This window comes from Pinisolibacter sp. (assembly GCF_036782435.1).
Lineage (GTDB): Bacteria > Pseudomonadota > Alphaproteobacteria > Rhizobiales > Ancalomicrobiaceae > CALBKH01.
On record NZ_DAIPZB010000007.1, the window covers coordinates 1 to 112944 of the forward strand.

General features: G+C 68.8%; 101 protein-coding genes, 1 other RNA gene and 1 riboswitch (1 of these 103 only partly in view). Of the genes, 44 read left to right on the plus strand and 58 right to left on the minus strand.

Annotated features, from left to right (window positions below):
* Positions 1–80: 80 nt before the first annotated feature.
* The 11 genes from V7Q42_RS04205 to murC all read right to left on the minus strand — a co-directional run bounded on the left by V7Q42_RS04205 (position 81) and on the right by murC (position 15507).
* On the minus strand, positions 81–248 hold the full coding sequence (locus V7Q42_RS04205) for a hypothetical protein (RefSeq protein WP_333822659.1): 168 nt from the start codon (positions 246–248) through the stop codon (positions 81–83).
* 243 nt (positions 249–491) lie between these two features.
* Positions 492–3080, minus strand: coding sequence for an NAD-dependent DNA ligase LigA (gene ligA / locus V7Q42_RS04210; RefSeq protein ID WP_333822660.1), 2589 nt, complete (start codon positions 3078–3080; stop codon positions 492–494).
* 262 nt (positions 3081–3342) lie between these two features.
* The gene (gene recN, locus V7Q42_RS04215; RefSeq protein ID WP_333822661.1) at positions 3343–5016 is read right to left on the minus strand and encodes a DNA repair protein RecN; all 1674 of its coding nucleotides are present in this window, start codon (positions 5014–5016) and stop codon (positions 3343–3345) included.
* Between the two features lie 96 nt (positions 5017–5112).
* Positions 5113–5907 (minus strand): outer membrane protein assembly factor BamD, encoded by a 795-nt coding sequence (locus V7Q42_RS04220; protein ID WP_333822777.1) that lies wholly within the window; start codon positions 5905–5907, stop codon positions 5113–5115.
* A gap of 317 nt (positions 5908–6224) precedes the next feature.
* Entirely contained in the window at positions 6225–7187 is a 963-nt protein-coding gene (gene lpxC, locus V7Q42_RS04225; protein ID WP_333822662.1) for a UDP-3-O-acyl-N-acetylglucosamine deacetylase, read from the minus strand.
* Positions 7188–7517: 330 nt separating this feature from the next.
* Entirely contained in the window at positions 7518–9308 is a 1791-nt protein-coding gene (ftsZ, locus tag V7Q42_RS04230) for a cell division protein FtsZ (protein ID WP_333822663.1), read from the minus strand.
* A 91-nt stretch (positions 9309–9399) separates the two neighbouring features.
* Positions 9400–10701 carry a cell division protein FtsA gene (gene ftsA / locus V7Q42_RS04235; protein WP_333822778.1) on the minus strand — a complete coding sequence of 434 codons (1302 nt, stop codon included), beginning with the start codon at positions 10699–10701 and terminating at the stop codon, positions 9400–9402.
* A gap of 20 nt (positions 10702–10721) precedes the next feature.
* Complete coding sequence (locus V7Q42_RS04240; protein ID WP_333822664.1) at positions 10722–11645, minus strand: cell division protein FtsQ/DivIB; 924 nt, start codon at positions 11643–11645, stop codon at positions 10722–10724.
* Positions 11633–12565, minus strand: coding sequence for a D-alanine--D-alanine ligase (locus V7Q42_RS04245; protein WP_333822666.1), 933 nt, complete (start codon positions 12563–12565; stop codon positions 11633–11635). The genes V7Q42_RS04240 and V7Q42_RS04245 overlap by 13 nt, the downstream gene beginning before the upstream one ends.
* Positions 12566–13097: 532 nt before the next feature.
* Complete coding sequence (murB, locus tag V7Q42_RS04250) at positions 13098–14051, minus strand: UDP-N-acetylmuramate dehydrogenase (protein ID WP_333822667.1); 954 nt, start codon at positions 14049–14051, stop codon at positions 13098–13100.
* 28 nt (positions 14052–14079) lie between these two features.
* Positions 14080–15507 carry a UDP-N-acetylmuramate--L-alanine ligase gene (murC, locus tag V7Q42_RS04255; protein WP_333822668.1) on the minus strand — a complete coding sequence of 476 codons (1428 nt, stop codon included), beginning with the start codon at positions 15505–15507 and terminating at the stop codon, positions 14080–14082.
* Positions 15508–15822: 315 nt separating this feature from the next.
* Between murC and V7Q42_RS04260 the strand changes: the two genes are divergently transcribed.
* A complete protein-coding gene (locus V7Q42_RS04260; protein ID WP_333822669.1) occupies positions 15823–16965 on the plus strand; it encodes an acyltransferase family protein in 1143 nt (380 codons plus the stop codon).
* Between the two features lie 377 nt (positions 16966–17342).
* Here V7Q42_RS04260 and V7Q42_RS04265 read toward each other — a convergent pair whose 3' ends face one another.
* On the minus strand, positions 17343–18974 hold the full coding sequence (locus tag V7Q42_RS04265) for an alpha-D-glucose phosphate-specific phosphoglucomutase (protein ID WP_333822670.1): 1632 nt from the start codon (positions 18972–18974) through the stop codon (positions 17343–17345).
* Positions 18975–19369: 395 nt separating this feature from the next.
* On the opposite strand from V7Q42_RS04265, the gene V7Q42_RS04270 reads away from it, so the two are divergent.
* Both V7Q42_RS04270 and V7Q42_RS04275 read left to right on the plus strand, forming a co-directional pair.
* Positions 19370–19504: a hypothetical protein gene (locus V7Q42_RS04270; RefSeq protein ID WP_333822671.1), complete on the plus strand. Its 135-nt coding sequence runs from the start codon at positions 19370–19372 to the stop codon at positions 19502–19504.
* A 94-nt stretch (positions 19505–19598) separates the two neighbouring features.
* Positions 19599–19934 (plus strand): acyl-CoA thioesterase, encoded by a 336-nt coding sequence (locus tag V7Q42_RS04275; protein WP_333822779.1) that lies wholly within the window; start codon positions 19599–19601, stop codon positions 19932–19934.
* A gap of 5 nt (positions 19935–19939) precedes the next feature.
* Here V7Q42_RS04275 and V7Q42_RS04280 read toward each other — a convergent pair whose 3' ends face one another.
* The 10 genes from V7Q42_RS04280 to V7Q42_RS04325 all read right to left on the minus strand — a co-directional run bounded on the left by V7Q42_RS04280 (position 19940) and on the right by V7Q42_RS04325 (position 32318).
* Entirely contained in the window at positions 19940–21163 is a 1224-nt protein-coding gene (locus tag V7Q42_RS04280) for an MFS transporter (protein ID WP_333822672.1), read from the minus strand.
* Positions 21164–21399: 236 nt separating this feature from the next.
* The gene (locus V7Q42_RS04285) at positions 21400–21825 is read right to left on the minus strand and encodes a GFA family protein (RefSeq protein WP_333822673.1); all 426 of its coding nucleotides are present in this window, start codon (positions 21823–21825) and stop codon (positions 21400–21402) included.
* 16 nt (positions 21826–21841) lie between these two features.
* Positions 21842–22471 (minus strand): glutathione S-transferase family protein, encoded by a 630-nt coding sequence (locus V7Q42_RS04290; protein WP_333822674.1) that lies wholly within the window; start codon positions 22469–22471, stop codon positions 21842–21844.
* A 30-nt stretch (positions 22472–22501) separates the two neighbouring features.
* Positions 22502–24325, minus strand: coding sequence for an aminopeptidase P family protein (locus V7Q42_RS04295; protein WP_333822675.1), 1824 nt, complete (start codon positions 24323–24325; stop codon positions 22502–22504).
* Positions 24326–24461: 136 nt separating this feature from the next.
* The gene (locus tag V7Q42_RS04300; RefSeq protein ID WP_333822676.1) at positions 24462–24914 is read right to left on the minus strand and encodes a host attachment family protein; all 453 of its coding nucleotides are present in this window, start codon (positions 24912–24914) and stop codon (positions 24462–24464) included.
* Between the two features lie 123 nt (positions 24915–25037).
* Positions 25038–25928, minus strand: a complete 891-nt coding sequence (locus tag V7Q42_RS04305; RefSeq protein ID WP_333822677.1) for a 50S ribosomal protein L11 methyltransferase — start codon at positions 25926–25928, stop codon at positions 25038–25040.
* Positions 25929–25939: 11 nt separating this feature from the next.
* On the minus strand, positions 25940–26848 hold the full coding sequence (locus V7Q42_RS04310; RefSeq protein ID WP_333822678.1) for a 50S ribosomal protein L11 methyltransferase: 909 nt from the start codon (positions 26846–26848) through the stop codon (positions 25940–25942).
* Positions 26849–26917: 69 nt separating this feature from the next.
* Positions 26918–28198: a hypothetical protein gene (locus tag V7Q42_RS04315; protein ID WP_333822679.1), complete on the minus strand. Its 1281-nt coding sequence runs from the start codon at positions 28196–28198 to the stop codon at positions 26918–26920.
* 671 nt (positions 28199–28869) lie between these two features.
* Positions 28870–31602 (minus strand): ATP-dependent helicase, encoded by a 2733-nt coding sequence (locus V7Q42_RS04320; RefSeq protein ID WP_333822680.1) that lies wholly within the window; start codon positions 31600–31602, stop codon positions 28870–28872.
* Between the two features lie 122 nt (positions 31603–31724).
* A complete protein-coding gene (locus V7Q42_RS04325) occupies positions 31725–32318 on the minus strand; it encodes an HPP family protein (protein WP_333822681.1) in 594 nt (197 codons plus the stop codon).
* A 407-nt stretch (positions 32319–32725) separates the two neighbouring features.
* Between V7Q42_RS04325 and V7Q42_RS04330 the strand changes: the two genes are divergently transcribed.
* Positions 32726–34675 (plus strand): methyl-accepting chemotaxis protein, encoded by a 1950-nt coding sequence (locus V7Q42_RS04330; RefSeq protein WP_333822682.1) that lies wholly within the window; start codon positions 32726–32728, stop codon positions 34673–34675.
* Between the two features lie 168 nt (positions 34676–34843).
* On the opposite strand, the gene V7Q42_RS04335 is transcribed toward V7Q42_RS04330, so the two are convergent.
* The 4 genes from V7Q42_RS04335 to V7Q42_RS04350 form a co-directional block, all read right to left on the minus strand.
* A complete protein-coding gene (locus V7Q42_RS04335; RefSeq protein WP_333822683.1) occupies positions 34844–35293 on the minus strand; it encodes an NUDIX hydrolase in 450 nt (149 codons plus the stop codon).
* A gap of 138 nt (positions 35294–35431) precedes the next feature.
* The gene (locus V7Q42_RS04340; RefSeq protein WP_333822684.1) at positions 35432–36436 is read right to left on the minus strand and encodes an inorganic phosphate transporter; all 1005 of its coding nucleotides are present in this window, start codon (positions 36434–36436) and stop codon (positions 35432–35434) included.
* 49 nt (positions 36437–36485) lie between these two features.
* Positions 36486–37130 carry a DUF47 domain-containing protein gene (locus V7Q42_RS04345; RefSeq protein WP_333822686.1) on the minus strand — a complete coding sequence of 215 codons (645 nt, stop codon included), beginning with the start codon at positions 37128–37130 and terminating at the stop codon, positions 36486–36488.
* 129 nt (positions 37131–37259) lie between these two features.
* Positions 37260–37742 carry a thioesterase family protein gene (locus V7Q42_RS04350; protein WP_333822687.1) on the minus strand — a complete coding sequence of 161 codons (483 nt, stop codon included), beginning with the start codon at positions 37740–37742 and terminating at the stop codon, positions 37260–37262.
* Between the two features lie 196 nt (positions 37743–37938).
* Between V7Q42_RS04350 and V7Q42_RS04355 the strand changes: the two genes are divergently transcribed.
* The 3 genes from V7Q42_RS04355 (at position 37939) to V7Q42_RS04365 (ending at position 44640) form a co-directional block, all read left to right on the plus strand.
* Complete coding sequence (locus V7Q42_RS04355; protein ID WP_333822688.1) at positions 37939–38994, plus strand: AbrB family transcriptional regulator; 1056 nt, start codon at positions 37939–37941, stop codon at positions 38992–38994.
* An 80-nt stretch (positions 38995–39074) separates the two neighbouring features.
* The gene (locus V7Q42_RS04360) at positions 39075–40481 is read left to right on the plus strand and encodes an FAD-binding oxidoreductase (protein ID WP_333822689.1); all 1407 of its coding nucleotides are present in this window, start codon (positions 39075–39077) and stop codon (positions 40479–40481) included.
* A gap of 235 nt (positions 40482–40716) precedes the next feature.
* Positions 40717–44640 (plus strand): AsmA family protein, encoded by a 3924-nt coding sequence (locus V7Q42_RS04365; RefSeq protein WP_333822690.1) that lies wholly within the window; start codon positions 40717–40719, stop codon positions 44638–44640.
* A gap of 137 nt (positions 44641–44777) precedes the next feature.
* Here V7Q42_RS04365 and V7Q42_RS04370 read toward each other — a convergent pair whose 3' ends face one another.
* The 5 genes from V7Q42_RS04370 to V7Q42_RS04390 form a co-directional block, all read right to left on the minus strand.
* Complete coding sequence (locus V7Q42_RS04370) at positions 44778–44993, minus strand: ribbon-helix-helix domain-containing protein (RefSeq protein ID WP_333822692.1); 216 nt, start codon at positions 44991–44993, stop codon at positions 44778–44780.
* A gap of 153 nt (positions 44994–45146) precedes the next feature.
* Positions 45147–45338 carry a DUF4169 family protein gene (locus V7Q42_RS04375; protein WP_333822693.1) on the minus strand — a complete coding sequence of 64 codons (192 nt, stop codon included), beginning with the start codon at positions 45336–45338 and terminating at the stop codon, positions 45147–45149.
* Between the two features lie 8 nt (positions 45339–45346).
* Positions 45347–45910, minus strand: a complete 564-nt coding sequence (locus V7Q42_RS04380) for an SspB family protein (protein WP_333822694.1) — start codon at positions 45908–45910, stop codon at positions 45347–45349.
* 178 nt (positions 45911–46088) lie between these two features.
* Positions 46089–46453, minus strand: a transfer-messenger RNA (tmRNA) gene (ssrA, locus tag V7Q42_RS04385).
* Positions 46454–46475: 22 nt separating this feature from the next.
* Positions 46476–46787 carry a hypothetical protein gene (locus V7Q42_RS04390; protein ID WP_333822695.1) on the minus strand — a complete coding sequence of 104 codons (312 nt, stop codon included), beginning with the start codon at positions 46785–46787 and terminating at the stop codon, positions 46476–46478.
* A 191-nt stretch (positions 46788–46978) separates the two neighbouring features.
* Here V7Q42_RS04390 and V7Q42_RS04395 point away from each other — a divergent pair, with 191 nt between their 5' ends.
* Positions 46979–47920, plus strand: a complete 942-nt coding sequence (locus V7Q42_RS04395; RefSeq protein ID WP_333822696.1) for a LysR substrate-binding domain-containing protein — start codon at positions 46979–46981, stop codon at positions 47918–47920.
* Positions 47917–48381, plus strand: a complete 465-nt coding sequence (locus V7Q42_RS04400; protein WP_333822697.1) for a GNAT family N-acetyltransferase — start codon at positions 47917–47919, stop codon at positions 48379–48381. Before V7Q42_RS04395 ends, V7Q42_RS04400 begins: the two co-directional genes overlap by 4 nt.
* A 19-nt stretch (positions 48382–48400) precedes the next feature.
* Here the strand turns inward: V7Q42_RS04400 and V7Q42_RS04405 are convergent, their stop codons facing one another.
* A complete protein-coding gene (locus V7Q42_RS04405; RefSeq protein WP_333822698.1) occupies positions 48401–48781 on the minus strand; it encodes a VOC family protein in 381 nt (126 codons plus the stop codon).
* 572 nt (positions 48782–49353) lie between these two features.
* Between V7Q42_RS04405 and V7Q42_RS04410 the strand changes: the two genes are divergently transcribed.
* The 7 genes from V7Q42_RS04410 (at position 49354) to V7Q42_RS04440 (ending at position 55212) form a co-directional block, all read left to right on the plus strand.
* Entirely contained in the window at positions 49354–50148 is a 795-nt protein-coding gene (locus V7Q42_RS04410; RefSeq protein WP_333822700.1) for a thymidylate synthase, read from the plus strand.
* Between the two features lie 10 nt (positions 50149–50158).
* Positions 50159–50641, plus strand: a complete 483-nt coding sequence (locus V7Q42_RS04415; protein ID WP_333822701.1) for a GNAT family N-acetyltransferase — start codon at positions 50159–50161, stop codon at positions 50639–50641.
* Positions 50638–51162, plus strand: coding sequence for a dihydrofolate reductase (locus tag V7Q42_RS04420; RefSeq protein WP_333822702.1), 525 nt, complete (start codon positions 50638–50640; stop codon positions 51160–51162). Before V7Q42_RS04415 ends, V7Q42_RS04420 begins: the two co-directional genes overlap by 4 nt.
* Before the next feature lie 181 nt (positions 51163–51343).
* On the plus strand, positions 51344–52495 hold the full coding sequence (gene hflK, locus V7Q42_RS04425; RefSeq protein ID WP_333822703.1) for an FtsH protease activity modulator HflK: 1152 nt from the start codon (positions 51344–51346) through the stop codon (positions 52493–52495).
* Positions 52492–53382, plus strand: a complete 891-nt coding sequence (gene hflC / locus V7Q42_RS04430) for a protease modulator HflC (RefSeq protein ID WP_333822704.1) — start codon at positions 52492–52494, stop codon at positions 53380–53382. Before hflK ends, hflC begins: the two co-directional genes overlap by 4 nt.
* Positions 53383–53386: 4 nt before the next feature.
* Positions 53387–53590, plus strand: a complete 204-nt coding sequence (locus V7Q42_RS04435) for a DUF2065 domain-containing protein (protein WP_333822705.1) — start codon at positions 53387–53389, stop codon at positions 53588–53590.
* Positions 53591–53709: 119 nt separating this feature from the next.
* The gene (locus tag V7Q42_RS04440) at positions 53710–55212 is read left to right on the plus strand and encodes a DegQ family serine endoprotease (protein WP_333822706.1); all 1503 of its coding nucleotides are present in this window, start codon (positions 53710–53712) and stop codon (positions 55210–55212) included.
* A 125-nt stretch (positions 55213–55337) separates the two neighbouring features.
* On the opposite strand, the gene serB is transcribed toward V7Q42_RS04440, so the two are convergent.
* The gene (gene serB / locus V7Q42_RS04445; protein WP_333822780.1) at positions 55338–56228 is read right to left on the minus strand and encodes a phosphoserine phosphatase SerB; all 891 of its coding nucleotides are present in this window, start codon (positions 56226–56228) and stop codon (positions 55338–55340) included.
* A 69-nt stretch (positions 56229–56297) separates the two neighbouring features.
* Between serB and miaA the strand changes: the two genes are divergently transcribed.
* From miaA to V7Q42_RS04465, 4 genes are all read left to right on the plus strand, one after another.
* Entirely contained in the window at positions 56298–57251 is a 954-nt protein-coding gene (gene miaA / locus V7Q42_RS04450; RefSeq protein WP_333822707.1) for a tRNA (adenosine(37)-N6)-dimethylallyltransferase MiaA, read from the plus strand.
* Between the two features lie 280 nt (positions 57252–57531).
* Positions 57532–59292, plus strand: a complete 1761-nt coding sequence (locus tag V7Q42_RS04455; RefSeq protein ID WP_333822708.1) for an acetolactate synthase 3 large subunit — start codon at positions 57532–57534, stop codon at positions 59290–59292.
* 74 nt (positions 59293–59366) lie between these two features.
* Entirely contained in the window at positions 59367–59903 is a 537-nt protein-coding gene (gene ilvN / locus V7Q42_RS04460) for an acetolactate synthase small subunit (RefSeq protein ID WP_333822709.1), read from the plus strand.
* A 154-nt stretch (positions 59904–60057) separates the two neighbouring features.
* Entirely contained in the window at positions 60058–60909 is an 852-nt protein-coding gene (locus tag V7Q42_RS04465) for a hypothetical protein (protein ID WP_333822711.1), read from the plus strand.
* Between the two features lie 101 nt (positions 60910–61010).
* Here the strand turns inward: V7Q42_RS04465 and V7Q42_RS04470 are convergent, their stop codons facing one another.
* A complete protein-coding gene (locus V7Q42_RS04470; protein WP_333822712.1) occupies positions 61011–61481 on the minus strand; it encodes a protoglobin domain-containing protein in 471 nt (156 codons plus the stop codon).
* 464 nt (positions 61482–61945) lie between these two features.
* Between V7Q42_RS04470 and V7Q42_RS04475 the strand changes: the two genes are divergently transcribed.
* Positions 61946–62599 (plus strand): TetR/AcrR family transcriptional regulator, encoded by a 654-nt coding sequence (locus V7Q42_RS04475; RefSeq protein ID WP_333822713.1) that lies wholly within the window; start codon positions 61946–61948, stop codon positions 62597–62599.
* A 23-nt stretch (positions 62600–62622) separates the two neighbouring features.
* Positions 62623–63642 carry a ketol-acid reductoisomerase gene (gene ilvC / locus V7Q42_RS04480; RefSeq protein WP_333822714.1) on the plus strand — a complete coding sequence of 340 codons (1020 nt, stop codon included), beginning with the start codon at positions 62623–62625 and terminating at the stop codon, positions 63640–63642.
* Between the two features lie 103 nt (positions 63643–63745).
* Here ilvC and V7Q42_RS04485 read toward each other — a convergent pair whose 3' ends face one another.
* From V7Q42_RS04485 to thiM, 8 genes are all read right to left on the minus strand, one after another.
* Positions 63746–64429, minus strand: a complete 684-nt coding sequence (locus V7Q42_RS04485; protein ID WP_333822715.1) for a GNAT family N-acetyltransferase — start codon at positions 64427–64429, stop codon at positions 63746–63748.
* Positions 64426–64944, minus strand: a complete 519-nt coding sequence (locus V7Q42_RS04490; protein ID WP_333822716.1) for a MarR family winged helix-turn-helix transcriptional regulator — start codon at positions 64942–64944, stop codon at positions 64426–64428. Before V7Q42_RS04490 ends, V7Q42_RS04485 begins: the two co-directional genes overlap by 4 nt.
* A gap of 172 nt (positions 64945–65116) precedes the next feature.
* A complete protein-coding gene (locus V7Q42_RS04495) occupies positions 65117–66187 on the minus strand; it encodes a glycosyltransferase family 4 protein (RefSeq protein ID WP_333822717.1) in 1071 nt (356 codons plus the stop codon).
* Positions 66184–66984: a UDP-2,3-diacylglucosamine diphosphatase gene (locus V7Q42_RS04500; RefSeq protein ID WP_333822719.1), complete on the minus strand. Its 801-nt coding sequence runs from the start codon at positions 66982–66984 to the stop codon at positions 66184–66186. Before V7Q42_RS04500 ends, V7Q42_RS04495 begins: the two co-directional genes overlap by 4 nt.
* 87 nt (positions 66985–67071) lie before the next feature.
* Positions 67072–68148 (minus strand): TRAP transporter substrate-binding protein, encoded by a 1077-nt coding sequence (locus V7Q42_RS04505; protein ID WP_333822720.1) that lies wholly within the window; start codon positions 68146–68148, stop codon positions 67072–67074.
* Positions 68149–68417: 269 nt separating this feature from the next.
* Positions 68418–69221 carry a bifunctional hydroxymethylpyrimidine kinase/phosphomethylpyrimidine kinase gene (thiD, locus tag V7Q42_RS04510; RefSeq protein ID WP_333822721.1) on the minus strand — a complete coding sequence of 268 codons (804 nt, stop codon included), beginning with the start codon at positions 69219–69221 and terminating at the stop codon, positions 68418–68420.
* A complete protein-coding gene (thiE, locus tag V7Q42_RS04515; protein WP_333822722.1) occupies positions 69218–69889 on the minus strand; it encodes a thiamine phosphate synthase in 672 nt (223 codons plus the stop codon). Before thiE ends, thiD begins: the two co-directional genes overlap by 4 nt.
* Positions 69886–70671 (minus strand): hydroxyethylthiazole kinase, encoded by a 786-nt coding sequence (gene thiM / locus V7Q42_RS04520; protein WP_333822723.1) that lies wholly within the window; start codon positions 70669–70671, stop codon positions 69886–69888. The genes thiE and thiM overlap by 4 nt, the downstream gene beginning before the upstream one ends.
* A riboswitch (TPP riboswitch) is annotated at positions 70660–70762 on the minus strand. It overlaps the preceding gene by 12 nt.
* A gap of 163 nt (positions 70763–70925) precedes the next feature.
* Here thiM and V7Q42_RS04525 point away from each other — a divergent pair.
* The 5 genes from V7Q42_RS04525 (at position 70926) to V7Q42_RS04545 (ending at position 75858) form a co-directional block, all read left to right on the plus strand.
* Entirely contained in the window at positions 70926–71162 is a 237-nt protein-coding gene (locus tag V7Q42_RS04525) for an Lrp/AsnC ligand binding domain-containing protein (RefSeq protein ID WP_333822725.1), read from the plus strand.
* 93 nt (positions 71163–71255) lie between these two features.
* Positions 71256–72899: a glucose-6-phosphate isomerase gene (gene pgi, locus V7Q42_RS04530; RefSeq protein WP_333822727.1), complete on the plus strand. Its 1644-nt coding sequence runs from the start codon at positions 71256–71258 to the stop codon at positions 72897–72899.
* Between the two features lie 443 nt (positions 72900–73342).
* Complete coding sequence (locus V7Q42_RS04535; RefSeq protein ID WP_333822728.1) at positions 73343–74188, plus strand: FTR1 family iron permease; 846 nt, start codon at positions 73343–73345, stop codon at positions 74186–74188.
* Positions 74189–74254: 66 nt separating this feature from the next.
* Positions 74255–74782, plus strand: coding sequence for a hypothetical protein (locus V7Q42_RS04540; protein WP_333822729.1), 528 nt, complete (start codon positions 74255–74257; stop codon positions 74780–74782).
* Between the two features lie 95 nt (positions 74783–74877).
* Complete coding sequence (locus tag V7Q42_RS04545) at positions 74878–75858, plus strand: threonine ammonia-lyase (RefSeq protein WP_333822731.1); 981 nt, start codon at positions 74878–74880, stop codon at positions 75856–75858.
* A 28-nt stretch (positions 75859–75886) separates the two neighbouring features.
* On the opposite strand, the gene V7Q42_RS04550 is transcribed toward V7Q42_RS04545, so the two are convergent.
* The gene (locus V7Q42_RS04550) at positions 75887–77182 is read right to left on the minus strand and encodes a protein phosphatase CheZ (RefSeq protein WP_333822732.1); all 1296 of its coding nucleotides are present in this window, start codon (positions 77180–77182) and stop codon (positions 75887–75889) included.
* 129 nt (positions 77183–77311) lie between these two features.
* Here V7Q42_RS04550 and V7Q42_RS04555 point away from each other — a divergent pair, with 129 nt between their 5' ends.
* Positions 77312–78472, plus strand: a complete 1161-nt coding sequence (locus tag V7Q42_RS04555; protein ID WP_333822733.1) for an MFS transporter — start codon at positions 77312–77314, stop codon at positions 78470–78472.
* Positions 78473–78548: 76 nt separating this feature from the next.
* On the opposite strand, the gene dgcA is transcribed toward V7Q42_RS04555, so the two are convergent.
* A complete protein-coding gene (dgcA, locus tag V7Q42_RS04560) occupies positions 78549–79535 on the minus strand; it encodes an N-acetyl-D-Glu racemase DgcA (protein ID WP_333822735.1) in 987 nt (328 codons plus the stop codon).
* Positions 79532–80554, minus strand: coding sequence for an N-acetyltransferase DgcN (gene dgcN, locus V7Q42_RS04565; RefSeq protein WP_333822737.1), 1023 nt, complete (start codon positions 80552–80554; stop codon positions 79532–79534). The genes dgcA and dgcN overlap by 4 nt, the downstream gene beginning before the upstream one ends.
* A 261-nt stretch (positions 80555–80815) precedes the next feature.
* Here dgcN and V7Q42_RS04570 point away from each other — a divergent pair, with 261 nt between their 5' ends.
* Genes V7Q42_RS04570 through V7Q42_RS04590 form a run of 5 tightly spaced genes read left to right on the plus strand, consistent with a single transcriptional unit; the run spans position 80816 to position 85291 of the window.
* Positions 80816–81973 (plus strand): ABC transporter permease, encoded by a 1158-nt coding sequence (locus V7Q42_RS04570; RefSeq protein ID WP_333822739.1) that lies wholly within the window; start codon positions 80816–80818, stop codon positions 81971–81973.
* The gene (locus V7Q42_RS04575) at positions 81973–82767 is read left to right on the plus strand and encodes an ABC transporter ATP-binding protein (RefSeq protein ID WP_333822740.1); all 795 of its coding nucleotides are present in this window, start codon (positions 81973–81975) and stop codon (positions 82765–82767) included. Before V7Q42_RS04570 ends, V7Q42_RS04575 begins: the two co-directional genes overlap by 1 nt.
* Positions 82767–83864 carry an MlaD family protein gene (locus tag V7Q42_RS04580; protein WP_333822741.1) on the plus strand — a complete coding sequence of 366 codons (1098 nt, stop codon included), beginning with the start codon at positions 82767–82769 and terminating at the stop codon, positions 83862–83864. The genes V7Q42_RS04575 and V7Q42_RS04580 overlap by 1 nt, the downstream gene beginning before the upstream one ends.
* Positions 83861–84475 carry an ABC-type transport auxiliary lipoprotein family protein gene (locus V7Q42_RS04585; protein WP_333822742.1) on the plus strand — a complete coding sequence of 205 codons (615 nt, stop codon included), beginning with the start codon at positions 83861–83863 and terminating at the stop codon, positions 84473–84475. Before V7Q42_RS04580 ends, V7Q42_RS04585 begins: the two co-directional genes overlap by 4 nt.
* A gap of 48 nt (positions 84476–84523) precedes the next feature.
* Positions 84524–85291 carry a DUF930 domain-containing protein gene (locus tag V7Q42_RS04590; RefSeq protein WP_333822743.1) on the plus strand — a complete coding sequence of 256 codons (768 nt, stop codon included), beginning with the start codon at positions 84524–84526 and terminating at the stop codon, positions 85289–85291.
* A 72-nt stretch (positions 85292–85363) separates the two neighbouring features.
* Here V7Q42_RS04590 and V7Q42_RS04595 read toward each other — a convergent pair whose 3' ends face one another.
* Positions 85364–90646: a hypothetical protein gene (locus V7Q42_RS04595; protein WP_333822744.1), complete on the minus strand. Its 5283-nt coding sequence runs from the start codon at positions 90644–90646 to the stop codon at positions 85364–85366.
* A 291-nt stretch (positions 90647–90937) separates the two neighbouring features.
* Here V7Q42_RS04595 and V7Q42_RS04600 point away from each other — a divergent pair, with 291 nt between their 5' ends.
* The 5 genes from V7Q42_RS04600 to V7Q42_RS04620 all read left to right on the plus strand — a co-directional run bounded on the left by V7Q42_RS04600 (position 90938) and on the right by V7Q42_RS04620 (position 94241).
* Positions 90938–91252 (plus strand): hypothetical protein, encoded by a 315-nt coding sequence (locus V7Q42_RS04600; RefSeq protein ID WP_333822746.1) that lies wholly within the window; start codon positions 90938–90940, stop codon positions 91250–91252.
* Positions 91253–91385: 133 nt separating this feature from the next.
* A complete protein-coding gene (locus V7Q42_RS04605; protein ID WP_333822748.1) occupies positions 91386–91790 on the plus strand; it encodes an Hpt domain-containing protein in 405 nt (134 codons plus the stop codon).
* A 165-nt stretch (positions 91791–91955) separates the two neighbouring features.
* Positions 91956–92276 (plus strand): 2Fe-2S iron-sulfur cluster-binding protein, encoded by a 321-nt coding sequence (locus V7Q42_RS04610; protein ID WP_333822750.1) that lies wholly within the window; start codon positions 91956–91958, stop codon positions 92274–92276.
* Between the two features lie 207 nt (positions 92277–92483).
* Complete coding sequence (locus tag V7Q42_RS04615; protein WP_333822751.1) at positions 92484–93515, plus strand: NAD(P)/FAD-dependent oxidoreductase; 1032 nt, start codon at positions 92484–92486, stop codon at positions 93513–93515.
* A gap of 120 nt (positions 93516–93635) precedes the next feature.
* Positions 93636–94241, plus strand: a complete 606-nt coding sequence (locus V7Q42_RS04620) for a trimeric intracellular cation channel family protein (protein ID WP_333822752.1) — start codon at positions 93636–93638, stop codon at positions 94239–94241.
* A 62-nt stretch (positions 94242–94303) separates the two neighbouring features.
* Here the strand turns inward: V7Q42_RS04620 and V7Q42_RS04625 are convergent, their stop codons facing one another.
* The 3 genes from V7Q42_RS04625 to ggt all read right to left on the minus strand — a co-directional run bounded on the left by V7Q42_RS04625 (position 94304) and on the right by ggt (position 99553).
* Positions 94304–96334, minus strand: coding sequence for a TRAP transporter permease (locus V7Q42_RS04625; protein WP_333822753.1), 2031 nt, complete (start codon positions 96332–96334; stop codon positions 94304–94306).
* Positions 96335–96605: 271 nt separating this feature from the next.
* Complete coding sequence (locus V7Q42_RS04630; RefSeq protein WP_333822754.1) at positions 96606–97622, minus strand: TAXI family TRAP transporter solute-binding subunit; 1017 nt, start codon at positions 97620–97622, stop codon at positions 96606–96608.
* A 164-nt stretch (positions 97623–97786) separates the two neighbouring features.
* Positions 97787–99553 carry a gamma-glutamyltransferase gene (ggt, locus tag V7Q42_RS04635; protein ID WP_333822756.1) on the minus strand — a complete coding sequence of 589 codons (1767 nt, stop codon included), beginning with the start codon at positions 99551–99553 and terminating at the stop codon, positions 97787–97789.
* Positions 99554–99723: 170 nt separating this feature from the next.
* On the opposite strand from ggt, the gene V7Q42_RS04640 reads away from it, so the two are divergent.
* Positions 99724–100287 carry a cysteine hydrolase family protein gene (locus tag V7Q42_RS04640; protein WP_333822757.1) on the plus strand — a complete coding sequence of 188 codons (564 nt, stop codon included), beginning with the start codon at positions 99724–99726 and terminating at the stop codon, positions 100285–100287.
* Between the two features lie 19 nt (positions 100288–100306).
* Here the strand turns inward: V7Q42_RS04640 and V7Q42_RS04645 are convergent, their stop codons facing one another.
* Positions 100307–101641 carry a TadE/TadG family type IV pilus assembly protein gene (locus tag V7Q42_RS04645; RefSeq protein WP_333822759.1) on the minus strand — a complete coding sequence of 445 codons (1335 nt, stop codon included), beginning with the start codon at positions 101639–101641 and terminating at the stop codon, positions 100307–100309.
* Positions 101642–101850: 209 nt separating this feature from the next.
* Between V7Q42_RS04645 and V7Q42_RS04650 the strand changes: the two genes are divergently transcribed.
* Positions 101851–103026 (plus strand): vWA domain-containing protein, encoded by a 1176-nt coding sequence (locus V7Q42_RS04650; protein ID WP_333822760.1) that lies wholly within the window; start codon positions 101851–101853, stop codon positions 103024–103026.
* Between the two features lie 92 nt (positions 103027–103118).
* On the opposite strand, the gene V7Q42_RS04655 is transcribed toward V7Q42_RS04650, so the two are convergent.
* The 7 genes from V7Q42_RS04655 to V7Q42_RS04685 form a co-directional block, all read right to left on the minus strand.
* On the minus strand, positions 103119–103973 hold the full coding sequence (locus tag V7Q42_RS04655) for a DUF4344 domain-containing metallopeptidase (RefSeq protein ID WP_333822761.1): 855 nt from the start codon (positions 103971–103973) through the stop codon (positions 103119–103121).
* A gap of 235 nt (positions 103974–104208) precedes the next feature.
* A complete protein-coding gene (locus V7Q42_RS04660; protein ID WP_333822762.1) occupies positions 104209–104634 on the minus strand; it encodes a universal stress protein in 426 nt (141 codons plus the stop codon).
* Positions 104635–104832: 198 nt separating this feature from the next.
* Positions 104833–105849, minus strand: coding sequence for a YcjF family protein (locus tag V7Q42_RS04665; protein WP_333822764.1), 1017 nt, complete (start codon positions 105847–105849; stop codon positions 104833–104835).
* Positions 105846–107432, minus strand: coding sequence for a YcjX family protein (locus V7Q42_RS04670; RefSeq protein WP_333822766.1), 1587 nt, complete (start codon positions 107430–107432; stop codon positions 105846–105848). The genes V7Q42_RS04665 and V7Q42_RS04670 overlap by 4 nt, the downstream gene beginning before the upstream one ends.
* Positions 107433–107511: 79 nt before the next feature.
* Positions 107512–108072 (minus strand): SixA phosphatase family protein, encoded by a 561-nt coding sequence (locus V7Q42_RS04675; protein WP_333822768.1) that lies wholly within the window; start codon positions 108070–108072, stop codon positions 107512–107514.
* A 124-nt stretch (positions 108073–108196) separates the two neighbouring features.
* Positions 108197–108418, minus strand: coding sequence for a helix-turn-helix domain-containing protein (locus V7Q42_RS04680; RefSeq protein ID WP_333822769.1), 222 nt, complete (start codon positions 108416–108418; stop codon positions 108197–108199).
* A gap of 9 nt (positions 108419–108427) precedes the next feature.
* The gene (locus tag V7Q42_RS04685; RefSeq protein ID WP_333822770.1) at positions 108428–108988 is read right to left on the minus strand and encodes a DUF2975 domain-containing protein; all 561 of its coding nucleotides are present in this window, start codon (positions 108986–108988) and stop codon (positions 108428–108430) included.
* 83 nt (positions 108989–109071) lie between these two features.
* Here V7Q42_RS04685 and V7Q42_RS04690 point away from each other — a divergent pair, with 83 nt between their 5' ends.
* Both V7Q42_RS04690 and V7Q42_RS04695 read left to right on the plus strand, forming a co-directional pair.
* The gene (locus V7Q42_RS04690; RefSeq protein ID WP_333822771.1) at positions 109072–109701 is read left to right on the plus strand and encodes a hypothetical protein; all 630 of its coding nucleotides are present in this window, start codon (positions 109072–109074) and stop codon (positions 109699–109701) included.
* Between the two features lie 331 nt (positions 109702–110032).
* Positions 110033–110227, plus strand: a complete 195-nt coding sequence (locus tag V7Q42_RS04695) for a hypothetical protein (protein ID WP_333822772.1) — start codon at positions 110033–110035, stop codon at positions 110225–110227.
* A 6-nt stretch (positions 110228–110233) separates the two neighbouring features.
* Here the strand turns inward: V7Q42_RS04695 and V7Q42_RS04700 are convergent, their stop codons facing one another.
* A complete protein-coding gene (locus V7Q42_RS04700; RefSeq protein ID WP_333822773.1) occupies positions 110234–111079 on the minus strand; it encodes an AAA family ATPase in 846 nt (281 codons plus the stop codon).
* A gap of 295 nt (positions 111080–111374) precedes the next feature.
* On the opposite strand from V7Q42_RS04700, the gene V7Q42_RS04705 reads away from it, so the two are divergent.
* Complete coding sequence (locus tag V7Q42_RS04705) at positions 111375–112700, plus strand: flagellar hook protein FlgE (RefSeq protein ID WP_333822774.1); 1326 nt, start codon at positions 111375–111377, stop codon at positions 112698–112700.
* Positions 112701–112739: 39 nt separating this feature from the next.
* A protein-coding gene (flgK, locus tag V7Q42_RS04710) for a flagellar hook-associated protein FlgK (RefSeq protein ID WP_333822775.1) crosses the window boundary here: on the plus strand, positions 112740–112944 show its 5' portion. It continues 1661 nt past the right edge of the window; 205 of the gene's 1866 nt are visible here — the first part of the coding sequence; the start codon lies at positions 112740–112742; its stop codon lies off the right edge, out of view.

Genomic DNA, 112944 nt, shown 5'->3' on the forward strand with positions numbered 1-112944 from the left:
GAATCACGTCAGTAGACGGTCGTCGAGGGCTATCCGCGCACAGGTCTCATGAGCCCCACCTTTGGTGCGGCTCAGGAGCGTCACCAACGGTAGGCACCGCCGAGCGTGGTACGACGACGGCCGCGCATCTCTTCACGAGCCGCGAGTTCGATGTCGATGCGGTCGGTGACGTGGATCTGTTCGCAATCGCGGACCGGCTCGGCCATGCGGCGCAGGGCGCGCCGGGCGACGCGGATGAGACGAACCATCGTTCGAACTCCTCGGTTCGGTTCAGAGTCTCGATGGCCCCGACCTCGGCGTTCGTCCCTCGCGCGGGAGGTCTTCGCCCCCTCGTCTTCGGTCTCCAGATTCGAGGTGAAATACGGCAAGGTCGTGACATTTAGTGCAATAAATTGCATAAATGCATGAAGCTGGCGAAATGCAGCCATGCGTTCGGGTCGGGTGAAATTCGCTCCGCTCTCTGCAGCCACCGGCCCGGTGGTCTCCGGGCCTCACCCCCCGACCAGCGCCAGCCATTCGTCCTCGGTGAGCACCTGCACACCGAGATCCCGCGCCTTGGTCAGCTTCGATCCCGCTCCCGGTCCCGCCACGACGATGTGGGTCTTGGCCGAGACCGAGCCCGCCACCTTGGCGCCGAGCCGTTCGGCCATGGCCTTGGCCTCGTCGCGGGTCATCTTTTCGAGCGAGCCGGTGAAGACGACCGTCTTGCCGGCGACCGCCGTGTCGGTCTTCGGCTTCTCGGCGTCGAGTACCGTGAGGTGAATTGACAGATTGCAGAAAGAAGCAAAATTTCTATCTCTCATAAAATATTCGGCGATCGAATCGAATATTACTTCACCAATATTGTCGATATCGATTAAGTCTTTAAATTTTCTATGCTCTTCCCGCCTTAATCTCCATACATGTGATGAAAGATGCCACCACCCATGCCTGAACTCTCTTGCGTATTCAGACGTCGAGTAATTCACCCCAAAACGTTCGGATAGTGATTGGTTAATATCTATCCACGATGCCTCAAGTCTTTCGCAGGTTGCCATCAATTCTTGACTGGTTCTATCTAGATTGCCAAAATAATCAACAATTGAATCGAATCGAGATCTATTAAATCGCTGCACATTGACTATGTACTCCCTCAGGTTGTGCGGGGTTTGCTGGAGGTCGCCTTGTTTAAACTCATACACAAATTGGATTAGTTGATTTGCAGAGATTGGGCCGATGCCTTTGATGTACCGGATGTTTCGAATTGCAGACATGGCGCCGTCTGACGCCTTATGTAGATAGAAATACAGATCAGAGACCTCGATCGAATCTTTTTGAATTTCATTTGTTGCAATATCTGCAAGCCAAATTAGCGATATCTCATTTCTTATGCGATTTATGAGCGTCAATAATCCCGAATAATTTTCAACAAATTTAGCGAGTGACTTGGCGGTGGTCTCGCCGACGTTGCGGATGCCCAACGCGAAGAGGAAGCGCTCGAGGCCGATGGTGCGGCGCTCGTCGATGGCGGCGAAGAGTTTCGCCACGCTCGTCGCGCCGAAGCCTTCCTTGTTCTCGAGCTTCTTCAGCGGGCTCTCGGCGTTGCGCGTCGCCAGCGTGAAGATGTCGGCCGGTTCGCGGATGGGGAAGTCCTCTTCGGCGAAGAAGAACTCGATCTGCTTCTCGCCCAGGCCCTCGATGTCGAAGGCGCGGCGGGAGACGAAGTGGCGCAGGTGTTCCTGGCGCTGGTAGGGGCAGGCGAACTCGCCGGTGCAGCGGCGGATCTTGCCCTCCTCGCCGGTCGTCGTCTCCTCGCGGATCAGCGGCGTCTTCAGATCGCAGAGGCAGAGGTGCGGAAAGTCGAAGGGCGCGCGGGCCTCGTGGGCCGCGTCCTTCGTCACTTCGACGATCTGCGGGATGACGTCGCCGGCGCGCTGCACCGTCACCGTGTCGCCGATGCGCGCGTCGAGGCGAGCGATCTCGTCGGCGTTGTGCAGGGTGGCGTTCGACACGACGACGCCGCCGACGGTGACCGGCGCGAGGCGGGCGACGGGCGTGTGGGCGCCGGTGCGGCCGACCTGGATGTCGATGCCCTCGAGCACCGTCGTGGCGCGTTCGGCCGGGAACTTGTGGGCGATGGCCCAGCGGGGCGAGCGCGAGACGAAGCCGAGGCGCTGTTGCAGGTCGAGCCGGTCGACCTTGTAGACGATGCCGTCGATGTCGTAGCCGAGGCTCGCCCGGTCGGCCTCGAGCCGGCGGTAGACGTCGAGCATGGCCTCGACGGAAGCGCAGCGCTCCATGCGCGGATTGACCGGGAAGCCCCAGGCGCCGAAGGCGCCGACGCGCTCCATCTGGGTGGCCGCGTCCCAGTCCTCCGACACCTCACCCCAGGCATAGGCGAAGAACTTCAACGGCCGCGACGCGGTGATGCGCGGATCGAGCTGGCGCAGCGAGCCGGCGGCGGCGTTGCGCGGGTTGGCGAAGGGCTTTTCGCCGGCCGCCTCCTGGCGGGCGTTGAGCGCCGCGAAGTCGGCATGGCCCATGTAGACCTCGCCGCGCACCTCGAGCACCGCCGGTACGCCGTCGGGGAGGACGCGAGGGATGTCGGCGACGGTCTTGACGTTGGCGGTGACGTTCTCGCCCTCGGCGCCGTCGCCGCGGGTGGCGGCGGAGACGAGACGGCCGGATTCGTAGCGCAAGGAGAGCGACAGGCCGTCGATCTTCGGTTCGGCGGTGAAGATCACCTCCTGCCCGTGGGTGGCGAGGAAGCGGTGGACGCGGCCGACGAAGTCGGCGACGTCCGCGTCGGAGAAGGCGTTGTCGAGCGACAGCATCGGCACGCGATGCGCCACCTTCTCGAACTTCTCCGAAGGCCCGGCACCGACCTTGAGGCTCGGGCTGTCGGGGGCCCGCAGCTCGGGGAAGCGCGCCTCGAGGGCGAGCAGCCGCCGGCGCAGCCGATCGTACTCGGCGTCGGAGACGGTCGGCGCATCGTCCTGATAGTAGCGCCGGTCGTGTTCGCGGATCTCGTCCGTGAGCCGGGCGATCTCGGCGGCGGCTTGCGAAGAGGAGAGGGCGTCGGGGGAGAGATCGGCGGGCATGGGAGTCCTCGGCGGGCGGAACGAGCGCCCGGGGTTCATCGTGTCACGACCGGCCGGAGGCCGGAACCCTTCTCCTCTCGCGGGAGAAGGTGGCGCGCGAGCGCCGGATGAGGGGGCGCCGCGAAGCGGCAATCGGGACGAAACCACGAATGCCGAGTACCGAGGAGAGGTCCGGACCCCTCATCCGCCCTTCGGGCACCTTCTCCCGCAAGGGGAGAAGGAAGCGCGCCTCGGGCGCGCGGACATTCCGTTCGACCGCTCCTCACCCTCCGGCCATCAGACTCTCTGCCGCGGCCCGCGCTTCGGCCGTCACGGTCTCGCCGGAGAGCATCCGGGCGATCTCCTCGCGGCGGGCTTCGCGGGTGAGTTCGACGACGCGGGTCGCCACTCGCTCTTCGCCGCCGCCGGGGACCGGCTCCTTGGAGATCAGCAGGTGGGTGTCGGCGCGAGCCGCGACCTGCGGGGCGTGGGTGACGCTCATCACCTGGACCTTGTCGGCCAATCGCGCCAGTCGCTGACCGACCGCGCCGGCGACCGCGCCGCCGACGCCGGTATCGATCTCGTCGAAGATCAGCGTCGGGGCCGAGCCCTTGTCGGCGAGGCTCACCTTCAGCGCCAACAGGAAGCGCGACAGCTCGCCGCCGGAGGCGACCTTCATCATCGGGCCCGGGCGGGTGCCGGGATTGGTCTGGACGTGGAACTCGACGCGGTCGATGCCCTCGGGGCCGGCCTGGGCGCGGTCGGCGGTGCGGGCGACGAGGAAGCGGGCGCGCTCCAGCTTCAGCGCCGGCAATTCGGCGTGGACGGCCGCCTCGAGGTCCGTGGCGGCCGCTGTGCGTGCGGCGGAGAGGGTCGCGGCGGCGGCGAAGTACGTGGCCTCGGCGGCGGCGACGGCGGCCTCGAGGGCGGCGAGGCGCTCTTCGCCGTGGTCGAGGGCGGCGAGATCGCCGGCCATGCGGGCGCGCAGGGCCGGGAGCGCGTCGTAGGCGCAGGCGTGCTTGCGGGCGCTCGCGCGCAGGGCGAAGAGGCGCTCCTCGGTGCGCTCCAGGTCGCGCGGATCGAAGTCGGCCTCGCGCAACGCCTTCTCCAGTGCGCCGCGCGCTTCCTCGAGCAGGTCGAGTGCGGCGCCCATCGGCTTCAGCGCCGTTTCCGTCAGTTCGGGCAGGGCGGTGGTCTTGCGCTCGAGGTTGCGGATCAGCGAGGCGATGGTCGGGATCGGCGAGTGGGGGCCGTCGAAGGTGCCGACCGCGTCGGCGAGATCGCCGGCGATCTTCTCCGATTGCATCATGCGATGGCGTTTCGTCGCCAGTTCGGTCTCCTCGCCCTCTTCCGGGGCGAGGCGATCGAGCTCTTCGAGGCTGGCGCGCAGATAGTCGGCCTCGCGCCGGGCGGCGTCGATGCGGGCGGCGTGGCCGTCGCGCTCCTTCACGGTGGTGCGCCACGAGGCCCAGGCGTTCGCGGCGACGGCGACCAAGTCCTCGAGAGCGCCGAAGGCGTCGAGCAGGCGGCGGTGTTCGCGTTCGTCGACGAGGGCGCGATCGTCGTGCTGGCCGTGGATCTCGACGAGGCGTTCGCCGACGTCGCGCAGGAGCGTCGCCGAGACGGGAGCATCGTTGAGGAAGGCGCGGGTGCGGCCGTCGGCGGTCTGGACGCGGCGGACGATGACGTCGCCGGAGGCGTCGATGTCGTTGTCGGCGAGGAGACGGCGGACGGGGTGGTCGGCGGCGACGTCGAAGACAGCGGTGACCTGTCCCTGCGGCGCGCCGTGGCGGACGAGGCCGGCGTCGCCGCGGCCGCCGAGCGCCAGCGCCAGACTGTCGAGCAGGATCGACTTGCCGGCGCCGGTCTCGCCGGTGAGCACGGTGAGACCGCGCGTGAAATCGATCTCCAACCGCTCGATCAGAACGATGTCTCGGATCGACAGAGCGGCGAGCATGGGCGGACGCGATTCTCCGGGAGGATCTTTCGCGGACGATAGTCCCGGCGAGAACAAAACGGAACCCCCCGACCGCGCTGCGCGGCCGGGCGGGCGTCACAAGACGCGGAAGCCGCGGAAGGACTTGGAGATCCAGCTGTCGGAGGACTCGCTCGGATCGTAGCCGCCCTTCTGCAGGAGCGAATAGCTGTCCTTGTACCACTGGCTGTCGGGGAAATTGTGCCCGAGCACGGCGGCGGCGGTCTGCGCCTCGTTGACGACGCCGAGGGCGTAGTAGGCCTCGACCAGACGGGCGAGGGCTTCCTCGACGTGGCGGGTGGTCTGGAACTCGGTCGTCACCACCTTGAAGCGGTTGATGGCGGCGAGATACTGGCCCTTGCGCAGATAGAAGCGGCCGACGTCCATCTCCTTGCCGGCGAGCTGGTCCTTGACCGCGAGAAGCTTGCGGCGGGCGTCGTCGGCATAAGGGGAGTCCGGGTACTTCTGCACCAGTTCGGCATAGGCCTGCAGCGCCTTGCCGGTGCGCTCCTGGTCGCGGCTGATGTCGGGGATCTGCTTGTAGTAGCTCTCCGCCATCAGATACTGGGCGTAGGCCGCGTCCGGGCTACCGGGGTAGAGGGTGACGAAGCGACGGGCGGCGGTGATGCACTCGGTGTACTTGCCGCGCTCGAATTCGGTGTAGGCCTGCATCAGGACCGACTTCTTGGCCCATTCCGAATAGGGGTGCAGGCGATCGAGGTCCTCGAACTTCTTCACCGCGTCGGAGCGCTTGCCGGCCTGTTGGAGCACCAGACCCTCGTTGTAGAGCTGGTCGGCCGGGGTGCGGTCGAGGCCGAGGTCGTCCTCCTTGGAGGCGCATCCGGCGAGGAGGGCGGCGACGGTGACGGCCATCACGAGGCCGGCGACCCGATGCGGGCGGGCGAGAGCGGACCTGCGCTCGATCGTCTTCGTCGTACCGGCGTCGACCACGTTGGCGTTCCCCATCATTCGCAATCCGTTCTGGCCGACGCGGTTGGCCACCGCATCCGCCGGTCGTCGAGACCCGTTCCGCCGCAGGCTTCACCGAAGGCCGACGGCCGATCGGCCGACGTTGTAACGCGCCGGAACGACCGCGTCACCTCGGTGGCGGTCGATTGGATCGAATTTGTGGCGGGACGCCCACGCAGCGGGCCTCGGCGAAGATCTCGATGCGTCGGCGCGGAGCCGGCTCAGGCGACTTCCGCGGCCCAGGCCGGAGCCACCATGCCGATGCCGATACCGATCTCGGCGGCCGGCGCGGCGGCGGAGCGGCTCGGCGCTTCGACCAGCTCCCAGGCGGTCGGATCGGCGAGGAGCGCCTTCAGCGTCAGGTGGTTCATGCGATGGCCGCCCCGATAGGAGCGGTAGAGGCCGAGAAGGGGAGCACCGGACAGGGCGAGGTCGCCGATGGCGTCGAGCAGCTTGTGGCGGACGAATTCGTCGGCCCAGCGCAGGCCTTCCGGGTTGAGGACGCGGTCGTCCTTGATGGCGACGGAATTCTCGAGGCTGGAGCCACGGCACAGGCCCAGCGGCAGCAGCTTCTCGAGATCCTTGACGAAGCCGAAGGTGCGGGCGCGCGCGACCTGCTCGCGGAAGACCTGCGGAGAAAGGTCGATGCCGATCGACTGACGGCCGATGACCGCGTCGGGGAAGTCGATGGTGACTTCGTAGCGCTGGCCCTCGTAGGGGCGCAGTTCGGCCCAGCCGCTGCCGAGCTCGATGCGGACCCGCTTCAGAACGCGGATGAAGCGGCGGCGGGCCGTCTGGGTGACGAGGCCGACCTGATCGATCGCTTCGATGAAGGCGTCGGAGGAGCCGTCCATCACCGGGACTTCGGGACCGTCGATCTCGATCACCAGGTTGTCGACGCCGAGACCGCGCAGGGCGGCCATCAGGTGTTCGATGGTGGCGACGGAAGCCCGCTCGGGATCGCCGACCATGGTGCACAGGTCGGTGGCGGAGACGTGGCTCCACAGGGCCGGGATCTCGACGTCGCGGCCCTGCACCGCCTCGGTGCGGACGAAGACGATGCCGGTGTCGGCATCGGCGGGATGGAGGGTGAGGGTGACTTCCTGGCCGTTGTGGACGCCTATTCCTACGACGCGTACCGTATCTGCGATCGTGGTCTGTGCGTTCACGGTCTTGCGTGCCATCGTCTTCACCCGTCCGGCTCGTCGGCGCCCGAGAAGGGGCGGAGAGCTCTTCGTCTTCACTCTCGAAGCGGGTGGAACCGGTCCCTGATTCCGCCTGTTCGAAACCGGTCCGAAGCAGGCCCGAAAGGTGCTTCGACGAACCGGTCGAGCGTCAAACTACAGAGGGTCGAGCGGGAAGCGAAATCACGGTTGGTTACACATTGTTACCACTATTGCAGATCAAAAATTGATTAATTTTCAATTAATTATCCGAATGTGTCGAAAAACGGGAACGGGGCCCGTCACAGTCGTGACGGGCCCCGTTCGGCGTCTTTTCGGGGTGACCCTCGGTCAGTTCGCCTGGCGGCGGAGGAAGGCGGGAATCTCCAGCTGATCCTCTTCCGACATGCGGGTCTGCGCCGGGGCGCGGCCCATCGGATCGAGGCTGCCGGCGGCCGGACGGTGAGCCGGTTCGGCCGGCATCCGCGGGGTGGGACGCTTGGCGAACTCGTCGTGGCCGGCGGGCTGGTAGGACGCGGTCTCACGCGGCGCCGGGGCGGGGGCGAAGGTCGGCTCGCGCGGGGCCTGGACTTCGGTTTCGTGGTCCTCGCGCCGCGACAGGCCGTGGGCGAGGCGCTTCAAGAGGCTCATCGGACGGCGCTCGTCGTCGTGATGCTCCTCGGCTGGCGCCATCTGACGCTGGGCGATCGGCGGGAACTCGTCGACGCGCGGCATGCGGGCCTGGACGGTCGGACGCTCGGCGGTCGGCGGGATGTAGGGCCGGCGATCGATCTGCGGCTCGGGGCGGGCGACCGGCTCGTCGATCTCGGCGACCGGGTCGGTGTGGGCGAAGGTGGCCGGTTGCGGCTCGTAGCGCTGGATCGCCACCGCCGGATCGTGAGCGGCGTAGGTGACCGGCGCGGGCGCTTCGGCGACCGGCTCGACGCGGGTCTCGACGACCGGGGCGGGGGCCGGCACGGGAGCCGGGGCCGGCGCGAAGGTCTCGGCGACGTCGAGCGAGCGGGCGATGGCGGCGGCGGCCGAGTTGGCGGCGCCGGAGGTGCGGACCTCGGTGCGAGCCTGCTCGAGCGCGGCGGGAACCGGACGGCCGGCGGCGCGCAGGCGCGCGGCGAGGTCGGCCATACGGGCTTCCTGCTGGGTCAGCTCGGCCTTGACCTCCTGGTCGATGCCGGTGGCGACGACCGAGACGCGGACCACGCCTTCGAGGGTGTCGTCGAAGGTGGCGCCGAGGATGATGTTGGCGTCGGGGTCGACCTCCTCGCGGATGCGGGTGGCGGCCTCGTCGACCTCGAAGAGGGTGAGGTCCTTGCCGCCGGAGATCGAGATGAGCACGCCCTTGGCGCCCTTCATCGAGGTCTCGTCGAGCAGCGGATTGGCGATCGCGGCTTCGGCGGCCTGGAGAGCGCGCTTGTCGCCGGAGGATTCGCCGGTGCCCATCATCGCCTTGCCCATGCCGCGCATGATCGAGCGGACGTCGGCGAAGTCGAGGTTGATGAGACCCTCCTTCACCATCAGGTCGGTGATGCAGGCGACGCCCGAGTAGAGCACCTGATCGGCCATCGCGAAGGCGTCGGCGAAGGTGGTGCGCTCGTTGGCGATGCGGAACAGGTTCTGGTTCGGGATGACGATCAGGGTGTCGACGTGCTTCTGCAGCTCGGTGATGCCCGAATCGGCGATGCGCATGCGGCGCGCGCCTTCGAACTGGAACGGCTTGGTGACGACGCCGACGGTGAGGATGCCCATGTCACGCGCGGCCTTGGCGATCACCGGGGCGGCGCCGGTGCCGGTGCCACCGCCCATGCCGGCGGTGATGAACACCATGTGGGCGCCGGTCAGGTGATCGTTGATCTCGTCGATGACCTCGTCGGCGGCGGCGCGGCCGACTTCCGGCATCGAGCCGGCGCCGAGGCCTTCGGTGACGGCGACACCCATCTGGATGATGCGTTCCGACTTGGTCAGCGTCAGCGCCTGGGCGTCGGTATTGGCGACGACGAAGTCGACGCCGTTCAATCCGGCCTGGATCATGTTGTTGACGGCGTTGCCACCGGCACCACCCACACCGAACACGGTGATCCTCGGCTTCAATTCCCGAATGTCGGGCATCTTCAGATTGAGCGTCATGGCATCCTCGCAAGTCACCGCCGCCGGTCCCGCCGGGCGGAATTCCCAACCGCACCACCTCCGCTCCCGGTTCGTCGGGAGGCGGAGAAGTTCACCAACTCTCCTTCAGCCACTGGCCGACCCGGGCGAAGTAGTTGCCCCCGGTGCCGGTCATCAGCCGCCGCTGCTGGCGCATGTCGAACTGCTCGATCTGCGCCACCTGCGGATAGATCAGAAGGCCGACGGCGCCGGCGAAAGCCGCGCCCTTGGCCGCTTGCGGCAGCCCGGCGATGCCGAGCGGCCGTCCGAGACGCACGTTGCGTCCGAGAATGCGTCGCGCCACCTCGACCACGCCGGTGAGCTGGCTCGCGCCGCCCGTCAGCACGACGCGCTTGCCGACGCGGCCGGCGAAGCCGGAGGCGGCGAGGCGGTCGCGCACCAGTTCGAGGATCTCCTCGACGCGGGGGCGGATGATGCGGGTCAGCGCGCCGCGCGGCACGTTGACGACATCGTGGCGGTCCTGGCCGACGGAGGGCACGCCGATCACCTCGTGGTCGTCCGAGGAGGTGGCGAGCGCCGAGCCGTGCAGCGTCTTGACGCGCTCGGCATCGGCGAGGCGGGTCGACAGGCCCTGCGCGATGTCCATGGTGACGTGGTGGCCGCCGATGGCGATGGCGTCGACGTGGCAGAAGGCGCCGTCGGCGAAGATCGCCATGGAGGTGGTGCCGCCGCCCATGTCGACGCAGGCGACGCCGAGATCGGCTTCGTCGTCGACGAGGGTCGAGAGCCCCGAGGCGTAAGGGGTCGCGACCATGGTCTCGACCTCGAGATGGCAGCGGTTGACCGCGAGCTCGAGGTTGCGGATCGGCGCGGTCTCCGCCGTCACCACGTGCATGTCGACCGCGAGCTTCTTGCCCAGCATGCCGATCGGGTCCTTGATGCCGCGCGAGCCGTCGAGGGCATAGCCGATGGGCAGCGAATGAACGACGGAGCGGCTGTCGGTGACCGAATGGGAGCCGCCGGCGGAGAGCACCCGCTGGATGTCGGCTTCGTCGACCTCGAGCCCGGCGACGTCGACGTTGGCGCGGAAGACCTCGCTCTTCAGCCGGCCGGCCGTGAGGTTGAGGATCAGCGACTCGATGGTGAGCCCGGCCATGCGCTCGGCGGCGTCGACGGCGAGGCGGATCGACTGCTCGGCTTCCTCGAGATCGACGACGGTGCCCGACTTCATGCCGCGCGAGCGCTGCATGCCGTAGCCGAGCACGGTCATGTCGTGGGTGCGGCCGGGCAGCACCTTGTCGGCGGTGCGCGGCGTCAACTTGGCGATCAGGCAGGTGACCTTGGTCGAGCCGACGTCGAGCACCGAGACGACGGTGGCCCGGCGGTTGGACAGCGGCCGCATCCGCGGCACCATGTGGTCGACGGGGGGACGGCTCACGTGTCGGTCCCCTTCTTCTTGGCGCCGGTCTTCAGCCGCATCTGCTCCTTGCGCGCCGCCGCGGCGGCGTCGGAGAGGCGGACGAAGAGGCGGTCGGGGACGCGGGTGTCGACCACGACGAGGTCGCGATCGAGCAGCTTCTTCGCCGCCTGGAGGTCGGCGACGCGGGCGAGCGCGCCTTCCGGGTTCTCCTCCGGCAGCTGGATCTCGATGCCGTCGACGGTGATCAGGTTCCAACGCCGTTCGGCGACCAGCACGGCGGCGCGGATGCGCGGGCGGATCGACGGGGCGGAATTCATCAGGGCGACGGCTTCCTCCAGCCGCTTGTCGGCACCGGCGCCGACGATCAGCGGCAGGCCGGCGTGGCGCGGCCGCAGCGTGTCGCTCATCACCGCGCCGGTCTTGTCGACGACCTTGATGCGGCCGTCGTCCTGCCACAGGGCGAAGGGCAGACGCTCGGTGAGGGAGACGACGATGCGGCTCGGGTAGAGCTTCTTGACCGTGACGTCGGCGACCCAGGGGATCTCGGCGATGCGGGCGCGGGCGTGTTCGGCGTCGAGCAGCAGCAGCGACGAGGTCCGGGTGACGTCGATGCGGTCGGAGATCTCGGTACTGTCGGCTTCGGCGAGGCCGCGGATCTCGATCGAGGCGACGGAGAAGCCGGCGGCGGAGGTCAGGGCGTCGAGGGTCGTGTGCCAGCCGCCGGAGAGCCACAGGCCGTAGCCGCCCCAGGCGGCCAGGAAGCCGAGCGAGGCGAGGGTCCCCTGCATCGGCTTGACCGAGCGGGCGAGGGCATCGACGGTGTTCAGCCAGCGCTTGGCCGTGCGGACGCTCTTCCGCCACCGGAACCCCGCATCCTGCGGGAGTTCGGCGACGGAGGCGGCCCGGTCCAGGCGCCGATGACCCGTCAACGATCGCAACTCGCGTCCTCCACCATCCAAGAAACCAGATCCGCGAAGGCGATCCCCGAGTGCGCGGCCATGTCCGGAACCAACGAGGTTCCGGTCATTCCCGGCTGGGTGTTGACTTCGAGACAGACCAGTTCGCCCGTGCCTTCGGCGTCGTATCGGAAGTCGGAGCGCGACACGCCGCGACAGCCGAGCGCCCGATGCGCCATGACCGCAAGCATTTCGACACGTTGGTAAACATCCGGTAAAATTCGCGCCGGAAGGATGTGGACGGAGCCGCCCTTCTTGTACTTCGCATCGAAGTCGTAGAAGGCGAGGCTCTCCTCCGGCACGATCTCGATGACGCCGAGCGCGCGCTCCTCGCCGGGGGCGCCCATGACGGCGCAGGTGAGTTCGAGACCGTCGACGAAACTCTCCACCAGGACCTTGTCGCCGTAGGGCCAATCGTCGCGCAGCAGTTCCTGCGGCGGGTGACTGCGGTCGGCCTTGACGATGATGACGCCGAAGGAGGACCCCTCGGCCACCGGCTTGACCACGTAGGGCGGCGGGATCAGGTGTTCGCGCGCCGCGTCACGGCGGTCGGCGACGACGGAGCGGGCGATCGGAATGCCGACCTGGGCGAAGATCATCTTCGCCTTGTCCTTGTTCATCGCCAGCGCCGAGGCGAGGACGCCGGAGTGGGTGTAGGGGATGCGCAGCGTCTCCAGCATGCCCTGGATGGCGCCGCCTTCGCCCCAGGGGCCGTGCAGCGCGTTGAAGGCGACGTCGGGCTTCAGCACCTCGAGACGGGCGTAGACGTCCTTGCCGACGTCGAGGCGGGTGACGCGGTAGCCCTTGGTCTCGAGCGCGGCGGCGCAGGCTTCGCCCGACCACAGGCTCACCTGGCGTTCGGAGTCCCAGCCACCCATCAACACCGCGACATGCTTCGCCATTTCCCGAACCCTTCCGGCGTGTGGCTCCGACCTCGGTCCGAGCCGCACGCGTGCCCTACGCACGCCGATGCGCGCAACTCCGCCAGCTTGGTTTCACGGTCGCGCGGTATGGTTAGCGAAAGGTTAACGAGAGGGGGGTGATGGTAAGGATTTCTCGGGCAAGTGACGGAAACGACGCAGGTCTTTCCGTCGGGGGAGGGGTGGGGAGGGGAGGGGCTGCGTCGGGTGCGCCCGATGGTGGTCGTTCCGAACGGACGTGCTCGGACCGGGAATGGTCCGGCTCGAAACGGATGCGCCGAGATCCCTTCTCCCCTTGCGAGAGAAGGTGGCCGAAAGCCGGATGAGGGGTCCGGGCCCATCCTCATGACGATGTGTTCGGCGGATCGTCTCGATGCCGCTTCGCGGCGCCCCCTCTTCTGCCCCTGCGGGGCACCTTCTCCCGCGAGGGGAGAAGGAAGATGGGGGGCTTCCGGACGCCGCGCCCGTCCGGCGCGCGCGTGTCACGCGCCGTCGCACGCGCCGGAGGCGATCCTCACTTCCCCAGGAAGGGTTCGATCTCGCGGCCTTCGACGTGACGGCCGATGCGCTTGATCTCCCATTCGAGCCGGGTGCCCGACGTCGCCAAGACGCGGGCGCGCACCGTCTCGCCGAGGAGTTCGATGTCGTGGGCGGTGGCGTCGCCTTCGGCGATGAGGAAGTTGCAGTGCATCTCGGAGACGTGGGCGCCGCCTAGACGCAAGCCGCGGCAGCCGGCGGCATCGACGAGCTTCCAGGCGGAGGTGCCGGGCGGGTTCTTGAAGGTCGAGCCGCCGGTGCGCGAGCGGATCGGCTGGGCGCTCTCGCGGTGTTCGGTCACCGCGTCCATCTCGGCTTCGATGGTGGCGCGGTCGCCCTTCACGCCCTCCATGATCGCCGAGACGAAGATCAGGTCGTCGGCGGCGGAGGAGTGGCGGTAGGCGTAGCCCATCTCGGCGTTCGAGAGGGTGACGAGCTCGCCGGCGCGGGTGACGGCACGAACCTCGACGACGCGGGCCGCGGTCTCGCCGCCGTTGGCGCCGGCGTTCATACGCAGCGCCCCGCCGATGCCGCCGGGGATGCCGAAGTAGAAGGCGAAGCCGGCGACCTCGGCATCGAGGGCGGCGCGCGCCACCTGCTTGTCGGCGATCGCCGCGCCGATCTCGAAGCGGGTGTCGCCGATCCGGACGGCGCCGCCGAAGCCGCGCTGCGACAGGCGGATGGTGACGCCGGGCAGGCCGCCTTCGCGGACGAGGAGATTGGAGCCGAGCCCGACCAAGGAGACCGGCACGTCGGCCGGCAGGCGCTTCAGGAAGAGCTGCAGATCCTCGAGATCGGCCGGCTGATAGTAGAGTTCGGCCGATCCGCCGACCCGGAACCAGGTGGTGTCGCCGAGCGCGAAACCCGGAAGCAGCGCGCCGCGGATGTCGGCGGTGTCGAGACGGGCGAGGAGGTCGGTCGCGGCGGTCAAATCGTTTTCCTGAGGGTCGCGGTGGGGCTCACGTCGCCTGTTCGGCGGCGGCCAACTGTTTGGGCAGGGCATAGGCCCACTGGGTGATGTTGCCGGCGCCGAGGAATACGACGTAGTCGCCGGGCGCCGCCATGTCGCGGATCAGCGCGGGCAACTGATCGGGGCTCTCGAGGGCGGTGACGTGGCGATGGCCGCGACCGCGCAGGCCCCCCACAAGGGTGTCGCGCGAGATGCCCTCGATCGGTGCCTCGCCGGCGGCGTAGACGTCGGCGATGACGACGCGGTCGGCGTCGTTGAAGGACTGGGAGAACTCCTCGAAGAGCGAGGCGAGGCGGGAATAGCGATGCGGTTGCATCACCGCGACGACCTTGCCGCCCTTGCCTTCGCCCTCGACCGCGGTGCGGGCGGCCTTGAGGACCGCCATGATCTCGACCGGGTGGTGGCCGTAGTCGTCGAAGACCTGGATGCCGTTCCAGGTGCCGGTCGGGGTGAAGCGGCGCTTGACGCCGGTGAAGTCGGCGAGGCCCTTGCGGATCGCTTCGGGCGCGATGCCGAGTTGATCGGCGACGGCGACCGCGGCGGTGGCGTTGGCGATGTTGTGGATGCCCGGCATGGCGACGACGAGGTCGGGAATGACCTTCTCGATGCCGGTGACGCGATCGCGCAGCTTGACGGTAAAGCGCGACTGGCGGCCGAGCACCTGGACGTCGCTGTAGCGCACGTCGGCCTGCGGGTTGGTGCCGTAGGTGACGATGCGGCGGTCCTCGATCTTGCCGACCAGGGCCTGCACTTCCGGATGATCGAGGCACATCACGGCGAAGCCGTAGAAGGGGACGTTCTCGACGAAGTGCTTGAAGGCGTCCTTGACCTTGTCGAAGGTGCCGTAGTGGTCGAGGTGTTCGGGATCGATGTTGGTGACCACCGCGATGTCGGCGGGCAGCTTGACGAAGGAGCCGTCGCTCTCGTCCGATTCCACCACCATCCACTGGCCGGAGCCGAGACGGGCGTTGGTGCCGTAGGCGTTGATGATGCCGCCGTTGATGACGGTCGGATCGAGGCCGCCGGCGTCGAGCAGCGCCGCCACCATCGAGGTGGTGGTGGTCTTGCCGTGGGTGCCGCCGACTGCGATCGCCGACTTGAAACGCATCAGTTCGGCGAGCATCTCGGCGCGGCGCACGACCGGCAGGAAGCGCTCGCGCGCCGCCACCAGCTCCGGATTGCCGGGCTTGATCGCCGAGGAGACGACGACGACGCGGGCCTCGCCGAGGTTGGCACCGTCGTGGCCGACGAAGACCTTGATGCCCTTCTCGCGCAGGCGCTGGACGTTGGCGTTGTCGGCGGCGTCCGAGCCCTGGACCTGGAAGCCGAGGGTGTGCAGCACCTCGGCGATGCCGCTCATGCCGATGCCGCCGATCCCGACGAAATGCACGGGTCCGATGGTCGAGGGCATCTTCATGGGGGAGGTCCTTCCGGTTCCGTCGCGGTGCGGGCGTCGCGAGAGGCTCACCGCGCTCACGAGCGCACGAACGATTCGCGCCTGTCTAATCAGGTTTCGTCCGAAGGTCGAGGCTTGGCAACCGGTTCGGATCACCCGCCACGACGGCCGGGTCGTTCCGTGGAACCGGGACCGGTGCCATCTCGGCCTCTCGTACACCCCGTGGGCGGAACTGCCGACCCTCCGACGAAGGCGATCGCAATTCGTCCGACTTGTTCGGTGTTTCGTTTGCAGCTATGAGTTGCTCGATACTTGATGTCGTTTCGAGATTTTTCCATGCGATCGGCTGCCGCAGTATCGAGCGATTCTCGACAAGCACCTCCGTCCACACGTTCGGGCGCCGGTCGTATAAAGTATATCGATGGATTACGTGGTCTCGCGATCGCGATGGTGATCCTCTATCACTCATATTCCCGGTGGCCGGAATCGTATCCATATGGCGATAAATTCGTCGGCTCCTACCTCACCGACACGAAGGTCGTCGGTGTGCAGTTGTTCTTCATCATATCCGGCTTCGTCATTCTGATGACGCTGTCGGCGGCTTCGAGATTCACGACCTTCCTGTACAGACGCTGGTTGCGCCTCTTTCCGGCGATGGTGGTCTGCTCGGCGATCGTGTTGGCGACGGTCGATTTCTTTCCCGAACGACCGGGAGGGGCGCTCGCGCCGACCGATCTGATCCCGGGGCTCAGCCTGTTGGGAGAGCACGTCGTCAATTTCGTCACGCGGAACGCCTTCTCGGTCAAATCGTTGGAAGGTTCGTTCTGGTCACTCTACGTCGAGTTCCGCTTCTACCTGTTCTTCGGCTTCATGTATTTCTTCATCGGGCGGCGTGCGGCGATCGCCTCGCTTCTCGCCGCCTACGTCCTCTATCAGATTTCAGTGGTGACGACCGAGGTCGGAAGCTCATTGTACGTAGCGGCAGCGGCCGAATTCGACGGCAAGGTGCATCTTCGTAAGTTGTTGTCCTTCTTCGGTTTCGAATATTATATCTGGTTCTTTGCCGGGGCTCTCTATTTCGAATACCTGCGATCCGAGCGGAGGTGGCTTCTGGCGGTCGCGGCGATCTCGAGCGTCGTCGGGGCGCTGGCGAGCAGCCAACCACTGGCGGCGGACATCTTCATCTGTCTGGTGTTCTTCGCCGCGTCGACATCCTCGTTCGTCCGCGGAATTCTGTCGACGCCGGTCCTCCAGGTCATCGGCTTCGTCAGTTATCCGCTGTATCTCATCCACGAGAACATGGTGGTCGCGACGATCGTGAAGGTCGGGCGCATCGCACCGTGGATGCCTCCGGTTCTGGTGCCGATCCTGCCGATCGCCCTGACGGTGGCGATCGCCTTCGTCGTCGCGCGATGGGTCGAACCGGTGGCCAAATCCGTCGTTCGTCGATCGATCGAGACGGCCGCTCGCGCGATCTGATGCCGGGCTCACGAAATACGGACCGTTTGCCGGGCGGTTCAGTTTCGAAGGTCGGTGCTCCAGCGTCCCCTCCTCCACGAGGGGGGAGAGGACCGGATGCGAGCGTCCTCGGAAATGCCACGTCGATACGAGTGGGGATTTCGTCGGTTCGGCACGAGCCGTGCCCGATCGGAGCGCCTCGCCCGAGATTCACCGAGCAGCGGAGCGGGGCGCTCCACACCGATGCCTCCCGTCGCGCCCCGGCGCCGTGTCATAGCGAGTTCACGAAATTCGGACTCGTCCGAATTTCGTGAGTTGCGGCCCGACCGGCCGACGCCCGTTCGGGCTTGCCTTCGCGGATGAAGTTCCGAACAGGTCGGAACTTCATCCGCTCGGTATCAGGTGATGACGTCCGGCGTGTCGCGGCCGGTGCGGCGTTCGATGCCGGCGAGCGAATTGGCCGCTTCGAGGACGCCGGCCAGCACCATCTGCGGGTCGAGGTCCTGGCGATCCGGGTCGGCTTCGAAGATCTCGACGTAGAGGCGCAGCGTCGCGCCTTCGGTGCCGGTGCCGGAAAGGCGGAAGACGGCGCGTGAGCCGTTGTCGAAGGCGATGCGGATGCCCTGGCGGGTCGACACCGAGCCGTCGGTCGGATCGGTGTAGGCGAAATCGTCGGCGGTCTCGATGAGCAGGCCGACCGAGACCTTGCCCGGCAGGTAGGGCAGGGCGGCGCGCAGGTCGTCGAAGAGCGCATCGGCGACATCGGTCGGCAGGCGCTCGTAGTCGTGGCGCGAATAGTAGTCGCGGCCGTAGGTCTTCCAATGGTCGTGAACGATCTCGGCGATCGACTGGCCGCGCGCGGCGATGATGTCGAGCCAGATCAGTACCGCCCACAGGCCGTCCTTCTCGCGGACATGGTCGGAGCCGGTGCCGGCGCTCTCCTCGCCGCAGATGGTGACGCGGCCGGCGTCGAGAAGATTGCCGAAGAACTTCCAGCCGGTCGGAGTCTCGAAGAGCGGCACGCCGAGACGTTCGGCGACGCGGTCGGCGGCGCGCGAGGTCGGCATCGAGCGGGCGATGCCCTTGACGCCGGAGAGATATCCCTTGGCGTGGTGGAGGTTCGCCGCGAGCAGGGCGAGGCTGTCCGACGGGGCGACGGAGATGCCGCGGCCGAGGACGATGTTGCGGTCGCCGTCACCGTCGGAAGCCGCGCCCATGTCCGGCGCGTCGGGGCCGAACATCAGGTCGAACAGGTCCTTGGCGTGCACCGGGTTCGGATCGGGATGGTGATGGCCGAAGTCGGGCAGCGGCGTGCCGTTGATCACGGTGCCCTTCGGCGCGCCGAGTTCGCCTTCGAGGATGGCGGTGGCGTAGGGGCCGGTGATGGCGCTCATGGCGTCGAAGCGCAGGGTGAAGCCGGAGGCGAAGAGGGCGCGGATGCGGTCGAAATCGACCAGCTCGCGCATCATCTCGACGTAATCCGCCACGGGATCGACGATCTCCACCACCATGCCGGCGAGATCGAAGGTGCCGAGCGTGTCGACCGACGGGGCGGCTTCGTCGACGATCGCGTATTCGGCGATCGATTTCGTCGCCGCGAAGATGGCGTCGGTCACGCCTTCCGGGGCGGGGCCACCGTTCGAGACGTTGAACTTGAGGCCGAAGTCTTCGTCGGGGCCGCCGGGATTGTGCGAAGCGGAGAGCACGAAGCCGCCGTAGGCGCCGCGTCGACGGATGAGGTTGGAGGCCGCCGGGGTCGACAGGAAGCCGTGCTGGCCGACGATCGCCTTGGCGGCGCCGTTGGCGGCGAGCATGCGCAGGATCACGCCGATGGCGGTGTCGTTGTAGTAGCGGCCGTCGCCGCCGACCACGATGTCGCGGCCCTTCACGCCGCCGGCGCCGTCGATGATCGCCTGGACGTAATTCTCGAGATAGCCCGGGGTCATGAACACCCGGGTCTTCTTGCGCAGGCCCGAGGTGCCGGGCTTCTGGCCGTCGATCGGTGTGGTGGAGACGGTGCGAACGGCCATGAGCGGCTCCCGAACATTCGAAGCGGGCGATGCTACTTCCCTAGCGGAGGCGGCGGCGGAATTCCATACGGGGTCGACCGGGTGCGGCGAGGGAAGAGGGGGCGGTCGGCCCGATGCCTTTTCGTGCAGGGCGCGCGCGAGGTCGTCCGCCGGTCGAGCCTCGAGGTTCGCGGACATCGGTCCTTCGAATTTTGCGGATCGCCCACGAAGAGATCTGCGTGCGGCGCAGAGGTGGAATTCGGAAAGTTCGGTCGACCTTGCAAGAAATCGCAGGCACCATGGTCTTCGTATGAACCGGAGAACCGGTCGAAGAGAAGCGGGTCGGCACGAACCCGCCGGGCGAGGAACGTCGAGGCCGGGCCGAAACCCCGGATACCCGAACGATGGAGCCTCCCATGATCCGTTTCCTCGAAGTCGCCCGCCGCGCCTTCCGCCGTCCGGCGCGTCCCGCCGTCGATCGCGGCATGTGGGAATCCTCGACCTGCGCGACGTTGCGTCGCCATTGGATCGATCCGCTCGAGCGGGGATGATCGGGAGGTCGTGATCCCGTCTCGCGCCGAGGAGCCTCCCGTGTCCGCCTTCGAACAACCGCCGGACTCCTCGCCCGTGATCCGCACCATCGCCATGCCGGGCGACACCAATCCGGCCGGCGACATCTTCGGCGGCTGGCTGATGGCCCACATGGACCTCGCCGCCGGCAACGTGGCGACGCGCCGGGCGCGCGGTCGTGCCGCGACGGTGGCGGTGGAGGCGATGGCGTTCCACCGGCCGGTACTGGTCGGCGACGAGGTGAGTTTCTACGGCACGATCGTCGGCACCGGGCGCACCTCGGTGAAGATCCTCATCGAAGCGTGGCGCCGGCCGCGCGAGACCGACGCCATGGAGAAGGTGACGAGCGCCGTCTTCACCTTCGTGGCGATCGGCGAGGACCGCAAGTCGCGGGTGTTGCCGGAAGGGTGACGCCTTCACGCCGCGGTGCGGCGGGCCTTCGACGACATCATCGCGATCAGGGTCAGGACCGCCAGGGTGAGGGGGGCGAAGGAGACCATCAGGACGGTGCTCCAGCCGGCCGAGGTCAACAGGCTCCCGGAGGCGAAGGAGCCGATCGCCATGGTGCCGAAGACGAGGAAGTCGTTGAGCGACTGGACGCGGGTCCGCTCCTCCGGGCGATGGCACTCGAGGACCATCGCCGAGGCGCCGACGAAGCCGAAGTTCCAGCCGACGCCGAGCAGGATCAGCGTCGCCCAGAAATGGGCGACGTCGACGCCGAGCAGGCCGATGACGGCCGAGAGCGCGATCAGCGCCAGACCGACGGCGACGATCCGCGGCGCGCCGAAGCGGCTGATCAGCGTTCCGGTGAAGAAGCCGGGCGCGTACATGGCGATGATGTGCCACTGCAGGCCGAGGTTCGAGTCCTCCAGCGACAGGCCGCACATGCGCATCGCCAGCGGCGCGGCGGTCATCAGGAAGTTCATCAAGAGGTAGGAGACGACTCCGCAGACGACGGCGGTGACGAAGCGCGACTGGCGGGCGATCTCCCACAGCGGCCGGCCGCCGGCGGTTTCCGCCCTGCTCGGCTTGGGCAGCCGCACGCCGGCGAGGACGGCGGCCGACACCGCGGCGACCGCGGCCTGGGCCACATAGGTCGCGGCGAAGAGGTAGGGCTGCCACAGGTTCATCGTCCAGGTGACGAGCTGCGGGCCGATGACGCCGGCGAAGACGCCGCCGGCCATGACCAGCGACATGGCGCGGGCGCGCCCCTCGGCCGGCACGCAATCGGCGGCGGCGAAGCGGAACGACAGCACGACCGCGGCATAGGCGCCGCCGAGGAAGGTCGCGACGCAGAACAGCCAGAACGAGCCCATCACCGAGGCGAGTGCGGCGAGCAGGCCGGCGACGACACCGGCGCCGGTTCCCGCGAGAAACGCGGCGCGGCGACCGTGGCGCCGGGCGATGGCGCCGGCCGGCAGGGTGCAGGCGGCCATGCCGACGACGAAGATCGAGATCGGCAGGGTGGCGAGCGTGGCGTGGGGGGCGAGCACGTTGCCGACGATGGCACCGGTGGCGTAGACGACCGCCGCGTTGGCGCCGGCCAGCGCCTGGGCGATGGCGAGCCTGAGGACATCGGCATTGCCGGAGTGCGCCGGGACCGGCGGGGCGACATCGATCGGGATTTCCGTTCCGGACATCGTGCCCTCGGTTTCGACGCTTCGGCTCGTGCAGGCCGAGGCGCGCATCTTCGTCGGAAAGAATCGGTCACGGCGTCTCGGTCGTCGAACGTCGTTTCGACCGCCCACCGGACCGGTACACGAACAACCGCGGGACGGCTCTCGGAGGACGTCGACCATCTAGCGCGCGAAGAGGTCCGTCGCCATGGCTTCGGAGACGATTTTTCGTGTTCGCACCGCTCTTCGATGGATCCGGTTCAGGTCGCCGGCTCGAATCGGAGAATTCCCGCCACTCTCGGTCCGGAGCCGGTATCGGAGGGATGGGCGACGCCGTCCATCACCGTCACCTCCGGGAAGTCGAAGGGGCCGACCCCCTCGATACATGCGACGTTGATGCCGAACTGGTTCGGGTTCGAGCGGCGCTGGTGATGGGTGTGGATCCCGCAGGTCTTGCAGAAGTAATGCTTCGCCGTGCCGGTGTTGAACCGATAGAGCGTCAGGTTGTCTTCGCCCTGGACGAATTCGATGTCCGAGAGATCTGCCGAGACGGCGATCGCGCCGCGCATCCGGCAGTAGGAGCACGAACACCGGCGGGCCGTCGCGAATTCGTCGGTCAAGCGAACGCGGAAACGCACCGAACCGCAGTGGCAGGCCGCTTCGTGCCGTGGTCTCGGATCGCTCATCGTCGGTTCTTCTCGCTCACGTGGCCGCGGTCGGCATCAGCTCGTACGGCCCCTTCCAGCCGGGGAGGCTCGCGATACGGTCGGCCCAGGCCTTGATTGCCGGGAACTTGTCCCAGCGATCGAGGCCGGTCTCCTCGGTGTAGTAGACGTAACCGACGAGCGAGAAGTCGGCGATGGTCGGGCGGTCGGCGACCATGAAGTCGCGCCCCTGGAGATGCTTCTCCACCACCTTGTAGGCGTCGACGACGCGGCCGCGGAGGAACTCGGTCGCCGCCGTCTCGGGGAACTTCTTGATGCCGACGAGGAAGCGCAAGGTCGCGAAGTAGCTGGTGAACTTGTGATTGTCGAAGAGGATCCAGCGCCAGATCTCGCGCTTCTCGGCCGGCGTGGTGCCGCCGAACCTGCCCGTCACCTCGGCGAGGTAGTCGAGGATGACACCGGACTGGGTGAGGACGAGGCCGGCGTGCTCGAGCACCGGTGCCTCGCCCATCTCGTTGACGCTCTCGCGCCACTCCGGCGACCGCGTCGCGCCGTCGAAGAAGGGGATCCACTTCGGCGTCCAGTCGCAGCCGGAAAGCTCCAGCATCAGCGCCGCCTTGTAGGAGTTGCCGCTCTCGCCGAAGCAGGTCAGGACGAATTCGCTCATCGAGGCACCTTTGCGTAAGGGCGGTTGCGGTCAGGAAGCGGAGCGTTCGAGGGGGGCGCAGGCGCGGGTGAGCCAAGCGCGGGTCTCGGCGTCGAGCAGCGGGCCGATCACGGTCTCGACGCGGGCGTGATAGGCGTCGAGCCAGCGCAGATCGTCTCGGCTCATCAGGGACGCATCGATCAGGCGGGTGTCGATCGGCACCAGGGTCAGCGTCTCGAAGCCGAGCATCGGCCGCTCGCCGCCGTCGACCTTGCGCGCCTCGTGGACCAGCTCGAGGTTCTCGATACGGATGCCGTAGGCGCCGGTCATGTAGTAGCCGGGCTCGTTCGACAGGATCATGCCGGGTTCGAGCGCCACCGTGCCGGTCTTGGAGATGCGCTGCGGGCCCTCGTGCACCGACATGTGGCTGCCCACCCCGTGGCCGGTGCCGTGGTCGTAGTCGAGGCCGGCCTTCCACAGGGCGATGCGGGCGAGCGTGTCGAGCGCCGAGCCGGGCGTGCCGACGGGGAAGCGGGCGGTCGAAATGGCGATGTGGCCCTTCAGCACCAGGGTGAAGGCGCGTTTCATCGCGGCAGAGGGCGTACCGACGGCGATGGTGCGGGTGACGTCGGTGGTGCCGTCGCGGTACTGGGCGCCGCTGTCGAGCAGGAACGGGCAGTCGCGATCGATCGGCCGGTTGGTCGCCCGGCTGGAGTGATAGTGGACGATGGCGCCGTTCGGCCCGGCGCCCGAGATGGTCGGGAAGGAGAGGTCGAGCAGTTCGCCGGTGGCGGCGCGGCAGCCCTCCAGCTTCTCGCAGCAGGTGATCTCGTCGGTGGTGTGCCCCTCGGCGTCGAACCAGGCGAGGAAGCGCGCCATGGCGACGCCGTCGCGGATGTGGGCGGCGCGGGCGCCGGCGATCTCGGTGTCGTTCTTGCGTGCCTTGGGCAGGGTGATCGGATCGTCGCCCTCGACCAGCGTCGCGCCGGCTTCCGCCAGACGGCGGGCGAGGATCTCCGAGGTCCAGGCCGGATCGAACAGCACCTTCGCCTTCATCTCGCCGAGGCGGGCGAGGGTGGGCAGCAGTTCGGCCGGAGAGGCGAGATCGCAATAGGGCGCGAGGTGGGCGGCGACCGCCTCGGAGAGCTTCTCGGGTGCGACGAAGAGCATGGCGCGACCCTCGCGCGGCAGCAGCGCATGGGCGAGCGGCACCGGATTGTGGGGGATGTCGCGGCCACGGATGTTGAAGATCCAGGCGATCGAATCCGGTTGGACGAGGAGCAGATGGTCGGCGTTCGCCCCGGCGATGGTCGGGGCGATGCGGGCGAATTTCTCCGCCACGTCCTCGCCGGCGACGGCGGCCGGGTGGACGACGAGCGGTCCCGTCGGCGGGGCAGGGCGATCGCTCCAGACGGTGTCGAGGGGGTTGGGCTCGACCGGAGCGAGGGTTCCGCCCGCCGCCTCGACCGCCTCGCGCAGGCGACGGACGCCGGCGACCGTGTGGAGCCAGGGGTCGTAGCCGATGCGATCGCCGGCCGAGACCTCGGCCTTCAGCCAGACGTGCGGCGGGGTGGCGACGATGTCGCCGGGGGTGAAGACGGTGGTGTCGACCTCTTCGCCGACCTGGAGGCGGTAGCGCCCGTCGACCAGGATCGTCGCCTTCTCGGCCAGGACGACCGCGGCGCCGGCGGAGCCGGAGAAGCCGGTCAGCCAGCGCAGGCGTTCGGCGCTCGGCGCGACATATTCGGATTGGAACTCGTCGGCGCGCGGGACGAGGAACCCGGTCAGCCCGAGGCGGGCGAGTTCGGCGCGCAGGAGAGCGGTGCGGGGGGCGCCGACGGTGGGGTCGGCATGGGTGTCGAAGCTCTGGAACATGCGGCCGACTGTAACGCTTCGCGGCCATGTGACAACGGGGAGCACCGCCGGTGCTCCCCGTTGTTCGAAAGTTCCTCATGCGATCTTCGGCGGGCGGTGGCCGTGTGGATCGGGGACCGGCCGGCCCGGACAGGTTCTAGCCCGCGGCGAGAAGAATCGTCTCGATGTCGGCGATGGTGTGGCGTACGAGATCCTTGTCGATCTCGGCGGTGACACAGGCCTTCGCTTCTTTACTCAGATCCTGACGCAGTTCGGCGAGGATACGCGGTGGGGCGACGAGGATGAGGTGCTTGTAGCGGCCCTCGTGTGCGGCGCTGTTCAGCTCGGCGGCGATGCCGGCGGCGAAGCGGCGCGCTTCCTCTTCGTGCCAATCGGTGGTCTCCATCGACGAACGCATACCGCCCACGCTGGCGAAGGCTCGGCCGGGAGCGTCCGTACCCTGTTCGCGGGTCGCGGGGTTCTGCTGTTCGCGCGTGGCGATGCAGTGGAGGTTGGGTTGCTCGGCCAGACCATCGTTGCGAAGGAACAAGGCCTTGCGGCCGTCACCGACCAGGACCCAGGTTCCGTTGGCGATCTTCATACGGGGCATCGTCTTGCTCCCCTGATCTTGCGATCCACGAGGAACATGAGACACCCGGCGAAGGGTCTCGTCCTTGATCCCGCGCAAGGATCGACGGAATTGCCGAAGCAGGGTCAACGGCAATGCCCCGTCTCAGCGGTCACCCGTCTCCAGCACCAGCGCCAGCCAGCCGTCGCGCTCGACCTCGAAGGCGAGGCGCAGGCCCTGGGCGAAATAGGCGGCGAGCACCAGTTGCCGCTCGACGGTCCGCAGGCCGGACAGAACGACCGTCGAACGACGCGCCAGTCGGGCGGCGATCGGATAGGCGAGTTTGGTCAGCGGGCGGGCGAGAATGTTGGCGACGACCAGATCATAGGGACCCTCGCGGGCGATGAGGTCCGAGGTCATGCCGTCGGCGACGATGCCGCGGAACTCGGAGGCGACGCCGTTGAGCGCGGCGTTGCGGATCGAGATGTCGACGGCGACGCGGTCGATGTCTGTGGCGATGACCGGTGCGTGGAGGACGCGGGCCAGCGCGATGGCGAGCACACCGGTGCCGGTGCCGAGGTCGAGCGGGCGCTCGAAGCGCTTCGACTTCAAGAGCCGGTCGAGGGCCATCAGGCAGCACCAGGTGGTGGCGTGGTGGCCGGTGCCGAAGGCCATCTCGGCGTCGATCTCGATCGACACGCCCGACGGCGGGCGGCGATGGCGATCGTGGCTGCCGTGGACGAAGAAGCGGCCGGCTGCGACCGGGTGGCGGATCTCCTCGCTCATGGCGATCCAGTTGGCGTCGAGATCGAGCACCGTGGTCGAGAGGTCCGCGCCGAAGGCGTCGGAGCCGAGGGCGTCGCGCACCGTCTCGGCGGCGGCCTCCTCGCTCTCGGCGTCGAAGACCAGGACATCGACCGACCACACTTCCGAATAGGGCACGGTCTCTTCGCGGGTGACGGGATAGCCCTCGACCTCGAAGGCCTCGCCGAGCAGGCGCTCGAGGCGTTCGGATTCGGGACCCTCGGCGACGAGGCGGACCTGGACGGCGGGCATGGATCTGCTCCTCAGGGCTTCTGGAAGGTGAGCGAAGCCCATTCCTTGATCGAACGGCGGGAGACGAGGCTGAGGCCCCGCGAGCGATAGGCGCTTTCGAGCCGCGCCTGTTCGCCGATGCGCAGACCGGCGACGACGAGGAAGCCGCCGGGCGCCATCAGCGCCACCACGTCGCCGGCCATGGCGCAGAGCGGATCGGGCAGGATGTTGGCGAGCACCAGATCGAAGGGCGCGGCGCGGCGGATGCGGACATCGCCGAGGCCGTCGGCGACGAGGGCGCGGAAGGCGCGGTCGACACCGTTGAGGCGGCGATTGCGCTCGGCGGTCGCCACCGCGTGCGGGGCGATGTCGGTGGCGAGGACCGGCGTCGTCGGGGCGAGGCGCGAGAAGGCGAGGCCGAGGATGCCGGTGCCGGTGCCGAGATCGAGGACGTTGCGCGGTCGCGCGAATTTCAGGATCTCGTCGAGGCCGGCGAGCGACAGTTGGGTCGAGGCGTGGTCGCCCGAGCCGAAGGCCGACGACGCCTCGATGAGGACGTCCTCGCGGCGCAGCTCCGCCGGGCGATTGTGCTCGCCGAAGACGCGGAAGCGGCCGGCGCGGATCGGCGGCAACTCGTCGAGGCCGATGGCGGCCCAGTCGGCGCCGTCGAGCGGCTTCAGCGTGGCGCGGGAAAGCGTGGCGAGCGCCGCCTCGCGGGAGGCGATGCCCTCCGTCTCGAGGAGGTCGGCCAGCGTCTCGGCGAGATCGGTCTCGTCGAGGGCTTCGGGGAAGAAGGCCTCGACGCCCCAGGTGCCGTCGCCGTGGTCGAAGGCGCCGGCGGCGTCGGCGAAGGCGAAGACGATCTCGCCTTCCCCCAGCGCATCGGCGATGCGGGTGGCGAGCGAGCGGGTGGTCGTCAGGCGAAAGACATGGGTCGGCATGGGCCGCGGCAATAGCACGGGCGAGCCGCGCTGTCGCCTCGTCGGGACGCTCTCGGCGCGGTGGCCCGATCAGACCGGCGCCGCGAACCGGAACACGGCGGCGCCGAAGACCGAGATCGCGATCAGCCCGGCGTAGTGGACGGCGGTGGCGTAGCGCCGTGTCCGGTGCGGCAAGCCGGCCAGTCCGAGGGCGATGGCGAAGGAGAAGAACGGCCAGATCGCCGCGAGATAGCGGGTCTGGAGATCGGCGAGAATTCCTTGATTGCGCATGCTGAACCAGGCGTGGACGAAGTGCAGGACGACGAAGAGAGCGGTGGTGAGGAGGCCGACACGCGCCAGTGTCGAGGTCCGTCGGTCGGCCGGGATGCTTCGCAGCGAGAGGGCGGCGGCGACGAAGAGGGCGATCAGGATCGCGCCCGCATCGAAGTCGTCGGCGCGATAGGGGAGGCGGCGGCCCAGATGATCGAGATAGAGACCGGCGAAGTCGAGAAGCCCGATCGCGGCGCGGTCGGCCGGTGCGATCACCTCGAACCAGTCGGGGAAGGCGGCCGGTATCCAGACCGGACGGCCGTGGGTCGCGAACGTCACCGGCGTCGGGACGAGTCCGACGAGGAGACCGGCGGCGGGGAGGAGCGTTTCGGCGCCGAGCAGGCGCGTCCGGCCGGTGGTGACATCCACCGATCTCAGCAACACGACGGCGGTCGCGCCGGCGACGAGGCCGGTGAACTTGGTCCAGCCGAGGAGCGCGAGGAGCAAGGCGATCGCCCAGGGCGGGGCGCGGTCGCGGGCGAGGAGGAAGAACAAGGCGCCGATCTCGGCGATCATCAGGTCGTCGTTGTTGACGAGGCCGGCGACGCCGATGGTCACCGGCAGACCGAAGAGCGTGGCGATGAAGACGAGGCGGGCGTGTGGGTCGGTCAATCGCGTGACGCCACCGAAGCCTGCCAGCAGCAGGCCGACGGCGACGAGGCCGAGGTCGACGAACCGAACCGGCCGCGGGTCGCCGGGCGTCGCGGCGGCGAGTGGCGCGACGGCGAGGTGATAGAGCGGCGGATGGGCGAGGTAGTTCGGCTGGTCGCTCCAGTCGATGCCGGCATCGTCGAGCATGCGCAGGGCGTCGTGATCCGGCAGAAGCGTCGGCCGCTCGGCCATGGCGCGCGCGTAGGAATAGTGCGCCAGTTCGTCGAACTCGTCGTCGAGCGGCAGGGTCGCGGCGACGATGCCGGCGGTGATCGAAACCAGGACGACGAGAAGGAGGAGCAGGCGGACCGCCGGGTCGTGGCGCCATGTCGCGACCGCGACGGACGACGCGCCGGACGGGGGCGCCGGAGCGAGATCTACGTGAGCCATGGTCCACCCTCGAGCACCGCGAGAATCGTGGATCACCGCCGATTCCACGGAGCGTGAGGATGGCGTCGCCGCCGTCACGGCGAACGTTTTCATGAAGTATGAGAGTTGTGATGATCGGCGCTCGTGATGAGAGGTGGTGACGCCGATGGTGACGCCGGCGGTGACGGGTGACGGACACGGTGGCACGGCTTCATCGCCGCGAGCGATCGTGCGGGGGCCGCGGTCACATCACCGCCCCACGACGTTCATACTTTCTTCACGATAGGGGTGTTCAATCGCAGTCATGGAGATCGGCGCCGCCTGCGGCGAGGATCTCGGGAAGCCTCCCCGATCTTCGGGTCGACCACGGATGTACTGGCGGGCGAAACGATCGAGGACGGCACACAGGAAGCCCCGGATGGGAGGCGAAAGGCCTCACCGCCGGGGTTTTTTGCGTCTGGGGGAGGGATTTGCGGATGCGTCTTCGTCCGTACTCGACGGACAGTCACCGGGCATGTTGATGTTGATGCGTATAAGAGGAGGAGTAGACCTTCATGCGCCGTAGCAGAGCACCTGGACGTTTCGTTTACATGAGTATTTAGCGCAGCGACCCGCCCATGATCTTAACGAGTATCTGTTTAGCTGTCCACGCCTAGTAAGTGCAGTCAGCCCTTTCTTGTAAATGCTCCCCTTCACCCCGTCGGGCTGACGAACCCGTCCAACACCCGCTTCCTTCCTGCCCGATCGAAATCGATCGTCAGCTTCTCGCCGTCCACTTCCGCCACCGTGCCGTTGCCGAACTTCTGGTGGAAGACGCGGTCGCCGACGGCGTAGTTGGGTTTGGTGGTGGCGATCGACTTGGCGATGAGGGCGCCTTCGATCACCTTGACCTTCTTGTCGTGGATCGGGTTGCCCCAGCGGTCGCGCAACGGACCGCGGTCGCCGCGGCCGGAGGACCAGTCGCCGCGCTCGCGGCCGGAGAAGCCACCGCCGCGTGATCCGCTTCCGCCCGACCAGTCGCCGCGCTGGAAATCGCCGCGGCCGCTGTCCGAGAAGCCGCCCGGCCCGTTCCTACCCTGCGCTTCGCCGAAACGGCCGCGCCCCGCGCCGCTCCAGCCCTGGTCGGTGCCGGCGCGGGTCTCGGCGGTCTGGTCGTAGTCGTCGTGATGCGAGCCGTAGCCGCCCACCGTGCGGCCCGACTTCTGCGCCTGGGCGCGCTGCCAGCCGGGCGTCGAATAGGTCGAGCCGAAGGGCTCCACCTGATCGAAGCGCGAGCGGCCGTAGCCGCCGTAGCTCGAGCCCGACTGGCGGATCTCGACGTGAGGCTCGGGCAACTCGTCGAGGAAGCGCGAGGGGATCGACGACTGCCACGAGCCGTGGATGCGGCGGTTGGTGGCGAACCAGATCAGCGCGCGGCGCTTGGCGCGGGTGATGCCGACATAGGCCAGTCGCCGCTCCTCCTCGAGCCCGGCGCGGCCGCCTTCGTCGAGCGCCCGTTGATGCGGGAAGAGGCCTTCCTCCCAGCCGGGGAGAAAAACCGTCTCGAATTCGAGGCCCTTGGCCGAGTGCAGCGTCATCAGGTTGACGGCGTCGAGCGAGGCGTCGTTCTCGGTGTCCATCACCAGCGACACGTGCTCGAGGAAGGCGGGCAGGCTCTCGTAGTCCTCCATCGCCTTCAGGAGTTCCTTGAGGTTCTCCAGCCGCCCCGGCGCCTCGGCCGATTTGTCGTTCTGCCACATCTCGGTGTAGCCGGACTCGTCGAGGATCAGGCCGGCGAGTTCGGTGTGGGGGAGCGCATCGAGTTGGCCGCGCCAGCGCTCGAAGCTCTGGACGAGGCCCTTCAGCGTGGTGCGCGCCTTGGGCTTCAGCTCCTCGGTCTCGACGATGCGGCGCGACGCCTCGGTGAGCGGCACGCCCTGGAGACGGGCCAGCGCGTGGACCTGTTGCAGGGTGGCGTCGCCGAGGCCGCGCTTCGGCGTGTTGACGATGCGCTCGAAGGCGAGATCGTCGGCCGGCTGTGAAACGACGCGGAAGTAGGCGAGCGCGTCGCGGATCTCCATGCGCTCGTAGAAGCGCGGGCCGCCGATGACCCGGTAGGGGAGCCCCAAGGTGACGAAGCGGTCTTCGAATTCGCGCATCTGGAAGGAGGCGCGCACCAGGATGGCGATCTCGTTCAGCGCATGGCCCTTGCGCTGCAGGCTCTCGATCTCGTCGCCGATCGAGCGGGCCTCTTCCTCGCTGTCCCAGGCGTTGGCGACGGTGACCTTGTCGGCGTCGTCGTGGTTCTCCTCGGTGAAGAGCGTCTTGCCCAATCGGCCCTCGTTGTGGGCGATGAGGTGGGAGGCAGAGGCGAGGATGTGGGGGGTGGAGCGATAGTTGCGCTCCAGCCGGATCACCAGGGCGCCCGGGAAGTCCTTCTCGAAGCGCAGGATGTTGTCGACCTCGGCGCCGCGCCAGCCGTAGATCGACTGGTCGTCGTCGCCGACGCAGCAGACGTTCTTGGTGCCGACCGCGAGCAGGCGCAGCCAGATGTACTGGGCGACGTTGGTGTCCTGATATTCGTCGACGAGGATGTAGCGGAAGCGGCGCTGCCAGTCGGAAAGCACGTCCGGATGCGTCTTCCAGATGCGGATGACGTGGAGGAGAAGGTCGCCGAAGTCGCAGGCGTTGAGCGTCGTCAAGCGGTTCTGATAGGCGCGGTAGAGGTCGCCGCCCTTGCCGTTGGCGAAGGCCCGGCCCTCCAGCGGCGGCACCTCGTTCGGGCCGAGCCCCTTGTTCTTCCAGCCGTCGATGAAGGCGGCGAACTGGCGGGCCGGCCAGCGCTTCTCGTCGATGCCCTCGGCCTGGATGATCTGCTTGATCAGCCTGAGCTGGTCGTCCATGTCGAGGATGGTGAAGTCGGATCCGAGACCCACCAGCTCGGCGTGGCGGCGCAGGATCCAGGTACCGATGGCGTGGAAGGTGCCGAGCCAGGGCATGCCCTCGACCCGCTCGCCGACGAGCCGGCCGATGCGCTCCTTCATCTCGCGCGCCGCCTTGTTGGTGAAGGTGACGGCGAGGATTTCGCCGGGCCGGGCGAGGCCCTGGGAGAGAATATGGGCGATGCGGGTGGTCAGCACCCGGGTCTTGCCGGTGCCGGCGCCGGCGAGCACCAGCACCGAGCCTTCCGTCGCCTCGATGGCGCGGCGCTGCTCGTCGTTGAGGCCGCGGAAGAAGTCGGGCCGATGGGCGGGGGCGTTGGCGGCCGCGGCGCGGGCGGCGATGCCGCCCGGTCTGGGAGGGGGCGCGTCGAGAGGCGCGCGGCCGGCGATGCCTCCGGGGCCGCGAGCGGGATGCGGCGGCGCAGGGTCACGCGCCCGCCCGGGGCGGGCGCCGGGCAGCGGGATAGGGCAGTCGTCGTCGTCCCAGTCGAAACCGTTGGTCATGCCTTGCGAGGGGGATCCCTGATCGTGATCGCCGGCCGCACCGGCCGATGATTCTCTGTTCGTTCCGCCGGACTATAGCAGGGATGCGGCGAGGGTGGGGCGATGGCGGGGTGAGGCGGCGCTCACCGCTCGGCGTCCGTCGCCTGCGATCGCACGTCGCCGATCACCTGACCGAACACCACCTTGGGGCCGTCGCCGTCGGGGGGGCGTTTCGGGGGCTTGTCGGGGATGGGGAGCGGGTAGATCAGGCGGGGCGGCAGGCGGTGGACGAGGACGGCGGTCAAGACCAGCACCAGCGAGCCGGCGATCACCGGGGTGAACAGGAACGACCAGTCGGGGTGCGTCAGCATCACCACCAGGGCGGTGGCGCCGGCGGGCGGGTGGGTGAGGCGGATCAGGCCGAGCAGGGCGATCACCGCGCCGACGGTGACGGCGAGGACGATCGGGCCGCGCGGGGCGAGATGGTCGACGATCAACGAGATGGCGGCGGCGACGGCGTGGCCGCCGAGCACGTTGGCCGGTTGCGACAGCGGGCTCTCGGGCATGCCGAAGACCAGCACCGCCGAGGCGCCGAGGGGCGCGACGATGAAGGGTACGCCGGCGGCGTCGCCGAGGAACCAGATCACGACGAAGGCGGCCGTGGCGCCGAGCCCGGCCTTGAGCCAGCGCGCCGCGGTGGCGGGCGGCTGGTGGCGATGGAGAAAACGGCGCGGCACGCGGGGCTCCGTGGCGGGCGGACGAAGCGGTTTCGCCCGGCATTCTGCTCGATTCGGTAGCACATGCCGTTTTCATCGGCAAAGAAGCCGTCCGGCGGGCCGTGGATGCTCGCCCCCGGTCGCCGCACTGGTCCGGGCTCGGGGCGTTTCGACGGAGGCTTCATGTATTACGCGACGTAAGTTCGTCCGGATTCGGTGTGTTCGACGGAATCATGGTTCGCATTTTCTGCCGTTCGCCTCAGCTTCTACTGTCACGAAACGGCGTCACATCGTCGAATTCCGAAGTTTTTCGCCGAAACTGCGGGAAATCACGTAGGTGTATACGGCGCGTTAACCACCTTCCGGTTCGACTGGGCCGTCAACCTGGGGGAGAACGGGTGATGGCGAAGTGGGCTTCGAATTGTGGAATGCGGTCGCAACTCGGCGCGATCGTCGTGATCGCCGTCGCCAGCGTGATGATCATCGGTGCGATCCACGTCGCCGGCAAAGCCCACGAAGACGCGAAGTTGGCGGAAGCGGAAGCGGCCGACCGATCGGCCAACCGGGTGCGGCGCATCGATCGCGATCTCCTCCAGATGCGGCGTGCCGAGCAGGCGTTCCTTCTGACCCTCGACGCCGGGGAGGTGACGCGCCACGGCGAGTTCCGCAGCATCGCGGAAGCCGAGATCGCGGTTCTCGGCAAGGAGGTCGCGGCGATCGGCGCCGGCGACCTGCGGAGCAAGGTCGACGCGGTGGCCGCCGGTGTGTCGGCCTACGGCGCGCGTTTCGCCGAACTGGTGGAGACACGGACGAAGATCGGTCTCGATCCGCAGTCGGGCCTCGAAGGCGATCTCAGAACCGGGGCACACGAGATCGAGAAGACCGTGGGCAAGCTCGACGATCCCAGGGCGCAGGTGCTGCTCCTGATGATGCGCCGGCACGAGAAGGACTACATGCTGCGCCACGACGAGAAATACGTCGGCGATTTCACCAAGCGAGCGGAACAGCTCGCCAAACTGACGATGGATCTCGAGGTCCCATTGATGGACCGGGTCGGTCTCGATCGGTCGATCGAGATCTACCGCCGCAATTTCCTCGGGTGGGTCGCGGGCGATCGCGGGTTGATCGAAGCCCGCGCCGCGGCGGAAACGGCGCACCGGACCGTCGAGGCCGGGCTCGCCGACCTCGAACGGGCGAGCGAGGCGTCGGCCTCGGCGGCGAAGACCGATGCGGCGGAAACGGCGAGCGTCACCGAGAGCCGGATGATCCGGGCCTTCGCGGCGATCGTCCTCATCCTCGGTTCGGTGGCCGGTCTGATCGGCCGATCGGTGTCGCGTCAGATCCGGACGATGACCGAAGGCATGGTGCGGCTCGCCGGTGGCGATCTCGAGGTCGAGATTCCCGGCGGCGACAGGACCAACGAGATGGGGCGGATGGCTCGTGCGGTCGCGGTGTTCCGCGACAACGCCCGCGAAAGGCGCCGGCTCGAGGCGATGCAGGCGGAGGAGGCGTCGCGGGCCGAGGCGATCCGGCGCAAGGCGATGTTCGAGCTGGCGGCGGAGTTCGAGCGGCGGGTCGGGGCGGTGGTCGCCACGGTCACCCGATCGGCCGGCGATCTCGAGATCGCGGCGCAGACGCTCTCGGCGTCGGCCGAACAGGTGTCGGCCCAGTCGGTGGCGGTGGCCGGCGCCTCGGAAGAGGCGGCCGCCAACGTCCGCAGCGTCGCGGTGGCGACCGAAGACCTCTCCGCCACCGTGCGTGAGGTTGGGCGTCAGGTGGCCGAGTCGTCCGGCATCGCCGCCAAGGCGACGGCGGAAGCGGCGGCGACGCGGACCCAGGTGAACGATCTGTCGGTCGCCGCCGATCGCATCGGTTCGATCATCCAGCTGATCCAGGAGATCGCGGCCAAGACCAACCTGTTGGCGCTCAACGCCACCATCGAGGCGGCCCGCGCCGGCGAGGCGGGGCGGGGCTTCGCCATCGTCGCACAGGAGGTCAAGGGGCTCGCCGAGCAGACCGCCCACGCCACGGCGGAGATCGGCACGCAGGTGCAGGCGATCCAGGGCTCGACGCAGCTCGCCGCCGGCGCCATGGCCTCGGTCGGCAGCACGATCGAGGCGATGAACGGCATCGCCGGGGCGATCGCCACGGCGGTGGACCGCCAGAGCGAGACGACGCGAGAGATCGCCCGCAACGTCGGACAGGCGGCGCAGGGGGCGTCCGACGTCTCCGCCAACATCACCGGGGTGAGCGCGGCGGCGGAGAACTCCAGCGCCGCTTCGTCCCAGGTGTTGTCGGCGGCCGGGGAACTCACCCATCAGGCGGAAGCGTTGCAGGCGGCGGTCGCCGGCTTCCTCGCCGATCTCCGGGCGGCGTGAGCGCGTCTCCGAAGGTCGGGACGTCGATGTCTCCGGCCTTCGGCGCCGAAAGAGATCCGGAGGATCTCTTCGCCAGACCGGTCCTAACTCGTCCGGGAACCCTTCGTGTGGACACGGTTCTCGGACGAACGGAATACGACGTTCGGATGTGTTCATCCGAACTCCGCATCACTTCGCCGGCGCGCTCGCCTCGAGGCCGCGCAGCATCGCCTTCAGACCCGGCTCGTCGACGGCGGTGGCGGCGTCGTCGAGGCTCATCCAGCGCACCTGCCGTTCGGCCATCTCCTTCCAGGTGGAGAGGAGCTTGCGCGCCTTCAGGCGATAGACGGTGACGCGGACGAGGTCGAAGCGGTCGGCGCGGCGCTTCCAGTAGTCGAAGGTGCCGAGCGGCTTCTTCAGCGGCTTGCCGACGACACCGGCCTCCTGTTCGGCCTCGATCGCGGCGGCTCGGTGGTCGGGCACGCCCTTCATCGGCCAACCCTTCGGCACCGTCCAGCGGCCGGTCTCGCGCGTCGTCACCAGGCACACCTCGACGCGACCGTCGACCTTGCGCATCGGCAGGGCGGCGATCTGCGGCAGCCTCTCGGGCGAGGATTTCGAGGTGGCGGGCTTGGGCATCGGGCGGGTGGGCGAGGGGATGGGTCGGGAAGCATGCGCCGATCGCGCGAGTCGTTCCAGGCGAATGGCCAGACTGACCTGCGAAGCGGTTCGAAAGACGGCGGCGGCGCGTCACGACGGTGACGCCCACCGTCCTCCTCAGGCGAACAGGCCGACGAGCCACCAGGTCGCCGCGGCGATGGCGGCGGAGGCGGGGATGGTCACCACCCAGGCGACGACGATGCCGGAGGCGATGTTCCAGCGCACGGCCGAGGTGCGCCGGGCCGAGCCGACGCCGATGATCGAGCCGGTGATGGTGTGGGTGGTGGAGACGGGGATGCCGAGGCCGGTCGCCATGAACAGGGTGATGGCGCCGCCGGTCTCGGCGCAGAAGCCCTGCATCGGGGTGAGGCGGGTGATCTTGGAACCCATGGTGTGGACGATGCGCCAGCCGCCGAAGAGGGTGCCGAGACCCATCGCCGCCTGACAGGTGATCACCACCCAGAAGGGCACGTGGAAGGTCTCGCCGAGATGGCCCTGCGAATAGAGCAGCACGGCGATGATGCCCATGGTCTTCTGGGCGTCGTTGCCGCCGTGGCCGAGCGAATAGAGCGAAGCCGAGACGAACTGCAGCGAGCGGAAGCTCTTGTCGATGGCGAAGGGCGTGAACGGGCGTCCGACCCAACTGACGACGACCATGAGGACGAGCGCCAGGGTGAAGCCGACCAACGGCGACAGCACGATGGCGAAGGCGGTCTTCATGAAGCCCGACATCACCACGGCGGAGACGCCGGCCTTGGCGACGCCGGCGCCGACGAGACCGCCGACGAGGGCGTGCGACGACGACGACGGGATGCCCCCGAGCCAGGTGACGACGTTCCAGACGATGGCGCCGGAGAGCGCGCCGAAGACGACGCGCGGGTCGATGATCGAGGCCTCGACGATGCCCTTGCCGATGGTCTGGGCGACGTGCAGGCCGAAGAACAGGAAGGCGATGAAGTTGAAGAACGCCGCCCACATCACCGCGTACTGCGGCGACAGAACCCGGGTGGAGACGATGGTGGCGATCGAATTCGCCGCGTCGTGCAGGCCGTTCAGGAAGTCGAAGGCGAGCGCGACGGCGATCAGCCCGATGAGAAGGGGCAGGGCGAGCGTGGCGTCCATGGGTCCTCGTCCACGAAACGGAGAACGGGCGTGCGGGCGGCGGAAACCGTCAGACGTGTTCGATGACGATGCCGGAGATCTCGTTGGCGACTTCTTCGAACCGGTCGGTGACGCGCTCCAGATGGCCGTAGATCTCGGCCCCGACGGTGAAGGCCATCGGATCGGAGTGGCGATGGGCGAGGAAGAGCGCCTTGAGGCCCTGGTCGTGGACCTTGTCGGCGCGGCTCTCCAGTTCGGTGATCTTGACCACGTAGTCGTTGATGGCGTGGACGTTGGCGCCGATCTTGCGCAGGAGCGGGATCGCATCGACCGTCAGCTTCGCGGCTTCGACGCCGATCGCCGCCAACTCTCGCATCGGCTCGTCGAAGGAGGTCACCTCGAAGAGGGTGATGGCCTTGGCGGTCTGGTGCATCTGATCGATGGCGTCGTCCATCGACTCGATCAGATCCTTGATGTCGACGCGGTCGAAGGGGGTGATGAAGGAGCGGCGCACCGCCAGCAGCACTTCGGCGGTGATGTCGTCGGCGGCCTTCTCGTGGCGCTTCACCTCGGCGCAGGCGGCGGCGATGTCGGGCGCGCCGGAGAGCAGCCGATGCAGCGCCTCGGCGCCGGCGACGAGCACCTTCGACTGGCGCTCGAACATGTCGAAGAAACCGTCTTCCTTGGGCATGATCGCCCGGAACCAGGACAACATCGGACCCACCGCAGTGATTGGCGACGGGGCGGTTTATGACGTTTCGATGACGAATGCGAGTCCGGTGAGGCGCGCATGTCGGTGGGCGGGCGTCGACGGGGTGGCGGAGCGCGTCGAGGCGGCCCCTCATCACTTCTTCGGAATGCCGATCTTCCGCCCGGCTCGTTCGGGAGGAGCGAGGTGGCGGGTCGGGGCCCACAGGGCTTCGAGGCCTTCGCGGACGTCGGCGGCCCAGGGCACGACGCGGCGGGCCTTCATGTCGAGGTGGAGATACATCTGCTCGCTCGTCGCCGACACCCAGCCGTCCTCGGCGTGGATCAGTTCGGCGAAGAGATGCAGGCGCTTGTCGTCGAGGTCGAGGATGCGCATCCGCACCTGGAGGGGATCGCCGAGGAAAACTTCGCGCAGGTAGCAGACGTGGATCTCGGCGGTCATGTAGGAACAGCCGCGTTTCGCCAGATAGTCCGGACCGAGGCCGGCCGTGACGACGAAGTCGTCGCAGGCGCGATCGAAGACGACGTTGTAGTAGGCCATGTTGAGATGGCCGTTGTAGTCGACCCAGCCGGGCTCGATCGCGTATCGGTCGGAGAGGTAGGGATGGGCGTCGGTCATCGGATCCGGTCTGGTTGCGGACGGGCGGGCGCCCATCGAGCGGTTCGACGAGGTTGGCGTCAAGCGTTTCTTCGACCTCAGCCATGCGCGGTCGATGGTTCGGCGACGCGGATCGGCGCTTGACCCCTTCCGGCGGCGCGTGATTGATCGGCGCCTTTCCCGGGCGATGGCTGCCCGGCCGTCGAGGGGGACGGTGATGACGGGGAACGGTCGGGCCGGTCGTGCGGCGCGCTGGATGGGGCTTGCGGCGGCGTCGCTCGCGGTGGCGCTCGCCCTCGATTTCATTCGCCTGCCGGCCGCCTTTCTCCTCGGGCCGCTCGTCGTCGGCATCGTGGCGCGGCTCTCCGGCTCGGACCTCGTGGTGCCGCGGCCGGCGGTCTACGCCTCGCAGGCGCTGATCGGGGCGATGATCGGCGCGGCGTTGACGCCGTCGATCGTCACCGCCTTTCTCGCCGACTGGCCGATCCTGACGGCGGTGGTGGCGGCGACGGTGGTGTTCGCCACCGCTTCCGGCTGGCTCCTGTCGTGGTTCGGCGTCGTGCCGGGGACGACGGGGGTGTGGGGATCGTCGCCGGGGGCGGCGACCGCCATGGTGATCCTGTCGGAAGCTCACGGCGGCGACGTTCGGTTGGTCGCCTTCATGCAGTATCTGCGCGTGCTCTTCGTCGCCTCGGCGGCGTCGATCGGGGCGCGCCTGTGGCTCGGGGCCGGCGCCGTCGCGCATCGCGATCTCCTCGCCGCGGTGGATCCGCAGGGACTGGCCGTGACGTTGGCGGTGGTCGCGGTGACGGCGGCGATCGGACATTTCTCGCGGCTCGCCAACGGCGTGATGATGGGGCCGATCGTGGCGTTGGCGGTGCTGCACGGCAGTGGCCTCCTGACGCCGGTGCTGCCGCCGTGGCTGTTGATCGTCGGCTATGCCGGGCTCGGCTGGAACATCGGCCTCAGGTTCACGCCCGAGGCGATCGCCCATGCGGCGCGGGCGCTGCCGTGGATCGTGCTGTCGATCGTCGTGTTGATGGCCTTCGCGGCGGGGCTGGCGTGGCTGTTGGTGCTCGAACTCGGCATCGATCCCCTGACCGCCTTCCTCGCCACCTCGCCCGGCGGCATGGACACGGTGGCGATCATCGCCGCCTCGACCCCGGTCGACGTCGGCTTCGTCATGGCGTTGCAGGTGCTGCGCTTCTTCGTGCTGGTGATGATCGGCCCGTCGCTGTCGCGCTTCGTCGCCGCGCGTCTGTCGCAGCGGTGATCGGCATCCCGCCGCTTCCGGGATCGACCTCGCCTCTGCTAGGGTCCGCTCGACGCAACGGACTCTGGGGAGACGAAGGAATGGCCGAAGCGGTTTCGCGGGCGCGTGACGGCGAGGCGATCGCCACGGCGATCGGGGTGCTGACGCAACGGTTCGGCGAACGGGTCTCGACCTCGCACAGTTTGCGCGAACAACACGGACACACCCTCACCTGGATCCCCAACCAGCCGCCGGATGCGGTGTTCTTCGCCCGCTCGGAGGCGGAGGTGCAGGAGGCGGTGAGGATCTGTGCGGCGCACGGCTGTCCGATCGTGCCCTTCGGCGCCGGCACCTCGCTCGAGGGCCATCTCAACGCGCCGCTCGGCGGCCTGTCGATCGACGTCTCGGCGATGGACGCGATCGTCGCGGTTCACCCCGAAGATCTCGACGTGGTGATCCAGCCGGGCATCCGGCGCAAGGCGCTCAACGAGCAACTGCGTGACACCGGTCTGTTCTTCCCGATCGATCCCGGCGCCGACGCCACCCTCGGCGGCATGGCGGCGACGCGGGCCTCCGGCACCAATGCGGTGCGCTACGGCACGATGAAGGACAATGTCCTGGCGATGCGCGCGGTGACCGCGACGGGTGAGATCGTCACCACCTCGCGCCGCGCCAAGAAGTCGTCGACCGGCTACGACCTGACGAGGCTCTTCGTCGGTTCGGAGGGAACGCTCGGCATCATCACCGAATTGACCATCCGCCTCTCCGGCATCCCGGAGGCGATCGCCGGCGGCATCTGCCCGTTCCCGGACGTGCACGCGGCGGCCGACGCGGTGATCCTGACCATCCAGTCCGGGATCCCGGTGGCGCGCATCGAACTCCTCGACGAGGTGCAGGTGAGGGCGTGCAACGCCTATTCGAAGCTCGATCTGCCGGAGACGCCGCTGCTCCTCGTCGAGTTCCACGGCACCGAGGCGTCGGTGCACGAACAGTCGGAGCGTTTCGGCGAGATCGCCGCCGATCTCGGCGGTGGGCCGTTCACCTGGACGACCAAGCCGGAGGAGCGGACCAAGCTGTGGACGGCGCGCCACGACGCCTATTGGGCGGGGCTCGCCATGCGGCCGGGATGCCAGACCTTCTCCACCGACGTCTGCGTGCCGATCTCGCGGCTCGCCGACTGCATCGCCGAGACCAAGCACGACATCGAGGCCTCGTGTCTCGTCGCGCCGATCGTCGGCCACGTCGGCGACGGCAACTTCCACGTCCTGCCGCTGTTCGATCCCGAGAACGCGGCCGAGATCGCCAAGGTGAAGGAGTTCGTCGGCCGTCTGGTCGAGCGGGCGCTCGCCATGGAGGGGACGGCTTCGGGCGAACACGGCGTCGGCCAGGGCAAGATGAAGTATCTCGAGGCGGAGCACGGACGCGCCGCGCTCGACATGATGGCGGCGATCAAGCGGGCGCTCGATCCGGCCGGCATCATGAACCCCGGCAAGATCGTCGCGGTCTGATCCCGGGCTCGAGTCATTCGGACGCGCCCGAAGGGCTCGAGCGTTTCGGCCCGACCGGCCGGCGCCCGTTCGGGTTCGCCTTCGCCCACGAAGTTTCGCACAGGGCGAAACTTCGTGGGCTCGGTCCGAGAGCGTCGCGATCGTTTCACGGTGGTGACGGAATGTCGGACGCAATCTCGCCGTCGGCTGCTACGATCCTGCCGGTGCGGCGTGCGACGAACGACGAGGAGAGGCGTTGAACGGGCTCTACATCGGTGTCGGCCTCACTCTGATCCTGGCGTTGCTGGTGGCACTGGTCGGGCCGTTCTTCGTCGACTGGGGAACCTATCGCAGCGTCTTCGAGCGCGAGGCGACGAAGATCGTCGGTTACCAGATCACGGTGATCGGCGAGGTCGACGCGCGTCTGCTTCCCTCTCCGCGCATCCGCTTCGGCGACGTGGTGGTCGGGCCGATCGAGGCGCCGCTCGCCCGCATCGGCCGGTTCGCCCTCGATCTCGAAGCGGCGCCGCTGCTGCGCGGCGACATCCGCATCTCCGAACTGAGGTTCGAACGGCCGACGGTGGAGATCGCCGTCGACGGCGAGGGCCGCCCGGCGCTGCCCGCTCGGCTCGCCGAGACGCGCGACCCGTCGTCGGTCGAGATCGAGCAGTTGGAGATCTCCGACGGGCGGTTCACCGTCATCGATGCACGCAACGGCGGGCGGTTGGAGATCGGTCGCATCGCCGCGGTCGGGTCGGCGGCGAGCCTCGCCGGCCCGTGGCGGCTCGACGGCGGGGGCCTCCGGAACGGCCGCGATCTCTCCTTCCGCCTCGCCGGTGGCCGCACCTCCGACGGAGCGACGGCGATCAAGGCGCAGGTGGCGCCGGGCGACGATCCGGCGACGGCGACGGTCGATCTGGTGCTGCGCGACGAAGCCGGCGCTCCGACCTTCACCGGCAAGGCGGTGGTCGAACGCCGCGGCGAGGGCGGCGAGGGCGACGTCGCTCGCGGTCTCGCCAGTTGGCGCGCCGAGGCGGAGATCGCCGGCGATGCCCGGGCGATCGACGTAACCAAACTCTCCCTGGCGCTCGGGCCGGAGGAACGAGCGGCGCAATTCGCCGGCGAGGGACGCATCCCGCTCGGTGCCGACGCGTCGTTCGACCTGACGCTCGTCGCCCGGCAGATCGAACTCGATCGGCTGGTGCGCGGCGAGGCGGGCAAGGTGACGGTGCCGGCGGCGGTCGCTTCCGAGATCGCGACGATCGCGGCGGCGGCCGGTGATGCGCCGCTGCCCGGACGGCTGCGCCTCGAGGTGCAGGGTCTGGTGGTGGGCGGCGGGGCGCTGCAGGACCTGTCGCTCGAGGCGCGGACCCGACCGGGCGGGCTGACGATCGAGCGGTTCGAGGCGCGGCTGCCGGGGCGCACGCGAATCGAGACTTCCGGCCGCGTCGCCTTCGACGAGGGCGGCCGGTTCGACGGGCGGATCGAGGCCTCCTCCGAGCAGCCGGCGGCGGCGGCGGCGTGGTGGCGCGGTGAAGCGATCGGCGAACGGCTCGATCCGGTGACGGTCGCGGCCAACCTCTCGGTCGGCGCCGGGCGGCTCGGCGCCGACGATCTCAGGATCGAGGTGGCGCAGGCGAAGGCGCGCGGCCATTTCGACTGGAGTGCGGCGAAGGGCGCGCGGGTCGGGCTCTCGGCGGAACGGCTCGAGCTCGATCAGGTGGCGCGGCTGGCGCGGCTCTTCCTCGGGCGCGAAGCGAGCCGGCGGCCGGCGGCGCTCGCCCTCGAACTCGATGCCGGGCAGATGGTGGTCGGCGGCGTCACCGCCAAGGGCGTGGCGATCGGGGTGAACGTCGCAGCCGACGACGTCGCGGTCGAACGGCTCGAAGTGCGTGATCTCGCGGGTGCGCGGCTGTCGGGGTCGGGGCGCGTCGCCGATCCGCTCGGGGCGCCGCGGGGCACGCTCGATCTCACGGTCGAAGCGGTGAAGCCGGAAGCGCCGGCACGGGCGTTGGCGCGGCTCGCCGGGCTCGATCCGGCCGGTGAGGACCGCATCGCCGGCTTCGCGGCGGCGGCGGCCCCGCTCAATCTGGCGCTGCGGCTCGAGGGGCGCAGCGGCGGGGAGGGCACGGCGGCGACCGGGTCGCTGCGTGGCTTCGCCGGTGGCGCGGAAGTCTCCGCCGACATCGGCTACGACGGGCGGGTCGACGATCCGCACCACGCCGAGCTGAAGCTCGTCGCCAAGCTCGCCGGCGATCGGGCGACGGCGGCGCTCGTCCGCCTCTTCGGTGGCGGCGCCGGGGGGGCGATCGCCGTCGACGTCTCGGTGGCGGGGCGGCCGGTCGACGGGCTCGCGATCGTCACCTCGCTCGCCGTCGGCAAGACGCGGGCGAACGTCGAGGGCACCGCGGTTCTGCCGGTCGGCGGTCCGGCGAAGCTCGACGGCCGGGTGCGGTTGGCGACCCCCGACGCGACGATGCTCGGCGCCTTCCTCGGACGGCCGGCGCTCGCCTTCGAGCGGAGCCTGCCGGTCGACGCCTCGGCGCTGGTCACCGGGACGTGGCCGAAGCTGACGATCGGAGAAGCGGCCGGTCGAGTGGGCGAGACGACGGTCAGGGCCGGCGGCACGATCGATCTCGGCGTCCGTCCGGCGTTGCTCGACGGCCGGCTCGAACTCGACGTGCTCGATCTCGAGGCGGCGGCGGAAATGCTCCTCGGCGGGGCGATCGTCGCCGATGGCAGCGATGCGAAGCAGTTCTGGGCGACGACGCCGTTGTCGGGGCCGTCGTTCGACGGCGCCCTCGCGGGCACGGTGACGTTGTCGGTGGGGCGGGCGGCGGTCGAGGCGGTCGGCTTCGACCGGTTGCGGGCACGGCTTTCGGCCAAGCCCGGCGAGGTGCGACTCGACGACATCGACGCCGGTTTCGCCGGCGGGCGGCTCGCCGGCGAGATGGTGCTGCGCCACGGCGGCGACGGGGTGACCGGTCTCACCGGGCGGCTGTCGCTCGATCGGGCGGCGATCGCCGACATCGTCTGGCGGCGCGCCGGACGGGCGATCGCCATCGGCCGGCTCGACGGCGACGCGAGTTTCTCGACCAACGGACGGACCGCCGCGGCGCTGGTCGCCGGGCTCGGCGGCGAGGGACGGGTGAGCCTCGTCGATGCGCGGGTCCGCGGACTTTCCGGCGAGGCGCTGGTCGCCACGCAGGTGGCGCTCGGCGAGGCGACGCCGACGACGGAGACGGTGGACGGCCTCTTCCGCGCCCGGATGGATGCGAGCGAGACCGACCTGCCGCGCGCCGACGTCGCCTTCGCCCTGCAGGCCGGGGTGGCGCGCAGCGGCCGCCAGATGTTCGAGACGCCGAGCGCGCGGCTGACCGGCCGAGTGGCGATCGATCTCGTCCATCTCGGTCTCGATGCCGAAGGCTCGATGGAGCCGGCGGGCGATGCGATCCGGGCGACGCGGACGGTGATCTCCAAGGCGACGCCGACCGTCGGTCTCGCCTTCCGCGGGTCGCTCGCCGCGCCCGAGCGCATCCTCGACGTGGCGCCTCTGGTGGCGCATCTGACGCTTGCCGGGTTCGAGCGCGAGATCGATCGGGTGGAGACGTTGCAGCAGGACATCGCCGAACGGGCCCGTTTCGCCCGCGAGCGTCGGCGGCTCGAGGAGATCCGCGCGGCGGAGGAGGCGGCGCGACGCGAGGCGCAGGCCAAGAAGGAGGCCGAGGCCGAAGTGGCGCGGCGGGCGGCGCAAGCCGCGGCTCAGGCGGCGAAGGCGGCGGAGGCGGCGAAAGCAGCGGAGGCGGCGAAGCCGGGTGCGGCGGTGAAGCCCAGCGAACCGGTCGAGGCGCCGAAGCCGGTGGAGGGGACGAAGGCGGTCGAGCCGATGCGACCGAGCGAATCGGCGACATCCACCGGCAACGATGCGAGCGGTGCGTCCCCGCCGGCCACGGCCCCACAGAGGAAGAGTGAACCGACGACGACCGTCGAACCCGCGGCGGCACCGGCGCCGTCGGCCGAGGCGGCGCCTGCGAAGGTTCCGAGCGGCGCGAGCGATACGACGAGCGCACCGCCGCCGCCGTTACCGCCGCCGATCCTCGTCGGTCCTGCTCCGCCGATCGGAACCGTACCGCCGCCGTCTCCGATGTCGATCGTTCCGCCGGGGGTGCGGGCGCCCTGAGCGGGGCGTCTCATACCGAGCTCACGAAATTCGGACTCGTCCGAATTTCGTGAGTTACGGCCCGACCGGCCGGCGCCCGTTCGGGCTCGCCTTCGCGGATGAAGTTCCGAACAGGTCGGAACTTCATCCGCTCGGTATCAGTCGGCATCGCCGGGCGACGCGGCGCGGAGCACGGCGACGCGCAGGGCGGAGGCGAGGTTGCGGTCGGGCGACCGGGCGCCGTCGATCTCGGCGACGAGCGCGGCGAGGGAGAGGCCGCGCGCGACCGCCATGGCCTCGACCGCCCGCCAGAACTCCGGCTCGAGCGCCACCGAGGTGCGGTGACCGGCGATGGTCATCGAACGCTTCTCCATCGGGCTCCTCGGATGCTCGGACATCGGCCGCGGCGCGGTCGGATAGTTCATGGGGACGGATCGGCGACGAGGTTCGCGTCGTTCGCCACGGTGCGGCATCGGCCGGGATCGCGTTCCGAGACGATGGGGCGGCGGCGCCGTCGGGCCTCGCCGTCAGCCTTCGGCGTCGGGCGTGTCGCGACGATGGGCGTCGAGGACGCGGGTGGCGCGCTCGTCTTCCTTCTCCGTCGCCTCGCGCTCGGCGCGGGTGCGGCCGAAGCGGACGCGGTTCTCCTCCGCCCGCTTCTTGTCCGCGATGCGGGCGCGCGCCTTGCGGAACTTGCCGAGGCCGACGACGTCGCCCATCGCCGATCTCACTTCTTGCGGAACTTGTCGAGCGACAGGACCGTCGCGGTCGGCGCCGGTTCGGCCGGCTTTTCGGCGGCGGCCGGCTCGGCGACGGGCGCCGGTTCCGGCTCGGCCGGCGTCTCCGGCACCGGCTCGACGGGGATCGTCGAGGCTTCGACCGGCACCAGCTTCGGGCCTTCCGGCGCGGCTTCGCCCTCGGCCTCCGCCTCTTCGTGGGCGACCTCGAACTGCAGGCCGAACTCGACCGACGGATCGACGAAGCCCTTCACCGAGGCGAAGGGGACGTAGAGCCGTTCCGGGATGCCGCCGAAGGAGAGGCCGACCTCGAAATGGGCGTCGTCGACCTGGAGATCCCAGAACTGGTGCTGGAGCACCACGGTCATTTCGGTCGGATAGCGTTGGCGCAGACGGCCGGACAGGCGCACGCCGGGATGGGTGGTGTCGAAGGAGACGTAGAAGTGGTGGTCGCCGGGCAGGCCGGTCTTGGCCACCTCGCCGATGACCTTGCGGACGACGCCGCGCAGCGCGTCCTGGACCAGAATGTCGTAGCGGATCAGATCCTGGGTCATCGGTCTCGATCTCGTCTCGGGGAAGCGCCTCGGCTTCCCGGACCGCGTACCGCCGGCGGCATCGGCACGGGCGGCATCGTCATGGAACGAAAGGGCGTCTCCGCGCCCCTCGGGCGGACGCGTGGAAGCCCCGAGTCTCACTCGGCACGATAGCACACCGCGCGTCGAAAGGGGGGTGAGTGAGGGCTTCTGTTGCCAGGCGCCCCCGAGCCCCGCCTGGACGCTGCTACACGTCAGGACTTGTTACCGGAGTCCGTAAACCGCTCACGCGGCCACGGCAACCGGAGCATAGTTGTCGTTGGCAACTATAATTCGACCCGATAACGGCGGTATCATGCCGGGCAAAAGATCGGCTTTTAGACCCTCGTCGATCCTGGTTCGCCCCCGCCGGAACCCATGGAACACGTCCCATGGGCTCGGGTGGAGGCGCCGGGTACTGCCCCCGGGTCCGAAAGGCTTATTACACCGCTCGTTTATCACCATAGTCGACCCTTGCGGGGCGACGGAGCCAATATAGGCGAGGCCGGGGCCGGATAAAAGACCCCGATGGAAATCCCCACCGAGATCACCGCTCGATCCGCATCCAACGCTCGTCGCGGTGCGCCGCGGCGAGACGGCGCGCCGCCGCCTCGGCCAGCCGGCGAGAGGCCACGAGCGCCGTCATACCGGGCTCGAGCGCGGCGAGATCTTCCGGCGCGAGGCCGAGATCGTCGAGGAGGCGGGCGTCGAGACGACGCAGGTGGCGCAGGTGCCGGCGCGCCAGCCGAGAGCGGCGCGCCGACGCGACTGCACGACGGAGCGCCGCGACGAGGCGCTCGGCCGGGGAGGGGGCGAAGTCGTCGCCGAGAGAGGCGATCATCAGAGCCGCGTCGCGCATGGCACATCTCTCCCGTTCGCGACAGCGCCGGGGACGAGGGGCGCGATCACGCGATTTCGATCGGTTCGTGAAGCGAAGAGGGCGTCTTCGAGGGTGGAGGATGCGGACCTTCGATTGATCAATCAAACGAAAAGAACTAAAGATGCTCTTCAATGCGGCTGATCATATGGCCGTGCCTCGGAGTGGCCTCCATGAGCGATGTGTGCGACGGCGACGACTGCGGGTCGCCCTTCTCCGGCGGCAGCGCGGTGCTGGAGATCGATCTTCTGCGCACGCTCCTCGCCGTGCAGCAGACCGGGTCGTTCAGCCGTGCTGCGCAGGCGGTGTTCCGCACGCCTTCGGCGGTGTCGATGCAGATGAAGCGGCTCGAGGAGATCGTCGGGCGGCCGATCTTCGCCAAGGACGGGCGCGGCGTGGTGTTGACCCCGGCGGGCGACGATCTCGTCGGTTACGCGCGGCGGATGATGCAGCTCAACGACGAGGCGCTCGCCCGTTTCCGCTGCGCCGACACGCGCGGCGTCGTCCGTCTCGGCACGCCCGACGACTACGCCACCAAGTTTCTGCCGACCATTCTGGCGCGTTTCGCGGCGAGCCATCCGCACGTCCAGGTCGACGTCGTCTGTCAGCCGAGCCGCGCTCTGGTGCGCCTGCTCGACGAAGGCGAGGTGGACCTGGCGCTGGTCAGCGTCGGGCTCGGTTGCGGCATTCCCGGCACCGGGACCATCGTCCATCGCGAGCGGCTGGTGTGGGCGGGGGCGCGCTACGGCGAGGCCCATCTGAAGCGGCCGCTGCCGCTCGCCGTCTCCGGCACCACCTGTTCGTGGCGTTCGCTCGCGCTGACCCGGCTCGACAAGGAGGGCATTCCCTACCGCGTCGCCTATTCGAGCCAGCACTACGTCGGCCAGATCGCCGCGGTGCTCGCCGACCTCGCGGTGGCGCCGCTGCCGAAGAGCGTCATCTCGGGCGAGCTGGTGCCGATCGACGAGCGGCTGCTGCCGGCGATCGGCCACTACGAGATCCAGCTCCTGGCCGCGGCGCGGGCGACCGGGGCGGCGATGGAGGCGCTCTCCGGCCACATCGTCCAGAGCTTCCAGAGCGAGGCGACCTGGGCCGACCGCGAGGCGGCGGAGTGAGCGACGGCGTCACGATCCGGCCGGCGATCGCCGCGGATGCCGAGGCGGTGCGGGACCTGACGCGGCGGGCCTATGCGAAGTGGGTGCCGGCGATCGGCCGTGAGCCGCTGCCGATGGGTTTCGATCAGGCGGCGGCGATCCGCGACGACCGGGTCGAGGTGATGGAGATCGACGGGACGATCGTCGGCGTGGCCCATCTCGTCGTCGAGGACGGGCGGGTGCTGCTCGAGAACCTGGCGATCGATCCGGATCGCGCCGGCCGAGGGCTGGGCCGGCGGATGCTCGCCCGGGCGGAAGCGGTGACCCGCGATCTCGGGCGGACGCGGCTGGCCCTCTACACCAATGCGCGCTTCGGCGAGAACCTGCGGTTCTACGCGGCGGCGGGGTATTCGGTGGATCGCGAGGAGGCGTTTCGCGGCGGGGTGGTCGTCCACATGAGCAAGGTGGTCGTGGCCGGATGATCCGGCAGGCGCGAAGGTCTCAAGAAGTGATCTCGATCAGCGCGCCGTCGGGGCCGCGGACGACCGCCTCGTAGAAGCCGTCGCCGGTGTGCCGCGGGCCGGAGACGAGGAGGCCCTGGTCGGCGAAACGGCGGGCGGCGGCGTCGACCGCCGCGGCCGAGCCGAGCGAGATCGCCAAGTGGGCCCAGCCGGGGCGCTCGCCGCTCGCGTCGCCTTCGAGCCAGGGGCCGGACATCAGTTCGAGCGCCGTGCCGTCGGGCAGGTGGGCGAAGCGCGAACAGAAGCCGGGGCGGTTCTTCGAGACGTAGGTCTCGCCGATCTCGGCGGCGAAATGCTCGGCCCAGAAGCGGGCGGCGGCATCGAGATCGGTGGTCCACAGGGCGACGTGAGCGAGACGCATCGGGGGCTCCTCTTTTCCGTCGGCGAGCGCTAGTGGTCCGACTCCGACATTCGCATCCCCTGTGGAAGCCTCGTCGTGCGAATGTCGGAGTCATGAGGACCACTAGCAAGCTTATGTTTCTAGTGGAACTTTCGAATTCGACATTCGAACGCGACCCGTGCGGCAGCGGAATTCGAATGTCGAATTCGTTCCACTAGGACGTCATCGTGGCGCGAGAGGGGCGCGAGGTGTCGTGCGGCGGTATCTCGCGAACATGGTCGTGTGGGACGATGGGCCGTCGATCGGGATCGCCTTCTCCCCCCCGCGGGAGAAGGTGCCCCAAGGGCGGATGAGGGGGCTGGACCTCGCCTCCGACTTCGGCATAGGTGGTTCCCCCCGGTCGCCGCTCCGCGGCGTCCCCTCAGCCGGCCCTTCGGGCCACCTTCTCCCGCAAGGGGAGAAGGGGCGGGGGGCTCGGGCGCCACAAGAAGGCGCGCGTCGCGATCGGGCGAACCAGGGATCGTTGCGTCGCCTGTCGGTCCGTCCGACGCTCACTGTTCATTCGTCGGGCGATTCGCGCCAGAGGTCGTTCCATGCAGCAATATCTCGATCTGATGCGCCGCATCCGCGACGAGGGCGTCACCAAGACCGACCGCACCGGTACCGGCACGCGCTCGGTCTTCGGCCATCAGATGCGTTTCGACCTCGCGCAGGGCTTCCCGGCCATGACCACCAAGAAGCTGCACCTGCGCTCGATCATCGTCGAGCTGTTGTGGTTCCTGCGTGGCGATACCAATATCAAGTATCTGAAGGACAACGGCGTTTCGATCTGGGACGAGTGGGCCGACGAAAACGGCGACCTCGGCCCGGTCTACGGCCACCAGTGGCGCTCGTGGCCGGCGGCGAACGGCGAGACGATCGACCAGATCGCCTGGGTCGAGGCCGAGATCAAGCGCAATCCCGACAGCCGGCGTCTCATCGTCTCGGCCTGGAACCCGGCCGACATTCCGCGCATGAAGCTGCCGCCCTGTCACCTGTTGTTCCAGTTCTACGTCGCCGAAGGACGGCTCTCCTGCCAGCTCTACCAGCGCTCGGCCGACGTCTTCCTCGGGGTGCCGTTCAACATCGCCTCCTATGCGCTCCTCACGATGATGATGGCGCAGGCGACGGGGCTCGAACCGGGCGACTTCGTCCATTCCTTCGGCGACGCGCATCTCTATCTGAACCACATGGAGCAGACCGAGTTGCAGCTGTCGCGTGAGCCGCGGCGGCTTCCGCGGATGCGGATCGATCCGTCCGTGACCTCGATCTTCGACTTCCGCTACGAGCATTTCGAGCTGGTCGACTACGACCCGCACCCGCACATCAAGGCGCCGGTGGCGGTCTGAGGAGCGGGCGATGACGGTCGCGATCCGTTCGGCGCGCCCCGGCGAGGCGGGGCTCGTTCTCTCCTTCGTCAAGGCATTGGCGGCCTACGAGGACCTCTCCCATGCGGTAGCGGCGACCGAGGCGGCACTCGATCGGGCGCTGTTCGGGCCGGCGCCGCGCGTCTTCTGCGACCTCGCCGAGGTCGATGGCGTGGCGGTCGGCTTCGCGTTGTGGTTCCACTCCTACTCGACCTTCCAGGGCGCGGCGGGGATCTACATCGAGGATCTCTTCGTCCTGCCGGAGGCGCGCGGCCACGGCGTCGGCAAGGCGCTCGTCGTCCATCTGGCGAGGCGCTGTCGCGACGAGGGGCTCGGACGGCTGCATTGGGCGGTGCTCGACTGGAACGCGCCGGCGATCGCCTTCTACCGCTCGCTCGGCGCGGTGATGCGCGACGAATGGCGGGCGATGGGGCTCACCGGCGCGGCGCTGGAAAAGCTCGGAGGGGGGCGATGAGTTTCGACGGGGTCGAGGTCTTCGCGGTGGTGGCGGCGGCGACGAACCGGGTGATCGGCCGCGACAACCAGTTGCCGTGGCGGATCTCTTCGGATCTGAAACACTTCAAGCGGCTGACCATGGGCTGCCCGATCGTCATGGGTCGGCGGACCTTCGCCTCGATCGGCAAGCCGCTCCCCGGCCGCGCCAACATCGTGGTGACGCGCGACGGGGGGTTCTCGGTCGACGGTGTGGTCGTCGCGGCGTCGCTCGAGGCGGCGCTGGCGCAGGGCGCTCGGATCGTACGCGAGATGGGTGCGGCGGGGATCGCGCTCGTCGGCGGCGGCGACGTCTACGCCCAGGCGCTGCGCTTCACCGATCGGGTCGAACTGACCGAGGTGAAGCTCGCCCCGGATCCGGCGGGCGCCGTGCTCTTCCCCGAACTCGCCACGTCGGAATGGGTCGAGGTGGCGCGGGTTCCCGGCGAACGGACGGAAAAGGACGAGGCGGACTTCGACTTCGTCACGTTGAAGCGGCGGTGAGGCGGTTCCGTTCACCGAACTCGACGACCTCGCGGCGAAACCGGTCCGCCTTCCGTTGAAACCCCTCCGGTGGATACCTATACATCTGGTGTGCTTCGACGCCGGGAGGCGTGACGGGGAGGGCGAGGTGTCGTCCGCGCGTCGCGCGAGGTGTCGGACCTGATCAGGACAAGGATACGACATGCCCTGGAGCAACCAGAACGGCGGTGGCGGATGGAAGGGCGGCGGTGGCGGCCCTTGGGGTCAGCCGCCGCGCGGCCCCTCCGGTGGTGGCAATCAGCCGCCGGATCTCGAGGAACTGCTGCGCCGCAGCCAGGAGAAGCTGAAGGACTGGTTGCCCGGTGGCGGCGGTTCGGGCGGCGGTGGCGGTATCGCCGGGCTCGGCGGCAAGGGGTTGGCGCTGGTGGCGGTCGGCGCCGTGGCGCTGTGGCTCCTCACCGGCTTCTATCGGGTCGAGCCCGATGAACTCGGCGTCGAGTTGGTGCTCGGACGGGTGACGTCGCAGACCACCCCGGGCCTCAACTACAACGTTCCCTATCCGCTCGGTCAGGTCTACACGCCCAAGGTCCTGGCGGTGCGCGAAATCTCGGTCGGCCAGCGCGACTTCGACACGGCGCGCGGCGTTCCGGGGCGCGACATCCCCGACGAGAGCCTGATGCTGACCGGCGACGAGAACATGGTCGACGTGTCGTTCAAGGTGCAGTGGAACGTCAAGGACGCGGCCGCCTTCCTGTTCAACATCCAGTATCCGGAAGCGACGGTGAAGGCGGTGGCCGAGAGCGCCATGCGCGAGATCATCGGCAAGAACTCGATCGAGATGATCCTCACCGAGAACCAGCGCCGCATCGAGAACGACGTGCGCGTGCTGATGCAGAAGACGCTCGACGACTACAAGTCGGGGGTCGAGGTGCGCCTCGTCAACATGTACCGGGTCAACCCGCCGACCCAGGTCATCGACGCCTTCCGCGACGTCCAGGCGGCGCGCATCGACGCCGAGCGTCTGCAGAACGAAGCCCAGACCTACGCCAACCGCATCGTGCCGGAAGCGCGTGGTCAGGCGGCGGCGATCACCGCCCAGGCGCAGGCCTATCGCCAGCGCACGGTGGAGGAGGCGCGCGGTCAGGCCGATCGCTTCGCCAAGGTGCTGGAAGAATACAAGCACGCCCCCGAGGTCACCCGCGAGCGTCTCTACCTCGAGACGATGGAGCGCGTGCTCGGCGGCGTCGACAAGGTGCTGGTCGATCAGGGTCGGGGCGAGGGCGGCATCCAGCCCTACCTGCCGCTCGATCAGTTGACCCGTAGTCCCCGGACCAAGAGTGGAGCCACGCCATGAAGACCGGCATTCTCGGTTTCGTCGGCGTGCTCGTCGCCGCCGTCCTCGTCGTCGCCTCCGGCGCCGCCTACATCGTCTCGCCGACCAATCAGGCGCTCGTCCTGCAGTTCGGTCAGGTGAAGCGGGCGGTGGTGGAGCCGGGCATCTACTTCAAGGTGCCGTTCATCCAGAACGTCGAGTATCTCGACAAGCGCATCCTCGACATCGATCTCGAGCCGCAGGAACTGATCGCCTCGGACAAGAAGCGTCTGGTGGTCGACGCCTTCGCCCGCTATCGCATCACCGATCCGGTGCAGTTCTACCAGGGTGTGCGCAACGTCCAGGGCGGCAATCAGCGTCTCAACACCTTCCTGTTCTCGGCGGTGCGCGCCGTGCTCGCCGACGCGACCTTCTTCTCGGTGGTGCGCGACGACCGTGCCGGTCTGATGGAGAAGATCCGGTCGCAGGTCGACGCGGAAGCCAAGGGCATCGGCGTCGACATCGTCGACGTGAAGATCCGCCGGGCCGATCTGCCGCAGAAGAACTCCGAAGCGGTGTTCCAGCGCATGCAGACCGAGCGTCAGCGCGAGGCGACCGAGCTGCGCGCCAAGGGCTCGGAAGAGAGCCAGCGCATCAAGGCGAAGGCCGATGCGGAGAAGGAGGTCCTGCTCGCCGAGGCCAGCCGTGACGCCGAGCGCGTGCGCGGTGCGGGTGACGCGGAACGGATCAAGGTCTTCGCCGAATCCTTCGGCAAGGATCCCGAGTTCTTCGCCTTCTACCGCTCGATGCAGGCCTACGAGACGGCGATGAAGCCGGGTGACACGCGACTGCTGATGTCGCCCCGGACCTCGGAGTTCTTCCGCTTCCTCGCCGATCCGTCGGGTGCGAAGGCTGCGGCGGAGAAGTGAGGCGATGGAAGCCGGATCGGGGTTCTCCGACCTCGCGGTGGCGCTCGGCCTCGTGCTGGCGCTGGAGGGCGCGATCTACGCCGCCGCGCCCGGCTTCATGAAGGACATGCTGTCGAGGGTCGGCGAGATCCCCGACGGCGTGCTGCGATGGAGCGGCCTCGCCGCTCTGGTCGCCGGCGTGGCGCTGGTGTGGGCGGTGCGCGGGTGAGGTCACATTACGGCGATATAACCCGTGAAGCCGCGTTTCCGCCCGAATCCGACCGAAGATGAACGGCGTGCGGGGCTCCCCGCGCGCGGACCATTTCCCTCGAAAGGACACCACTCTCGATGAAGACGCTCTCGAAGATCGGTTCGTCGCGGACCCTCTCTCGCCTCGCGGTCGCCGCGGTGCTGGCGGCCGGGCTCGCCGGTTCGCCGGTCACGACGGTTCCGGTGCTGGCCGGTCCGCCGACCGCCGCGGGTCCCGCGTCGGTCGCCGATCTCGCCGAGAGCCTGCTCGACTCGGTGGTCAACATCTCGACGTCGCAGACGGTGGCGGCGGAGCGCAACATCCCGATCCCGAAGGCGCCGGAAGGCTCGCCGTTCCAGGACTTCTTCGACGAGTTCTTCAAGAACCAGGGCAAGAACGGCGGCGCGCCGCGCAAGATCCAGTCGCTCGGTTCCGGCTTCGTCATCGGGGCGGACGGCTACATCGTCACCAACAATCACGTCATCGACGGCGCCGACGAGATCACCGCCAATTTTCCGGACGGCACCAAGCTCAAGGCGAAGCTGATCGGCACCGACAAGAAAACCGACATCGCGCTCCTCAAGGTCGAACCGACGAAGCCGCTCAAGGCGGTGAAATTCGGCGACAGCGACAAGGCGCGGGTCGGCGACTGGGTGATGGCGATCGGCAATCCGTTCGGCTTCGGCGGCTCGGTGACGGTCGGCATCGTGTCGGCGCGCAACCGTGACATCCACGCCGGTCCCTACGACAACTTCATCCAGACCGACGCGGCCATCAACAAGGGCAATTCCGGCGGTCCGCTGTTCGACATGTACGGCGACGTGATCGGCATCAACACCGCCATCGTCTCGCCGACCGGCGGCTCGATCGGCATCGGCTTCGCCGTGCCCTCGAAGACCGCTTCGGCGGTCGTCGCCCAGCTCAAGGAGTTCGGCGAGACCCGGCGTGGCTGGCTCGGCGTGCGCATCCAGGGCGTCACCGACGACATCGCCGAGGGCCTGGGGCTGAAGGAGCCGAAGGGCGCGCTGGTCGCCGGCGTCACCGACAAGGGCCCGGCCGACAAGTCGGGTATCCAGGCGGGCGACGTGATCGTCAGGTTCGACGGTCAGGAGGTCCCGAACGTCCGCGAACTGCCGCGCATGGTCGCCGACACGCCGATCTCCAAGAAGGTCCAGGTGGTGGTGCTGCGCAAGGGCAAGGAGGTCGCCATCGACGTCCAGCTCGGCCGGCTGGAGGAGGGCGAGAAGCTCGCCGCCAACGAGAAGCCGGGCAAGAGCGACGCCACCAAGGCGGCGGTGACGCAGAAGGTCGCGGGCCTGACGCTGGCGCCGATCGACGCGACGCTGCGCGCCAAGTTCAAGATCAAGGACAGTGTTTCCAAGGGTCTGGTGGTGACCGACGTCGACGCCGACTCCGCCGCCGCCGAGAAGCGGATCGCCGCCGGCGACGTCGTGCTCGAGGTCGGCCAGGAAGAGGTGAAGAGCGTCGAGGACGTCACCAAGCGCTTCGAGGCCGCCAAGAAGGACGGCCGCAAGCGGGCGCTGCTGCTGCTCTCCAGCGCCGAAGGCGAAATGCGCTTCGTGACGCTGTCGGTGGAGTGAGATCGCCGCGACCGGTGAGACATACGAACGGCGCCGGAGCGATCCGGCGCCGTTGTCGTATGGGGAATGGTGAGACGTAGGGCGGAATACGGCTTCGCCTGTTCCGCCCTACGTGAGCGTCGATCTCACTCGTGGACGAACTCCGCCTTGCGATAGCCCTGCATGTAGAGCAGCGCCGTCAGGTCGGCGTGGTCGATGCGGGCGTGGGCTTCCGTCGCGACCCGGGGCTTGGCGTGATAGGCGACGCCGAGGCCGGCTTCGCGGAGCATGGCGAGGTCGTTGGCGCCGTCGCCGACGGCCAGCGTCAGCGCCATCGGCACCTTCTTCGACGCCGCCAGTTCGAGGAGCGAAGCGCGCTTGGCATCCTGGCCGAGGATCGGTTCGGCGACGGTGCCGGTGAGCTTGCCGGCCTCTTCGATCAAGAGGTTCGAGCGGTGCTCGTGGAAGCCGATCATGCGCGACACCGGGCCGGTGAAGACGGTGAAGCCGCCGGAGACGAGGGCGGTCCAGGCGCCGTTCGCCCGCATGGTGCGGACCAGTTCGACGGCGCCGGGGGTGAGGCGGATGCGTTCGGCGATGACGCGGTCGACGACGTTCGAGTCGAGGCCGGCGAGGAGGGCGACGCGTTCGCGCAACGCCGGCTCGAAGGCGATCTCGCCCTGCATGGCGCGCTCGGTGATGGCGGCGATGTGGTCCTTGAGGCCGACCTCGGCCGCGAGTTCGTCGATGCACTCCTGGCCGATCATGGTGGAGTCCATGTCGGCGATCAGCAGGCCCTTGGCGCGGCCGGCGAGCTTCTGCACCACCACGTCGATCGGCGCGGAAAGTCGCGCGCGCAGATCCTCGGCGACCTGCTTCTCGGTGCCCGGTTCGATCGTCACGAAGATGTCGGTCGCGATCCCCTGGGCGAGCGTGGCCGTGCCGGTGGCGCCGAGGCGGAGGGCCGCGGCGTCGATCACGGCGGCGGTCACCGCCGGCGAGGCCGGCGCGGAGATCAGGGTTGCAACATGGGTCATGATCGAGAACAAGCTCATGGGCCGGCACGGGGGGAAGCCCGGCGCGACGGGGATACGGACGACGGCCGCATGACGAAAGGTGACGGGCACACTTCCGCGGGCGCGGTGCTTATCGCAGGACCGACGGCGAGCGGCAAGTCGGCCGCGGCGCTGGCGCTGGCCGCGGCGCGCGACGGCGTGGTGGTGAACACCGACTCGATGCAGATCTACGATGGGCTCCGTATTCTCACCGCCCGGCCGAGCCCGGCGGAGGAAGCGCTCGCGCCGCATCGGCTCTACGGACACGTCGATCCGGCGCGAGCCTATTCGGTCGCCGATTGGCTCGCCGAGGTGGAGATCGTCCTCGCCGAGATCCGCGCCGCAGGACGGCTGCCGATCTTCGTCGGTGGCACCGGGCTCTATTTCGAGGCGCTGACCAAGGGGCTCGCGGCGGTGCCGGAGATCCCGGCGGAGGTCAGGGCGCACTGGCGGGCGAAGGCCGAGCGGATCGGCGCGGCTGGGCTCCATGCGGCGCTGGCGCGGCGCGATCCGGTCATGGCGGAGCGGTTGCGTCCCACCGACACGCAGCGGCTGACCCGGGCGCTCGAGGTGATCGAGGCGACCGGGCGCTCGCTCGCCGACTGGCAGGCGGCGCCGAACTCGCCACCGCTGGTGCGGCCGGAAGACGCGGTCCGCATCGTGCTCGAACCGGAGCGGGCGGAACTGCATCGGCGCATCGCGACGCGGTTCGCCGCGATGGTCGAGGCGGGGGCGGTCGACGAGGCGGCGCGCTTCGTGGCGCGCGGGCTTCGTCCCGAGATGCCGGCGATGCGGGCGATCGGGGTGACGGCTCTCGCCGACGTCGCGGCGGGGCGGATCTCGCTCGCCACCGGCATCGAACGCGGCATCGTCGAGACCCGGCAATACGCCAAGCGCCAGTCGACGTGGTTCCGTGGCCGGATGAGCGATTGGGTGCGGGCGGAGACGGTGGAGGCGGCGGTGGCGGCGGTCGCGGGATCGACGGCCTCCGAGCGGGTGAGGTGAGGCGAATGTGCTCCAAGTGCGCCCTTTCCCCCACTTGACCTCGCCCTCGCTCCCGTCTACGGTCCGCGCGACCGAAAGTAAGAGGACTTCGCGCCGCCATGTCGCGTAAGATCATTCTCGTAGTTCTGCCGCGCGCCGCCGACGGGGTCTGAGGACCTCGGCGAAACGAGCGAGCGCGCGGAAAACCAGGCCCCCCTCAGGGGCCTTTTTTATTACCCGGAACGTCCCACACCTCAGCCACACCCGTCGACGAGCGACGCGAAAGGACCGGAGAAGACCCATGTCACGGCAGATGACCGGAGCGGAAATGGTGATCGCAGCCCTGCAGGATCAGGGCGTCGAGGTGCTCTTCGGCTATCCGGGCGGATCGGTGCTGCCGATCTACGACGAGATCTTCAAGCAGGAGAAGATTCGCCACGTCCTCGTCCGCCACGAGCAGGGCGCGGTCCACGCGGCGGAAGGCTATGCGCGCTCGACCGGCAAGGTCGGCGCCGTCCTCGTCACCTCCGGTCCGGGCGCCACCAACGCGGTCACCGGCCTGACCGACGCGTTGCTCGACTCCATCCCGCTGGTCTGCATCACCGGCCAGGTGCCGACCCACCTCATCGGCAACGACGCCTTCCAGGAGTGCGACACCGTCGGCATCACCCGGCCGTGCACCAAGCACAACTGGCTGGTCAAGCGCATCGAGGACCTGCCGCGCATCCTCCACGAGGCCTTCCACGTGGCGAAGTCGGGCCGTCCCGGTCCGGTCGTCATCGACATTCCGAAGGACGTCCAGTTCGCCACCGGCACCTATCACGGCCCGAAGAACATCCAGCACAAGACCTATCGTCCGAAGGTCAAGGGCGACATGGATGCGATCCGTCACGCCGTTCAGATGATCGGCAAGGCGCATCGGCCGATCTTCTACACCGGCGGCGGCGTCATCAACTCGGGGCCGCACGCCAGCCAGCTGCTGCGTGAACTGGTGAAGACCACCGGCTTCCCGATCACCTCGACGCTGATGGGTCTCGGCGCCTATCCGGGCAACGACGAGCAGTTCCTCGGCATGCTGGGCATGCACGGGACGCTCGAAGCCAACATGGCGATGCACGAGTCGGATCTGATCGTCTGCGTCGGCGCCCGCTTCGACGACCGCATCACCGGTCGCCTCGACGCCTTCGCGCCGCACGCCAAGAAGATCCACATCGATATCGACCCGTCGTCGATCAACAAGATCATCAAGGTCGACGTGCCGATCGTCGGCGACGTCGGTCATGTCCTCGAGGACATGATCCGGGTGTGGAAGCAGACCCAGCCGACCATCGACAAGGCGGCGCTGCAGAAGTGGTGGGACAAGATCGCGGTGTGGCGCGGCCGCAAGTGCCTCGCCTATCGCGCGTCCGACGAGATCATCAAGCCGCAGTACGCCATCCAGCGGCTGCGGGAGGCGGTCAAGGGCAAGGACGTCTACTTCACGACCGAGGTCGGCCAGCACCAGATGTGGGCGGCGCAATTCCTGAAGTTCGACGAGCCGAACCGTTGGATGACCTCCGGCGGCCTCGGCACCATGGGCTACGGCATTCCGGCGGCGGTCGGCGTGCAGATGGCCCATCCGAACAGCCTCGTCATCGACATCGCCGGCGAGGCCTCCGTCATGATGACCATGCAGGAGATCTCGACGGCGGTGCAGTACCGTCTGCCGATCAAGATCTTCATCCTGAACAACCACTACATGGGCATGGTCCGGCAGTGGCAGGAACTGCTGCACGGCGGGCGCTATTCGGAGAGCTACTCGGAGGCGCTGCCCGACTTCGTCAAGCTCGCCGAAGCGATGGGCGGCGTCGGCATCCGCTGCGAGAAGCCGTCGGAACTCGATGCGGCGATCGCCGAGATGATCGCGGTGAAGAAGCCGGTGATCTTCGACTGCGTCGTCGATCCGGCGGAGAACTGCTTCCCGATGATCCCGTCGGGCAAGGCGCACAACGAGATGCTCTTCGGTGAGGCGGTCGAGAACATCGGCGACGTCATCGACGAGAAGGGCAAGATGCTGGTGTGAGGCGCGCGCGGGCGAGAGCCCGCGCCCTTCGACCCGATCTGCGAACGTCACTTCGAGAGCACCGAGACATCGTCATGAACACCACGCACTATCCTTCGGCCCACATCTTCCAGAGCCCCGAAACCCACACGCTTTCGGTCGTCGTCGACAACGAGCCGGGCGTTCTCGCCCGCGTCGTCGGCCTGTTCTCCGGCCGCGGCTACAACATCGAGTCGCTGACCGTGTCGGAGACCGAGCACGAGAAGCACCTATCCCGCATCACCATCGTCACCACCGGCACGCCGATGGTGATCGAGCAGATCAAGAACCAGCTCGACCGGCTGGTGCCGGTCCACCGCGTCGTCGACCTGACGGTCTCCGGCAAGGTGCTGGCGCGCGAGTTGGCGCTGATCAAGGTGAAGGGCAAGGGCGAGGCCCGCGTCGAGGCGCTGCGCCTCGGCGACGCCTTCCGCGCCCGCGTCGTCGACGCCACCACCGAGAGCTTCGTCTTCGAGATCACCGGCAAGTCCGACAAGATCGACGAGTTCGTCGGCCTGATGGGGCCGCTGGGTCTCGTCGAATACTCCCGCACCGGCGTCGCCGCGATCTCGCGCGGGCCGGAAGCGAGCTGAGCTCGACGGCTCGGAAGCGATCGAAGCGGGGGAGGGGAGCGGGGCTCCTCTACCCCGTCTTCTTTTCGGGCCATGACGGGCTTCGTAACTTCGCCGCTGCCGACGCCTCCGCTATCTTCGCCGCCGATCGGATGGAGGGAGGGGCTCGCGGGTGATGTGGGAGTGGGCGATACGGGCGCTGGGCGCCTTCTGGTTCGCGGGCGGGCTCGTCACCTTGTGGACTCTCTCACGGGCGCGGGTGCTCGACACGGCGCTCGCGGCACTCGGCGGCGGGGTGGCGACGCGCGATCTGGTGCGAGCCGGGCTGCTCGGCGGGGGGGCCGTCCTGACCGCCCTCGCCGGTCTCTTCCTCGCTCTCCTCGACCGCTTCGCGCCGGCCGCACTTCTCGCCAATGCCTTGGTGCAGGCGGTCTGGCTCGCCTATGCCGCCCGGCACTTCCCGCCGGAGGACGACGAAGATCGGATCGGCCGGCTCCGGGTCACCAACGCCTTCGGCGTCTGGCTCGTCGGTACGGGGTCGGTGATCGCGGCCGAGCGGTTCGATGTGGTGCGCTTCGGGGAGCTGCCGACTGTCGAGGTGGTCATCGGTCTCGTGGCGGTCGCCGCGCTGGTGTGGCAGGGCCTGGCGATCCGGGCGATGCGGGCGACGCCGGAGTTCGGCGCCTCGATGATCGTCGCCCCCGAACTCGAGGAGGAGGGGCCTTATCGCCAACCGGTCAACGTGATCCTGGCGCCCGAGGTCGGTTGTTGGCCGCTGTGGGACGCCGACGACGGACGCAACCTCGATCCGTGGCGGCTCGATCTCACCGAGGACCTGCGAGAGCGTATCCGTGCCTTCGAGGATCGGGTGATCGCGGCGCTCGACGTCGACCACGACGACGGGCCGACGATCGTCGATCGCACGGTGATCCCCGGTCTGGAGGCGGAGGCGATCGAGATCACGCGGGCGCTGGCGGCGGTCTATGGCGAGGATGGCGTCGCGTGGCGGTTGCCGGGCGAGGGGTGAACGGACGGGCGCCGTCGGGCACACCGCTCGGTGGCGGGAGGTCACTTCGCAAGTCGGGGGCGCCGGCTCGCGTCCCGGCTCGCCTCGGGTGGCTCGCCGGTTCAGTCGATCAGTGCCGCGTCGTAGCTCGCGAGCGCCATGGTCATGTCGAGGAAGATCAGTTTCAGCACCGCGGCGGCGAGAGGGGCGCGCTCGGTCGGGTCGACACCGGGCAAGCGAGTGATCTCGTCGACGAGCCGGCTGGTGAACCAACCATAGGACTGCATGTAGACCTTGGGCGTCACGTCGCGGTCGCGGTGGACCACGCCGATCCTCGTCATGTGTGTGGTATGCACTTTATCGATTTCGACTTCGAAGAGGCGCCGCCAATGATCCAATTGATGCGCTTTGAGGCGATCGATGTTCACGTCGCGAAAGAATTTTTCGTAGCCGATCGAAAAGAGATGTCCGTAAAAGTCGTCGATCACACGCGGTAGAGCGTCCCCGATGAGTTTGCCATATTTCCTCGCTACAGCCGTGTCGGCTTCTTTCAGACCGATACAGTCGGTCATTTCCATGATTTCAGCTTTCATTTCAGCTCCGATCAAAGATTGCATTTGATTTGAAGTCATGTTTCCAGAGTGCATCCGAGCAATTTTCTATCCATCAGTATTCGGTGGAACAGGGATTTATGCAAGTATCTTCAGTGAAAACAGTTGCCATGACGCGAATCCCGTATGAGTAGTGCTTGCCGGGAGCCCTGCCGCGTCGGAGAGGTTCGAACCTGTTCGAAACACCGTCGGCGATGGCGAGCGCGAACAGTCGTCGGCCGGTCGAGCCGTAGCGCTCAAGAGGTCCGGACCCACCGAATGTCGTGAGCCCGATATCAGGTCACGCGGGCGAGGCCTCGAGGCGAAGTCGGGTTCCGAGGCTGTCTCTCCCGGGTGGTGGGAGCGGTGGGACCGATGCCGTGAAATCGGCTTGACCACCGAACCGAGGAGCGCTAGGGAAGACACCGCGTGCGTACCGTACGGTACGGTACAGGGTGACGAGGCCGATGCAGCAGATTTCTCCGATCGACGAGACCGTGTTGACCGAGCGCCAGGCCGGCGTTCTCGACGCGGTGCTGCGTCTGATCGTCGAGAGGGGCGACGGGCTCACCATGACCGCGGTGGCGCGGCGGGCGTCGTGCTCGAAGGAGACGCTCTACAAGTGGTTCGGCGACCGCGACGGGTTGATCGCGGCGACGGTGCGCTGGCAGGCGTCGCGGGTGCGCGTCGCGCCGATCGACCGGGCCGGGCTCGATGCGGCGACGCTGACGGCGCGGCTCGAGGAATTCGCCGGCAACTGGCTCACCGTCATCTCGTCGCAGACCTCGATCGCGCTCAATCGGCTGGCGATCGGCCGGGCGGCGGGCAAGGAGGCGAACCTCGGCGCGATCGTGCTGGAGAACGGCCGTTTCGCCATGGGCCGCCGGTTGAGGCCGGTGCTCGATGCCGGGCGGGCCGCCGGGCTCCTCGTCTTCGACGACACGGAAGAGGCCTTCCGCACCTTCTTCGGGCTCGTCGCCCGCGACATCCAGATCCGGTTGCTGCTCGGCGATCGGATGGACCTCGAGCCGGACACCATCCGCGCCGATGCGGCGCGGGCGACCCGGCAGTTCCTCGCGCTCCACGGCGCACACCGCTCGACCGGCGCGGCCGGCTCGTGATCACACCAGGGAAGGACACCCACATGCGCGTCTATTACGACTCCGATGCCGACATCAATCTGATCAAGGGCAAGAAGGTCGCCATCGTCGGTTACGGCTCGCAGGGCCGCGCCCATGCGCTGAACCTCAAGGATTCGGGCTGCAAGGACGTGCGCATCGCGCTCAAGGCCGGTTCCACCACCGCCGCCAAGGTGGTCGCCGACGGCCTCCAGGTGATGACCGTCGCCGAGGCCGCCGGCTGGGCCGATCTGATCATGATGGCCACCCCGGACGAGCTGCAGGCCGACATCTACAAGGGCGAGATCGCTCCGTCGATCCGTGACGGCGCGGCGATCGCCTTCGCTCACGGCCTCAACGTCCACTTCGGCCTGATCGAGCCGAAGAAGACCGTCGACGTCGTCATGATCGCGCCGAAGGGCCCGGGCCACACCGTGCGCGGCGAGTACCAGAAGGGCGGCGGCGTGCCGTGCCTGATCGCCGTCCACCAGGACGCCTCGGGCAACGCCCACGACCTCGCTCTGTCCTACGCCTGCGGCGTCGGCGGCGGCCGCTCGGGCGTCATCGAGACCAACTTCCGCGAAGAGTGCGAGACCGACCTGTTCGGTGAGCAGGTCGTCCTGTGCGGCGGCCTCGTCGAGCTGATCCGCACCGGCTTCGAGACCCTGGTCGAGGCGGGCTATGCCCCCGAGATGGCCTATTTCGAGTGCCTGCACGAAGTGAAGCTGATCGTCGACCTCATCTACGAGGGCGGCATCGCCAACATGAACTACTCGATCTCCAACACCGCCGAGTGGGGCGAGTACGTCACCGGCCCGCGCATCATCACCGAAGAGACCAAGTGGGAGATGAAGCGCGTTCTCTCCGACATCCAGACCGGTCGCTTCACCTCGGAGTGGATGCAGGAGTATCGCGCCGGTATGGCTCGCTTCAAGGCGACCCGCCGTCTCGCCGACGAGCATCCGATCGAAGAGGTCGGCGCGAAACTCCGCGCCATGATGCCGTGGATCTCCAAGAACAAGCTGGTCGACAAGGCGAAGAACTGATCGTTCTTCGCGGCCCCTCGGGGCTCGCCGACGAGATCGGAAGCCGGGCCTCGCGCCCGGCTTCCGCCGTTTCGGGGGTGGTGTCGACGCGAGCGGCACGGCGTCACGCCGGGGCGAGGCGGACGAAGGTCATGTCGCGGCGGATCTTCCAGCCGAGGGTCTCGTAGAGCGCGATCGCCGGCCGGTTGGCAGCGAAGGCGTGGAGGAAGGGGCGATCGCCGCGCTTGCGGATGTCGGCGGTGAGGTGGCGGCAGAGGGCGGCGGCGAGGCCACGGCCGCGGAAATCGGGATGGGTGCAGACGCCGCTCAGCTCGGTGTGGCCGGGGAAGCGCGTGCGTTCGCCGGCCATCGCGGCGAGACGGCCGTCGATGCGGATGCCGAGGAAGGTGCCGAGCGTCGCGGTGCGGGCGGCGAAGGGGCCGGGGGCGGTGAGGGTCGCGAGGTCCACCATCTCCGGGACGTCGGCCGGCCCGAGACGGCGGACGAAGACGTCCGGCGAGACGATCCCGGTGTCGTCCGTCGCCGTCATCTGGACGGCGTCGGCGCGTTGGATTTCGACGCAGCCCGGAGGCAGGGGCGCCGGGCCGGCCTGGAGCAGGCCGACGCCGCCATGAGTGGCGATCAGGCGGCGGAGGTCGGCGAGGCTTTCGGCCGTATCGTCGATCGCTGCGGCGAGCGGTCCGATGTCGGGGTGATAGCGGCGGGCGCGGTCGTCACCCAGGGCGTGGGGCCGATGCGTGGTCGACAGGGCGGCCCAGATCGGCCGGTCGAGCGGGTCGGGGGTCACGGCTCGTCCCTCCGCAGAAGGGCTTCGGCGCGACGGTCGAGCGGTTCGGCGGAAAGCGCGTCCTCGAGGGCGCCGAGTTGGGCGAGGAGCGGCCCGTCGAGGGTGGCGCAGAGGCGGCGGACCGCCTCGTCGACCGCCGGCCAGAGGAGCCGTTCGGCGCGGGCGACGAGATCGCGGCCGGCCGCGGTGAGCCGCACGGTCCGCACGCGCTGGTCCGTCGGCTCGACGGCGGTCTCGACGAGGCCCGCGGCGGTCAGTTGCAGGACGGAACGAGTGATGGCCGGCTGGCGGACACCGACGGCGTCGGCGAGGCCGCCGATCGAGGTCGGGCCGGACCGGGCGAGCACCGCCAGGAGCGGGTAATGGGCGGCGGAGATGTCCAACCCGAGGCGTTCCGACAGGCGGGTGACGTCCCCCTGCAGGCGTTCGCCGATCCGCTTCAGGCGGGTGCCGAGCGTCAGATGGCCGAACCTGCGGACGAGATCTTCCGTCCCTCGGTCGTCGGGCGTCTCCATCGGCGGGCCTCCGTGGCTTTCGATGAGACGTTATATAACTTGTTATGCAATGGACGTCGAGACGAGACGGCCGGGCGCGCCGATCAACGGCGCGAACGGCTCACGACGGCCGGGAAGCGCGCAGCGGCGGGACGGACAGGGGCGTAGGCGGTGGCGAGACCGGGCCGCGCCATCAGCCGCCGTTGCCGTTCTCCGCGGCGTGACCGTTGCCGTTGGCCGCCTGCATGGCGCGACGGCGTTCCTGGGCTTCTTCGATGTTGGCGCGGAACTGTCTGGTCGAGACCGCCCAGTCGAAGCGGTAGGCGAGGTCGATGGCGTCTTCGCGGCGGAGCGCCAGCGCGGCGAGGCAGGCCTCGCGCAGGTCGTTCGAAAGCGCCCCGGCCCTGGTGCCGCCGACGATGTCGATCGGGCCCATGACGGGGAAGGCGGCGACCGGCAGGCCCGAGGCGAGCGCTTCGACGACGACGTTGCCGAAGGTGTCGGTGAGCGAGGGGAAGACGAAGACGTCGGCATCGGCATAAGCGGCGGCGAGATCCTCGCCGGTCTTCGAGCCGAGAAAGTGCACCGTCGGATATTTCCGCTTCAGCTCGGCGAGCTGCGGGCCGTCGCCGACGACGACCTTGGAGCCGGGCAGATCCAGCCGCAAGAAGGCCTCGAGGTTCTTCTCCACCGCGACGCGGCCGACGTTGAGGAAGATCGGTCGCGGCAGGTCGTAGACGTGGACCTCGCGCGGGTGGAAGAGGGTCGTGTCGACGCCGCGCGACCAGCGCACGAGGTTGCGAAAGCCTCGGGCGGCGAGGTCTTGTTCCAGCGTTTCGGTCGCCACCATGCAGGCGAGGCCGGCGTTGTGGAACCGGCGCAGCGCCGCGTAGGTCCAGCTCTCGGGGACGGGCAGGCGGGCGGAGACGTATTCGGGGAAGCGGGTGTGGTAGCTGGTGGTGTAGCCGGGACGGCGGATGTCGAGTGCGGCGCGCCGCGCCATCATCCCGAGCGGGCCCTCGGTGGCGATGTGGATGTAGTCGGGCGCGGCTTTTTCGATCCGCCGGCGGATCTCCCAGCCGTGGGTCAGCGAGAGACGGATCTCCGGATAGGTCGGCATCGGCAGGGTGGGGAAGAGCTGCGGGGTGAGGAACTCGACGGTGAGATCGAGTTTCTCGAGCTCTTCCGCCAACCGTTCGAGGGAGCGGACGACGCCGTTGATCTGGGGGCGCCAGGCGTCGGTGACGACGAGAAGTCTCTTCATGCGGCGACGAGCGCCTCGCTCTTCGCCGCCGGCTCGACGTCGTCGACGCGAGCCTGCCAGACGATCACTTCGAAGCGGCCGTCGTGGTGTTCGACCACGGCCGTGCAGCTCTCCACCCAGTCGCCGGTGTTCATGTAGGTGATGCCCTCGATGTCGCGGATGGCGGCATGGTGGATGTGGCCGCAGACGACGCCGTCGGTGCCGAGGCGGCGGGCCTCGGCGGCGAGCGCCGTCTCGAATTCGCCGATGAAGTTGACGGCGTTCTTCACCTTGAGCTTGGCCCAGGCGGAGAGCGACCAATAGGGGAAGCCGAGGCGGCGGCGCACCTGGTTGAAGACGGTGTTGATGCCGAGCGCGGCGGTGTAGGCCCAGTCGCCGAGATGGGCGAGCCAGCGGGCGTTGCGCACCACCACGTCGAAGCGGTCGCCGTGGAGGACCAGCAGGCGGCGGCCGTCGGCGGTCTCGTGGATCGCTTCCTCGATCACTTCGACGACGCCGAAGTGGGTGCCGCCATAGTCACGCAGGAATTCGTCGTGGTTGCCGGGCACGTAGATGATGCGGGCGCCCTTGCGGCCCTTGCGCAGCAACTTCTGGACGACGTCGTTGTGGGCCTGCGGCCAGTGCCAGGAGCGCTTGAGACGCCAGCCGTCGACGATGTCGCCGACGAGATAGATCGTTTCGGCCTCGTGGTACTTGAGGAAGTCGATCAACAACTCCGCCTGACATCCTCGCGTGCCGAGATGGATGTCGGAGAGGAAGATCGCTCGATGGTGCTTCGCTTCCGTCTTCGTCGTCATCGGAATCGTCCCGATCGTCGATCGCATCGTTCCCGAAGAACACGCGTTCGATCACGGTTTCATGACGAAGATGACGAATGAGGGCGATCAGCCGTTCCGGGTGGCGAGGAAGCGGGCGAGGTTGGTCGAGGACCACACCGCGGTCTTCGCCCGGGCGGCGCGATAGGAGGCGACCACCTTGGCCGACATCGCGTCCTTGGCGGCGATCTCGGCATAGAGGTCCTCGGCGACGGCGCGGGCGCGGGCGAGGACGTCGGCCGGCATCTCCTTCAATTCGACGCCGTGGGTCGAGACCAGCGTGTCGAGCGCCACGGCGTTCGACCATTCCGCCTGACCGAGCGCGGTGGCGTGCTCATCGCGACAGGCGGCGGCGACGATCGCCTTCAGATCGTCGGGCAGGGCCTCCCAGGCTCTCGTCGCCACCAGGGCTTCGCCGGTGCCGTTCGGCTTGTCGAAGCCGGGGCCGTAGTAGAGCTTCGTCACCCGATGGAGGCCGACGGCGAGATCGGAATGGGGGGCGAGCAGCTCGGCCGCGTCGACGACGCCGGCCTGGAAGGCGGGGAAGACCTCGCCGGGCGGCAGCGCCACCGGCGTCGCGCCCATGCGTCGCCACACCTCGCCGCCGAGGCCGACGATACGGATCTTGAGGCCCACGACGTCGTCGAGGCGTTCGACGGGCCGGCGGAACCAGCCGGCCATCGACACGCCGGTGTTGCCGGCGACGAAGGGCTTCACGCCGAAGGGGGCGTAGAGCTCGTCCCATGCCACCTGACCGCCGCCGTGATCGATCCAGGAGAGGTGTTCGAGCGGGGTGAGGCCGAAGGGGGCGGAGGTGAAGAGCGGCGCGGCAGGCATCTTGCCGGCCCAATAGAGCGAGGCGGTGTGGGCCATCTCGGCGGTGCCGCCACCGACGGCGTCGAAACACTCGAGCGGCGGCACCAGCTCTCCGGCGGCGAAGACCTTCACCGTCAACCGGCCGTCGGAGAGCCGGCCGATCACCTGAGCGAGGCGCTCGGCGGAGACGCCGGGGCCGGGCAGGTTCTTCGGCCAGGAGGTGACCATCTTCCACTCGATGCGACCGGAGGCGATCGCCGGAGCGGCGAGGACGGTCGTGCCGAGGGCGGCGAGGGAGGCCTTCAGGGTGGTACGGCGGGTCGGGGTCATCGGCTGGGTCCGTGGTTGCGGCGAAGGCGATGCGGTCGTGGCGGAAGCGAGGTCGAGCCCCCCACCCTGGCCCTCCCCCTCCAGGGGGGAGGGAAAGCGAGCGGCGACGGATCGCTCCGATCGCCGCGCCGAGATCGCCGGGGGCTCTCGACCACGACCGAGGATCGTCGCTCGAGAACTTTTCAGCCTCGCGACATCGTCCCCTCCCCCCTCGAGGGGGAGGGACAGGGAGGGGGGGGGCGCGGCTTCGCCGTTCCCCGTCAGGACCATCACTTCGGCCACCAGGCGTGGAAGTGATCGACCGGGCCGTGGCCGTGGCCGATCTTCAGGCGATCGGCGGAGCGGATGGCGGCGGTGAGATAGGCCTTGGCGGCCCGCACCGACTGGACCGTGTCGAGCCCCAACGCCAGACCCGCAGCGATCGCCGAGGAGAGGGTGCAGCCGGTGCCGTGGGTGTTGGTGGTGGGATGGCGATGGGCGGTGAGCCACAGCGGCCCGTGGGCCTCGAGGAGCAGATCCTCGGCCTCGTCGCCCTTGCCGTGACCGCCCTTGATCAGCACGGCGCGGGCGCCGAGTTCCATCAGCATCTCCGCCTGGAGCTGCATGGCGGCGCGGTCTTCGGCCACCGGCCGATCGGTGAGACGGGCCGCTTCGTGCAGGTTGGGGGTGATGAGAGTGGCGCGCGGCAGCAGCACCTCGCGCACCGTCGCCACCGCTTCCGGCACGAGCAGAAGGTCGCCGGAGGTCGCCACCATGACCGGATCGAGCACCACCTTGTCGACGTTCCAGCGGTCGAGCCCGGCGCGCACGGCGCGGATCACCGGGGCTTGCGACAGCATGCCGATCTTCACCGCGTTCACGGCGATGTCGGAGAAGACGGCGTCGATCTGGGCGGCGATGAAATCGGGGGGCACGTCGTGGACGGCGGTGACGCCGCGGGTGTTCTGGGCGGTCAGTGCGGTGACGACGCTGGCGCCGTAGACGCCGAGGGCGGAGAAGGTCTTCAGGTCCGCCTGGATGCCGGCGCCGCCGCCGGAATCGGAACCGGCGATGGTGAGAGCGATGGCGGTCACCGGCGGGTCTCCTCGTTGCGCGCGCTCAGAGCGGCGTCGACGGCGGCGCGCAGCGCCCGCGCCGCCGCGGCCGGGTCGTCGGCCATGAAGATCTCGGAGATGACGGCGACACCGTCGGCGCCTGCCTGGATCACCGTGGGGGTGTTCTCGACCGTGATGCCGGCGATGGCGCCGACCGGCAGATCGGCGCGGCGCGCCCGCATCGCGGCGACGAGGCCAGCGAGCCCGTCGAGGCCGACCGGCGGATCGGGGTTGTCCTTGGACGTCGTGGCGAAGACGCCGCCGATGCAGACGTAGTCGACGGCGTCGAGCGGCACCGCGGCGGCATGGGCCGCCGACTTCACCGTCTGGCCGATGATGGCGGCGGGACCGAGGAGCCGGCGGGCGTCCTCGGGGTGCATGTCCTCCTGGCCGACGTGGACACCATGGGCGGCGGCGGCGAGCGCCACGTCGACCCGGTCGTTGACGATCAGCGGCACGGTCGAGCCTTCGAGGGCGGCGAGGATCTCGCGGGCGCGGGCCATCATCGTCCAGGTCGGCGCGTCCTTGTCGCGGTACTGGAGGATGGTGGCGCCGCCTTCGACCGCGGCGCGGGCCATGTCGGCGAGGGCGCGTCCACGGGTCCGGGTCGGATCGAGGATGGCATGCAGGCGGATGTCGGCTCTCATCGGATGCGGGCTCGTTCCGTCAGGGTTTCGGCGTCGAGGCCGTAGAGGGCGTCGACGATCTCGACGGCGAAGCTGCCGGGACCGGCGGCGGAGGCGGCGGCGATCTCGCCGGCGACGCCGGTCGCCACCAGCGCCGCGGTGGCGGCGAGGATCGGGTCGGGCTCGACGGCGCGGAAGGCGGTGGCGATGGCGGTGGCGGCGCAGCCCATGGCGGTGACGCGGTCCATCAGCGGGTGGCCGTTGTCGACGCGCACCAGGTGGGTGCCGTCGGTGACGACGTCGACCTCACCGGTCACCACCAGGGTGGAGAGGGTGTGGACGGCGTATTCGCGGATCCGCGTCTCATCCGCCTCGAGGCCGGCGAGACCGGCGAATTCGGCGTGGTTGGCGTGGACGAGGGCGGGTTCGAGCTCGATCAGGCGGCGGGCGAAATCGAGCCGCGGCGGCGAGATCTCGATCTTCACAGGGTCGAGCACCCAGGGCACGCCGGCGTCCTTGGCCACTTCGATGGCGGTGAGCGAGGCGTCGCGACGCACCCGGTCGAGCATGCCGAGATTGATCAGCAACCCGTCGGCGGCGGCGACGAAGGCCGGCACTTCCTCGGGCGAGACGGTCATCGACGGCTCGGCGCCGATCGCCAGCAGCATGTTGGCGGTGAAGGTCTGGGCGACCGGCGAGGTCAGCACGTGGATGCGCGGACGGCGCGTGCGAACGCGGTCGGCGATCTCGGCGATGCGCGCGGCGGTCGGGGCGAGGTCGGGGATGGTCTTCCGGTCACTCATCTCAATCCCTCCGCCGGCACGACCCGGATCAGGTTCGAGGGGTTGGCGTCGCCTCTCAGCCCGGTCACGCCGGGCACCCCCATGAGATGGACGACAGTTGAGACGGCGAAGCCGCCTTGTCAAGGGCGGGGAGGACCTCGAGGGAACGAGGGGGGCGACATCGTCGCCGCGCCGGTCCGGTCTCGCCCCACTTGCCCTTCCGCGCCGCATCTGATCGACTGCCGTCGACGCCGAACCGAGCCGAGACGAATCCGATGAAACCCTTCTTCGTCCTCATCAAGTGCCAGTTGGGCAAATCCTATCAGGTGGCCACGGCGCTGGCCGATGCCGAGATCGCCTCGGAGATCTATTCGATCGCCGGCGACCACGACCTGATCGTCAAGTTCTACGTCGACGACACGACCGACATCGGCCATTTCGTCAATGAGAAGGTGCATCCGATCCCCGGCATCGTCGACACCAAGACGCTGATCACCTTCAAGGCGTTCTGAGGCGCACGCCGGCCCGGCGCCGGCCCGAGGGCGCCTCATCTCCTCCCGTGCGCGCACCGCGTCGGGGGGACGGACACGGGAAAGATCCGAGCCATGACCGCCACGCGCGACACCGCTTTCCAGGCCCTCCGGGCCCATCTCCGCACGGTCGAATCGGTCCACATGACCGATCTCTTCGCCGCCGATCCGGAGCGCTTCGATCGCCTTTCGCTACGGTTCGACGATCTGCTTCTCGACTATTCGAAGAACCGGATCACCGCCGAGACCATCGACCTGCTGGTCGGCTTGGCGAAGGCGGCCGACGTCGAAGGCTGGCGGACGCGGATGTTCGCCGGACAGGCGATCAACGCGACGGAAGGCCGCGCGGTGCTGCACGTGGCGCTGCGCAATCCGGGACGGCGCAAGGCCTACGTCACCGCCGGCTACGACGTCACCGGCGACGTCGAGGACGTGCTGGTCAAGATGGGCGTCTTCGCCGAAAAGGTGCGTTCGGGCGCCATCGTCGGGGCGACGGGCAAGCGCTTCACCGACGTGGTCAACATCGGCATCGGCGGCTCCGACCTCGGTCCGGCGATGGTGACGACGGCGCTGCGCCCCTATCACGACGGACCGCGCGTCCACTTCGTCTCCAACGTCGACGGCGCCCACGTCCACGACACGCTCGCCGTCCTCGACCCCGAGACGACGCTGTTCCTCATCGCTTCGAAGACCTTCACCACGCTCGAGACCATGACCAACGCCGGCTCGGCGCGAGCGTGGGTCGCCGAGGGGCTCGGCGAGGCGGCGGTCGGCGCCCATTTCGCCGCGATCTCCACCGCGATCGCCAAGGTCACCGCCTTCGGCATCGCCGAGGAGCGCACCTTCGGCTTCTGGGACTGGGTCGGCGGGCGCTATTCGGTGTGGTCGGCGATCGGCCTGCCGGTGATGATCGCCATCGGCGAGAAGGGCTTCCGCGACTTCCTCGCCGGCGGGGCGGCGATGGACGACCATTTCCTCACCGCGCCGCTCTCCCGCAACATGCCGGTGATCCTGGCGCTGATCGGGGTGTGGTATCGCAACGTCATGGGCTTCCCGACCCAGGCGGTGCTGCCCTACGACCAGCGGCTCGCCCGCTTCCCCGCCCATCTCCAGCAGCTCGACATGGAGTCGAACGGCAAGCGGGTGCGCAAGAACGGCAAGCCGGTCGGCGGGCCGACCGGGCCGATCGTCTGGGGCGAGCCCGGCACCAACGGCCAGCACGCCTTCTTCCAGCTGATCCACCAGGGCACCGACGTCGTCCCGGCCGACTTTCTGGTCGCCGCCGAGCCGCACGAGGCGCTCTCCGACCATCACGTCAAGCTCGTCGCCAACTGCCTCGCCCAGACCGAGGCGCTGATGGTCGGCAAGAACGAGCGGGCGGTCCGCGCCGAACTGGAGAAGGCGGGCATGGCGCGGGCGGCGATCGATGCGCTGACCCCGCACAAGATCTTCCCCGGCAATCGGCCGACCAACATGCTGATGTATCGGCGGCTCGATCCCTTCACCATGGGCCGCCTCCTCGCCCTCTACGAGCACAAGGTGTTCGTCCAGGGTGTGATCTTCGACGTCAACTCCTTCGACCAGTGGGGCGTCGAACTCGGCAAGCAGCTCGCCGGCGAGCTGTTGCCGATGATCGAGGGCAAGACGCCGGCGGCGGGCCGTGACGGCTCGACCCTCGGGCTCCTCGGCCATTTCCACGCGCTGCGCCGGGGCGGGTGATCGCGTCCGCCGTTCCGCCGCGTCCGTCCGGGGTGGCGGGCGGCACGCGCCGCTGCGTCGACCGTCGTTGCACACCCGTCGACGCCGCGCGCCGGTCTCGAAGAGAACCTCTGCCCATTCACCGGAGGGCGAAACGCCGACCACGTCGCCGCGAACTCGGCCGACAGCCCCGGCGAGCACGATGCGCGAGGGAAGGGATCCTGCGGCCTCACCATGCGTCGAACAGTCGATGGATCCGCTTTCTCTCCGCTTCGCTTCGGCCGGGGACGAGGGTCCGGGGTGCAGGCGACGCAGGACGCGATTTCGAAGCTTCGGACCCGTCGGGACGGAGGATGCGGAGGTCCCCGAGGGCCGGGAGCCGGATCTGCCGATCTCATATTTGCAAATAGATCGCATTTGCAGTTATATCGTGACCTCGGCTTCCTCTTCGTCCGAAGGTCACCATGTCCGCGCAACTCGGCAACATCGTCTTCATCGTCTGGCGCGAGAGCGTCGAGGCGTTGCTTGTCGTCGGCATTCTCTCCGCCTGGCTCGCCTCGCGCGACGTGGTGGAGCGGACGGCGGGACGACGTTTCCTGTGGGCGGGCGTGGCGAGCGGCATCGTCGGGGCGATCGTGTTGGCCGTCGTGCTCACCGTCTTCGACGGCGCCCTGTCGGAGGAGGCGAGCAGCCTGTTCCAGACGGTGATCGTGCTGTCGGCGGCGGCGCTGATCGTCCAGATGGTGGTGTGGATGCGCCGGCACGGGCGGACGCTGAAACGCGACATGGAGACGGAGCTCTCCGCTGCCGCCGATCGCCGCAGTTGGTGGAGCATCTACGTGCTGGCGCTGGTCGCGGTGCTGCGCGAGGGCTCGGAGACGGTGGTGTTCCTGTGGGGATCGCTCGCCGGCGTCACCATGTCGACCGCCTGGGGGCCGATCCTGGCGGCGCTGGTCGGCTTCGCCGCGGCGGTCGCCAGCTACATGGTGCTGCAACTCGGCGGCCGCATCCTGTCGTGGTGGCTGTTCTTCCGCGTCACCGAGGTGATGCTGCTGTTCCTCGCGGCGGGGCTCACCATCTCCGGCATCGGCGGGTTGATCGATCTCGGCTGGCTGCCGTCGCTCGGCCGCGCATGGAACACGTCGGCGGTCCTCTCCGACGGGGGCGCCGTCGGCGGCCTGTTCTCGGCGCTCACCGGATACCGGGCACGGCCCGACATCGTCGAGGTGATCGGCTACGCCCTCTATTGGCTTCTCGTCCTCGGGCTGCTGCACGGTCCGGTGCGCTTCGCGCGACCGAGGATGGCCTGAGCGGTGATGGACGGCGACGGGCGGCGGTGCTATGCCCGTCGCGCCGCATCTTCGAGGAGCACCGCCATGAGCCGTTCCATGCGCATCTCGCGCCGTGCCGTCCTCGCGTCGCTGGTCGGGCTGCCGCTCGGGGCTTGCGTCGCCGAGACGGCGGGGCCGGCGCCGCGGGTCCCCCGCTTCCGCGAGGTGCGGGTCGATACCGGTCCGTTCGCCGCCAAGGGTGTCTCCAACTACGCCGCCAAGGTCGGCGATCGGCTGCGCATCGCCGTCGCCGCCGCCTTCGCCGGACGGCTGGCGCCGGGCGACGCCTCGGCGCCGGTGCTGGTGATCGAGGTTTCGGAGGTCCGCCTCGCCTCCTATGTCGGCGGCGCCAGCCACGGGGTCTTCGATCGCTCCGGCGGCGAGAACGACGACACAATGGTCGGCACTCTGGTGCTCCTGTCGTCGAAGGGTACGGCGATCGATCGCCGCCGCCATTTCTCTTCGACCGACGCCGCGTCGTCCGGCGACTGGCGCGTGCCCGACAACGAGGATCGCCGGCTCGACGCGCTGTGCCGCGTCTATGCCGCCTGGGCGGCGCGCGAGTTCGACTGAGCGGCGCGGACGCAGGGCCGATGCGCCGCGACGGCGCTTGTCCGGTCGCGGATGGCGAGCTACCCCTTTTGGCATCACGGGAGGGGACCCCAGAGATGCCGAGAACGCCGCCGACCCATGCCGATGTCGCCGCCGCCGCCGAACGCCTGAAGGGCGTGGCGGTGCGTACGCCGCTCCTCATCTCCGCCGTACTCGACGCGTTGGTCGGGGCGCGGGTGTTCCTCAAGCCGGAATGCCTGCAGCGCACCGGCTCGTTCAAGTTCCGCGGCGCCTATAATGCCATCGCGCAGATCCCCGAGGCCGACCGGCCCAAGGGAGTGGTCGCCTGTTCCTCCGGCAATCACGCGCAGGGCGTCGCCGAAGCGGCGCGGCTCTTCGGCGTCGACGCCACCATCCTGATGCCCGCCGATGCGCCGGTGCTGAAGATCGCCCGGACGAAACGCTCCGGCGCGGCCGTCGTCACCTACGATCGGGCGACCCAGGACCGCGAGGCACTGACGATCGATCTCGCGGCGAAGACCGGTGGCGATCTCGTCCACCCGTACGACGACGCCCGGGTCATCGCGGGCCAAGGCACCATCGGGCTCGAGATCGTCGAGGATCTGGCCCGGCTCGGCCTGACGCCGGATCTGGTGATGACGCCGGCGAGCGGCGGTGGGCTCGCCTCGGGGATCGCGCTCGGGCTCGAGGGGGGGGCGCAGCAGGCGCGGGTGGTGATGGTCGAGCCGGTCGGTTTCGACGATCAGGCGCGCTCGCTCGCCGCCGGCGAACGGGTCTCCAACCCGAAGACGTCGGGGTCGATCTGCGACGCGCTGTTGACGCCGACCCCCGGCGAGATCGGCTTCGCGATCAACCAGGCGCGCGGCACGACCGCGGTTGCGGCCGCCGACGACGAGGCGCTGGAGGCGATGGCCTTCGCGGCCAAAGAGCTGAAGCTGGTGCTGGAGCCGGGCGGCGCCGTCGCCCTCGCAGCGCTCATGAAGGGCCGCGTCGACGTCGCCGGCAAGACCGTGGTGGTGGTGCTGTCGGGCGGCAACGCCGATCCGGCGCTGTTGATCGAGGCGCTGACGCGCTGAGGCGGCGCCGCGACGACGGAGACGCCGATCAGCCGAAGGTGACGAGGCGGGCTCGCGGCGACAATTCGGCGATCGGGTCCTCGACCTCGACCACCGCAAGGGCCGGAGCGGCGTCCGCGGCCGGCTGCGCCGCGGCTTCGACCACGACGGTGCGCAGGGTGTTGCCGACGGCGACGGTCACCGGGGTGGGATCGGCCGCCTCGACGCTCTCGTCCTCGTCCTCGACGATCTCGCGGCGCTCGCGCACCGAGGCGGCGAGGCGGTCGGTCGCCTCGCTGGAGAAGACGTCGGCGCCGGAGAGATCGATCTCGCCCGTGGCGCGTGGCGGGGCGGCGGCGGGTTCCACGGCCGGAGCGAAGACGTCCGCTTCGATCGCGGCGATCTCGGCCTCGGCGTCGGTCTCGGCGGGCGCCGGCTCGTCGGTGGCGAAGACCGGCGGTTCGGCGGCGGCGAAGACGGCAGGCTCGTGGCCGGCGAAGACCGGCGGCTCGTCCGTGTCGGAGACCGGCACCTCGGCCTCGGCGGGCGCCGATTCGTCGATCGCGGCGAAGAAGGGTGGCTCGTCCGACATCACCTGTTCGGCGACGGCGAGATCGGCTTCGCTCCACATCAGGTCGTCGACGGCCCCCTGGTCGACGCCGCGGCCGTGGAGCTGCGGTCCGTTGAGGAGATGGGCGTCGGGACGGCCGTCGGCGGGGCCCGACGCGAAATCGGGGGCGGCGACCGGCAGGTCGTCGACCTCCTCGAGACCCCAGATCGACATCATCGCGTTGATGCGGCTCTCCAGGTAGCGCAGCACCGTCACCACCTTGCGGGTGCGCTGGCCGGTCAGGTCCTGGAAGGAACAGGCGGTGTAGATCTCGGTCGCTTCGGTGTCGAGCTTGTCGCAGAGCTCGTCGGGGCTGCCGGCTTCGCGCAGCGTCCAGGCGACCTCCTGGACGTGCTCGGCGGCGCGCAGGATCTCGTTGGTGGCGGTCTCGGTCTGGGAGACGATGGCGTCGAGTTCGTGCGAGGCGTCGGCGAAGCGGCCGCCGTGCTCGATGTCGAGCTTCATCTGCGCGATCTCCTGCTTGGTGCGGGAGATCGCCTCCGCCATGTCGGCGAGGTCGAGGCGGATGCGGTCGATGTCCGGGGCGGCCCGATCGCGGCGCATGGTGCGTTCCATGCGATCGAGGGTCGTCAGGATGGCGTCGGTGTCGGCGTTGCGGTTGCGGCGGGCGTATTCGGCCAAGAACCAGCGACCGCGCGACGTCTCCATCACCGCGGATTCGATGGCTTCGTAGTCTTCGATGGCGAGGGGCGTCACCTGCGTGTCGGTCGTCATCGGTCGGGCTCGTGTGATGCGTGCAGGACTGTTGCTCACGATGTGCCGCGCCGAAGCACGACCGCGATGTTATAGAGACCGAATCTCCAGGCGAAAGTTTATGAGTTCGTAAAAAACCGAGCAATCGAGATGACGATCTTCTCCACGGGAACGCGAATATCGGCGTTGTTCGCATCGTCGTTCGTGACGCTCGGTGTGCAATTACCCTTCTTCCCCGTCCTGCTGGCGCATCGCGGGCTGAACGAGACGGAGATCGCGGTGGTCGTCGCGGCGCCGATGATTCTGCGCGTGACCACCGTCTCTTTCCTCGGCGCCCTGGCCGACCGGGTCGGCGATCGCCGTCGGGTGCTGATGGCCTATGCCGGGCTGGCGCTCGCCGGCTGTCTCACGCTCGGTCCGGCGGACGGGTTCGCGGCGCTTCTGGCGACCACCGTCGCCATGGCGCTGTTCTGGAACGGCATGCTGCCGGTGACGGATTCGTTGGCCACATCCGCGGCGCGGCGGGGCGAGGCGGTCTACGGTCGGATGCGGCTGTGGGGGTCGGTCACCTTCGTCGTCGCCAATCTGGTGGCGGGACGGCTGGTCGGCGAGTTCGGCGGCGCCATCGTCTATCCGCTGCTTCTCGCCGGATTCGTCCTGCAATTCGTGGCGACGCCGTTCGCGCCGCGCGAGAGCGCTCCCGTGCACGACGCGCCGCGGCCCTCGCTCGTCGACGGACTGCGCACGGTGATGCGTGACCGCTGGCTGATGACCGTCCTCGCCGGCGTGGCGCTGGTGCAGTCGAGCCACGCCATGCTCTACGGCTTCGCCAGTCTCTACTGGACGTCGATCGGCTTTTCGGGCGGCGAGGTCGGGGCGCTGTGGGCGGTGTCGGTGATCGGCGAAGTGATCCTCTTCGCCTACGCGGATCGGGCGACCAACGCTTTCGGAGCGCGCGGACTGCTCCTCGTCGGCGGGGTCGGCGCGGTGCTCAGGTGGTGTCTCTTCCCTTTCGTCGGCGACGGTGCCGTCGCCTGGGTGGCGCTGCAACTCTCCCACGCCACCAGCTTCGCCGCCACCCATCTCGGCACCATGCACGTCGTCACCCATGCGGTGGGCGAAGGGCGGGCGGCGACGGTGCAGGGGCTCACCGTGACCTTCTCCGGCATCACCATGGCGACGTCGACGCTCGCCTCGGGCATGCTCTACGCCCGCTTCGGCGGGGCCGGTTTCCTCGGCATGGCGGTGGTGGCGGGGCTCGGCACGATGGTGCTCTTCGCCGCGCTCGGGGCGAAGCGGCAGGTCGCGTGAAGCACCGTCCGGCGCCCGCGGTCGTGGCGCCTCGAAGGCGTGACGGCCCTCGGCGCCGGCACTTCGCGTCGCTTCGTCAGCCCCACAGCGCCGGTTCGGGCGGGTACATGAGCGAGCCCTCGTAACGCAGGCCGGGGACGCGGTCGCGGGCGAGCAACAGGGGGCCGTCGAGGTCGACGAAGTCGGCGATGCGGGCGAGGATCGCCGCCGGCGCCATGGCGAGCGAGGTGCCGACCATACAGCCGATCATGATGCGGTGGCCGAGCCGCTTCGCTTCCGCCGCGATCACCAGGGCCTCGGTGAGGCCGCCGGCCTTGTCGAGCTTGATGTTGATCGCCGAGTAGCGGTCGCGCAGCGACGCGAGGTCGGCGACGGTGTGCAGGCTCTCGTCGGCGCAGAGCGCGATCGGCGTCGTGAGCCCGCGCAGCGCGTCGTCGTCGCCGGCGGGCAGGGGTTGTTCGATCAGCTCGACACCGGCCGCCTCGCAGGCCGCGAGATTGGCGGCGAGGTTCGCCGTGCGCCACGCCTCGTTGGCATCGACGATCAGGCGTGCTTGCGGGGCACCGGCGCGCACCGCGGCGATGCGGTCGGGGTCGCCGTCGCCGCCGAGCTTGACCTTGAGGAGCGGGCGGGCGGCGGCGGCCTTCGCCGCATCGCCCATGCTCTCCGGCGTTCCCAGCGACAGGGTGTAGGCAGTGACGAGCGGCGTCGTGGCGGCGAGGCCGAGGCGCTCGGCGACGGGCACGCCGGCGCGTTTCGCCTCGAGGTCCCACAGGGCGCAGTCGAGGGCGTTGCGGGCGGCGCCGGCCGGCATCACTTCGGCGAGGCGGGCGCGGTCGAAACCGGGTTCGGCGAGATGCGGCTCGACCGTGCGGATGGCGACGACGACACCGTCGACGGTCTCGCCGTAGCGGGCGTAGGGCACGCATTCGCCGCGGCCGGTCACCCGTCCATCGGAAAGGGTGGCGGTCACCACCACCGCTTCGGTGCGCGAGCCGCGCGAGATGGTGAAGGAACCGGCGATCGGGAAGCTCTCGACCGCGATCTCGAGGGTGAGGCTCATTTCGCCCCTCCGGCAGGGAAGAGCGCGACGAGACGATCGACGATCGAGGCGACGCCGAAGCGGACCGGGTCGGAGGCGGGCAGGTCGTGGAAGGCTTCCGCCTCCTCGCAGACGCGCCGCGCCTCGGCTTCGTCGAGATGTTCGGTGTTGATCGAGATGCCGATCGGGCGGATCGCCGGATTGGTGAGGCGGCCGCAGGCGACGGTCATCTCGATGACGTCGCGGATGGTCGGCAGCGCATGTCGGACGCCGCGCATGGTGGTGCGGGTCGGCTCGTGGCAGACGACGAAGGCGTCGGGCTGAGCGCCGTGGAGGAGGCCGAGCGACACGCCGGCGAAGGAGGGATGGAAGAGCGAGCCCTGGCCTTCGACGACGTCCCAATGGGCCGGTTCGGCGGCCGGCGACAACCATTCGACGGCGCCGGAGATGAAGTCGGCGACGACCGCGTCGATCGCCGCGCCGCGACCGGAGATGAAGACGCCGGTCTGGCCGGTGGCGCGGAAGTCGGCGTCTAGGCCGCGGGCGCACATCTCCTTCTCGAGGGCGAGGGCGGTGTACTTCTTGCCGACGGAACAGTCGGTGCCGACGGTGAGGAGCCGCAGGCCGGGCCGCTTGGTGCCCTTGCCGGTGGCGAAACGCTCGTGGGTGAAGCGCACGTCGTGCAGCTTGCGGCCGTTGCGGTGGGCGGCCTCGGCGATCTCGGGGATCGAGGCGAGGCGGACGTGGAGGCCGGTAGCGATGTCCATGCCGGCGTCGAGGGCTTCGACGATCGAGGCGATCCAGTGGTCGGGCAGCACGCCGCCGGCGTTGGCGACGCCGACGATCATGGTCTTCACCCCGGCGGTAGCCGCTTCGGCGATGCTCATATCGGGGCGGCGGGCATCGGCCCTGCAGCCGGTCAGGCGGTGTTGGCCGAGACACCACTCGGGTCGCCAGTCGACGATGCCGAGCGCGGTCTTCGCCGCCAACTGATCGGGCACGTCGCCGAGGAACAAGAGATAGGGGCGGGCGATCTCCATGGGCGGCCTCCGGTGGCAACGCGAGTGATCTGTCGTCGTACCGCCACACGAACGCGCGAAAGCACGAGGGATGCTTGTGGCCGACGCGCAGCGACGGCACACTCGACCGCACGATTCATACGTGTCGGCGCGGCGACCGCCAAGGCGTGTCGAACGCCGGTCGGGCATGCGCCGAACACGCAGCCGACCGCACCGCCGACCACACCTCGCGGACCCGACGGCGTCGTTCGCCGGTTCGGTCTCGGGTGATCGGGAGATGCCATGGGGTTCGAGGAGGCGATCGTTCGCGGGTCTGCGGTACGGCCGACGCTCGTCGTCGAAGCCGGCCCGGCGGCGACGCGTCTCGTGATCGGCGGCGACTGGACCATCCGCACCGTCGGTGAGGTCGAGGCGCGGGTCCGCGAGGTCCTCGGCACGCGTCCCCGCGGCCCGATCGAGATCGATCTCGCCGGTGCCGGCCATGTCGACACCGCCGGCGCGCTGCTGGTCGATCGGATGATCGCTGCGGTCCCGGAGGCCGAGCGTCGCATCGTCGGTCTCGACGAGACCCGGCGGGTGTTGTTCGCGGAGGTTGCGGACGCCGACCTGCCGCCACCCGCGCCGGCGGCGAAGCCGACGACGATCCGGCGGTGGCTCGAGCGGCTCGGCGAACTCGGGGTGGGTTTCCTCGACGAGGCGAAGGCGATCCTGACGTTGCTCGGCGGTGTGGCGGTGGTCGTCGTTCAGACGACCCTGCATCCGAGCCGCATCCGCTTCGTGCCCTTCGTCCACCAACTCGAGCGGACCGCGCTCAACGCGGCGCCGATCATCACGCTGATGAGTTTCCTCATCGGCGCCATCATCGCCCAGCAGGGGGCGTTCTATTTCCGCCGTTTCGGCGCCGATCTCTATGTCGTCGACATGGTCGGCGTGCTGACCTTGCGCGAGATCGCGGTGCTGCTCACCGCCATCATGGTCGCCGGACGGTCGGGGTCGTCCTTCACCGCCGAACTCGGCTCGATGAAGATGCGCGAGGAGGTCGACGCGCTGAAGGTGATCGGTCTCGATCCGGTCGAGGTGCTGGTGGTGCCGCGGCTCCTCGCCCTGATGCTGGCGCTGCCGATCCTCACGTTTCTCTCCGATCTGGCGGCGCTGTTCGGCGCGGCGATCGTCTGCAACACCTACGGCGGCATCCCGACGGAGACCTTCCTGATGCGGCTCAAGGAGGCGATCGAGATGCGCACCTTCTGGGTGGGTATCGCCAAGGCGCCGTTCATGGCGCTGATCATCGGCCTCGTCGCCTCGGTCGAGGGGTTGGCGGTCAAGGGCAGCGCCGAATCCCTCGGCACCCAGACGACCCAGTCGGTGGTGAAGTCGATCTTCATGGTGATCGTCGTCGACGGCATCTTCGCCATGTTCTATGCGGCGGCGGGGGTGTGATGGCGGAATGCGTCCGACATCTCGGCGAAGAGGAGCCGATCATCCGCTGCCGCGGCATCACCGTCGGTTTCGGCGACAAACTGGTGCTCGAGAACCTCGATCTCGACGTCCGGCGCGGCGAGATCCTCGGCTTCGTCGGCGGTTCGGGGACGGGCAAGTCGGTGCTGATGCGCACCGTCCTCGGCCTCAATCCGAAACGCGCCGGGACGGTCGAGGTCTTCGGCCACGATCTCGACACGGTGGAGCCGAAGGTCAGGACCGGGGTCGAGCGCTGCTGGGGGGTGCTCTTCCAGCACGGTGCGCTGTTCTCGTCGCTTTCGGTCAAGCAGAACATCCAGGTGCCGATGCGCGAGCACATGGATCTCTCCGAGGCGATGATGGACGATCTCGCCCGGCTGAAGATCGCCATGGTGGGGCTGCCGCAGGACGCCGCGGACAAATTCCCGTCCGAATTGTCGGGTGGCATGATCAAGCGCGCCGGTCTGGCGCGTGCGCTGGCGCTCGATCCGGCGATCGTCTTCCTCGACGAGCCGACTTCGGGTCTCGACCCGATCGGCGCCGGCGACTTCGACGATCTGATCGCCAAATTGCGTGATACGTTGGGTCTGACGGTGTTCATGGTGACACACGACCTCGACAGTCTGGCCACCGTGTGCGACCGAATAGCGGTTCTGGGGAATCGACGCGTTCTGGTCGACGGAACGCTCGAGGACATGCTCACCTTCGATCACCCGTGGGTGAAGGCCTATTTCAGAGGGACGAGAGCCCGCGGCATCGCCGCCAGAGGACGTTGATGGAAACTCGCGCCAACCTCGTGACCGTCGGCCTGTTCGTTCTCGCGGTGATCGCCGCGGGATTCGGCTCGGCCTTCTGGCTCCTGCGGGGGGGCGAGGGCGCGCGCCGCGCCAGCCTCGTCGTCGTCTTCCCCGGCTCGGTTTCGGGCCTCGTCACCGGCGCCAACGTGTCGTTCAACGGCATCAAGGTCGGCGAGGTGAAGAAGCTCTCCTTCGCTCCCGACGATCCGGCGCGGGTGATCGCCCGTGTCGACGTCGACGCCGAGACGCCGATCAAGACCGACAGCCGCGCCTCGCTCGGCTACCAGGGGCTGACCGGCGTCGCCACGGTGCAGATCTGGGGCGGGTCGGCGCAGGCGGAGTCTCTCCTCGCCCGCGACGAGAACGAGCGGCTGATCTATGCCGAGCGCTCATCGATGCAGGACATCCTGGAAGGAGCACAGCGGGTGCTCGGCCGGCTCGACAGCGCCGTCGGCGAGGTCGAGCAGCTGATCAAGGACAATGCCGAGCCGATCAAGAAGACCGTGAAGAACGCCGAGACCTTCTCCGACGCGCTCGCCAAGAACTCGGACGGCGTCGAGAAGTTCATGAGCGCGGTCTCCAAGGCCGGCGACGTCCTCGCCTCCGTCTCGGGCAAGATCGAGGTGCTCGCCGACGACGTCGACGGCCTGGTCCGGACCGTCGACAAGGGCAAGGTCACCGACATCGTCGACAACGCCCATTCGATGATGGGCCGGCTCGACGAGGCGTCGAAGCGGGTCGACGGCATCCTCGCCAAGATCGACGCCATCGCCGGGTCGGACGAGGGCAAAGGCGTGGTCAAACAGGCCGCCGGCTTCCTCGACGAGGCGACGGCGGCGGCGAAGAGCATCAAGGAGACGGCGCTGACCTTCCAGACGCGGGCCGACGAGATCGCCGATGGACTGGCGCGGCTCACCGGCGCCGGGGTGCGCGATCTGCGCGACTTCGTCGCCGAGGGCAGACGCACCCTCGGCACCATCGATCGGGCGGTGACCAATCTCGATCGAGATCCCAAACGGCTGATCTTCGGCGGTTCGGCCGCGCGGGTGCCGGAATATTCGGGGAATAGGAGATGAGGCGAGGCGCGGACCATCGACGGGCGAAGACGGCGGGGCGCGCTTTCGCGGCGCTCGGCCTCGCGGCGGTGCTCGCCGGCTGTTCGGCGGTGATGCCGACGCCGTCGGCCGACACCTACGATCTCAGCGCGCCGGCGACGACCACGCCGCCGCGGGGCCGCTCCTTGCAGATTTTGGTCGCCGAACCGGCGGCCGACCGGGCGCTCGACACCGAACGTATCGTGGTGCGGCCGAGCGCCACCGAGATCGCCTATTTCTCCGGCGCTCAATGGTCCGACCGTTTGCCGCGCCTCGTCCAGTCGCGGCTCGTCGGGGCGCTCGAAGCGTCGGGGCGGTTCCGCGCCGCCGGGCGTCCGGGCCAGGGGCTGGCCATCGACCGGCAGATCGTCACCGAGATCCGCGCCTTCGACTACGAGGCGGGCGAAGGGCGGGTGGTGATCGCGCTGTCGATGAAGTTGATGGACGACCGAACGGGGCGCGTCCTCGCCACCCGCGCCTTCCGCGCCGAGGAGCCCGCCACCGACAGCGCCAAGGCGGCCGTCGCCGCCTTCGATCGGGCGCAGGCGCGGTTGATGGCCGAAATCGTCGCCTGGGCCGGTCAGCGCGGCTGAGGGCATCGGCCGGCAGCCGGCGGCTGGTAGGGACCGGACGGGCCGCGGGTGTCCGCAACGCGGGGCGATCACGTGACGGCGGGGCGCATCTTCTTCGATCGTGACACCGTCTTCGACCGAGACACCGAGGCGTGGGGCGCCGTCGCGTCGCCGGTCGTCCACGCCGTTGTGGTCGCCGCGCTCCTGACGCTGCACACGGTGCACCGGACGGTGGGCGAGGTCGAACCGGTCGAACGGATCGAAGTCGAACTGGTGGCACCACCTCCGGCCGAGAACCCCGCTCCGGCTGCGGCCCGGCCGTCGGTGCAGGCGGAACCCGCGGCGGGGAGCGTGCCGATGGGCGACGCTCGCGAAACGCCGGTGCCTCGTTCCGAGCCGCCGGCCGGTGCCCAGGTGCCGGCGTCGGCCTCGCCCGACGGGATGATCCGCGCGACCCGGCTGTTCTCGGCCGAGGTTCTCGCCTCGCCCCGGAGTCGTCGGGCCCGCGAAGACCTGCGACGGATGGCCGGGGACGAACGCCTCGTCCAGCTCTGCGACCTCGAGGCCCTGGAACAGATCCACGCCCGCGAAACTGCCTTCCGCCCGGAGACGCTGGTCGCCCAGGCTTCGGCAGAGGTGCGGGTCTCGGAACGCCGGGTCGAGGCGGACGGCGGGGCCTTCGCGTCGGGGGGGCGTTGGTACGCCGTGTCCTTCCGCTGCGAGGTGAGCGCCGATCTCACGAAGGTCGTCGACTTCGCTTTGCGGGTCGGCGACGAGATCCCGAGGCGCGACTGGTCGAGGCTGGCCCTGCCGGCGCCCGGCGGCTCGCTCGACTGATCGGCGCTCCGAAACGAAGACGGCCGCCCCGAGGGGCGGCCGTTCACGTTTTCGACCGGGTCACGCCTCGTCTCAGTCCAATCGGCCGCTGGCGTGGGCGAGGAGCGTGTAGACCTTGCCGGTGTCGGAGGCGAGGTAGTTGCGCGCCGCGTCCGGATCGCGCGAGGAGCGCGAGGCTTCGCCGAGCAGGCTCTCGAAGTCGGCGACGTAGCGGTCGACCGCGGTGCGGAACTCGGTGTCGCGCTGATACTTGCGGCGGATCTCCTCGAAGGTCTGCTGGCCCTGGAGGGTGTAGAGCCGGCGCGAGAAGACGTTGCGCTCGCCGTGACGCCAGCGGTCCCACAGATCGGCGAAGGCTTCGTCGTCGATGGCGCGGGCGATGTCGCCGGAGAGCGCATCGAGCTTGTCGACGACGTTCGTCGGGGCGCGGGCGTAGGTCGGGGCGGGGGCCGGGGCCGGTTCCTCGTCGCGCGAGGCGCGGCGCAGGAGATCCGACATCCAGCCGCCGCGAGCGGGCTCACGCGGCTCCTCGCGCGGCGCGGCGGCGGGGGCTTCGCGATAGCTGCCGTAGGCCGGCGCGGACGGCGTCGGACGACGTGGTTCGGCGAAGGCGACGGCGGCCGGTTCCGCCGGCGCGGGCGCGGGGGCCGGCTGAGGACGTCGCGGCGCCTCGTAGCGCGGCGCGGCCTCGACCGAGGCGGCACGGGTGCCGGTGGCGCGCGAGACGTCGAGGTTGGCGGTCTGGCGGCCGACCAGGGCGGAGAGATCGGCGAGCGCCTTCAACTGGTCGGTGACGACGCGACGCAGCTGGGCGGTCGACTCTTCGGTCTCCTTCGGCAACTCGAGGACGCCGCGGCGAAGCTCGGTGCGGGTGGCCTCCAGCTCGGACTGCATGATGCGGGCGGCGTCGCGCATCTTGTCGGTCGCCTCGGCGAAGCGGCCGGTGGTCTCGCCGACGGCGCGCGTCATCTCGGCGATCATCGCCTCCTGGGCGGCGCGCAGGGCCTCGGCCGAGCGCTGACCCTCGGTGCCGGCGGTCTGCCGCAGCGTGTCGAGCTGGGTCAGGACCTTGCGCATCGCCTCTTCCGCGGCGGTGGTCAGCGAGGCGCCGACGTCGCGGGCGCGGGCTTCGGCGGTGGTGAGCGTGTCGCCCACCAGACCGGAGAAGGCGTGCATCATCGTCTCCACCGACTGCGTCTTGTCGACGAGGCCGGCAGCGAGCTCCTCGAGCGAGCGGCGACGCTCCTCGACGGTGGTCTCGAGCGCCTTGTTGGCGTCGGAGAGCAGGTTGGTGGCCGAGGTCAGGCTGCGGGCCTGTTCGTCGAAGCGCAGGGTGAGATCGGCGACGTCGTGGAGGACGTTCTTGGAGGTGCTCTCCAGCGCCGCGACCTGGGTCGAGACCTGCTCGGTGATGCCGCGGGTCTCGGACAGCGCCTGTTCGAGGACGGAGCGGACCTCCTCGGTGCGGCCGCCGAGGTTCTTCTCGACGAGGTCGAGGTTCTCGCCGGCGCGGTTGAGCACCGAATGGAGGGTGAGGTTGGCCTGGGTCAGGCGCTCGAGCAGCCCGCCCATGTCGTCGCGCAGGCGGTCGGAGGCTTGCGCCACCACGCCGACGGCGGCACGGCTCTTGTCGTCGAAGGCGGCGACGAGCGCAGCGGTCGCGCCGGCGACCACCTCGGTCGCCACACGGCTCTTCTCGTCCAGCGCGGAGACGAGGGTCTCGGAGGCGCGGGACACCACTTCCGTGGCCTCGCGGGTCTTGTCGTCGAAGGCGGCGACCAGCTTTTCGCGCGCCTCGGTGACGACGCGGGTGGCGTCGAGACCCTGACGGGCGACGGCTTCGGTGAGGTCGCGGCCCTTGCGGTCGAGGGCTTCGACGAGGATGTCGCGGGCCTGACCGATCTTGCCGGTGATCTCGCCGACGCGGCCGTCGACGGTCTCGCCGAGGGCGCGGGAGATCTCGCCGGCGCGGGCGGCGAATTCGTCGGATTGCGCCGACAGGGCGGAGACGAGCTCACCGCCGTGGGCGGCGAATGCGTCGGATTGCGCCGACAGCGCGGAGACGAGCTCGCCGCCACGGCCGCCGATGAGATCGGTGAGGTCGCGGGTGCGGGCGTCGAGTTCACCGACGACGGTCGCGGTGCGGCCGGAAATGGTGCGCTCGAGTTCTTCGGTCGCGCCGGTGATGCGGCCGGTGGCGCCTTCGATCGAACCGGCGACCTGACGGGCGGCGCGGTCGGCCTCTTCGCCGAGCGCCGAGGTGATCGCCGACAGGCGGTCCTGGGTGAGGCGGTCGAAGGCGGCGGTGCGCTGATCGAGGGTCTCGGTGACCTCGTAGAGGCGGGCGCCGAGCGTGCCGTTGACCTCGGCGACGCGGTCGGCGAGGTGCTCGGCGATCTCGTCGGTGCGGCGGGTGAGGACGCGGCCGACCTCGTCCATGCGGCCGTCGAAGGCGGCGGTGACCTGGATCTGGCCCTGGGCGAAGGTCGTGGCGATCTCGCGGGTGCGCTCCATCAGGCTCTCGGAGATCTGACGACCGCGCAGGTCGAGCGCCTCCTCGATCCGGCCGACGCGGGCGTCGATGGTCGAGGCGAGCGTCTCCGCCCGACGTTCGAAGTCTCGCGTGGCGTTCTCGACGCTGGCGCCGACGGTGGCGCCGAATTCGCCGAGACGGGCCTCGAGAGCTTCGGACATGTCGGTGGTATGACGATCGACCACCTCGCCGATGAGGGCGGTGCGGGTCTCGATGGTCGAGGCGAGCATCTCGGTCTTGGCGGCGAGCGTGTCGGAGACCGTGACGAAGCGGGTCTCGAGCAGGTCGCGCATGGTCTCGGTGCGATCGCCGAGGACCTCGACGAGGCCGGCGGCGCGGACGTTGACGATCTGATCGAGGGTGTCGAGGCGGGCCGAGAGACCGGACGTGACGGATTCGCCCCGTTCGGCGAGGGTCTCGGCGATGCGCGTTCCGGTTTCGGTCATCCGCTGGGCGACGACGTCCCCCTGGGTACCGACGAGACGCGCCACTTCGGTGCCGGCACGGCCGAGCCGCTCGGCGAGGTCGTGGGTACGCTTCAAGAGTTCGTCGCCGACGCCGTTGAGCGTGGTGTCGAGGCTCGCGCGGAACTCGCCGGTGCGGTTCTCGAGCAGTTCGTCGAGGCTCTTGCCGGTGTCGGCGAGGCGCTGCTCCAGCTCGGCGCCGTGGACGACGATCGACTTGTAGATCTTCTCGCCGGTGTCGCCGAGGCGATCGGCGAGTTCGCCGCCGCGCGAGGAGATGGTCTCGGCGATCTTGGTGCCGGTCTCGTCGAGACGCTCGGTGATCTCGGCGCCGCGCAGCGAGAGGTCGACGGCGAGCGACTGGCCGGTGCCCTTGAGGGCGTCGGCGACTTCGCCGGCACGCTCGGCGATGGCGTCGACGATCTCGCCGCCGGTGCGCGACAGGGTGGCGTCGATCTCGATGGCGTGGGCCTTGAGTTCGGCGTTCACTTCGTGACCGCGGGTCTGGATCGTCTCGGCGATCAGCTGGCCGGTGGAGGCGAGCGAGTCGTTCAGCGACGAGCCGGTGCTGGTCAGGGTGCCGATCAGCGTCTCACCGGTCGTGGCGAGGGTGTTGGTGACCGTGTCGGTGCGCTCGGTGAGCGTCGAGACGAGGGCGTCGGTACGCTCGGTGAGCGTCGACGCCAGAACCGCGGTGCGCTCGGAGAGGGCGCCGGCGAGACCGTCGGTGTGTTCCGACAGGGTCGAGGCGAGGGTCTCGGTGCGCTCGGCGATGGTGACGGCGAGGACGTCGCCGCGCTCCGACAGCGTCGAAGCGAGGGTGTCGGTGCGCTCGGCGAGGGTCGAGGCGAGGGTGTCGGTGCGATCCGTCAGCGTCGCGGCGAGGGTGTCGGTGCGCTCCGCCAGCGTCGAGACGAGGGTATCGGTGCGATCCGTCAGCGTCGCGGCGAGCGTCTCGGTCCGCTCCGACAAGGTCGTGACGAGGGTGCCGGTGCGCTCGGTCAGCGTCGAGGCGAGGCTGTCGGTGCGCTCAGCGAGGGTGGAGGCGAGACCTTCGCCCATCGAGCGCACGGTCTCGGTGATCAGCTCGGAGCGGTCGGTGAGCGCGGCGACGATCTGGTCGCCGGTGCGGTTGAGCGTGTCGGTGATCTCGAAACCCTTGACCGAGAGGGTCTCGGCGGCGACCTGGCCGGCGCTCGACAGGGTCTCGGCGACGGTACGACCGGTCTCGGACATGCGGTCGATGACCGAGGACGAACGGGTGTCGAGCGCGGTGACGACGCCTTCGACCGTGGCGGTCAGGGTGTTGTTGATCTCGACGCTCTTGTCGCCGAGCGACCCGACGAGGCGCTTGGAGGCCTCGTCGGCGGCCTCGACGATGCGCTCGCGGGTGGTCATGAGATCGCCCGAGAGGCCTTCGTGGGCGCCGGAGATGGCGGCGCGGACGCGCTCGGAATTGTTGACGATCGCTTCGCGCTGGTTGACCAGCTCCTCGATCAGCGAGCGGATGCGCAACTCGTTCTCGCCGTAGGCGCGTTCGAGCGAGGAGACCTCGTTGTGCACCAGCACCTCGATCTCGCCGGCGCGGGCGACGACGCGCTCGAGGCCGTCGCCGACGGCCGCCATCTCGCGACGGATGGCGTGGCCGACCGACACCACCGCCTCCTGGGCGTTGGTCTCCGGCTCGGCGAGACGCAGGGCGATCTCGGTCATCGAGCGGGCGGTCAGGCGCAGTTCCTGGGCGCGGCGCAGCAGCACCGCGAAGCCGAAGAGCAGGAACACCGGCAGGATCACACCGGCGGCGGCGAAGAGGACGTTGGGCTGCTGGACGAGTGCGGCGATGTCGGCGCCCTGCGGCGCCAATGTGGCGCGCAGCAGCCAACCGGTGACGCCGACCCAGGCGAGGGAGGCGAGAAGCGCGAACCAGTAGGGGGCGCTCGACGGACGGCGGGTCAGGGCATAGGTGATGCCGGACACGGCGCGGCGGTCGTCGTTGGCGGCGCGGGTCGTAGCTGCGGGAGCGAGCGCGGGATCGTTGGCCGGTTCGGGCGTCTGCAGCGCGGCCTTTCGCGCCTCGGCGCGGGGCTCGGCCTCGGCCTTGACCTTCGGCTCGACCTTGGCCTTGGGATCGACCTTCGCCTTCGGGTCCGGCTTCACCGGCGCGGGCTCGGCGAGCGCCGCCTCGACCGAACGGGCGGCCTTGTCGGACGGCGAATCCGGCTTCGGGTCGACCTTCACCACCGGGGTCTCGGCCGGCTTTTCGGGAGAAGTGCCCTCGAGATCGAGCTTGAGAGCCTCCTCGACCGCGGAGAGAGCCGCCTCGACGGGGTCGATGGTCTTCGTGGGATTGGTCGCCATGGGTCTTCGCCTCGCGTCCGTACACCGTACTCTTCGGTCCGCCCGGACGATCCTCGTCTCGTCGCCGAGCCGAGGGGCGGACCGGGTCTTTCGCCCGGGACGTCGCCGACCACCTCGAACCGCCGCCGGTTCGGATGAGGGTGACGCCGTGCGTGCGGGGACGAGACCGCGCGACCAGGGTCGTTCGGTCAGCCTCCTCGCAGATTGCCGCAGTCGGATGGTAATGGCACATTAACGAAGATGAAACAGTCGTTGCCGCGTTTCGGCGATCATCGTTAACGGGTGTGGATCATGGCGGGGGCGAAGGCGAAGTCGGCGAGGAAGTCCGCCACCGCGGGCGACGGGGAGGGCGGGGCGACGCGCGCGGCTCCGAGCCCGGCGCAACGGGCCTACCTCTCCCGGGGGTTGAACCAACCCGGCGGTAAACTTCCCCTCTTCGACGATCAGGGGCGCGAAGTGGCGCACGAGACGATTCGCGTCTGCATCGCGCGGGGCTGGGCCGAGCCGTGGTTCGTCAATCCGATCAAACCCGACTGGGTGGTGGCGAGGCTGACACCGGCCGGCCGGCGGGCACTCGGCGTGGAAGCGACGAACGCGCCGACCTGACCATCGTTCACCTTTCTCTCACCGTCTTCGCAGATGACGGTGCTCCGGCGGCGGCTTCTTAACCGCGTCTCGGTACCTCCTCCCCATACTCGGTTCCCTCGAACACGGACGACGAACGTTCCGGGAGGGTGCCATGAACATGATCGGGGTCGAACGGACGAGCGGGAACGGAAGCGACGCGACCACGGGCTTCGCGGCGGTCGGGCGGGAGCCGGCGCCGATCGATCTCATCCATCTGGCGCGGCAGACCTTCGGTTCGAGCGACCTCGAGCGCGACGTGTTGACCCTTTTCGTCCAGCAGGGCGCCGGTCTCGCCCGGCGCATCGCCGAGGCGGCGAACGCCACGGAGCGCGGCGAGATCGCTCATCGCCTGAAAGGCTCGGCCTTCGCCGTCGGTGCCGTCCGGGTCGGCCGGCTCGCCCAGGCGCTGGAGAGCGCGACGGCGACCGTCGAGATCCGCGGGCTGACCACGGATCTGGCGCAGGCGGTGGACGAGGTCGAACGCTTTGTCGCATCCTTGCTGGCGCCGGCGGCCTGACGCGGCTCCGAGAGGGATGCGGCCCCGTCTCACGACGAATTTCGGGACATCGACCGGTCTCGCCGACTTGACGGCGGGCCGGGAAGGCTTCAAGTCGATGGCGCGCGACGCCTCGCCCGGTCGAGGCGCGACGCGCCATCGCTGTTCCCGACGCCCGAGGCCCCCATGCCCAAGATCACCTTCATCCCCCAAGGCCAGGAAGAAATCGTCGTCGACGCCGAGGTCGGCTCCACGGTGATGGAGGCGGCGGTGCGCAACGGTGTTCCGGGGATCGAGGCGGAATGCGGCGGCGCCTGCGCCTGCGCCACCTGCCACGTCTACGTCGACGCGCAGTGGTACGAGAAGGTCGGCGGGCCGCAGCCGATGGAAGAGGACATGCTCGACTTCGCCTGGGACGTCCGGCCGACCTCGCGCCTCTCCTGCCAGATGAAGATCGTCGCCGACTGGGACGGTCTCGTCGTCGAGATCCCCGAGAAGCAGGCCTGATCGGGTCTTCTCGCGCGCCGGCGCCGCACGTGCGGCGATGGGTACCGTTTTCGCCGACTTGCGCGCGGGACGAAAACACGTTTCTTTCGCGCTCGAGAGCTTCCGTCTAGAGAAGCCGGCGATCCGTTCGTAAGCCCCACGAACCGGCGCGTCGTTCGACGCGTCCGATCGCGATTCCTCGTCACCCGCCGATCGAAGAGCTGACCCATGTCCGAAGCCATCACCACCGACGTCGTCATCATCGGAGCCGGGCCGGTCGGCCTCTTCGCGGTGTTCGAGTTGGGTCTGCTCGACCTCAAGTGCCACCTGATCGACATCCTCGACAAGCCGGGCGGCCAGTGCGCCGAGCTCTATCCGGAGAAGCCGATCTACGACATCCCCGGCTATCCGGTGATCGGGGCGCTCGAGCTGATCGACAAGCTGCAGGAGCAGATCAAGCCGTTCCACCCGACCTATCACTACGGTCAGCAGGTGGAGAAGGTGGCGCGTCTTCCCGACGGCGCGGGCTTCGAAGTGGTGACCGACGCCGGCACCGAGTTCCGCTGCAAGGTGGTGGTGATCGCCGCCGGTGGCGGTTCGTTCCAGCCGAAGCGTCCGCCGGTGCCGGGCATCGAGGGCTACGAGGGCACCTCGGTGTTCTATTCGGTGCGCAAGATGGAATCGTTCCGCGACCAGTCGATCGTCATCGTCGGCGGCGGCGACTCGGCGCTCGACTGGACGCTCAACCTGACGCCGGTGGCGAAGCGCGTGACGCTGGTCCATCGTCGCGACGACTTCCGCGGCGCGCCGCATTCGGTCGAGCAGATGCGCAAGCTCGTCGCCGAGGGCAAGGTCGATCTCCACATCGGTCAGGTGACCGAGCTCAAGGGCGAGGGCGGCGATCTCTCGGCGGTGGTTCTGAAGAAGAACGACGGCAGCGTGATCGACGTGCCGGCGACGCGGATGATGCCGTTCTTCGGCCTCACCATGAAGCTCGGCCCGATCGCCGACTGGGGCCTGAACCTCCACGAGAACCTGATCCCGGTCGACACCGAGAAGTTCGAGACCTCGGAACCCGGCATCTTCGCCATCGGCGACATCAACACTTATCCGGGCAAGCTGAAGCTGATCCTCTCGGGCTTCCACGAGGCGGCTCTGATGTCCCAGGCGGCGAAGCGCATCGTCGACCCCGACAAGCGCATCGTCTTCCAGTACACGACCTCGTCGACCAACCTGCAGAAGAAGCTCGGGGTGAACTGAGCGGCGCGCCGGATCGGTTCGCCGGACGAGACGGGCGCGCCTCCGGACCGCCACCGTGCCGATCTCCTGCAGCGTGGCACCCCGTCGTGACGGTCCGCCGAATTCTGCGTCGGAGGCGAGATGCTTGTCACCCTGCTCGATCTCGTCGGTTCGTTCGTCTTCGCCCTCAGCGGCGCCACGGTGGCGGCGGAACGCCGGCTGGACCCGTTCGGCATGGCCTTTCTGGCCTTCGTCGCCGCGACGTCGGGTGGAATCGTTCGCGACCTTCTCATCGGTGTCACGCCGCCGATGGCGATCGCCACATGGCACTATTGTGCGCTCGCGTGCCTCGCCGCGGCCGTCACCTGGTTCGCGGGACGACAGATCGCCCGACTGTCGGCTCCCGTCGCGGTGTTCGACGCACTCGGCCTCGGTGTCTTCGCCGTTGTGGGCACGCGCCGCGCCCTCGAGGCCGGGATCTCCCCGGTCATGGCGGCGATGCTCGGGATGATCACGGCGATCGGCGGGGGAATCGGGCGGGACATTCTCACCGCGCGGACGCCGATGGTTCTCCACAAGGAGATCTACGCCCTGGCCGCGCTGCTGGGGGGCGGGATCGTCGCCGCCGGGAGTGTATTCGGCTTGCCCGACACCGTCACGGCGACGGTGGGAGCCTGTCTGGCGACGGTCATACGGTTGCTCGCCCTGAAGAGGGGGTGGAATCTGCCGCCCTCGAAAGCACCGTAGAGGATCGCGGTCGCGATCCGCGGAAGGGCATCGGCGATCGGCGATCGGCGCGCCGTCCGGGCTCACACCATCGCCGGTGTCGCTCCGTCGCGCATCCGCGCCAGTTGCGCCACCACCACCGGCACCACCAGCCCCAGCCCGACCAGCGACGAGGTCAGCTCCGGCGCGATCAGCAGCAGCGCGGCGATCGCGAGGAGCAGGCGTTCCCAGGCGCGGGTGTGGGTCAGGAAGTACTTCGAGAAGGCCGCCGACAGGAAGACGATGCCGGTGACGCAGCCCGCGGTGGCGACGGCGAATTCGCCCCAGGAGAAGGTCTTCACGACGAGCAGCAGCGACGGCGAGAAGACGAAGACGAAGGGCACCAGCGCCTTGCCCAGCGCCAGCCGGAAAGCGGTGTTGCCCGTCTTGAAGGGGTCGGCGCCGGCCATGCCCGCCGCCGCATAGGCGGCGATGGCGACCGGCGGAGTGATGTCGGCGAGGACGCCGTAATAGAAGACGAAGAAGTGGGCGACGATCGGCTCGACGCCGAGCATGCCCAGCGCCGGGGCGGCGACGGTCACCATGATGATGTAGGTCGCCGTCGTCGGGATGCCGCAGCCCATGAGGATGCAGACGACAGCCGTGAGAGCCAGGGTGAAGAACAGCGTCAGCGCCTTGGTGCCCATGATCCACGCCGGCAGCCAGGTGGCGACGCTCGTGGCGAACTCGGTGGCGGTCGAGGTGACGATGAAGGAGATCTTGAAGCCGACGCCGGTCAGGGTCACGACGCCGATGACGATGCCGACGGTCGCCGCCGCGACACCGACGGCGAGCGCATACTTGGCGCCGTCGCGCAGGCCCTCGAAGATCTCGACCGGCTTCATCCGCCGCTTCGGATTGAGGAGCCCGACGAGGACGGCCAGCGTGATGCCGGTGAAGGCGGCGAGATAGGGCGTGTAGCCGGAGAACAGCATCCAGATCAGGCCGACGAGCGGGATCACCGTCGGCCAGTCGCGAGCGAAGGCCGCCTTGATGTCCGGCATCTCCTCGGGGGTCAGGCCGCGCAGGCCGTCGCGCTTGGCCTCGAAATGGACCTGGGTGAAGACGCCGAGGAAGTGCATGAAGGCCGGCACCACCGCGGCGAGCACGATGGTGGTGTAGGGGAGATTGAGGAACTCGATCATCAGGAAGGCGGCGGCGCCCATGATCGGCGGGGTGATCTGGCCGCCGGTCGAGGCGGTCGATTCCACCGCGGCGGCGAAGTGCTTCTTGTAGCCGAGGCGGACCATCATCGGGATGGTGAGCGAACCGACCGTCACCGCATTGGCGACCGACGAGCCGGAGATCATGCCGAAAAGGGCGGAGCCGAAGATCGACACCTTGGCCGGACCACCGGCGTAGCGGCCGGCGACCCAGGCGGCGCAGTCGAGGAAGAGCTGGCCGAGGCCGATGCGGGTGGCGAAGACGCCGAACAGCACGAAGTGGAAGACGTAGGTCGCGACCACGCCGAGCGGCACGCCGTAGATGCCCTGGGTGGTGAGATAGAGGTGGTTGATCAACTGCGCCGGTGTCGCGCCCGGGTGGACGAAGATGCCCGGCATCGAGCGCCCCCAGATCGCGTAGGCCATGAAGCCGATGGCGATCACCGGCAACGGCCAGCCGACGGTGCGCCGCGTCGCTTCGAGCAGCAGGAGCACCAGAGCGCCGCCCAGAAGCACGTCGGTCGGCGTCGGATTGCCGACGCGGAAGGCGAGGTCGTCGAGCGGGATCAGCGGGATGTGCATCACCGCGACGACCGAGAGGGCGAACAGCGCCCAGTCCCAGAGCGGAATGCCGAGCGGGTGGAGCCAGTCGGTGGTCCGCGCCGCGTGCATGCGGAAGGCCGGGAAGACCAGGAAGACGAGGCCGAGGACGAAGGAGAGATGGATGCCGCGGTGGAGGAGTTCGGGCAACAGGCCGAAGCCGGCGGTCCAGTAGTGGAAGAGCGACAGGGCGACGAGAGCGGAGCCGACGATCGCCTCGCCGAGCGGCGCCATCGGGCGGAAGCTCATCTCCGGATCGAACTTCTCCTCGAGTTCGCGGGCCTTCGCTTCGTCGAGTTCGAATTCGTGCATGGGATGTCCGACCTTCTTGCGGCCGTGGCCTCACGCAAACGGCGTCGGCCACGTCGTTCCCTCCCCCCCGGAGGGGGAGGGACAGGGAGGGGGGGCGCCGCGTCGGCGCCGGCCCGATGTCGAGACGGCCCGAAGCCGGAGCCCCCCTCTGTCTCTCCCCCTCGAGGGGGGGAGGACCGGAGGAGAGGGCCTTCGCTCTACGGCGGCCGAATCGTAGGCGCGGCCGTCGTGGCGACCATCGGATCACGAGCCCCGCGATCCGTTCCGTGGCTCACTTGATCAGGCCGGCTTCCTTGTAGAAGGCTTCGGCGCCGGGATGCAGCGGGATGCCGACGCCGTCGAGGGCGGTCTCCATGCGGATCGCCTTGCCCTTGGCGTGGCCGGCGTCGAGGAGCTTGCGCGAATTGGCGTTCCACAGCGCCTTGGTGATGCCGTTGATCAGGTTCGCCGGCTGCTTGGCGGAGGTGACGAGCAGGGCGTTGACCGAGATGGTCTCGACCTCGCCGACGTCCTTGTAGGTGCCGGACGGGACCTTGTCGGGGCCGAAGAACTTGTAGTCGGCGAGGATCTTCTTGGCTTCCGGTCCGGCGATCGGCACCAGCTCGATACCGGCGGACGTGGCGAGTTCGGAGATGGCGCCGGTCGGGTAACCGCCGACGAAGAAGAAGGCGTCGAGCGCGCCGTCGCGCAGGCGATCGCCGGCGGCGTTGGGCTTCAGGTATTCGGCCTTCACGTCCTTCTCGGTGACGCCGTAGGCGCCCATGACGATGCGGGCGTCGACCAGGGTGCCGGAGCCGGGCTCGTCGAGGGAGACGCGCTTGCCCTTGAGGTCGGCCGGCGACTTGATGCCGGAGCCCTTGCGGGCGACGAGATGGATGGTCTCGGGATAGAGGTTGGCGATGGCGCGCAGCTCTTCGACCTTGGGCTTGCCCTCGAAGACGCCGGTGCCCGACCACGCCCAATAGGCGACGTCGGACTGGGTCAGGCCGCTCTCCAGCGAACCGCCGACGATGCCGTTGATGTTGGCGACCGAGCCGTTCGAGGCGACGGCGGTGGCGATCAGGCCGGGCACGCCGCAGGAGCCGCCCTTGTCGCATTCGCGCGAGCCGGGCGGGTTGGAGATGGCGTTGGAGATCAGGCCGCCGATCGGGAAATAGGTGCCGGCGGTGCCGCCGGTGCCGATGCGGAAGAAGGACATCTGTTGCGCACCGACCACGGTCGCGCCGACCAGGGCGGCGATACCGAAGGTCGCGGCCGCGATACGAGTGAGGGTCTTTCTCGCCGACATCGGGGGATCTCCTTCATCCGAGGGCACGGAACGGCCCTGTTGGACGAAAGGTTAGTCGGCCGGAGAGGTGGGAGTCAAAGCAGTGAGGAGGCGATATGCCACCATTGTAGAATTTTACTCGGCGATCGGCGGGATCGTGTGACCGGTCCCGACCGCCGTCCCCGTCATTGTGGAGCCGCCGCGGCGCCGGCCGGGCGGCGGGCGTCGTTGGCGCCGTAGAGCCGACCGGGCAGGACCCTGCCGGAGGAGGCCGAGTCGTTGCCGGAGTTCGCCGGGCCGGCGGCGGATGCGGTCGGCGGGGCGGCCTCGATCAGTTCGGCGGCGCCCCAGGGCGACTGCTCCTTCATCACGTAGCCGTCGGCCTTCAGGATCGCCAGCGTGTCGGGGGAGAGGCCGAAGGGTTCGTAGTAGACCTCGTCGGGCAGCCATTGGTGATGGATGCGCGGCGCGTCGACCGCCTCCTGCGGCTTCATGCCGAAATCGACGATGTTCGAGATGGTTTCGGCGACGATCGAGATGATGCGGCTGCCGCCGGGCGAGCCGAGCACCAGGAAGAGGCGGTCGTCCTTCGTCACGATGGTCGGCGACATCGAGGAGAGCGGGCGCTTGCCGGGCTGGATGGCGTTCGCCTCGCCCTGGACGAGACCGAAGAGGTTGGGCACGCCGGGCTTGACGGTGAAATCGTCCATCTCGTCGTTGAGGAGGAATCCGGTGCCCGGCGCCACCACGGCGGCGCCGAACAGGCCGTTGATGGTGTAGGTGACGGCGACGGCGTTGCCGGCCGCGTCGACCACCGAATAGTGGGTGGTCTCGGGCTTCTCGTGCGGGGCGACGCCGGGGGCGAGCGATTTCGACGCGATCCGGCCCTGGGCGAGGATGCGCTCGCGGATCGCCGCGGCGTAGTCCTTCGACAGCAGTCGCTCGACCGGCACCTTCACGAAGGCGGGGTCGCCGAGCAGGGTGTTGCGATCGAGATAGGCGTGGCGCATCGCCTCGACGGCGGTCTTCACCGCGGCGGCCGAGTGCCAGCCCATGGACTTCAGGTCGAAACCCTCCAGGATGTTGAGGATCAGGCAGACGGTGACGCCGCCGGAGGAGGGCGGTGGCGCCGAGATCAGGCGATGGCCGCGATAGGTGCAGGAGACCGGCGCGGTCTCGTGGACTCGGTAGGCGGCGAAGTCGGCGGCGATGAGCGTGCCGCGCCGCGCCTTCATCGCCGCCTCGACACGGGCCGCGACGTCGCCGCGATAGAAGGCGTCCGGGCCGGCGGTGGCGATGGCGTCGAGGGTCGCGGCGAGGTCGGTCTGGACGAGGCGGTCGCCGGGGGCGCGGGTGCGGCCCTCGGGGGAGAGGAAGATGCGGGCGGCTTCCGCATCGCCCGAGAGGCGCGAGGTGCCGCGATCGAGGATGTCGGTGTCGGCGCGCTCGAGCACGAAGCCGTCGCGCGCCAACGCGATCGCCGGCGCCATCACCGCGGCGCGCGGCAGCGTTCCGAATTTCGTGAGCGCATGGTCGAGGCCGGCGACGGTGCCGGGGACGCCCGAAGCGCGCCAGCCGGTGAGGCTCTCGCCCTTCAGTACGTTTCCGGTGTCGTCGAGATACATGTCGCGGGTCGCGGCGGCCGGGGCGGTCTCGCGGAAATCGAGGAAGATCTCGCGCCCGTCGGCGAGCCGCACGGTCATGAAGCCGCCACCGCCGATGTTGCCGCAGCAGGGATCGACGACGGCGAGGGCGTAACCGATGGCGACCGCGGCGTCGATCGCGTTGCCGCCGGCGGCGAGGATCTTCGTGCCCACCTCGGTGGCGCGGGCGTTGGCGGAGACCACCATGCCGCGGGCGCCCTCGACCGCCGGCCGGGTCGCGGCGATCGCCGGTGTGGCGGCGGCGAGGGCGGCGGCGACGAAGAGGCGGGCGAGACGTCGGGCGTTCATCATCGGGGCCTCCGGTCGCGGGGTCACGGCAGAGCAGATCCCCGCCGATCCGGCTGGACCGCGGGGGTTCGTCATGAGATGCCGGTCGCGGCGGCTCGGCAAGGTTTTTTCCCGCAGCCGGTGACGGAGCGACGCGACGCGCGTCGGCGATGGAACGAGAGGGCACGACGATGAGGCTTCCCGAGGGTGCGGTTCTGGTGGTGATCGACATGCAGCGGGCGATCGATCTGCCGGGGCGGCCGCCGCGCGGCAATCCGGATCTCGACGCCAAAGCGCTGGCGGTGATCGCCGCGTTCCGCGCCGCTGGACGGCCGGTGATCCACGTCCGTCACGACTCGGTCGACGCGGGCTCGTGGTTCCGCCCCGATCACCCGGGCAATGCGCTCAGGCCCGGTTTCGAGCCGGAGCCGGGCGAGGCGCTGGTGGTGAAGTCGGTCAATTCCGCCTTCATCGGCACCGATCTCGACCTGCGCCTGCGGCGGCTCGGGGCGAAGGAGGTTTGGTGCCTCGGCTGGGCGAGCGACATGTGCGTCTCGACCACCATCCGCACCGGCGCCAACATGGGCTGGCCGATGGTGATGGTGGAGGACGCCTGCGACTGTTCGGATCTGCCGGACGCGCTGGGTGAGGGGACGATTCCCGCCCGCGAGATCCATCGGGCACACGTCGCGACCCTGGCGGCGGACTTCTGCCGGGTGGTGCGCACGGCCGATGTGACGGGCGCGGCCGCGTGACGCCGGCGCGTCGGCGCGGTCACTTCGACAGATAGACGGCCGACGCGAGGGCGAGGGAGAAGAGCTTGTCGACGGCGGTGGTGATGTCGGACGAGCTCGAGGCGTAGAGCGCCATTTCCGAGGAGGTGGCGCAAGTGGCCATGTTCGTCTGGATCTTCGACTTCAACGTGTTCTTGACGAAGAGATAGCGCGGGTCGCCCGAATCCGGCGACAGGGTCGGCACCAGATATTCGACGTTGAGGGTCATCAGGTTGGTGCCCTTCGACTTCAGCGTCGCGCAGAGGGTCGGGTCGAAGCCCTGGATGTCCCAGTTGAACCCCATGCTGGTCTCGCGGTCATAGGGGCTGTAGTTCACGAAATTGGGGTCGCGCCCGACCTTCGTGCCGCCGGTTCCGGTCTGGATCACCGAATCCTCGACACCGTCGGTCATCAGGATGACGAAGGACTTCGGCTTCGCCGCGGTCTTGCCGTCGCCGTTGACCATCGAGACGGCGTTGAGAGAGGAGAAGAGTGTGTGGAAGTTCGTTCCGGTCTGGCCGACCGCGGTGTCGACGTCGAGCGAGGAGAGGGCGGTCGTGGCGGCGGTGAGGTCCGACGACAGGGCGAAGGGCGTCTTCATCGTGTTCGAATAGGTGAGGAACGCGATACGGATGACCGGGCCGCGACCGGCGGAGATCGCCGCCGCCTGGATCGTCTTGGTCTTGGCGAGAATGCTGGTGATCGCCGACTTGATCACGTCGAAGCGCAGCGTCGCTCCCGCGGTGCGCGCCTTGGAGATGGTGTCGGAGCCGGTCGCCAGATGGCAGCCGATGGTGCAGCCGATCTTGTTCATCATCACCGACTGGTCGGCGGCGGTGGCGCCGATCGCCATCGAATGCGAGGCGTCGATGACGAAATAGATGTCGACATAGCCCGGCTGCGACACCGCGACCTTGGCCGACGACGAGCCGCTGACCGGCCAGGTGTCGATGCCGATGATCCGCGAGAAGCGCGGCGCGAAGGCGCCCTGCCAGTCGTAGGTCGAGGTGACGAGGTTGGCGGCGTAGGTGATGGTCGAGGCACCGGTCGCACCGGCGATGTTCGCCGCGGCGAAATGGGTGTTCGCGACGGTCTGGGCGATGGCGCGGTCCGAAGCCTGGGCACCGCCGCTGGAGCTGTCTCGGGCGGTGATGGCGCCGGTGAGCGCGGCGGCATCCGCCGCGTACTGGAGGCGGGACCTGAGATTGAAGACCTCGATCACGTCGAGGGTCACGCCGACGGCGACGAACAGGATCGTGCCGACGAGCCCGATCAGGACCGCGATGGCGCCGCTGCGATCCCGGCCGAACGCCTCGAGCTTCTTCAGAAAGAACATTTCGCCTTCGCCGCCATCGATGGTGATCGTTCTGCGCTCAGGCTAAACGTCAGATGTTGATGGAGCGCTAATCGGGAAATTTTCGGAGGGTTTCCGAGAAGAGGTGCTTTCTCGCGGTCACGCGCGGGGGTCTGCGGTCGTTCCGGCGATCGCTTTCGCGCCGACCCGTCAGAGGCTATCGTGGGGCGTCGCCGCGACCGGGAGCGCGCATGTTCGTCACCTTCTTCTCCGAACTGAAGAGCGCCGGGATCCCGGTCAGCCTTCGCGAATATCTCACCTTGATGGAGGCGCTGGAGGCTGACCTCGCCGAGCGGCGGGTGGAGGATTTCTATCACCTCGCTCGGGTCTGTCTGGTCAAGAACGAGAAGCATCTCGACAAGTTCGACCGGGTCTTCGGTCACGTCTTCAAGGGGCTCGACCTGATGTCGGAAGCGACCGAGGTCGCCATCCCCGAGGAATGGCTGCGGAAACTCGCCGAGAAGTTCCTGACCGAGGAGGAGAAGGCGCAGATCGAGGCGCTCGGCGGCTTCGAGAAGCTGATGGAGACGCTGAAGAAGCGGCTCGAGGAGCAGAAGGAGCGCCACCAGGGCGGCTCCAAGTGGATCGGCACGGCCGGCACCTCGCCCTTCGGCGCCTACGGCTACAACCCGGAAGGAGTGCGTATCGGTCAGGAGGGGAGCCGCCACCGCCGGGCGGTGAAGGTCTGGGACAAGCGCGAGTTCAAGGATCTCGACGGCGCGGTCGAACTCGGCACCCGCAACATCAAGGTGGCGCTGAAGCGGCTGCGCCGCTTCGCCCGCACCGGCGCGGCCGACGAGCTCGATCTCGACGGCACCATCCGCGAGACGGCGAAGCACGGCTATCTCGACGTGCAGATGCGTCCCGAACGGCGCAACGCGGTGAAGCTCCTCGTCTTCTTCGACGTCGGCGGCTCGATGGACGACCACGTGCGGGTCTGCGAGGAGTTGTTCTCGGCGGTGCGCACCGAGTTCAAGACCATGGAGTGGTTCTATTTCCACAACTGTCTCTACGACTTCGTGTGGAAGAACAACGCCCGTAGGCGGACCGAGAAGATCGACACCTGGTCGGTGCTGCACAAGTACCCGTCGGACTACAAGGTGATCTTCGTCGGCGACGCGTCGATGTCGCCTTACGAGATCACCTATCCGGGCGGCTCGGTCGAATACTGGAACGAGGAGGCCGGCTCGACCTGGCTGCAACGGGTGACGACGGTCTATCCCAAGACGGTGTGGCTCAACCCGACGCCGGAGGCCTATTGGGGCTACACCCCGTCGATCGGCATGATGAAACAGCTGGTGGGCGACCGGATGTTCCCGCTGACCATCGAGGGTCTGGATCGGGCGGCGCGTGAACTGGCGCGGTAGGGAGTGTGTCGGTCACGCCGGCGTGTCGTCGCGACGGCCCGCGCGTAGCGCGGCTTCGTCGATGGGGCGGCCTCTTTCTCGGCGCGATCCGATCACGGCGACGGCGAGACCCATCCGAAAGGGTGTCCGGTGGCGACCGACGCCGGATCGACATGCGGCAGGACGAGGGTGCGATAGGCGTGGACCACCTGGGCGTATTCGCCGGGGCACGACCCGGTCCGGTCGGCCGGAAGGAGGTCGCCGACCGCCGCGGCGAAACCCTCGTCGCCCGAGCCGACGGCGAGGCAGAGCACGGTGTAGAGGCGTTGGAGCGCCGTGCTGTGTTCGTCCGCCATGGCCCTCGGGTCGGTGAGGCCGAGGTGTCGGCGGTTCAGTTGGCGCGGGCTGCGGAAGCCGGCGTCGTTCAGGTGCATGTGCGCCAATCCGGCGATCAGCCCCTTCGATCGCTCCGGACCGAAGCTCAGCAGCCCCAGCGCGGCGAGATGATCGGCGGCATCCTCCTCCTTGCCGAGGATGGGGATGCGGAGGAGGTCGAAGATGGCGTGCGCCGCTTCGTGGAGAAAGACCTCGATCACCGGTCCGAGAAAGGCGTCCTTCTCGCTCAGGCCGGCGGGACGCCCGCGGCGGCGCGCCAGCCCGTCGACGTAGCGGAGATATTCGTAGCAGATCTGGACGACGTCGTTCTCGTACCAGGCGTCGGCCTCACCGTCGCAGCTCGCGGTACGAACCGTCAGCGGACGGGGCAGCCGGAGCGGTGCGAACACGGCCCGGACGTGCTCCAGCATGCGGCCCGCTCTGGCCAGATCGTGATAGGGCTTCAGCGACGGATCGGTCGGTGGGGCATAGTCGATGATGATCGCACCGAGGCGCGCCTCCTCGGTGGCGGGGGCGGGCGCGGCCCAGAAGATCGCCGCGAAAAGGATGGCGACGAGCCGTCGATCGATCAAATGTGTCCCCTCCCTCTCGCGGTCTCGACCCGATGCGAGGGGCGAACGAGCTTCGCCGGTCTCTCCCGGAGCGCCGCGGTTTCGGCGTTTCGACAGCCGGCGTGGGGAGGTCCCGTCGAGCAACCCACGACGAGGGTGCCGACTTTCGCTCGGCGCCCTCGCGAATTTCCGAGTACGCATCTCGGGTCCCCGGTGGATCTCCACCGCGCCCGCCGTCTTCGCGACGGCGCCGGTCTCAGTTCCTCAGCACCAGCACCGAGCAGGTGGCGTGGCGGACGATCTTGGCGGCGTTGGAGCCGAGCAGGTAGGTCGACATCTGCGGCCGATGCGAGGTGACGACGATCAGGTCGATGCCGCTCTCCTTCGCCTCGTCGATCACCTCGTGATAGACCGAGCCGGTGCGCAGCTTCACCGAGAACCTGCCCTCCTTCAGCCCGGCGGCGACGCCGATGGCGCGGATGCGGTTCTCGGTCTCTTTTTCGAAACCGACTTCGAAATCGGCCGGCAGATATTCCGAGACGTAGCCGTTCATCACCGGCAGGACGCCGACGAGGACCACGTGGCCTCCCGACTGCATGGCGAGGTTGGTGGCGGCGGCGACGGCCGACTTGGCGAAATCCATCTCGTTGGGATCGACCGGTACCAGGATCTTCGTGAACATCTCGTTCCTCCTCGTCGCCTCGCCGCACGCTCTCCGGGCGGCGACGGCGCCGCTGTGCGATGTGAAATTCTTCTTGCGACTCTAGGCGCCTACCAAGGTCGCGCATTGAGAGAGGTCAAGCAAGAGGGGCGACCTGTGCGCGGGTCTCCTCTGCCCGAGGCGAAGGTCTGGCGGTCGCGACCCACCGATGGCGGACGGCTACGAGGCCTCCTTGCCGATCGGGCGGGCGAGTTCGCCCATCATGTCGCCGAGCGACGGCCGGTCGAGCGCCACCCAGGGCATCGGCCGGACGATCTCCAGGGCGGCGAGGCCGAGCCGGGCGGTCAAGAGGCCGTTGACCACGCCTTCGCCGAGACGGGCGGAGAGGCGGGCGGCGAGGCCCTGACCGACGAGTTGCTGGACCAGCGTGTCGCCGAGCGCCATGCCGCCGGTGATGCCGAGATGGGTGAGGATGCGGCCGAGCAGGCGCAGGAAGCCGACGGTGCCGGGGCGGCCGCCGTAGAGATCGGCCAGCGCCCGGGCGAGGCGCAGGTTCTCCCAGGCGACATAGGCGATGTCGACGATCGCCCGCGGCGAGATGGCGGTCACCACCGACACCCGCTTGGCGGCTTCGAGGATCAGCGAGCGGGCGGTGGCGTCGAGCGGGCCCATGAGCTCGCGCTCGGCCAGCGCCAGGAGGTCGCGGCCTTCGATCACCTCGGCGCGATGGGCGGCGAGCGCGGCGCGGGGGCGGGCGTTCTCCGGGCGGGCGGCGGCCAGCCGGTCGAGGGCGTCGACGAGGCCGGGGGCGGCGCGCCGGTCGTCGGCGCCGACGGCGAGGGCGACGCGGGCGCGCAGGTGCTCGACCTCGGCGAGGCGCAGGGTGCCGATCACCTCGCGGATGACGATGGCGAGGAGGGCGAGGACGGCGACGCCGAGGAAGGCGATGCCGACCCAGCCGAGCCAGGTGGCGCGCGCCCACAGTTCCGAGATCAGCCGGTCGAGGGCGAGGCCGAGCGACAGCGAGATCAGGCCGCCGATCGCCGCGAGGAGCACCGTCTTCCACGGAAAGCGGCGGGGGGGCGCCGGCGGCGAGGTGGTGGCGATCTCGAGCGGTTCGTCGGACGGGGTGACGACGGTGCGGGTGCCGAAGGGCGCGTCGCTCTCCGGGGTGACGACGTGGACGCCGGGGGCGTCGATCCGGAAGGCGCGAGGCCGGCGAGGGGCGTCGGTCATGTCAGCCGGTCTCCGAGGAGGAACTCGAGGGTACGGTCGAGACGGATGTGGGGCAGCGACAAGGTGAAGCCCTCGGCGGTGCGTTCCAGGCGGGGCGGGCGGAAGCGCACGAACTCGACCGCCGGTTCCTCATCCTTCGATTCCACTTCGGTCTTCCGCCGTTTCGCCGGAGAATCCGCCGAGGCGGACGAAGTGCCTGATCCGGAATCGGTTTTCGGCCCCGCTTCATGTGACGAATCGGACCGTTCACGCGACGAGTCCGCGGGCGGGAAAAGAGAGTCCGGGTTCTCCGGCAAGTCACCGGGAAACAAGGCGAATTCGCTGCTCGGATCGAGCTTCTCGCCGCCCAGCTCCTCACCGGGCAGGGGGGTGCCGAGAATGGCCGGCAATTTCTCGCCGCCGTGTTCGACCATGGCCTCGCGCGTGGCGCGGACGGCGGCGAGCGCCACCACGTCGATCTCGGCGCCGGCGAAGGTTGCCCGGCTCATGGCTTCGCCGACGAGGCGGCGCAGGATCTTCTCCAGGCGGTCGTGCGAGGCGCGGTGGAGGTGGTCGGCCTTGGTGGCGGCGAAGACGATACGGTCGATGCGGCGGGTGAGGATCGAGGCGAGCCAGGAGGTCCTGCCCGGGCGGAAGCAGGCGAGAATGTCGGCGAGCGCATCGGCGAGATCGGCGACGGCGCGCGGACCGGCGTTGAGTGCCTGTAGGGCGTCGACGAGGACGATCTGGCGATCGAGCCGGGCGAAGTGGTCGCGGAAGAAGGGGCGCACCACCACGTCCTTGTAGGCCTCGTAGCGGCGCTCCATCATCGCGGCGAGGGACTTCGCCGGGACGGCGCCGTCGACCGGCAGCGGCGCGAAGGTCAGAGCAGGCGAGCCCTCGAGATCGCCGGGCATGAGGAAGCGGCCGGGCGGCAGGGCGGAGAGCGCGTGCTCATCGGCGCGCGCCGCGGTCAGGTAATCGGTGAACAGGGTGGCGAGCCGGCGGGCGGTGGTCTCGTCCTCCGGTCCGGCGGGATCGACGGCGCGGGTGGCGGCGAGCCACGGGCCGGCGAGGGCGGCATGGGAACCGCGGCCGGCGCGCGCCAGCGTCTCGGCCGACCATTCGGCCCAGCTCTTGGACAGCAGCGGCAGGTCGAGCAGCCACTCGCCGGGATAGTCGACGATGTCGAGATGGAGACGGCCGCGGCCGAAGGTGCGGGCGAAGAACGAGCTCGATTCGAACTCGAGGGTGAGGCGCAACTCCGACACGCGGCGGGTGGAGGAGGGCCACAGCCGCTCCTCGACCAGGGTCTTCACATGGGCTTCGTAGTCGAAGCGCGGCACCGCATCGTCGGGCTGGGGCTCGAGCGCAGCGCCGTAGAGGCGGCCGTCGGCGGCGGCGCGGAACAGCGGCAGGCGACCGCCGTGCAGCAGATTGTGGACGAGGGCGGTGATGAACACCGTCTTGCCGGCGCGAGAGAGGCCGGTGACGCCGAGGCGCACCGTCGGGGTCGCGAGGCCCATGGCGAAATCGCCGGCGTTGGCGAGCGCGGTGCGGGCCTGATCGAGGAAGGAGAGGGACGGCGGGGCGTGCGGCGACATGGAGGAGCCTCGGCGGCGGGACCTCCCCCATGTAGGTACGACGCGACCATCTCGCCAAGGGCGGGACGGCCGTCGGAGGTCACGCCTCTTCGTCTTCCACGGTTTCCTCGGCTCGGATCTCGACCAACTTGCGGCCACGCGGGCGCAGGAAGGCGACGCCCTTGCCGGTCTTGGGTTCGATGTCGACCCATTTGATCGCCGGGAAATCGACGACGACGAGGCCGGCGGTGGGGAACTTCCCCGCTACCGCGTCGAGGATCGCCGGGACGCCGTCGCCGAGCAGGGCGAGGGCGGTCTCCTGGATGCCGGGATTGTGGCCGACGACGAGAAGCGTCGTGGCATTGCCGCCGTGGGCGCGGATCTGATCGATCATGCGATCCTCGCCGGCGAAGTAGAGGTCGCGGGTGAGGCGGATGTCGACGTCCTCGTCGAGGTGCGGCAGCAGGGCGGCGAGCGTCTCGCGGGCGCGCCGGGCCGAGGAGCAGAGGATCCGATCGGGGGCGAGCCCGTGGGCGGCGATGTGGCTGCCCATCACCGGTGCGGCGACGCGGCCACGGGCGTTCAGCGGTCGATCGAAATCGTCGGCCGACACGTCGTCCCAGGACGATTTGGCGTGGCGCAGCAGAAGGAGGCGGGGCATCGGGAGGCGTCTCGTGGTCGTGGTCAACCGAGCGGAGCCGATAGCACGCTCGCGAACACGTTACCATGACAGGCGTATGACAGTCGTGACAGGACGCGCGAATTCTCGATGAAATATCTGATATTCAACGAGTTTGCTCCGTCTCGTCGCGAAATTCCAGGAGATCGCCCGGCTGGCAGTCGAGGACGCGGCAGATCGCCTCGAGCGTGTCGAAGCGAATGCCCTTCACCTTGCCGGATTTGAGCAGCGAGACGTTCGGCTCGGTGATGCCGATGCGCTCGGCGAGTTCGCGGGAACGCATCTTGCGGCGGGCGAGCATGACGTCGAGATTGACGACGATCGGCATCGGCGGGCCTCACACGATGGCGGCGTGGTCTTCGGCGATCTCGGCGGCGACCTTGAAGACGTGGGCGAGCGCCAACAGGCCGCCGAGGAACATCAGATTCAGCAGGTCCTCGGGCCGGAAGAAGACGCCGATGTGGCGGCTGCCCGGCGGCAGGTGGATGGTCACCAGCATCGACAGGAGCGGTCGCGAGAGGATGTCGACGGCTTCGGCGGCGAGGCCGAAAAGGGCGATGCGGCGCAGAGTCAGCGCGGTGCCGACGGTGAAGACGCGGCCGGCGAGGAAGCCGGAGAAGAGCAGCCACAGGTTCACGCAGGCGCCGACGATCGATCCCCAGACCACCATGTGGGTGAGGAAGCCCGCGGCGCGCGACACAACCGGCACCTCGGGGATCTCGATCTTCAGCCAATGACCATAAGTGCGGGCGACGTCGGCGCCGTCCGACCAGTGCAGCGCCAGGAGAGCGAAGACCCAGACCGCATAGGCCGGGGCGGCGAGGCGCAGCACCCGGCAGAGCGTGCCGATACGGGCGCGCAAGGCTTCGACGGCGGGGGAGGGGGCGGCTTCGATCATCGTCGGCTCCTTCGTGATGGACATCATTTGACACGCGAAAAAATTAATGTCAAACGATAAAAAGTTTCGTGTGGAGGTAAGTGATGAAGTCCCTTCCGTTGCTCGTTCTGGCGGCTCTGGTGCTCGCGGGTTGTTCCCATGTTCCGGCGAAGACGATGTGGGCGTTGCGCAATTTCGATCCGATGACCACCGATCCGATGCGGCTCCGGGCGGCGGTGGCGATGCCGAAGGAGGCGTTGCCGCCGGTGGGCGGGGCGAAGCTGGTGATGTCGCAGGCGCGGCGGAACGGATCGGACGAGGAGAAGATCGAGATCGAACTCGAGCAGGTGTCGCTCGTCTCGGAGACGGGGCTCGCGGCGGTGAAGCCGAAGCCGGGGCAGGAGGTTCGCGCCTTCCGCATCGCGGCGGCGGACGTGCCACGGCTCGTCGAGGCGCGAGCGCGAGCCAAAGCGCGATCCGAGAAGGAGCCCGGCGCCTTCGGTGGGACGCTGTCGGTGGGCGTCGACGGCTGTCGACCGGCGGGGGCGGCGCTACCGAAGGAGTTCCGCGTTTCGACATGGCTGAAGACGGCGGAAACCGGCGACTACGTGACGCTGCTCGACGACGTCGATCTGGTGGCACTGGTGGGGGCGGAGAAGCTCGCGGCGGAGGCGAAGGTGTGCACCTCCTCCGCGCCGGCGGCCGCTGGCGGAGCGACCCGAGACGTTCCGTGAGATCCGGCTCCCGATGCGGCGAGGTCCGCGGACGGCTGGCTTCGGTCCGATCGTTCATTCTCGCGACGCCGCCCGGAGAACCGGCGCGGCGGGAGGATTTGGGTCGATCACGGCGGCCGAATGGCGCGCGGTTTGCTTCGCTCGGACGAAACGATCGTCACGAGAGGCGAACATGAACATTTCCGGGATTTCGACATATGGTTTCCACCGGGCTCCGGCAGAAACATTCCGGCAGAATCTGCCTGCGGTGAACGGGGGCACGGCGAGTTCTCTCGGGGAGAGCGGTTCCGCCGCGGGGGCGAAGAGCGGTGCCGACGCCACCGAGGAGTTCATGAGCTATGTCAAGGGCACGCCCGAGCAACGCATGTTCAAGTCGTTCCTGGCTCGTCAGGGCATGAAGCAGGAGGACTTCGACGCGCTCTCGCTGGAGGAGCGGCGGAAGCTCGAGGCGAAGTTCCGCGAGGAACTCGAAGAACAGGCGCAGGCCGGATCGGGGAAGACGAAATCGGTCGACATCGTCGTCTGAGCGACCTCAGCGTCCCTCGCGCCGCGAGATGAACGCCAGCCGTTCGAAGAGGTGGACGTCCTGCTCGTTCTTGAGCAGGGCGCCGGCGAGCGGCGGGATCACCTTCCTCGGATCGGACTGGCGCAGCGTGGTCTCGTCGATGTCCTCGTTGAGGAGGAGCTTGATCCAGTCGAGAAGTTCCGACGTCGACGGCTTCTTCTTCAGGCCCGGTACCTCGCGCACCGAGAAGAAGATCCTCAGCGCCTCCTCGAGCAGGCGCTTCTTCAGGCCGGGGAAATGGACCTCGACGATCGAGGTCATGGTGTCGGCGTCGGGGAAGCGGATGTAGTGGAAGAAGCAGCGGCGCAGGAAGGCGTCGGGCAGTTCCTTCTCGTTGTTGGAGGTGACGATGACCACCGGGCGGCGCTTGGCGCGGATCGTCTCGCCGGTCTCGTAGACGTAGAACTCCATGCGATCGATCTCGAGCAGGAGATCGTTGGGGAACTCGATGTCGGCCTTGTCGATCTCGTCGATCAGCAGCACCGGCCGGGTCTCGGCGGTGAAGGCGTCCCACAGCTTGCCGCGCTTGATGTAGTTGCGGATGTCCTTGACCCGCTCGTCGCCGATCTGGCCGTCGCGCAGGCGGGAGACCGCGTCGTATTCGTAGAGGCCCTGCGCCGCCTTGGTGGTCGACTTCACGTGCCACTCGATGAGCGGCAGACCGAGCGCCGAGGCGACCTCGCGGGCGAGCACCGTCTTGCCGGTGCCCGGCTCACCCTTCACCAGAAGCGGGCGTTCGAGAGTGATGGCGGCGTTGACCGCGATCCGGAGATCTTCGGTGGCGACGTAGTCGGAAGTGCCTTCGAAGCGCATGGGCCCTCGCTCGGGTGTGGTCGGTTCCGCCCTTCATAACCCGGATGCGAGGCCGCCGCACCAGCGGCGAACGACGGGGATCGTACCGGGGCGTTTCGACCGGGTCGGGCGAGGCGACCCGGCAGGAATTGCCATCGAGCCGTGGCGGAAGCTTCACCGGAGAGTCGCGTCACTTCGACAAGTCGTTGAAAATCAACGGGTCGAACCGCTTCGAGGGGATTGGCACGGCATCTGCTTCTTCGCTCCCGACGCAGGTCCGCCTGCACTTCGACATCCTGTCGGCGAGGAGCGTGGAATGGGTATCTTCGATGCGATGATCACTTCGGTGGCGGGTCTGCAGGCTCAGGCCTATGCGCTCACCAACATCTCCGGCAACATCGCCAACTCGCAGACTACCGGGTTCAAGCGGGTCGACACGTCCTTCCAGGACCTCGTCTCCGGCGCCGCCACGGCCTCCTACCGCCAGAACGCCGGCTCGGTGCTGGCGTTGTCGCGGGCGACCAACACGCTGCAGGGGGCGGTGTCGACCTCGTCGTCGGCGACCCATCTGGCGATTTCCGGCGACGGCTATTTCCAGGTGCAACTGAAAGCGGGCGAGTCCGACGGCAAGACGTTGCTCGGCGGCGCCAACTACTACACTCGCCGCGGCGACTTCGAGATCGACCGCGAGGGCTATCTGGTCAACGGCGCCGGCTATTATCTGATGGGTCGGGTGATCGACACCACCACCGGCAACCCGGCGGGCGATGCGACGTCGGCGGTCAAGCTGCCGACCGGTCTGCTCGCCGCCAAGGCCTCGACCCAGATCGACTACAACGCCAACCTTCCGGCCAATTCGTCGGTCGCCGTCGTCGACGCTTCGACCTGGGGCGATCCGACCTTGGCCACGGTCCAGGCGCTGGACGATCAGTCGTTCCAGGATGCCTCGCTCAACGGCGGTCAGATCACCTGTTACGACGCCAAGGGTTCGGCGGTGAACGTGCAGTTGCGCTGGGCCAAGACCGGCGCCAGCCCGGATACCTGGAACCTCTTCTACAAGTCCGATTCGACCGCGACCGGCGCGTCGACGATGTGGACCAACGCCGGTTCGGACTTCTCCTTCGACAGCGCCGGTCAGTTGACCTCGCCGACCGATCACCTCGACATCCCGAGCCTCACCGTCGACGGCAACGATCTCGGCACCATCCGTCTCTCCTACGGCAGCGACGGCATCACCGAGTATGCGACGACCGGCGCCACGGTGACGGTCAATTCGATCTCGCAGGACGGTTACGCCTCGGGCAACCTCACCGGCGTGGCGGTCGATGCCAGCGGGCGTCTGACGGCGACCTATTCCAACGGCCAGCAGGTCGACGTGGCCGAACTGACGCTGTTCTCCTTCGCCGGCGACGCCGGGCTGAAGCGCATGGACGGTGGCGCCTTCTCGGTGACGCGCGATTCCGGCCCGGCGGTGGAATCCTCCGGTGCGACCATCACCGGGCAGGCGCTCGAGGCTTCGAACGTCGACATCGCCGACGAGTTCTCGAAGATGATCATCACCCAGCAGGCCTATTCGGCGAATTCGAAGGTGATTTCGACCGCCGACAACATGATGCAGGACATCCTCGCCATCGTCCGCTGAGGACGATGAACCCGCGTTCTCGGTTCCGGAGTTCTCGCCATGACCATCGGATCTGCGCTTTCGATCGCGGTCGCGGGCATGCAGCTCAACCAGACCGAGACCGGCATCGTCGCGCAGAACATCGCCCGTGCCGGCCAGGCGGGTTACACCGCCAAGCGGGTCGGCACGGTCGACTACCAGGGGCTCCAGGGCGTCTTCGGCCTCAAAGCGGTCGTGAACCGCGAGTTCGACAAGACGATCTGGA

Coding starts and splice junctions, on each gene's coding strand:
- V7Q42_RS04415 (WP_333822701.1), top strand. CDS start 50,159: ATGACGGTCGCGATCCGTTCGGCGCGCCCCGGCGAGGCGGGGCTCGTT.
- ftsA (WP_333822778.1), bottom strand. CDS start 10,701: ATGGTGCCGCGGATGCGGCCGCTGTCCAACCGCCGGGCCACCGTCGTC.
- ilvC (WP_333822714.1), top strand. CDS start 62,623: ATGCGCGTCTATTACGACTCCGATGCCGACATCAATCTGATCAAGGGC.
- V7Q42_RS04275 (WP_333822779.1), top strand. CDS start 19,599: ATGCCGGGCGACACCAATCCGGCCGGCGACATCTTCGGCGGCTGGCTG.
- V7Q42_RS04610 (WP_333822750.1), top strand. CDS start 91,956: ATGCCCAAGATCACCTTCATCCCCCAAGGCCAGGAAGAAATCGTCGTC.
- V7Q42_RS04390 (WP_333822695.1), bottom strand. CDS start 46,787: ATGCGCGACGCGGCTCTGATGATCGCCTCTCTCGGCGACGACTTCGCC.
- V7Q42_RS04670 (WP_333822766.1), bottom strand. CDS start 107,432: ATGTCGCCGCACGCCCCGCCGTCCCTCTCCTTCCTCGATCAGGCCCGC.
- V7Q42_RS04455 (WP_333822708.1), top strand. CDS start 57,532: ATGTCACGGCAGATGACCGGAGCGGAAATGGTGATCGCAGCCCTGCAG.
- V7Q42_RS04355 (WP_333822688.1), top strand. CDS start 37,939: ATGACGGGGAACGGTCGGGCCGGTCGTGCGGCGCGCTGGATGGGGCTT.
- V7Q42_RS04680 (WP_333822769.1), bottom strand. CDS start 108,418: ATGCCGATCGTCGTCAATCTCGACGTCATGCTCGCCCGCCGCAAGATG.
- V7Q42_RS04555 (WP_333822733.1), top strand. CDS start 77,312: ATGACGATCTTCTCCACGGGAACGCGAATATCGGCGTTGTTCGCATCG.
- thiE (WP_333822722.1), bottom strand. CDS start 69,889: ATGAGAGCCGACATCCGCCTGCATGCCATCCTCGATCCGACCCGGACC.
- V7Q42_RS04580 (WP_333822741.1), top strand. CDS start 82,767: ATGGAAACTCGCGCCAACCTCGTGACCGTCGGCCTGTTCGTTCTCGCG.
- V7Q42_RS04675 (WP_333822768.1), bottom strand. CDS start 108,072: ATGCCCCGCCTCCTTCTGCTGCGCCACGCCAAATCGTCCTGGGACGAC.
- V7Q42_RS04300 (WP_333822676.1), bottom strand. CDS start 24,914: ATGCCCCGTATGAAGATCGCCAACGGAACCTGGGTCCTGGTCGGTGAC.
- V7Q42_RS04645 (WP_333822759.1), bottom strand. CDS start 101,641: ATGTTCTTTCTGAAGAAGCTCGAGGCGTTCGGCCGGGATCGCAGCGGC.
- V7Q42_RS04505 (WP_333822720.1), bottom strand. CDS start 68,148: ATGACCCCGACCCGCCGTACCACCCTGAAGGCCTCCCTCGCCGCCCTC.
- V7Q42_RS04270 (WP_333822671.1), top strand. CDS start 19,370: ATGATCCGTTTCCTCGAAGTCGCCCGCCGCGCCTTCCGCCGTCCGGCG.
- V7Q42_RS04545 (WP_333822731.1), top strand. CDS start 74,878: ATGCCGAGAACGCCGCCGACCCATGCCGATGTCGCCGCCGCCGCCGAA.
- V7Q42_RS04310 (WP_333822678.1), bottom strand. CDS start 26,848: ATGCCGACCCATGTCTTTCGCCTGACGACCACCCGCTCGCTCGCCACC.
- V7Q42_RS04405 (WP_333822698.1), bottom strand. CDS start 48,781: ATGCGTCTCGCTCACGTCGCCCTGTGGACCACCGATCTCGATGCCGCC.
- V7Q42_RS04475 (WP_333822713.1), top strand. CDS start 61,946: ATGCAGCAGATTTCTCCGATCGACGAGACCGTGTTGACCGAGCGCCAG.
- V7Q42_RS04440 (WP_333822706.1), top strand. CDS start 53,710: ATGAAGACGCTCTCGAAGATCGGTTCGTCGCGGACCCTCTCTCGCCTC.
- ggt (WP_333822756.1), bottom strand. CDS start 99,553: ATGAACGCCCGACGTCTCGCCCGCCTCTTCGTCGCCGCCGCCCTCGCC.
- murC (WP_333822668.1), bottom strand. CDS start 15,507: ATGAAGATGCCCTCGACCATCGGACCCGTGCATTTCGTCGGGATCGGC.
- V7Q42_RS04320 (WP_333822680.1), bottom strand. CDS start 31,602: ATGACCAACGGTTTCGACTGGGACGACGACGACTGCCCTATCCCGCTG.
- V7Q42_RS04435 (WP_333822705.1), top strand. CDS start 53,387: ATGGAAGCCGGATCGGGGTTCTCCGACCTCGCGGTGGCGCTCGGCCTC.
- V7Q42_RS04550 (WP_333822732.1), bottom strand. CDS start 77,182: ATGACGACCGACACGCAGGTGACGCCCCTCGCCATCGAAGACTACGAA.
- V7Q42_RS04500 (WP_333822719.1), bottom strand. CDS start 66,984: ATGACGACGAAGACGGAAGCGAAGCACCATCGAGCGATCTTCCTCTCC.
- V7Q42_RS04470 (WP_333822712.1), bottom strand. CDS start 61,481: ATGAAAGCTGAAATCATGGAAATGACCGACTGTATCGGTCTGAAAGAA.
- V7Q42_RS04535 (WP_333822728.1), top strand. CDS start 73,343: ATGTCCGCGCAACTCGGCAACATCGTCTTCATCGTCTGGCGCGAGAGC.
- thiM (WP_333822723.1), bottom strand. CDS start 70,671: ATGAGTGACCGGAAGACCATCCCCGACCTCGCCCCGACCGCCGCGCGC.
- V7Q42_RS04315 (WP_333822679.1), bottom strand. CDS start 28,198: ATGGCTCACGTAGATCTCGCTCCGGCGCCCCCGTCCGGCGCGTCGTCC.
- dgcN (WP_333822737.1), bottom strand. CDS start 80,554: ATGGAGATCGCCCGCCCCTATCTCTTGTTCCTCGGCGACGTGCCCGAT.
- V7Q42_RS04620 (WP_333822752.1), top strand. CDS start 93,636: ATGCTTGTCACCCTGCTCGATCTCGTCGGTTCGTTCGTCTTCGCCCTC.
- V7Q42_RS04700 (WP_333822773.1), bottom strand. CDS start 111,079: ATGCGCTTCGAAGGCACTTCCGACTACGTCGCCACCGAAGATCTCCGG.
- V7Q42_RS04615 (WP_333822751.1), top strand. CDS start 92,484: ATGTCCGAAGCCATCACCACCGACGTCGTCATCATCGGAGCCGGGCCG.
- V7Q42_RS04465 (WP_333822711.1), top strand. CDS start 60,058: ATGTGGGAGTGGGCGATACGGGCGCTGGGCGCCTTCTGGTTCGCGGGC.
- V7Q42_RS04420 (WP_333822702.1), top strand. CDS start 50,638: ATGAGTTTCGACGGGGTCGAGGTCTTCGCGGTGGTGGCGGCGGCGACG.
- V7Q42_RS04265 (WP_333822670.1), bottom strand. CDS start 18,974: ATGGCCGTTCGCACCGTCTCCACCACACCGATCGACGGCCAGAAGCCC.
- dgcA (WP_333822735.1), bottom strand. CDS start 79,535: ATGAGCCTCACCCTCGAGATCGCGGTCGAGAGCTTCCCGATCGCCGGT.
- V7Q42_RS04695 (WP_333822772.1), top strand. CDS start 110,033: ATGAGCTATGTCAAGGGCACGCCCGAGCAACGCATGTTCAAGTCGTTC.
- ligA (WP_333822660.1), bottom strand. CDS start 3,080: ATGCCCGCCGATCTCTCCCCCGACGCCCTCTCCTCTTCGCAAGCCGCC.
- V7Q42_RS04585 (WP_333822742.1), top strand. CDS start 83,861: ATGAGGCGAGGCGCGGACCATCGACGGGCGAAGACGGCGGGGCGCGCT.
- V7Q42_RS04705 (WP_333822774.1), top strand. CDS start 111,375: ATGGGTATCTTCGATGCGATGATCACTTCGGTGGCGGGTCTGCAGGCT.
- V7Q42_RS04575 (WP_333822740.1), top strand. CDS start 81,973: ATGGCGGAATGCGTCCGACATCTCGGCGAAGAGGAGCCGATCATCCGC.
- ftsZ (WP_333822663.1), bottom strand. CDS start 9,308: ATGACGCTCAATCTGAAGATGCCCGACATTCGGGAATTGAAGCCGAGG.
- V7Q42_RS04625 (WP_333822753.1), bottom strand. CDS start 96,334: ATGCACGAATTCGAACTCGACGAAGCGAAGGCCCGCGAACTCGAGGAG.
- V7Q42_RS04330 (WP_333822682.1), top strand. CDS start 32,726: ATGCGGTCGCAACTCGGCGCGATCGTCGTGATCGCCGTCGCCAGCGTG.
- V7Q42_RS04595 (WP_333822744.1), bottom strand. CDS start 90,646: ATGGCGACCAATCCCACGAAGACCATCGACCCCGTCGAGGCGGCTCTC.
- V7Q42_RS04600 (WP_333822746.1), top strand. CDS start 90,938: ATGGCGGGGGCGAAGGCGAAGTCGGCGAGGAAGTCCGCCACCGCGGGC.
- miaA (WP_333822707.1), top strand. CDS start 56,298: ATGACGAAAGGTGACGGGCACACTTCCGCGGGCGCGGTGCTTATCGCA.
- V7Q42_RS04340 (WP_333822684.1), bottom strand. CDS start 36,436: ATGGACGCCACGCTCGCCCTGCCCCTTCTCATCGGGCTGATCGCCGTC.
- hflK (WP_333822703.1), top strand. CDS start 51,344: ATGCCCTGGAGCAACCAGAACGGCGGTGGCGGATGGAAGGGCGGCGGT.
- hflC (WP_333822704.1), top strand. CDS start 52,492: ATGAAGACCGGCATTCTCGGTTTCGTCGGCGTGCTCGTCGCCGCCGTC.
- recN (WP_333822661.1), bottom strand. CDS start 5,016: ATGCTCGCCGCTCTGTCGATCCGAGACATCGTTCTGATCGAGCGGTTG.
- V7Q42_RS04495 (WP_333822717.1), bottom strand. CDS start 66,187: ATGAAGAGACTTCTCGTCGTCACCGACGCCTGGCGCCCCCAGATCAAC.
- V7Q42_RS04410 (WP_333822700.1), top strand. CDS start 49,354: ATGCAGCAATATCTCGATCTGATGCGCCGCATCCGCGACGAGGGCGTC.
- V7Q42_RS04665 (WP_333822764.1), bottom strand. CDS start 105,849: ATGACCGACGCCCCTCGCCGGCCTCGCGCCTTCCGGATCGACGCCCCC.
- V7Q42_RS04205 (WP_333822659.1), bottom strand. CDS start 248: ATGGTTCGTCTCATCCGCGTCGCCCGGCGCGCCCTGCGCCGCATGGCC.
- V7Q42_RS04660 (WP_333822762.1), bottom strand. CDS start 104,634: ATGTTCACGAAGATCCTGGTACCGGTCGATCCCAACGAGATGGATTTC.
- V7Q42_RS04525 (WP_333822725.1), top strand. CDS start 70,926: ATGAAACCCTTCTTCGTCCTCATCAAGTGCCAGTTGGGCAAATCCTAT.
- V7Q42_RS04335 (WP_333822683.1), bottom strand. CDS start 35,293: ATGCCCAAGCCCGCCACCTCGAAATCCTCGCCCGAGAGGCTGCCGCAG.
- V7Q42_RS04280 (WP_333822672.1), bottom strand. CDS start 21,163: ATGTCCGGAACGGAAATCCCGATCGATGTCGCCCCGCCGGTCCCGGCG.
- V7Q42_RS04260 (WP_333822669.1), top strand. CDS start 15,823: ATGCGATCGGCTGCCGCAGTATCGAGCGATTCTCGACAAGCACCTCCG.
- V7Q42_RS04690 (WP_333822771.1), top strand. CDS start 109,072: ATGAAGTCCCTTCCGTTGCTCGTTCTGGCGGCTCTGGTGCTCGCGGGT.
- V7Q42_RS04245 (WP_333822666.1), bottom strand. CDS start 12,565: ATGGCGAAGCATGTCGCGGTGTTGATGGGTGGCTGGGACTCCGAACGC.
- V7Q42_RS04490 (WP_333822716.1), bottom strand. CDS start 64,944: ATGGAGACGCCCGACGACCGAGGGACGGAAGATCTCGTCCGCAGGTTC.
- V7Q42_RS04220 (WP_333822777.1), bottom strand. CDS start 5,907: ATGGCCGTCACCGTCGCCGCCCTCCTCGCCGGATGCGCCTCCAAGGAG.
- V7Q42_RS04375 (WP_333822693.1), bottom strand. CDS start 45,338: ATGGGCGACGTCGTCGGCCTCGGCAAGTTCCGCAAGGCGCGCGCCCGC.
- V7Q42_RS04345 (WP_333822686.1), bottom strand. CDS start 37,130: ATGTTGTCCTGGTTCCGGGCGATCATGCCCAAGGAAGACGGTTTCTTC.
- V7Q42_RS04605 (WP_333822748.1), top strand. CDS start 91,386: ATGAACATGATCGGGGTCGAACGGACGAGCGGGAACGGAAGCGACGCG.
- V7Q42_RS04370 (WP_333822692.1), bottom strand. CDS start 44,993: ATGGAGAAGCGTTCGATGACCATCGCCGGTCACCGCACCTCGGTGGCG.
- ilvN (WP_333822709.1), top strand. CDS start 59,367: ATGAACACCACGCACTATCCTTCGGCCCACATCTTCCAGAGCCCCGAA.
- serB (WP_333822780.1), bottom strand. CDS start 56,228: ATGACCCATGTTGCAACCCTGATCTCCGCGCCGGCCTCGCCGGCGGTG.
- V7Q42_RS04350 (WP_333822687.1), bottom strand. CDS start 37,742: ATGACCGACGCCCATCCCTACCTCTCCGACCGATACGCGATCGAGCCC.
- V7Q42_RS04685 (WP_333822770.1), bottom strand. CDS start 108,988: ATGATCGAAGCCGCCCCCTCCCCCGCCGTCGAAGCCTTGCGCGCCCGT.
- V7Q42_RS04380 (WP_333822694.1), bottom strand. CDS start 45,910: ATGACCCAGGATCTGATCCGCTACGACATTCTGGTCCAGGACGCGCTG.
- lpxC (WP_333822662.1), bottom strand. CDS start 7,187: ATGGCACGCAAGACCGTGAACGCACAGACCACGATCGCAGATACGGTA.
- V7Q42_RS04570 (WP_333822739.1), top strand. CDS start 80,816: ATGGGGTTCGAGGAGGCGATCGTTCGCGGGTCTGCGGTACGGCCGACG.
- V7Q42_RS04630 (WP_333822754.1), bottom strand. CDS start 97,622: ATGTCGGCGAGAAAGACCCTCACTCGTATCGCGGCCGCGACCTTCGGT.
- V7Q42_RS04295 (WP_333822675.1), bottom strand. CDS start 24,325: ATGTTCCAGAGCTTCGACACCCATGCCGACCCCACCGTCGGCGCCCCC.
- V7Q42_RS04360 (WP_333822689.1), top strand. CDS start 39,075: ATGGCCGAAGCGGTTTCGCGGGCGCGTGACGGCGAGGCGATCGCCACG.
- V7Q42_RS04640 (WP_333822757.1), top strand. CDS start 99,724: ATGAGGCTTCCCGAGGGTGCGGTTCTGGTGGTGATCGACATGCAGCGG.
- V7Q42_RS04305 (WP_333822677.1), bottom strand. CDS start 25,928: ATGCCCGCCGTCCAGGTCCGCCTCGTCGCCGAGGGTCCCGAATCCGAA.
- V7Q42_RS04290 (WP_333822674.1), bottom strand. CDS start 22,471: ATGAGCGAATTCGTCCTGACCTGCTTCGGCGAGAGCGGCAACTCCTAC.
- V7Q42_RS04395 (WP_333822696.1), top strand. CDS start 46,979: ATGAGCGATGTGTGCGACGGCGACGACTGCGGGTCGCCCTTCTCCGGC.
- V7Q42_RS04285 (WP_333822673.1), bottom strand. CDS start 21,825: ATGAGCGATCCGAGACCACGGCACGAAGCGGCCTGCCACTGCGGTTCG.
- V7Q42_RS04650 (WP_333822760.1), top strand. CDS start 101,851: ATGTTCGTCACCTTCTTCTCCGAACTGAAGAGCGCCGGGATCCCGGTC.
- pgi (WP_333822727.1), top strand. CDS start 71,256: ATGACCGCCACGCGCGACACCGCTTTCCAGGCCCTCCGGGCCCATCTC.
- V7Q42_RS04540 (WP_333822729.1), top strand. CDS start 74,255: ATGAGCCGTTCCATGCGCATCTCGCGCCGTGCCGTCCTCGCGTCGCTG.